Here is a 115343-nt window from a genome sequence, read left to right as displayed (position 1 = left end):
AGCTCCAGGGAGTATGCTTTGGTCTCGCCGCTCATGACGTCAGCCAGGTAGCTGATCTTGGCCGCAGTCTTGTCCACAACGCCCGGGATATAGAAGATCAGTTCGCTTTTGCCGCGGACAAGGTTCGCTGCATCCTCCGCAAGCTCTGCCTTGATCTTGATCGGATCGAGCTGCTGGATCTTCGCCGCATTGAATCCTGCATTCACCGTCATGCCGGTCTGGATCGGAAGATCCGTCAACACCCCGCTGGAGGAGGCTTTCACTTCCATATTACCGATGGTCCGGTCTGCTTCGCGAAGCGAAACGTTGGCGCTCTGGATGCTCTGCTCGAGCTCTATATAATTATTCGTGCTATCCATCGTCTTCAGCTTGCTGCGGGAAGCTTCGAGGTCAAGCTTCAGGCTGTTCAGCTGTGTCTCGGTCTGCTCGAGTTGGATTTTGGTCACCAGCCCGAGGTCATAGTCGTTGCGCATTTTATTGTAATTTTTCTCGGCGTCCTTAATGGCCTGCTCCTGCTTGGTGATGCCGTTCTGCAGCTCATTGCGGCTGTCCGCCAGCGTCGCCTTCGACTTCGCAATCTGTTCCTGCGAACTGGAGAGAAGAATCTGGGCCTTCTCCTTCTGGATCAGCGCATCTGTCGGATCCATGCGGAAGATGATCTCTCCCTTCTCGACCAAATCCCCGCGTTTTTTATAGATTTCCTGAATATCTCCCGCGCTTTTGGTGACAACATCGAGTTGAATGGAGGAGGCTACGTCAGCGACCTGTTCGAGCGGTTCGCCGATCTTCTGTTTCTCGATCGGTGCGGCTTTGACCGTCTTGATCTGCGCTTCGGCACTCGTCGCCGCAGGAGCCGCTTCCGGCTTGGCTGCCGAGCAGCTGGCAAGGAGTGCCGCAGAAATGACCGCGGCCCCCAGTGCCTTAACGGCAGGTTTCATCGATTTGGACTTTCTCTTCATCCGATTCATGGCCTAATTCTCCTTTTTCCCTTGAGCTGATCTATGATATAACACGGTATCCTTCATCAGTGGGGCGTAACTGGAGAAGGCGGTACGGCCTCTCCCGTCTTCTTGTTGAACAAACGGCTCATCCGCAGCTTGAAGCTCTCGATCATCTCATACACGATCGGCACCACAAGCAGGGTCAGCAGGGTGGACGTCGTCAAACCGCCGATCACTACCACCGCCAGTCCTTTGGAGATGATCGTTCCCTCGGAGAGTCCGAGCGCCAGCGGCATCAATGCAATGATGGTGGCTCCGGCCGTCATGATGATCGGACGCAGACGGGTCAGCCCCGCCTCAATCAAGGAGTCTCTCACGGTGTGGCCGGCTTCCCGAAGCTGCTGCACCCGGTCGACGAGAACGATCGCATTCGTGACTACGACGCCGATCAACATCAGGAACCCGATCAGGGAGGTAATATTGATGGATTCCCCGGTCACCAGGAGCCCGAGAAGCCCCCCGATCGCCGCAAGCGGAAGCGAGAACAGGATGGCGAATGGCGCGCTGGCATTGCCGAAAGCCAGAACCATGACCAGATAGACGATAAAGACAGAGGCACCCATGGCAACGAACATCTGCATGAAGCTTTCCTGGATATCGTCGGTGACCCCTTTGACTTCGGCACGGACCCCGCCCGGAAGCTCGATGGTTTTGAGCGCCGCGGACACCTTGGCACTGATGCCTCCCTTATCCGCCGAATCGATCTTGGCGGTGACTTGCACATACTCCTCCTGCATCTCGCGGGCGATCGACGCAGGCGCTTCGATCTGCCGGATTTTGGCCAGATCGCTGAGCTTCAGGCTTGCGCCGGATGGCGTCGTGATAAGGAAGTTGCCTACCTTGTCGACGGAATTCTTATCGTTGTTGTCGAGCATAATCTTCGTCTCGAAGGTCGTGTTGTCGAACTTAAGATCACCGATCTTCTCTTCGGCCAGCCAGGAGCGGACCGTATCGATGATCTGGGCGGATGACAAGTTATACAGCCTCGCCTTGTTCTGGTCGACCGAGATCTCGACTTCGTTCTTCGACTCGCTCAAGCTGTCTTCCACATCGATCAGTTCCGGGAATTCCTTCATCTTCTCCTTGACGGCCGCCGCACCCCGGATGAGGGACGCCGTGTCCTCGCCTTTCAGCTGATAGGAGAAATCCACACCGGAGGAAGGAGGGCCGCCGGCCGACAGCAGGATCGTGTCAACTTCGGAGCCTTTGGGTAAAAGGTATGTAATTCGCTCTTTGAGATCCTTCGTTACGTCCTTGGCATTCACCTCATCTGTCGTAGCGGCGAAGAATTGCGAGCGGTAAGCCACACGCTCATCCTTGTCGTTATAGCCGATCAGGGATTCCACGTACTCGAATGTCGGCTGTCCGGACGCGCTCTTCATTTCGCGCATCATCGCTTCGATTTCCTGCATCTTGAGGTCCATGGACTCAAAGGAGGTTTCGAACGGCAGCTTCAGCTGCACCTGCATCAGCTTATCCGAGTCGCTGCTCGGCATGAACTGTGTCGGAAGGAACGGCACCGTACCGATCACGGCGACGATGAAGGCGATGACCGCGAGCAGCATCGTCTTTTTGCGGTTGTTCAGTGACCACCTCAGGAGCGAGAGATAGCTGCCGGAGAATTTGCCGATCTGCGTCTCGTCGTGATGCTTGATATTCTTGGACTTCAGCACCATGAGTTTCGCAAGCATCGGGATGACGGTCACTGCGACGATCAGAGAAGACAGCAGCGCCACAGACAGCGTAATGGCGAATGGACGGAAAATTTCGCCGAGCACCCCGCTGACGAAAGCGATCGGTGCGAATACGCCAACCGTCGTAATCGTGGAGGAGGTAATGGCCGAGGCCACCTGAGCCGTGGCCAGCTTAATCACCGATTCACCGCGCTCCTGCGCCTTCACGAGCTGGCTGTAGATGTTCTCGATAACCACGATACTGTCGTCCACGACCCGTCCGATCGCAATCGCAATACCGCCGAGCGTCATGATATTGAGCGAGATATCGAGAGGCGCCATGACGAGCAGCGTTACCATAATCGACAGCGGAATCGAGACCAAAACGATCAGGGTCATCCGAACATTTCTTAGGAAGATAAGAATCATGACGGAGGCCAGAAGCGCCCCCAGCGCCCCCTCTTTAACCATTCCATCGACGGATTTTTGGATATCCACCGCGGAGTTGTAGATGGTTTTGAACGTAATGTTCGGATACGTCTGCTTCCATCCGGCCATAAGGGCATCCGCTTCGGCAGCGAACTCGATCGCATTCGCATTCTTGGTCTTGAACAGGTTCACACCGATGGCCGGCTTGCCGTCAAGACGCGCGCGGAAAGTCGACTCCGTGATCGCCTCCACCTTGGCGATATCCTTGAGGAGCAGGGTCGTGCCGCTCGCCGTGGTGATCTTCATATTCTCCAGGCTGTAGATCGTATTGAGATCACTCTTCACCCGAACCATCTGGGAGTTGCCGTTAAAATCAACGGTTCCCGCGGGACTGGTCATGATCGCAGATTTAATACTCTGGGATACACTGGCCGGCGTCAACCCGTAGCTGTTGATCGAGTTGCCGTCCATCTTCAGGGTAAGCACCGCTTCCTGGTTCCCGATGGAATCCACATGGTCGATCCCCTTGATGGTGTTGAATCCGGGAAGGATAACGTCCTTGTAGATCTTATCGAGCTCCTGCTGGTTCATGTTGTTCTCACCGTATACAGCCAGATAGTACACCGGCTGGGAAGCAAAGCCAAAGGTCGTCACTTCCGGCTTCTCCGAGGCTTGGGGAAGCTTCACGTTCGTAACCAGGCTCTCTACGTCACGCTTCACTTCTTCTGGATCCTGGTCCTGTTCAAGCTCAAGGACGATGGAGGAGAAGTTATCGCTGGAAGTTGAGGTGAGATTCTTCAAGCCGTCGATCCCCGCCACCGCTTTTTCAAGCGGTTTGGTTACGTCATCCCTGACGTCTTTGGGCGGAGCCACATAGGTAGTGTTGATCAGTACGACCGGAAATGAAATATCCGGCAAACTCTCTACCTTCAGCGTAGTCGTCGCATAAGCGCCGCCCCCGAACAGCAGCAGCACGATGATGATGACGGCCGTGATGTTCTTCATTGAAAAGTTAGTTAATGAATTCATCCTTCTATTCCTCCATTACAATGGCTGACTACCCCTTAGACGATGCCCCACGCGGCATCCCTTCAAATACGGCTGATAAAAATGGAAAATGATTCTGGAATCTTCATACGGGCCCATGTCCCCGCTCTACGATGTTTCCGGACTTGCGCTCTCCTCCTGGAGCAGTCGACTCCTCAGGCTGATCCACTCCTCTTCGAGGCCCTCGAGACGAGACAGCAGCAGATGGTACATCGCCGACATTTCCATGAACCGGCGTTTGGACGCTTCGAGCGCCGGCCTATCTTCCTGTGTAATGCTGCCGATTGCGCCGAGCGAGCCGAGCAGCGCGTCGCACTGCGTCTTGATGGATTGAATCTTCAGTTTATTGGTTCTCATGGTGGTCAGACTGAAATCGTCCGCTATGTAGTAATAATCGCGGCGGTCTTTGCCGGTCGGCACCTTCTGGCACATGCAGTGCCTCTCCAGAGCCCTGACCTGAACGCTGACAGCCGCCTTTGTGACGCCGAGGTGCTCGGCTAACTCCTGCAGGCTCATGGGGTCTTTCGAGAAGAGAAGCAGGGCAAAGATCCTGCCTACAAGCGGGGAGAAGCCTTCGGATTCAAATGAGAGGGACATGTGGTTGCTGAAAGCTTGGCGAACCTCGCTAAAGGTCTGCGCATGGGGCGGTCTGTTCATTCCATTCTCCTTGACATTCGATGTTATGATCGTTAATAAAGTTGTTAACGTTAATAACATAATTCACATTAAAGCGGACTGTCAATATCTTCCTCGAAAATTAACCTAAATTTAACCTCAATTTGACTAATGCTCTCCCCTGCCTACCCCCGCCACTTCCCGACCCTTTTACCAAAAAATACCGCTGCTACGTGTTTACGCAGCAGCGGCTGAAAAAGTTTCGTGAGCACTCATTAAGAATCTGTGAACGGCTATTCCATGGTCGTAAACCACTGGATCGACTTGGAGGCGATCAGCTTCTTTTGGCCCTTAAACGAGTCGTAGACATTGAACTTATAGTTTTTGATAAACGATATGCTATAAATGGCGTTGGGGTCGGGTACATCGATCTTTCGGTCTTTGTGCGAACCGACCGTCATCGTCCCGGACGACGCATCGTTCTGTACGGCCGAGCCGCCTTCCTTCGCAGCCGTGCCTTCCAAATCTTTACCATCATATTCCTGGGAGAACTTAAACTTGCCTGCTTCGTCCACCACTTCGATCACAATCTTGCGGCCTTCCATATTGACTACCGCCTGCTCCTTCTTCTTCAGGTCATAATCGAACAGCAGCTGGATACCCGTTTCGTTCATCTTCGTGCGGACATTGCTGAAGGTAAGTTCATACGGATCCAGGGCAATGTTCTTCAGGTTATCCTGAACAATGAAATTCTCCGTTGGAAGCCAAAAGGCAGCCGCATTGACATAAGCCTCGGGTTTCTTCTCCTCGCCCTCCGCCAGCGCATCGCCTGTCACGGCATCGCCGATCAGCACGTGCATGCCGACCGATGGGGATCCTTTGGGTATCGTCGCCGACAGCATGACCAGCGCAGGATTGCCCGGCCCCACCTTGGTCTTGACCTCCGACACGGCGGCCGGGAAGACGGTACCGTCCGATGTCTTGAACTGGGCTACCAGCTTAGCGATATCGGCGAACCGCTTCTCCGTATTCGTTACCTCCAGCAGTGTCGTCAAGGTATCGGCCGTTTCGCCGGGATACGTCGTTACCGACCGGATCTTGTAATTCATACTCCGTCCGATCGCCGTATTCTTGTACGTTTCGCCTTTGTTGATATACGGAATGCTCATGAGCTCGGAACGGTGCGTGAACTCCAGCAGATCGCTCGTCTCGCCGCCCGACTCCGGCTTGCTTCCATCCGTGCCGGTGGTGCCCGTACCCGTCCCTTTTTTCTCCTGCAGCACCAGCTTCACCTTGCCGAACTCATACGTGTAGGGAATCTTGCCGACGAACTGGAACGAAGCCCCGCCGCTAGGCGCCAGCCCGATCACTTTGTCCGTGCGCACGAGCTTGGCCTCCACCTTTACTTTATCCTCCAGCATGAAGTAACCGGCCAGCTCTGGAATCGGCAGCGACTCCGGCCCCTTGTTCGTCAGCGTGATGCCCGCCGTCAGCAGATCCTCGTCCTCCCAAGGAAGGCGCTGGACGGTATTCAGCTGCGCCGTATAGGTGCCCTCCTCGTTGGTGAAGCTGTACTCCTTGCCCGTATCCCCCCCATCTGACTTCGTCACATCCGGCAGGGCATAGAAGGCCACCGGCAGGTTCAGCTTGAGGTCCGCCGCATTCTGGACGATCACGAGCTGCCATCCCTCCGTCGATACGGTGTTCGGCACAGAGCCCGTCAGATCGATATCCTTGCTTACCTTGGGATTGATCACAAGATCCTTAACCCCTTTGGCGTCCAGCGGATACATATAGCCTTCGGAGGTTTTCAGAAGAAATTGGTAAGCGGGCAGGGCTGCACTCCGGGTGCCCGTATTCTCGAGCGTCAGCACCACCGTCGGCGTATAATTCTTCTCGTTCTTGCTCAGCAGCACTTTCTTCACCGATGAGCTTACCGGATTGCCCGCCATATCGACCGTATGCGATGTACCGGCAGGCGTGACCACGCTGTAAGCGTCCGGGACGGCGATATCGCCGATCTTGCGCTCGAAATTCGGCTGCGAGAAATCCCACTTGATGAAGTCGAACACGAGATCGCTCAGCAGGGTCTTCTCGTTGACAGTCGCATAGAACGAGATATCCTCGCTGGACTTCGCAGTGATCCGGTTCTTCTCTTTATCCTGCGGCAGCAGCCGTACGGAGATCTGCTGCCCGTTCTTCGTACGCAGGCGTACCCAATAATCGATGAAGAGCAGTTCACTGTCTCCGTCGTTATGTACCGTTACCGTGAACGTGACGGTACGGTTGCCGGGCTCCGGCAGCATCGTCAAGTTCTTCAGTTCAAAATAAGCGCTGTCGTTCATCTTCACCTGACCGATCGGCGGCGCGCTCCCGAGCGAGAGGACCGCTGCCGATCCGGCGGCGGGAGCGGACGTTCCGCCCCCCTCCGCCGCAAAGCCCGGCAGGGCCGCTCCCAGTGTCAGCGCCGCTGCAATGAGCATGACGCCGGTACGGTAAGACGTTCTTCTAGGTTTCATCTGGATGCTACCTCCCTGTGAGTAACGCATGATTGTCTAAAGCTCCCCTGGTTACTTGCCCATCCCCATGTCCAGCTGCGCGTTCGGGTTTTCCTTGAGCTTCTGCAGCATCGCATCCCCTTCGGTCTGCCACTGCTTCAAGGCCTCCCGCACCTGCAGCTTGCCGTTCAGCACTTCCTGGAATTTCATCTGGCCGAGGCCCGTCACCTGTCCGAGGTAAGGTTTCTCCATATAAATCCTGGAGTTCTCCGTGCTCGTCACCGGCAGCAGCGTCGTGAACGCCTTGATGTTGTACTGCGCCCCCTCCTTCTGCTTGATATACTTCTGACGGGAGACGAGGGTGCTCTGGCTGCCTGCCTTGAGACGGGCCCAGTCTTCCCCGTTGACGAATTTGATGAAATCCCACGCGTCATCCGGGTTCTGAGCCTTGCTGTTGACCCCCATCAGCCCTTCCATCCAGATGCTCCCCCCCACGTCAGGCGCTTCCGGGTGAACCGGCAGCGTCACGACATCCCAATCGAACGGCGTGAAGCCCTTGTAGTTCTGCGCATTCTTCATGGCATTGAGTATATTGTCGATCTGATGGTAGTTGATGACGGCCATCGCCACTTTGTTTGAGAGAAAATCATCTCCCTGGAAGGGGCTGTAATCTTCCGGGCTGCCGCCCTGCATCATCTGCTGCCGCATTTTCTCCTGCTCAGCAGGGTCGGCAACGAGCTTCTCGGTCTGCAGGCCTTGGATCGTCTTCCAGACCTTCTCCCACTGATCCGTGTCGACAGTCATTTTCTCTCCGGCGTCGTCAATCATCTTAAGCTGCAGCGGAGCCGAATAAATCTGGGAAGCGTAGTACGCATCGCCGCCGTAAGTGGAGAATGCGAAGCCGTATTTACGGTCTTTCCCTTCCCCTTTCGCCACGCGGCGCGCCAGCTCGAAGACCTGCTCCCAGGTCATCTTATCGGTGGGATAAGGAACGCCGGCTTCCTCGAACATCTTCTTGTTATAAGCAAGCGCAGAGGAGCTGAAGAGCGGCGACAGCGCGAAAATTTTGCCGTCCCCGACCTTCTTGATCCCTTCGATAACGGCAGGCACCATATCGCTCGTATCGAACTTGTCCTTCGTAATCAGCGGGTCGAGCTGTGTCAGCAGGTTGTTCTCCACGAGCTCGGGGATCTGCTCGTAGTTCACCATCACCACGTCCGGCGGATTGTCGCCCGTCAGCTTCTCCTTCATCACTTCCATCGGGCTCTTCTGCTTCTCGCCCTCCTTCGGCTGGTTGCCGTACATCTGGCTTTCGTCCATCAGAGGAACCATCTCGACCTCGATGTTCTTGTTCGCAAATTCGTACAGTTCCGTAAACCGCTGACGGAAATAATCGTCATTCGGGCTGAAGTTCATCGTGCCGATCCGCAGGGTTCTTTTGGTTTCGTTGTCTTTGCCTCCCTGGTTCATACAAGCGGCCAGAGGCAGCGTCATTAATACGCTCAGGGACAGCAGGGCGCCCCGTTTCATAGTGGAATTCATGGTACAGCTCCTTTGATTTAGAATACATGAAGGATAGAGATACCGAAATAGGGGATTCGTATCGTAACTGGCTTATGCCGAATCCCAATCAATCGATTGCCTTCGGCGTCCGGATGATGATCTTCTCGCCGTCGAACTCCATCGATGCCTTCCCTTCGATCCCGAGCGCCGTCAGATAGGCTCTTGGAATCTGCAGGCGGCCGGCCCGGTCGAGCACCACATACTCCTCATGGACGCCCATCGAGGCAGCGGCTTCCGCCTCCGCTTCGTCCAGGCTCGGGTTGCGCTTGATGAACTCCGTGCTCGTCATGCCGTCGCGGATCGCCACGACACGGTCCACCTTGCCCGCCAGCGCCATATCGTGCGTGACGATGACCACGGTGACGCCGAGCTCCGTATTCATCCGGCGGAAGATATCCATGATGAGGTCGGAGGTCCGGGTGTCGACCGAGCCGGTAGGCTCGTCGGCCAGCAGCATCGCCGGGCGGTTGGCCAGCGCAATGGCGATCGCCACCCGCTGCTGCTCCCCCCCGGAGAGCTGCTGGAGCTTGTTGTTCATCCGCTCCTTGAGGCCGACCCACTCCAGCAGCTGTTTGGCATACGCCCGGTCGAAGGAGCCGCTGAGCATCATCGGCATCTCCACATTCTCGAGCGCCGTCAGGTACGGCACGAGATTGCGGGCGTTATTCTGCCAGATGAACCCGACGGTACGGCGCTTGTACTGCACGAGCTCCTCATCGGAGATCTTGAGCAGGTTCCACTCGCCCACCTGTACCTGGCCTGCGGACGGGCGGTCGAGGCCGCCCAGAATATTGAGCAGCGTCGATTTGCCGCTGCCGCTGTTGCCGATAATCGCCATCATCTCGCCTTGGGCGACGGAGATGTTCAGCCCCTGCAGTGCGACGACCTCGATGTCGTCGGTTTTGTAGATTTTGACCAGTCCTTCGCAGTGGATCACGGACTCACTTCTCCTCTCCGAGCTTCACGGCCTGATGTACGCGCAGACGGCGGATCTGCAGCAGCAGGAGTATGGCTCCGGTGAGCATCATGACCCCTACCACGACATACAGCTGGCTCGTATCCCTCGTATCGAACACGACACGGAACGGCGGCACCTGGGTCTTCACGTTCTCCGCCGTCTGCAGGAATGGCAGGAACAGGTAGCTTGTCAGCTTCCCGATGCCGAAGCCGAGACCGATCGCAAGGCCCGCCGTGAAAAGCTGCTCGAGGAGCAGCATCCCCGTCAGCTGGCGCCGCGAGAGCCCCATTGCCCGCAGCACGCCGAACTGGACGACGCGGGAGCTCAGGTTGAAGAACCAATACAGAATGTAGCCGATAAGAGAGACGAGGGCCGAGACCAGGAAGCCGAGGCTCAGAATCCCGAAGACTCCGCCGCGCGCCGGATGCTTCTTCTGGAGGATAAGCTCGTTGCGCACATCCTTGACTGTCGCGATCCCCACCTTCTTCGCGCCCAGCTCTTCGATCAGCGGCGCCACCTTCGCACCCTCGTCCATCTTCAGCCATACGTCGTACGGCGTAACCGGCGCCTGATCGAACACATAATCGAGATTCGCGATGAAGAAAGGCGTCTCGTCCGGATACTGGCTCGGCCAGTAAGGTACGGTGGCTACGACGATGAATTCCACGGACTGCTGGGAGACCGTGATATTGAGCAGATCGCCCGGTTTCAGATGATGCTTCTCCGCAAAGGAGTCCGGAATGATGACGGCCTGTTCGTACTCCCCTAGCAGATTCAAATAGTGGTTCGGGTGCGTCTTGAACAAATCGGGACGGAACCAGGCGACCTCGGCGAAGTCGACATTGTCGATCCCCATAAGCACGCCCTGCCCGAGCGTCTTGCCCGAGAGCACGACGTTGCCCTTCGCGGTCAGTACACGCGCCGCATGCTGCACGCCCTCCAGCTCGCGGAACAAGGCGAACGGCGGCTCGATGTAGCGCATCTTCACCGGCTGGTTCTCGCCCCCGGCTCCCGGCTGTCCGCCGCCGCCCTGGCCCTGACCGCCGCCGTTACCGCCTTGGCCGCCTGCGTTACCCCCTTGGCCGCCTCCGCTGCCGCCCTGGCCCTGCCCTTGACCGCCTCCGGTCTGCGGCACCTGCGGCAGTTCCAGCGGAACGGCTTCCCAATCCGCACGCAGTACCACGTCGGTGCCGTACGCGTAATGAATCCGGTCCGTCGAGTTGAGATCGATGGTTCGCGCGGCGGAAGCGTTGTAGACGCCGAGCCCGAGCGTTAAGATCAGGAGCAGCATCAGCGGATAATAAGCTGTGGATGAGCGGGACAGCTGCGTCAGCGTCAAATAGACGGGAACCGGCAGCAGCCGCTTCCCGAGCCAATTGCCGAAGCGCAGCAGCCACGGGAACACCCGCAGGAAGAACAGCCCCAGCGCGATGATCGACAGCGCCGGGATGAAGAAGAGCAGCGGGTGAACCGACAGCTGGTCGGTCGTCATGCCCGTAGTCCGGAACAGATCCTGCCGCTGGGCGAACAAATAGTAACCGTAGCCCACAAGGCCGAGCAGCAGTACATCCAGGAACCAGCGCTGCCAGAAGGGCTTGCGGTCGGATCTCGCCAGCTTCTGCTTGTAGGACACGATGGAAGCCCGCGCATAGACCACCGCAGGAATAACGCTCGCAAGCAGGGCGATCACTACCGCGGCCCCTCCGTAGAGCAGCGCCTCGGCCGACAGACCGACAGGGACGTCCTTGCGGTCGACGAAGGCCAGGAATCCGCTGGAAGACCCGATGCTCTTGGCCATGAACCAGCCGAGCAGCGGTCCGAGCGCCATCGCCGTGCCGCCGAGCAGCAGCCCTTCGAGCAGATAAATCCAAATAATCTGCCTGGTGCTGCCGCCGCGGCTGCGGATAACGGCAATGACCGTCTGCTGCCGTTCCAGCGACTGGCGGGCATTCATCACGATGTAATAGAACACCATGGCGATCATCGGAGCAGCCAGCGTGAAGAGCAGCAGCTGCAGCTGCAGGCTCTGCACCTTGAACTCCTGCAGGAGCGGGATGAACGATACATCCACCCGGGTGTTCTTCAGCTTCTGGAAGAGCACGATGTCAAGGCGCTCCAGCTTCCCTTCAAGCGGCGAGAGATCGCTCGTCTGGATATTCTTGAGATCAAACGCGTAGTACCAGTTCGCCAGGTTCAGCGGGATTTTCTTGTTCTTCAGTATGTAATCCTGGAAGCCAGCTTCGCTCATGAACAGAGAGCTGAGCAGCCCCTCCGTGCCCTGATACCAGTAAGGATCACCTTCGGTTTTCGGCTTGAAGGCACCGGCGATCTTCACCTTGACCGGCGCGATGCCGTTCCCTCCGGATATCGGGTAAGAGAACACATCTCCGATGTGCACGTCAGCCCGGTACAAGGCTTCTTCCAGAAGCGCCACTTCGATGATCCCGCCCTGCGGCTGGTCCGCCGGCCACTGTCCGAGCGTCAGCTCGGCCTGTTCCTGCAGGCCGTTCTGGGTCATCAGCGTCATCTGCCGGCGCTTGCTCGGATCGACCTTCGAAGGGTCCTCCGGCGTCAGCTGGGAGGGGCGGATCGACAGGCTGCGGACATAAGCGGAATGCGGGAACCCTATCTCCGCCGGCAGCTCGTCGCGGATATAGCCGTCCGCATCCTCGAAGGCAGCGAGGTCCGCCTTCTCGCCGCCGGCCGCCTGGTAACGGACCATGATGGAGCCTGCCGGCAGGCCGCTGCTCTTCTCCTCGAGCGACTTCGCGACGACCCGCTTCAACGAGCCGTCCGCGTACATGGGAATCGATGTGGTGAAAGCGACCGCCATGATCAGGCCGGCGAGCGTACTCAGTGTCAGCCAGCGCGTATTCCACATCTTGCGGAACAGAAACCGGAGCATCAGCATCAGCGGCCCACTACTTTCTGTCCCGGCGTCAGCCCTTTCAGGATCTCGACATCCGTCGCTGTCTGCTGGCCGATCTCCACATCGACCTCGCGCTTCGAACCCTTCTCGTCCACCACCTGCACATAGTTGCGTCCGGCGTACGAACGCAGCGCCGCGGCGGGAATCGTGACGGCATTCTCCTTGCGCTGGATGATAACCTGCACGCTAAGAGGCCGTCCTCGGTCGAGCCCCTGCGGGAATGGATCCAAGGCAACCAGCATGTAATTGTCGATGGAGTCGGGCTTCGAATCCCCGCTTCCGCCAGACTGGCCTTCACCGCCCCCGCCGCCCGCGTTCTCTTCCTTCGGTGCAGGCAGACGCAGAATTTTGCCCTTGTGCTGGCCGGCCGCGTTGATATCCACCAGCGCTTCCATGCCTACGGCCACTTTCTTGAGATCGTCCGCGCTGAGCGTGGCTGCGACCGTAAGCTGGGAGAGGTCGGCGATTTTGGCGACGGCGTCATAAGCCTTGGCCGTATCGCCTTTCTTCAGGGATACGGACACGATCGTGCCGCCGTAGGGGGCCATCAGCTTCGCACCGGCAATGGTCTTCTCCAGCTTGCCGAGCTCCTCGCGCTTCAGCTCGAAGTCGATCTTCGCTTTCTCGAGCTCCTCCGTCGTCATCTCGTCGGCTTTGCGCAGCGATTCGATCATCGTGAGTTCATCCTTGCGGGTCTGCAGCTGTTTCTGCTTCAGCTGGCTCTCCTGCTCCGTCACGTCGAGCTCGGCGATGAGCTGCCCCGCCTGCACCTGATCGCCCGTCTTCACGGCGATGTTCTTAATGCGGCGGTTGTCTTCATCGGTGAAGTACAGATCTTCCTCCACTGTAGCCATCAGCTTCCCGGAGCCTCGCACCTTCGTCTCCAGCGTCTGCGTCTTCACCTCGTATTCCGGCTTCTTCGAGAGCTGAGGCGGTTTGATCGCCGGCAGCGCCTCCTCCTCTTCTTCCTTCGGCAGCAGCGAGCAGCCGGACGTCACGGCCAGCGTTCCCGCCAGACAAGCAATGAGCAGGGACCTGCCCAGGCGGGCCCTATTGCCGGTTCCCCCGCGGTCAGCCTGCGTCCCTGCCGACAAATTTTCCATCCACCATTTCGAATACACGGTCGGCAACCTCCATTATTGTCGGATCATGTGTTGTCATGCAGATCGTGGTGCGCTCCGAGCGGATGATCTCCCGGAATACCGCCATGATCTGCGCGCCCATCTGTGAATCCAGCTCCGCCGTCGGCTCGTCCGCCAGCAGCAGACTCGGCTTGTGGGCAATCGCCTTTGCGATCGCCACCCGCTGCTGCTCGCCGCCCGACAGCTCGAAGGGGCGGTGATGCATTCGTTTGGTCAGCCCTACGAGCTCCAGGCAGTGGGCAATCCTCGCCTTCCACTGGCTCCGCGGCACACCTGCCATCCGCAGCGACAATTCGACGTTCTCCCAAGCGGACAAGAGGGGCATAAGGGCAAATGATTGAAAAATAAAGCCGATTTCTTGTCTTCGTATGTACGTCCGCTTGTCGTCGCTGCTGCTGTGAAACGGGTGGTCCTTGAAAAGGATCTCTCCCCGGTTCGGCTGATCGAGCCCCCCAATAAGATTGAGCAGCGTAGTCTTGCCCGAGCCCGACCGACCCTTGAGCATCACGAGCTGGAGCGGATAGAGCTCCATATTGATCCCCTTGAGCACATGCAGAGGCGCCCCTCCTACCTGGAAGGACCTTTCTACTCCTCTGACGGTCAACAGCGGAAGGCTCGTATCGATCTCCGGGCGCTCTTCCTCCCCGATGGCCGGATCCGGCATACCGGGCAGCGCATCCTGCGGCCCGTCTGCGGTCTGCGTTCCGGAAGCTGTGGATTCCCCGGACTTCGCCGTGGCTTCTTTTCTCCGCAGCCATGAAATCATGAACATCCTCCTCCGGTATTTCCTCCAAATCGGAATCTGCCATTCTCTTAAAATGGCAAAATGTTACATTACTAATATAATAGACGGACCTCGCCGATAAAAGGTTACATGAGCTCGTTATTTTTTTTGGGTGCCGGCTTCCGCATGCACGGGCCGTGGCGGAGACGGGAAATGGCTGCGAAACATAGGGAGCCACTGAACTTACATACTAACCGTGAGGAGTGAGAAAAGGTATGGACAGTAATAAAGAGATTACGAAGACGTTGGTGAAGTATTGCTTTCGAACCTTCGGCCAAGGGGTGACGATCGGCCTGGGGGCGGTTCTGGTGAATTCGCTTGTATCCGGAAAGTCTCTTGTGTCTTGGGATCATTTGAGCATGCTGGTGCTCGTAGGCTTGGGGACAACCGTGGTCGGGATTTTCAATTTTGCGGCATACGCCAAGCCGTTCCGCGAGATCGAAGGCTTCATCTCCACCATTGCCAAGGGCGATCTGACCAAGGACATCCGGATGGATGAACTCGGTGCCCTGCAGCGCTTCGGCGTGCCGATGAACGGGATGCGGGAAGCGCTGCAGCAGCTCGTCTCGCAAGTGAAGATGACTTCTCTCCAGTTAAATGACTCGATCGAGATTGTGCAGCAGCAGATGGATAATACGCGGAAGGATTATGCCCGCATTCTTCAGAATCTGCAGACGATGGATTCCGGTATGCAGACGCAGTCCGTTGCGGCATCCGAAAGCGCCAAGGCCGTTGACGAAATGTCGCAGGGCATCCTCCGGATCGCGGAGACCTCCACGGCGGCGACCGATGCTTCCTCCGAAGCGGCCGGTGTCGCCGTCCGTTCCCGCGAGGACCTCTCGGGCATGAATACCCAGATGGGACGCATCCGCGAGACCTTCGGAACGTTAACCGCCACGATTCACGAGCTGGTCGGCCGCACGCAAGAAATCAGCGGTTTCATCCAGTCAATCCGCGGCATCTCGGAGCAGACCAACATGCTGGCGCTGAACGCCGGCATCGAGGCCGCCCGCGCCGGCGAACAAGGCAAAGGGTTCGCGGTCGTTGCCAGCGAGATCCGCAAGCTTGCCACCCAATCCGGCGAATCCGCCCAGAAAATCGGCGATGTAATCGGACATATCCGCATGAACTCCGAACAGGCGACGAGCGCGATGCAGCTCTCGGAGCAGGAGATTTCCCGCGGTCTGTCGGTGGTGGCGTCGACGGAGAATACGATCCGCCATATTCTCGAAACTTTCGAGAACATCAACGACCAGATCCGCGAAATGTCCGCCGTCGGCGAACAGATGGCCGCGGGCAGCGAAGAAGTCGCAGCCACGGTAGACAATATGGCCGAGACGGCGCGTCACTCGTCGCAGGGCATTACCCAAATCGTGAAGCTTACCGATAACGTCCAGCACAATATGGATGAAGTCAGCGGCGCGGCCGATCGTCTGCACCAAATGGGCGAGAAGCTGAACGAGCTCATGAACCGATTTACCGTGTAGAATCCGGCTTTCATCCCCATTTGGATACAAGATCTGCCTCGGAACCTGATGCACCTCAGAGCCTTGGCCGATTGGTACACAAAGACCCTCCGGCTTAAAAAGCCGGAGGGTCTTTGTGTACATAAGAGCAGCCGGAGTGTATCCCGATTGCTTCCCTTCATTGTTGATCAGGATCTCGAGCGGAACTTCTGCGAGTGTTCCTTCGCCTGTTCCACGGAGGTGATGCGGTTGCGCTGCCATTCGAGCAGAATCCGGTCGATATAGCGGAAATGCACCTTGCCGGCGAATACCGCTTCCTTGAGCCCCGCGAGGATGAGCTCTTCAGGGTGCCCGTCTTTGTCGAGCCAGCCGGCGATTGATTCGAGCTCCATCGGCGTCAGCGGACGGCCGAATTCCTTCTCGAAGATCGTGAACACATTCTTGCTCTCGCCGTTCATTCCGGGCCCCGGACGGCTTCGCCTGGCTGCTTTCTCCTCCTGGAGGTCATCGAGACGGCACTCCGCGAGCCGCTCCATCAGCGGAGTCCAGTTGTACTTCTCGCTGTGGACCCCTGAGGCCGGGTCCATCTCCTCATCGATCTGCAGCAGACCCTCTTTCAGAAGCTTCTGCAGCGCCGCGATGACCTTCTCGGGCGGGAGGGACATCCGCGACTTAATTTCTTCCAGCGTAGGAAAATCCTTGTGCTCCTTCTGCTTAAAAGCCATGACGTGCAGGATCAGCATGACCTCGGCTTCCTGCAGACGCAGACGCGAATAATACTGGAGGAGCCAATAAGGCACATCCACCTGTCCGTCTTGCCATCCGAGCAATAACGCTGCAGACAGCTCCTTGTTCGTTCCTTGACTCCCTTTCATACCTTACCCTCTCTCTCCCCTCTCTATGCCGCGACGGGACTTAAGGGTACAGACGGTTGAGCAGGCGCGGGAACGGAATCGTCTCGCGCACATGATCGAGCCCGCAGATCCAGGCTACCGTGCGTTCCAGTCCGAGACCAAAACCCGAGTGCGGCACCGATCCGTATTTTCTGAGATCGAGATACCACTGGTAAGCTTCCTTGGAGAGCTCGTGCTGCAGGAAGCGCTCCTCCATCAGCTCGGGATCGTCGATCCGCTGGCTGCCTCCGATAATCTCGCCGTAACCTTCCGGTGCGATCATGTCCGCGCAGAGCACGACTTCCGGACGGTTCGGATCCGGCTTCATATAGAAGGCCTTGATCTCGGTCGGATAATGCGTGATGAATACGGGCTTGTCGTAGCTTTGGGCGATCGCGGTCTCGTGCGGGGCCCCGAAGTCCTCGCCCCACTCGAATTCATGCCCAGTCTTCTTCAGGAACTCCACCGCTTCGTCGTATGTAATGCGCGGGAACGGCGCCTGGATCTTCTCCAGCTTCGTAATATCCCTCTCCAGCGTCTCCAGTTCCTTGCGGCAGTTCGTCAGCACCGACTGGATTACATGGGATACGAACTGCTCCTGGATCTCCAGGTTCTCCTCGTGCGTCACGAAAGCCATCTCCGGCTCGATCATCCAGAACTCGATCAGATGGCGGCGCGTCTTCGACTTCTCGGCACGGAAGGTCGGTCCGAACGAATAGACGCGGCCCAGCGCCATCGCGGCCGCTTCCATATAGAGCTGTCCGCTCTGCGTCAGGTAAGCGTCCTCGTCGAAGTACTTCGTATGGAAGAGGTTCGTCGTGCCTTCGCAGGAGGAAGGGGTCAGAATCGGCGGATCCACCAGGTGGAAGCCGCGTTCGTCGAAGAACTCCTGTACCGCGCGGATAATCTGGGAACGCACGACCAGAATCGCCCGCTGCCGCGGCGAACGGATCCACAGGTGACGGTGGTCCATCAGGAAATCCACCCCGTGCTCCTTCGGTGTAATCGGATATTCACTGGCGACCTGGATGATCTCGAGTCCCGTCACCGTCAGCTCGAATCCGCCTTTGCTGCGCGTATCCTCCTTGACGATCCCCGTGACATACAGCGAGCTCTCCTGGGTCAGCTTGCCCGCATCTTCCCACAAGCTCTCGGGTACTTCACTCTTCACCACCACACCCTGAATAAATCCCGATCCGTCCCGCAGCTGCAGGAACCGGATCTTGCCGCTGGAGCGGATGTTATGCAGCCAGCAGCCGATCGTAACGGTCTGATCCACATTCTTCCCCGCTTCGCGGATCGTGCACAATGTACGGCTCATCGATCTTTTCTCCTCCTTCATCATCGCGTAGGGCATCTGCCCCGGAAGACGGAGAAACGGGCCCTGTCCCCGAAGGGGAAGGCGAGCCCGCTCTCCATTACCCGGAACACCGCTTGTCAGAACAAACGTTTGGTGTTCCTGTCCGTCTTCTTATTCTACATCATTGCGCTTCAAAATCAACCCATACGTATCCCGGGCGATCACAAGTTCTTCATTGGTCGGAATGACGAGCACCTGCACCTTCGACCCCGACTTCGTGATCGCACGGTCATCGGGGCTTCGGCGGGCATTCGCCTCTTCATCGAAGTCGATGCCGAGGAAGCTGAGCCCGCGGCATACGGCCGCACGCAGCAGCGCCGAATTCTCGCCGACCCCTGCGGTGAACACGATGGCGTCGATGCCGTTCATCGCTGCCGCATAGGAGCCGATATACTTGCGCAGCCGGTATTCGTACATCTCGAAGGCCAGTGCGGCGCTGCGGTCTCCGGCTTCCATCGCCTCGGCAATCTCCCGCATGTCGCTCGAAATATTCGAGATGGCGAGCAGCCCGCTGTGCTTGTTGAGCATTGAATTCACTTCGCTGAGGGTCAGATCCTCCTTGCCCATCGCGAACGGCACGATGGCCGGATCGATGTCGCCGCTGCGCGTACCCATCATCAAGCCTTCGAGCGGGGTCATGCCCATGCTGGTGTCGACCGACTTGCCGCCGTCCACGGCCGTGCAGGACGCCCCGTTCCCGATATGGCAGGTGACGAGCTTCAGCTCTTCCAGCGGCCGGCCGAGAAACTGGGCCGCACGCTCGCTGACGTATGCGTGGGAGGTACCGTGGAATCCGTAGCGGCGGATCTTGTGCTTCTTGTAGAGCACCATTGGAATCGGGTACAGGTAGGACACCTGAGGCATCGACTGGTGGAACGCCGTATCGAAGACGACGGCCTGCGGCACCTCCGGCATATTCGCCTCCACCGCATGAATCCCGAGCATATGTGCCGGGTTATGCAGCGGCGCCAAGTCGAAGAGGCGCTTGATCTCCTGCTTCACTTCCTCTGTCACCAGGACCGAGCTCGAGAACGATTCTCCCCCGTGTACGACACGGTGACCGACAGCTTCGATCTCGCTGACCGACTTCAGCACGCCGTGCTCAGGATGCACAATCATGTCGAGCACTTTACGGATGGCCGTCGTATGCTCGAGAATCTCGCGCACTTCGCGTACTTCGGGCCTTCCGGGCAGCTCGATGGTTACGATAGCCGATTCCATCCCGATCCGCTCCACCCGGCCTTTGGCCAGCACGGACTCGTCTTTCATCTGGTACAGCTGGAATTTGAGCGAGGAGCTCCCCGCGTTGATTACGAGTACGATCATATCCGGTCACCATCCTTATCATAACGGAAGAAGCCTTGTCCCGTCTTCATCCCGAGGTGGCCCGCTCGCACCATTTGCTTCAGGATCACCGCCGGGCGGTACTTCACATCGCCGAACTCGCGGAACATCCGTTCCATCGCGGCAAGCACGGAGTCGAGCCCGAAGCGGTCGCACATCTCGAGCGGACCATAGTGAAAATCGTAGCCGATCCGCATCGCGCTGTCGATATCGGCCGCTTCCGCCACGCGCTCGGAGAGTACATGCAGCGCTTCGTTGATGAGCACGCAGATCAGGCGCGTGGTGACGAAGCCCGGCGATTCGTAGACCTGAATCCCCCGCTTCTGGATCGTATCCTCGACGAACTGCTTCGTCTGGGCGAAGGTCGATTCGCTCGTACGCAGGCCGCGGATAATCTCGACCATATGAATCTTCGATACCGGATAGAGGAAATGCAGTCCGATCACCCGCTCCGGCTGTTTCGTCTCTGCCGCAAGCTCCGTCAAGCTCAATGTCGACGTGTTGCTCGCGAGAACGACATTCGGAGGGCATACCGCATCGAGTGTGCGGAACACTTCCTTCTTCAGGTCGAGATCCTCGCTGATCGTCTCGATGACGAGATCGCAGTCTGCAAAGCTCTCCAGCGATGTTTCTTTATGAATTCTCGAAAGAATGAGTTTTTTCTCTACAGGTGTAATGGCCCATTTTTCCATTTGTTTATCGAGCGAGATCTCGAGCTGCTCCAGGGCATGATCGAGTTTCTCCTTCGTTCGCTCCACGAGCACCACTTCCAGGCCTTTGCCTGCAAGCATCTCCGCGATGCCCTGCCCCATTGTGCCGGCGCCGACGACGCCAATCTTGTTCCATGCCATGTTCCGTACACCCTTTCTGACTTGCTTTCGAAGTGTATTATACACAACCGAATCGAGAAATGAAAAACCGCAGGGCAGTTTTCACAAAGAAGTCAAAATGCGAGCGGGTACATTTCCACTCCATGACAATTCACCCATTTTCCATCAGGGGAAACGGACCGAAAGTACCATTTCCGCCACATGTTACTTGCAACGTTCTTCCTTGTTTTGCTTAGGATACCCAAATACGGAAAGAAAAAATAAGATGGCGCCGCCAGATCCATCAAGATAAATGGATTCGCCGTCCTTTCAGGACGATGCGCGCTTATGAGATAGTTAAGATTACAGGATCGAGCCCTGGCGCGAGATATAGAATCCTAGATATAAAAAAGACCCGTTATCCTCTTCACGCTGGAAGGAATAACGGGCCCGCGGATTAGCGGTTATAAGACAGGCGCGCTTCGTGAGCCTGCTCGTAGGAAGAAATCTTGTCGGCATGCTGAAGCGTCAGGCCGATATCGTCGAGTCCCTGCAGCAGGAACTGGCGGCGGTGTTCGTCGAGGTCGAAGGCGATGTTCAGCCCTTGGCTGTCGGTAATCGTCTTGTTCTCGAGGTCGACCGTCAGCTGGTAGCCTTCTTGGGCGGCCGTACGCTGGAACAAGTCTTCGACCTGCTCCTCGCTGAGCTTGATCGGCAGAATGCCGTTCTTGAAGCAGTTGTTATAGAAAATGTCCGCGTACGAAGGTGCGATCACGACGCGGAAGCCGAAGTCCTGGATTGCCCAAGGCGCGTGCTCACGGGAGGAACCGCAGCCGAAGTTCGCACGGGAGATCAGGACGGAAGCGCCCTGATAGCGCGGCTGGTTCAGGCTGAAGCTAGGAATCTCGGCGCCGCTTTGGTCAAACCGCCATTCGTAGAACAGGAATTGGCCGAAGCCGGAGCGCTCGATGCGCTTCAGGAACTGCTTGGGGATAATCGCGTCCGTATCCACGTTCACGCGGTCCACCGGAGCCACAAGGCCGGTATGCTTGTTGAATGCTTCCATAGGTGAAAACTCCTCTACATTCAGTCTATATAAAGTTTAAGCTTCTTGTTTGACTTTGAACTGCCAGTCGCGCACGTCGACGAAACGTCCTTGGATCGCTGCGGCTGCCGCCATCGCAGGAGATACGAGATGCGTCCGGCCGTCGCGGCCTTGGCGGCCTTCGAAGTTCCGGTTGGATGTCGAAGCGCAGCGCTGGCCCGGCTTCAGTACGTCGGGGTTCATCGCGAGGCACATCGAGCAGCCCGCATCGCGCCATTCGAAGCCCGCTTCGGTGAAGATGACGTCGAGGCCTTCCTTCTCGGCTTGGATCTTCACGCGGCCCGAACCCGGCACGACGATCGCGGTGACGTTCGGGGAAACCTGGTGTCCCTGCGCCACGGCAGCTGCCGCGCGCAAGTCTTCGATCCGGCCGTTCGTACAGGAACCGATGAATACGTAATCGACGGGAATTTCCGTCATCGGCGTACCCGGCGTGAGGCCCATGTACTCGATGGCTTTCTCGGCCGCTTTGCGCTCGTTCTCTGTCGTAAAGTCAGCGGGATTCGGTACGTTGGCCGTTACGCTCGTACCCATGCCCGGGGAAGTGCCCCAGGTTACCTGCGGGATCAGGGAGTCGGCGTCGAACTCGACGGTCCAATCGTACTGGGCGCCTTCGTCCGTAGTCAGGTTACGCCACTCGGCTACGGCTGCGTCGAACGCTTCGCCCTGCGGCACATACTGGCGGCCGCGCAGGTAGTCGAACGTTGTCTGGTCTGGAGCGATCAGGCCCGCTCTTGCGCCCGCTTCGATGGACATGTTGCAGACGGTCATCCGCTCTTCCATGGAGAGGCCGCGGATCGCTTCGCCCGTGTACTCGATAACGTAGCCTGTTGCGAAGTCCGTGCCGTACTTGGCGATGACGCCAAGGATCAGATCCTTCGCCGTTACGCCCGGGTTCAGCCTGCCGTTGATGCGCACTTCCAGCGTCTTCGCTTTCGACTGCTGGAGACACTGGGTAGCCAGGACGTGCTCCACTTCGGAAGTACCGATACCGAAGGCGAGTGCGCCGAACGCGCCGTGCGTGGAGGTGTGGGAGTCGCCGCACACGATGGTCTTGCCCGGATGCGTCAGGCCCAGTTCAGGACCCATCACGTGCACGACGCCCTGATCGATGGAATCGAGATCGAAGAGCGTCACGCCGAAGTCGGCACAGTTCTTCGAAAGGGTGTCGATCTGCTGCTTCGAGATCGGGTCGCTGATGTTGAAACGGTCCTTCGTCGGTACGTTGTGGTCCATCGTCGCGTAGGTCAAGTCCGGACGGCGCACCTGGCGGCCGCTGAGTCGCAGGCCCTCGAACGCTTGCGGGGAAGTCACTTCGTGGACCAAGTGCAGGTCGATATAAATAATGCTCGGTTTGCCCGGCTCCGACTGAATCACGTGATTGTCCCAAATCTTCTCGAACATTGTTTTTGCCATAGGTTCCACCTCAATTAGATGTCGTCTCTCTTGTAAACCTATGGTACCATTCCCTTCTTCATTGTTCCAAGATATAATATCTATAATGTTCATAGGTTTTGATTATAAGAAGGAATCACGAACGCTTCTACCTTTAATTATAGAAAAGAGGGTCCGCCTTATGGAACTGCGCCAGCTTCAATACGCCTTACAGATCGCCATCGACAAGAACTTCTCCCGCGCCGCCGAGAAGCTGCATATCGCCCAGCCTTCGCTCAGCCAGCAGCTCTCGAAGCTCGAGAAGGAGATCGGGGTACTGCTCTTCCAGCGCACGACCAACTCCGTCGAGGTGACCCACGCCGGCTCCCTATTCGTCGAGAAGGCCCAGGCCATTCTCGATATGGTCGAGCAGCTCAAACGCGAGATGGACGATATCTCGCAGATGCGCAAGGGGCGGCTAGTCGTCGGCTCGCTGCCGATCACCGGCGCCCACGTGCTCCCGCTCGTGCTGCCGGTCTTTCAGGCGCGCTACCCCGAGATCGAGGTCGCGCTCGTCGAGGAAACGTCCGCGAATCTCGAGCATCTCACCGGCATCGGCCAAGTCGACATCTCGCTGCTCTCCATCCCGCTCTTCGACGAATCGCTTGCCTCGGTGCCGATCATCGAGGAGGAGATCGTGCTCGCGCTGCCGCCGGGCCATGCGCTCGCCCTCTCCAGCGGGAGCACCGACGCCTTCGACGTTGCGTCGCTGCAGGACGAGCCCTTCATCGCGCTGAAGAAAGGACAGGGCTTCCGCCAGATCACGCTGGAGCTCTGCCAGCAGGCGGGCTTCCATCCGCGTATCGTCTTCGAGAGCAGCAACATCGACACCGTCCAGGCCTTGGTTGCCGCCGGCATGGGCATCAGCTTCATTCCCCGCATGGTCCGCCGGCGCGGAGGCGGCGAGCTCTCGCCTGTCTACCGCCCGCTGGCCGGCCGGCCCACCCGGACGCTCGTCATCGCCTCGCGCAAGGGGCGCTACCTCTCCAAGGCCGTCGAGGCATTCATCGAGACTTTCCGCGACGTCATGAAGGAGAGCTCGCCGCAGTAAGCCATGGCCGCGCCAGGCCGGTCCACTGCGCCATAAGCGCCAAAAAGGAGCTTCCTGCCCGATCCGGCAAGCTCCTTTTTGGTCATCGTATGGATCACCGTACGGGTCACCAGGCCCCAGCCGCATGCGCTAAATGAGGCCGTGTCCGTTCCCTACTGATACAGCGACGGGCGGCGGTCTTCAAAGACCGGAATGCGGCTGCGCACCTCGGGTACGAGTCCCAGGTCAATGGTCGCCCGCAGAATCCCTTCGGTCCCGTCACCTTCGGCAAGCACTTCGCCCCACGGGTCGATCACCATGGAGTGGCCGAAGAACTCCGTCGTCCCGCTGACGCCGACCCGGTTGCAGGAGACCACGAACATCTGGTTCTCGATGGCGCGTGCCATGAGCAGCGTACGCCAGTGATGCAGCCGGGGGTTCGGCCACTCCGCAGGCACGAACAGCACCTGGGCGCCGCCAAGCGCAAGCGTCCGGGCCAGCTCCGGGAAGCGGATGTCGTAGCAGATCATGAGGCCGGCGGGCACCCCGTCCAGCTCCGTGCGTCCTACCGTATCTCCGCTCAGCAGGAACTTCTCTTCGTCCATCAGGCGGAAGAGGTGGATCTTCGAATACTCGCCAACCTTGCCTCCTTCGCGGTCATAGGCGTAGATCGTATTGTACACGCCGTCGCTGCGGCGTTCGGCTATCGAGCCTCCGACGATCAGCACGCCGTGCTTCCGGCTGAAAGCCGACAGGAGGGCCTGCGTCCGCTCTCCGTCCCGGTCGGCCAGATCCTGGATGCGGTCCAGCGCATAGCCTGTATTCCACATCTCGGGGAAGACGAGGACGTCGGGCTTGACCTCCGCCGCCACCGCCTCCTCCAGCAGGGCTTCCAGCTTGGCATAGTTCCGGTCCGGCTCCCCGATCACGATATCCATCTGCAGAAGCGCCAGATTCCACTTTTTGCTAGTCGTCATGTGTTTCTTCCCATCTTTCTGTGCAGGGAACGGCCGCCTTCCGGTCTAGGTCCGCCCGCTCGTTTTCTTCTAATGATAGAGGATGCCTCCGCGAACTTCAATCCCGTCTTCCCGCTCCTCCTCCCGGAACAATCCACCTAGGTCCAAGACCACACGGACCGATTGTTTTCCTCCCCCATCATGTTCTTCCAAAAACTTCACAGGATGGTATACACTCCTTCTGATTCATGTTACATTATTCCTATCTGCAGACCGTGAATTAACGGAGCGGGTTATTTTCCGTGCTCCCGGCAATCCTGCCTTCTCTTCTGCCTAATCTATAAGCCATAGGAGTGACATCCATGAATTCATCCTATCCGGGCGCTGTCAGCGCCTTCCCGATGCAGCCGGCCCGCAGGCTCCAGGAGCTGCCGACGCAGTTCTTCTCGAAGCTGGTGAGCCGGGCCAACCAACAAATCGCCGCAGGCCACGACGTCATCAACCTCGGCCAGGGCAATCCCGACCGGCCTACGCCGCCGCATATCGTCAAGGCGCTGCAGGAAGCGGCTGAGAATCCGCTCTACCACCGCTATCCTCCGTTCAGCGGATTCGGGTTCCTGAAGGAGGCCGTCGTCGAGCGGTACCGGGAAGACTACGGCGTCGAGCTCGATCCGGAGTCCGAAGTAGCCATCCTCTTCGGCGGCAAAACCGGCCTCGTCGAACTAGCTCAGTGTCTGCTCGATCCGGGAGATGTGTGCCTCGTCCCCGATCCCGGCTATCCCGATTACTGGTCCGGGGTCGCCCTCGCCGGGGCTAGCATGAGCTTCATGCCCCTGCGCGAAGAGAACGGCTTCCTGCCGGACTACGGCTCGCTGCCCCTGGATGATGTGAACCGGGCGAAGCTCATGTTCATCAACTACCCGAACAACCCGACGGCCGCCGTCGCAAACGAGTCCTTCTATAAGGAAACGATCGACTTCGCTGCGAAGCATGGAATTGTCGTCTCCAGTGATTTTGCCTACGGCGCGGTCGGATTCGACGGCCAGAAGCCGCTGAGCTTCCTCCAATTCCCTGGAGCTAAGGAAGTCGGCGTGGAATTCTACACACTGTCCAAAACGTACAACATGGCGGGCTGGCGTGTAGGCTTCTGCCTCGGCAACCGGGAGATCATCCGGATGATCAATCTCATCCAGGATCATTACTACTGCTCTCTGTTCGGCGGAATCCAGGTCGCCGCCGCCGAAGCGCTACGCGGACCCCAGGACTGCGTCCGTGAGCTGGTCGGGGTCTACCAGGGACGCCGTGACGCCCTGTTCGGCGCGCTGGATCGGATCGGCTGGAACGCCGCCAAGCCGGCCGGCTCCTTCTTCACCTGGCTCCCGGTTCCGCAAGGGTACACCTCGGAGTCCCTGGCGGACCGGCTTCTCGAGGAAGCGAAGATCGTGGTCGCCCCGGGCGTCGGCTTCGGAACCCATGGCGAAGGCTATGTCCGCCTCGGCCTCCTCACGGGCGAAGGCCGGCTGCTCGAAGCCGTGGAGCGGATCGACAAGCTGCATCTGTTCGGCTAACCTGCGATCCGCCAGGCGCGCCGCCTTCTTTACAAATCCGGCGGTGCCGTGCTATGCTTAGAAGAACCAAACGTTATGATGGGAATAGTAGGAGAGACCCTTCACGCTCAGAGAGTAAATTCCACCGGCTGCGAGAATTTACCGTGAACCTTTGCCGAACCCGCCCCTGAACGGCCGGCGATGAGCCCGGACGGCAGCCTGCCGTTATAAGGACCGAAAGACGGATGAATCATTCATCAACTAAGGTGGTACCGCGGAAGTCAAGGCTTTCGTCCTTAACAGGACGGGGCCTTTTTGTTTTTTTTGGAGCCGGCGGCAAGCGCCGGACTCTCGTTTGAAGACTGTAGGAATGAGGGATCGCCATGCACGGAACGATCGTAGTCAAAATCGGCAGCAGTTCGCTGACCTCAGATGAGGGCGGGCTGAACCGGGATTCCATCGCCTTTTTCGCTTCGGAACTGGCCCGGCTGCACCGCGAAGGGGACCGCGTGCTGCTCGTCACCTCCGGCGCAGTGGCCGCCGGCTTCAGGGCCATGGGATACACGGCGCGGCCCAAGCTGCTGCACGAGAAGCAGGCATCAGCTTCCGTCGGGCAGGCGCTCTTGATGCAAGCCTACCAGGCGGCCTTTGCGGAGTACGGGATCGGCATCGGCCAGATCCTCCTTACCCGCTCCGACTTCTCGAACCGCCGGCGCATCCAGAATGCGCAGTCGACCATCGAGGAGCTGCTCCGCCGGGGGATCCTCCCCATCGTCAACGAGAATGATACGGTCGCCGTCGACGAACTGAAGTTCGGGGACAACGATACGCTGTCCGCGCTCGTCGCCAACCTCGTTCGGGCCCGGCGGCTCCTGATCCTGACAGACACCGACGGCCTGTACACCGAGGACCCCCGCAAGAACCCGGAGGCCCGGCGGATCGAGAGGGTGCTCGAGATCGACGAGGATATCTACCGCATTGCCGGCGGCTCCGGCTCCATGGTCGGCACAGGGGGCATGCGCTCGAAGATCGAAGCGGCCCGCATCGCCATGCGGGGCGGCATCCCCTGCTTCGTCGGCCGCGTGACCGAGTCCGGCGACCTCCATAGCGCCGCAGCCGGTACCGGCCGGGGCACATACTTCGACACGAGCGAGCACAACCTGCCGATGAAGAAGCAGTGGCTAGGGTTTCACTCGCAGCCGAGAGGCCTGGTCGTCGTGGACGAGGGGGCCGAGACGGCGCTCGTCAGCGGCGGCCGCAGCCTTCTCCCGGCCGGCGTGCGGGAGGTGAACGGCGAGTTCCATCCCGGCGACGTCATCGAAGTAGCAGGGATGAACCGCCAGACGATCGGACGCGGCGTCGTCAACTACGAATCGTGGCAGCTGCAGGCCGTAGCGGGTCTTGGCTCCGAGGAAGTGCAGCGCCGCATCGAGGTGCCCCGGATCGAAGTCATTCACCGGGACGAGTGGATTACCCTCGCGCAGTCCCTGAGGACGAAGGATGCGGCGCCCTGACCCAGGTTATGATCGCAACACCATTATAGATATCAAGGAGGAGACAGCGATGTCCCAGATGGAAGGCGCAGTGACGCTTAGCGAAGTGAAACAGAAGGCCGGGCTGGCCAAACAGGCCGCTCCCGTGCTCGCACAGCTCACCACCGAGCAGAAGAACCATGCCCTGCTCTATATGGCGGAATGTCTCGAGAAAGAAGCAGAATCGATCATAACGGCCAACGCCGAAGACCTCCAGCGCGGACGTGAGAGCGGCATCTCCACCTCCCTGCTCGACCGCCTCGCCTTGAACCGCCAGCGGATCGGAGCGATGGCCGAAGGCCTGCGCCAGATCGTGACGCTGCCCGATCCGGTCGGCGATACGCTCGAAGCGTTCAGCCGGCCGAACGGCCTGCATATCCGCAAGGTTCGCGTGCCGATCGGCGTCATCGGCATCATCTATGAAGCGCGGCCGAATGTGACGGTCGATGCCGCCGGTCTCTGCCTCAAGACAGGCAATGCGGTCGTGCTGCGCGGCGGCTCCTCCGCCCTGTCCTCGAACAAGCGGATCGTCGAGGTGCTGCACCAGGCGCTCGAGATGACCGATGTGCCGCCGTTTGCGCTGCAGCTCGTGATCGATCCGAACCGCAGTTCCGTGGACGAGATGCTGAAGCTGAACGGCCTGCTCGACGTGCTCATCCCGCGGGGCGGAGCTTCCCTCATCCAGAACGTGGTGAAGAATGCCACCGTACCGGTGATCGAGACCGGAGCCGGCGTCTGCCATACGTACCTCGACGAGACCGCCCAGCCGGACATGGCCCTGCAGATCGCCATCAACGCGAAGGTCCAGCGCCCATCGGTCTGCAACTCCATGGAGACGCTGCTCGTGCACCGCGATTTCGCGGCGAAGCATCTGCCGATGATTGCGGACCAATTCCTGCAGCAGCGGGTGGAACTGCGCGGCGACGAAGCATCCCGCGCCCTGGTATCCGGCATGGCCGCAGCCACCGAGGAGGACTGGGATACGGAGTACAATGATTATATCCTCAACGTGCGGATCGTCGAAGGGCTGGATGAAGCTATGGAGCACATCCGGCTTCACGGCACGATGCACTCCGAGTGCATCGTGACCGAGAACACCCTGCATGCGGCCCGCTTCCTGCAGGAAGTCGACGCCGCAGCCGTCTACCATAACGCATCGACCCGTTTCACGGACGGATTCGAATTCGGCTTCGGAGCCGAGATCGGCATCTCCACGCAGAAGCTGCATGCCCGCGGTCCGATGGGCCTGCCGGCCCTGACGTCGAGCAAATACTGCATTACGGGCAGCGGCCAGATCCGGGGATAGACTCAGAGATGCCTTGACCCGACCTTTCGACTGCATGCGGCTGGCCTGGCACCTGCGCTTATTGTGCAGGCCAGCTGCTACGTGTCTCTCTTAAGCCTTGAGCGCTGCCCAGGCAGCCAGACGGTTTTATCCATAACCAGAAGTACAAAAGTTCATGCCCTCATCCAACGCAGAAGACAAGAAGGAGTTTGATCTACCATGGTTCAAGGATTGCCACAGCAGCAGATAACATTCGTCGGAGCCGGTTCGATGGCCGAAGCCATCATCCGCGGACTCATTGACCAGGGCGGCGTACCGGGAGAGAATCTCTTCGTCGTCAACCGTTCCAACGCGGAACGGCTGGCGGAACTGCATACCCGGTACGGCATCCGTTACGCCATGGACCAGCTGGCCAAAGACGAAGCCATCCGATCCGCGGATATCGTCGTCCTCGCCTTCAAACCGAAGGATGCCGTGGACGGCATCTTGGCACTGAAGCCGCAGCTGCGGCCAGGCCAGCTCATTGTCTCCGTCATCGCGGGCCTGTCGGTCGCTACGATGCACGGCCTGCTCGGCAGCGACAGTTATGCGATCGTCCGCACGATGCCCAATACGTCCAGCACGATCGGGCTGGGCGCGACGGGCATCGCCTTCTCGGAGAGCGTCACGGAAAAGCAGCAGGAGCTCGCCTATGAGATGTTCGCCTCGACGGGGATCGTAACGGTCGTCGACGAATCGCAGATTGACGCCATCACCGGTGTCTCCGGCAGCGGGCCGGCCTATGTGTATTATATGATGGAAGCGATGATGGAAGGCGGCACCCGTGCAGGTCTATCCCGGGAGGAATCCCGTCGTCTGACGATTCAGACGTTCCTCGGGGCCGCCGGAATGGTAGAGGCTACCGGAGAAGAACCGGCTGATCTGCGCCGCAAAGTGACTTCCCCGAACGGCACTACCCAGGCCGCCATCGAAGTCATGGACCGCGCCGGCTTCCAGGATGCGCTCATCGCCGGTATTCTCCGGTCCAAGGAACGGGCCGGCGAGATGGGCGAAGCCATCTCCCAATCCGTCAGCACACCCAGCAAGTAAGCCCCCTCCGTCTTCCGGAGGGAACCCTGCATCCGAAACCCAATAGACCCAAAGGAAGGTGTCCGCATTGAACTCCGAATGGAACCAGGCCGCTTCCGGCGCCTACTGCACAGCAACGTACCGCCTCTACGACGACAAGGCGGACTTTCATAAAAAAGCCGAAGGCATCGCCGTCGGCCTCACCGTAGGCTCTTGGACCGACCTTCCCGAAGCCCGCAAAGCGGAGATGCAGCGCCATCTCGGCCGTGTCGTATCGGTCGAAGCTCATGAACCTGCGGGGGCAGCCCCGGGCGAACGCTTCGCCGACATCACCATCGCCTATCCGGACGCGAACTTCTCCCGGGACATTCCGGCCCTGCTCGTCACCGTATTCGGGAAGCTCTCGATGGACGGCCGCATCAAGCTCACCGACCTGTCCTTCTCGGACGACTTCCTCTCCGCCTTCCCGGGTCCGCGGTTCGGACTCGGCGGCGTACGGAAGCTCCTGGGCGTCACGGATAGACCGCTGCTCATGAGTATCTTCAAGTCCGTTATCGGACATGACCTGCCGGCTCTCCAAGAACAGTTCTACCAGCAGGCGCTCGGGGGCGTCGACCTCATCAAAGACGATGAGATCCTCTTCGAGAACCCGCTGACCCCGATCGAGCGCCGGGTAGAGGCCTGCATGCAGGCCGCTGCCAAGGCAAAGCTCGAAACGGGACAAGAGCTGCTCTATGCCGCGAATCTCACGGGGCCGACGTTCGACCTCGTGAACCAGGCGCGCCGGGCCATCGGGGCTGGCGCCAATGCACTGCTCTTCAACGTGCTGGCTTACGGCTTCGACGCATTGAGCGAGCTCAGCCGGCACCCCGATATTCAGGTGCCGATCATGGCGCACCCGGCGCTGGCCGGTGCGCTGTACCCATCAGCCTACCACGGTATCTCCGCCCAAGTGCTGCTCGGCAAGCTGATGCGGCTTGCCGGCGCCGATCTGGTCTTGTTCCCTTCTCCTTACGGCTCCGTCGTGATGCCGCGCGAGGAGAACCTGGCGATCAAGGAAGCGCTGCTGGATACGGCCGGGGCGGCAGATGGCCGAGGCTTCGGCCGGCTGAAGACGAGCTTCCCGGTCCCTTCCGCGGGCATTCACCCCGGGCTCGTGCCGCTGATCCTCAAGGACTTCGGTACGGATGTCGTGGTGAACGCCGGCGGCGGAGTACACGGCCATCCGATGGGCGCGGCGGCCGGCGGCCGGGCATTCCGCCAGGCGATCGACGGCTGCCTCTCCGGTGCCTCCCTGCGGGAGTATGCCGCGGACGGACGGCCTGAGCTTATGGCCGCGATTGACGCTTGGGGGATCCGCGAATGAGCAGAGAACGCGTAATCTTTTGCGACTTCGACGGCACGATCACCGTCAACGACAATATTGTTGCGATCATGAAGCATTTTCAGCCGCCGGGCTGGGATACGATCGTGGAGGATGTGCTCGCGAAGCGGGTGTCCATCCGCGAAGGCGTCGGGCGCATGTTCGCCCTGCTGCCAACGGAGCGCCAGCAGGAGATCACAGACTATGCGATCGGCAACGTCACGATCCGGCCGGGCTTCCAGGAGCTGCTCGAGTACTGCCGCAACGAAGGCATCACCTTCCTCGTCACCTCGGGCGGCATCGACTTCTTCGTCTATCCAGTGCTCTCGCCGTTCCCGATTCCGAAGGAGCATATCTATTGCAACGGCAGCGACTTCAGCGGGTCCCATATCCGCATTCTGTGGCCTCATGCCTGCGACGGCCACTGCCATAACGACTGCGGCATGTGCAAAACCGCGATCATCCGCTCGTACCCGTCTGACCGGTACGAACGAATTCTGATCGGGGACAGCATCACCGACTTCGAGGGCGCAAAGCTCGCCGATCTGGTGTTCGCGCGGGCTCATCTGGTGAACCTGTGCGAGGAGCTTGGTTTACATTACAAACCCTTCGAGAACTTCCATGAAGTGATCCGGGGATTAGAGGAGTTGAACGTACGATGAGCCTCACGATTCGTCTGGAGGACAAGCAGCAGGCCTTCGAGGACCTGCGCGAGATCAAGACGCTGCTGGCCGGCCGGGGCTGGTTCCCGGGCACGAGCGGCAATCTGTCCGTCCGCGTCGGAGAATTCACCCCCGAGCAGTTCGCCTTCGCGGTAACTGCCAGCGGCAAGGATAAGTCGGTGAATACGCCGTCGGACTATCTGCTCGTCGACCAGAACGGCAAGCCGATCGAAGCGACGGGACTGAAGCCGTCCGCCGAGACGCTCATTCACTGCGAGATCTACCGGGCAACCGGAGCGGGCGCCATCTTCCACGTGCATACCGTATTCAACAATCTCGTCTCGGAGCTGTACGGGGAGCGCGGCAGCGTACCGATCGACGGGGTAGAGCTGATCAAGGCGTTCAACATTTGGGATGAGGAAGCCCAGATCGAGATCCCGATCGTACCGAACTACGCCGAGATCCCGCGGATCGCCGAGCTGGTAGAACGCTCCATCCTCCCCCGTATTCCCGGCATCCTGATCCGCAAGCACGGCATCTGCGCCTGGGGAGCCAATGCATTCGAGGCCAAGCGCCATCTCGAGGCGTTCGAGTTCCTGTTCGAATATGCTTACCGGCTGGCCCTGCTCAGAAAGTAAAGATACAGACGCCGGAACACTGTCATCTTCAGCGCAAAAACGCCTGTACTCCAGCATCATGCTGCGTACAGGCGTTTTTGGTGTTCTTATGAAACCAGGTCTCTGCCATCCAAGAGGCTGTTGCCTTATTTGCCGTATTCGCTTGGGTTCGCGCTCCAAGCTCTCAATGCCTGAAGATCGCCTTCCTGAATGCTGCCGTTCTTCACAGCTACATCGAGCAGGACGGAATAATTCGTCAGTGTCTCGAACGGTACGCCCGCTTCGCCGAACGCCCCTTTGGCTTTCTCGAACTGATAGGAGAAAATCCCGAGCACCCCCAGCGCTTCGGCTCCCGCGTCATTCACAGCCAGCGCCACCTTGAGCGAGCTGCCGCCGGTCGAGATGAGATCCTCGATCACAACGGTCTTCTGCCCGGCCTCGATATGGCCTTCGATCAGGTTTTCTTTGCCGTGGCCTTTGGCCTTGTCCCGTACATACACCATCGGCAGACCGAGCTTCTGCGCCACCCACGCTGCATGCGGGATGCCGCCCGTCGCTGCGCCGGCAATCACCTCGGCGTCCGGGAAATTATCGCGGATCAGCTGCACGAAGCCTTCGGCGATCCGTTCGCGGATCGCCGGGTAGGAGATCGTCAGCCGGTTGTCGCAGTAGATCGGGGATTTCAACCCGGACGTCCATGTGAACGGCTGGTGCGGGCGCAGGGCCACCGCACCGATCTGCAGCAGATCGGAAGCAATTTGCTCGGCCAGTACGGGACTTGTAACGATAGTTTTTGAACTCATGGGATCGTCTCCTTCGGATGGTTGTTCTTTCATTACTTCCACTATCAATCTCTACCTCCCAATCCGGAGGCAGTTCCGCTTCGCTTAAGGCTGTACCGGCTCCTCCGACACGGAAGCAAGGATCGCTTCGAGTGCCGCTCTCGGATCGGCAGCCCCTGTAATCGGACGGCCGATCACGATATAATCCGTCCCCTGCGCAAAAGCCTCAAACGGCGTCATGACGCGCGACTGGTCGCCGATGTCCGCTCCGGCGGGCCGAATTCCCGGTGTCACGGTGACGAAGCCAGAGCCGCAGGCTTCCTTGATACGCACGACCTCTAGCGGCGAGGCGACGACGCCGTTCAGACCGGCTGAACGGGTCAGCAGGGCATACCGCAGGACCGCTTCTTCCACCGTTCCCGCAATGCCGATCTCCCCGTTCATGACTTCCTGGGAAGTGCTCGTCAGTTGGGTTACGCCGATGACTTCCGGACGCTTCACCGAAGTGCCTGTGCCGGTCAGCCCCTTGTCGACGCCTTCCATGGCCGCTTCCATCATGGCCCGTCCTCCGGCGGCGTGTACATTGAACATATCCACGCCAAGGCGTGTAATGCTCTCCGCCCCGCCCTTGACCGTGTTCGGAATGTCATGCATCTTGAGATCGAGGAAGACCTGGTAGCCTTTCTCCTTCAGCCTGCTGACAAACCCAGGACCCGCACTGTAGAACAGCTGCATGCCCACCTTCATATAACAGGGAATACCCGCGAGCGATTCCACAAGCGCTTCCGCCTGCTCCGCCTGCGGATAATCCAAGGCGACCATAATCCGCTGTGCTGCCGTTGTCATCTGTCATCCGCCTCCCTAAAGTATAACTTTGTAACCTGAATCTGGGCTATCTCATTCCACAGCAAGAGGCCGAGACCCCCCAATCATGGGATTAGCACAGTTTCCCTTGAACTTCGGGGATCCTGTGCTAATCGTGTGAGAGTTGTAATTAAGCGTGAACGATCGGCATAGCCGTCGATTGGAAGTAGATCGACTCCAATACGTGCAGCAGCGCCTTCACCGTATCGAGCGAGGTCATGCACACAATGCCGTTCTCTACCGCTTCCCGGCGGATCCGGAAGCCGTCCCGTTCCGGGGCTTTGCCTTTGGTCAGGGTATTCACCACGAAGTGGGCTTCCCCTCCGCGGATCAGGTCGAGAATGTTCGGCGAGCCTTCGCTCAGCTTGTGAACGCGGGTCACAGCCAGCCCTGCATCTTCGAAGGTCTGTGCCGTACCGCCTGTGGCGATGATGCGGTAGCCTAGACGATCGAAGCCGCGGAAGATCTCAAGCGCCTCTTCCTTATCCTTATCGGCGATAGTTGCGATGATAGCCCCGGCAGGAGGCACCTTCATACCGGAACCGATGAAGCCTTTGTAGAGTGCTTTGGCGAACGTTTTGTCGCGGCCCATGACTTCGCCCGTCGATTTCATCTCCGGTCCGAGCGTCGTATCTACGCGGCGCAGCTTCGCAAAGGAGAAGACCGGTACTTTCACCGAGACGTAGTCATCTTCAGGCCACAGTCCCGTCTCGTAGCCCATGCTTGCCAAGGATTCACCAGTAATGACGCGAGTCGCCACGTTAGCCATCGGAATCTTCGTGACCTTGCTCAGGAACGGTACGGTCCGCGAGGAACGTGGGTTCACTTCGATGACATACACTTCGTCTTGATAGATGACGAACTGGATATTCACCAGACCTACGATCTGCAGGCCTCTGGCAATCTTGGTCGTAATGTCGACGATCTTCGCTTTGAGCTCTTCCGAAACCGTCTGCGGCGGATACACCGAGATGGAGTCGCCGGAGTGCACGCCCGCTCTCTCGACATGTTCCATGATGCCCGGGATCAGTACGGTCTCTTTGTCGCAGATCGCGTCGACTTCTACTTCTTTACCGAGCATATAGCGGTCGATCAGGACCGGATGCTCCGGATTGATCGTGACGGCATACTCCATGTAGCTCAGCAGTTCCTCGTCGGAATAGACAATCTCCATTGCGCGGCCGCCCAGTACGTAGGAAGGACGGACGAGCACCGGATAACCGAACCGGGAAGCCATGCCTACGGCCTGGTCTACGGAAGTGACCGTACCGCCCGGCGGCTGTGCGATCTCCAGCTTATTCAGCAGCGCTTCGAACTTCTTGCGGTCTTCTGCCGCATCGATGTTCTCAAGGTCCGTACCTAGAATGCGTACGCCCGCTTTGGCGAGCGGCGCTGCCAGGTTGATGGCCGTTTGGCCGCCGAACTGCACGATGACACCGACCGGCTTCTCACGTTCGATGACGTTCATGACATCTTCGAAGAAGAGCGGCTCGAAGTAGAGGCGGTCGGACGTATTGAAGTCCGTCGATACCGTCTCCGGGTTGTTGTTGATGATAACAGCTTCGTAGCCCGCGTTCTGGATGGCCCAGACGGCGTGTACCGTGGAGTAATCGAACTCGATGCCCTGGCCGATCCGGATCGGACCGGAACCCAGCACGACGATCTTCTCTTTCTCGGTTTCCTTCACTTCGTCTTCCACTTCATACGTCGAGTAGTAGTAAGGCGTCGTCGCTTCGAATTCAGCGGCGCACGTATCTACCATCTTGTAGACCGGCTTCAGTCCGAGACCAAGACGGTACGAACGCACGTCGGCTTCCTTCGTCAAGTTCAGGCCCGTTCCGGCTGCACTGCGGACTTCGGCGATAGCCCGGTCGGTGAAACCTTTGCGCTTCGCTTCAAGCAGCAGCTCTTCCGTCAATTCAGGCTGCAGCAGCTGGGCTTCGAAGGCAATCATCTTCTCGAGTTTGTGCAGGAACCACCAGTCAACCTTCGTAAGGTCCTGAAGCTGCTGTACCGTGTATCCGCGGCGGAGTGCTTCGGCGATCAGGAAGATCCGCTCGTCGTCCGGCTTCACGAGGCGCAGCTCCAGCGTCGCCTGATCGAGCTTGTCGGTGTCCTTGAGACAGAGGCGGTGTACGCCGATCTCGAGGGAACGGATCGCCTTGTGGATCGACTCCTCGAACGTGCGGCCGATCGCCATGACTTCGCCGGTCGCTTTCATCTGCGTGCCAAGCTTCCGGTTCGCTGCCGTGAACTTGTCGAACGGCCAGCGTGGAATTTTCGATACGATATAATCGAGCGTAGGCTCGAAGCAAGCATACGTCTGGCCCGTAACCGGGTTGACGATCTCATCGAGGGTGTAGCCGATCGCGATCTTCGCGGCCATCTTGGCGATCGGGTAACCTGTTGCCTTGGAAGCCAGAGCCGAGGAACGGCTTACACGCGGATTCACTTCGATTACATAATATTGGTAAGAGTGCGGGTCCAGCGCGAACTGGACGTTACAGCCGCCTTCGATGCTCAGGGCACGGATGATCTTGAGCGAGGCGGAACGCAGCATTTGGTATTCGCGGTCGGAGAGCGTCTGGCTCGGCGCTACGACGATACTGTCGCCGGTATGTACGCCGACCGGATCAAAGTTCTCCATGTTGCAGACGACGATACAGTTGTCATTGGCGTCGCGCATGACCTCGTACTCGACTTCTTTCATACCTGCGATGCTTTTCTCGACGAGACACTGGTTGATCGGGCTGTAGCGGATCCCCGAAGAGACGATCTCCAGCAGCTCTTCCTCATTCGAGCAGATCCCGCCGCCGGTTCCGCCGAGCGTATAAGCCGGGCGTACGATGATCGGATAGCCGATCTCGTTCGCGAAGTCCACCGCTTCCTGAACAGTCGTAACAATGACGCTCTCCGGTACCGGCTGCTCGAGTTCACGCATCAGATCGCGGAACAGATCGCGGTCCTCTGCTTTCTCGATGGCCGTAAGCTGGGTGCCGAGCAGCTTCACGTTCTCGCGCTCGAGCACGCCTGCGCGTGCCAGCTCCACCGCCATGTTGAGGCCGGTCTGGCCGCCGAGGGTCGGCAGCAGTCCGTCCGGACGTTCTTGGCGGATGATCTGCGTAACAAACTCCAGGGTGATCGGTTCGATGTATACTTTGTCGGCCATGTTGGTATCGGTCATGATCGTAGCCGGGTTGGAGTTGATCAGAACAACTTCATAGCCTTCTTCTTTGAGCGCTTGGCAGGCTTGGGTGCCGGCATAGTCGAATTCCGCCGCTTGTCCGATGACGATAGGTCCCGAACCGATAACGAGGATTTTTTTGAGCGAATTATTTTTCGGCATAGTGCAGCTCCCCTTTCGATGCGGATGTAGGCTCCGTGCTGCCCGCTTGATAAGCGGCGGCGATCTGCGCCTGTCTTGGCAGCTTCGGATGATTGGTCTTGTGATCGCGGATCAGCTGGAGGAAGTCATCGAACAGGTAGCTCGAGTCGAACGGTCCCGGTGCAGCCTCCGGATGGTATTGTACCGAGAACGCAGGGTGCTTCTTATGACGAAGCCCTTCGATCGTACGGTCGTTGTTGTTGATATGCGTCACTTCCAGCTCGGTACCGGCGACCGACTCTTCTTTCACCGTGTAACCGTGGTTCTGGGAAGTAATATAGCAGCGCCCTGTAGCCAGATCCTTCACCGGATGGTTCCCACCGCGGTGTCCGAACTTCAGCTTCTCCGTGTCCGCGCCGGCGGCCAGAGCGAACAGCTGGTGTCCGAGGCAGATGCCGAAGAGCGGGAACTCGCCGAGCAGCTGGGAGATCGTCTGTACCGCATGCTGCACGTCTTTCGGGTCCCCAGGGCCATTGGAGAGCAGTACGCCGTCCGGTGCGATACGGCGGATTTGCTCCGCGCTCGTATCTTGAGGCACGACGACCACGTCGCAGCCGCGCTTCGTGAGGTCGCGCAGGATGCCGCTCTTCGAGCCGAAGTCGATAACGACGATGCGCTCCTTAGCGCCCGGGCTGTGGAACACATTCTTCGTGGAGACGCGCGGTACTTGATCGGTCATAAGCGGAACGGCCTTCATCTGCTCGAGCAGTTCTTCCACACGCTTGCCCGACGTGGTCAACAGGCCTTTCATGACCCCATGGTGACGAATACGGCGGGTCAGCATCCGGGTATCGATGCCGCTGATGCCCATGATGTCGTATTCTTTGAGCAGGGAGTCGATCGAGTACTGGGCTCTCCAGTTGCTCGGCACTTCCTCATGCTCGCGGACTACGAAGCCGTGAATGAACGGGCGGATCGACTCGAAGTCGTCTCTTGTGATGCCGTAGTTGCCGATCAGCGGGTAAGTCATCGTCACGATCTGTCCGCAGTACGACGGATCGGAGAGAACTTCCTGATACCCTGTAATGCCTGTATTAAAGACGACCTCGCCAACGGAGTCGCCGGAACCGCCGAATGCTTTGCCGGTAAATACCGTACCGTCTTCCAACACCAATCTTGCTTGCATGAAGTCTCACTCCTTTGTGGTAAATGCTCTGCCCTAACTTGTGAACGATCCTGTGGCATCAGCCGCGTTCCGTTCGGATTTGTTACAGCGGGGGATCGTGAATGCATCACGTTATACTGCTCTTCTCCCCCGATGATTCGCCTAGATAAGGTATGCGCCTTGGCTCGGCCCAGTTACATGCTCTATTCAACCCGGAGCCGGAGCAGTGCACTAAAGCGGTGCGCTCTGCGACCCCGGTCCAGATCCTCCTGACCTTACTCGGCAGACCAGACCACTTGGCCGCCCACCATCGTGAGCGCCGGCCAGCCGCGGAGCTTCCAGCCCGTGAATGGCGTATTCTTGCCCTTGGAGAGGAACTCCTCCGGGTTCACTTCCTTCTCGGTCTCGAGATCGATCAGCGTAAGATCCGCCGGTTTGCCGGTCTCAAGCGTACCCCAAGGAAGACCGAATACCTGTGCGGGCAGCTTCGTCATCTTGTCGACGAGGAATTCCAGTGTCCACTCGCCGGTAGCCACGAATTTCGTGTACAGGAGAGGGAATGCCGTCTCAAAGCCGGTGATGCCGAACGGTGCCAGCTGCATGCCGCGGCCCTTCTCTTCCGCGCTGTGCGGCGCGTGGTCGGTCACTACGATGTCGATCGTGCCGTCCACAAGGCCCTCGATGCAGGCCCGCACATCGCGCGGCGTCCGCAGCGGCGGGTTCATCTTCCAGTTCGCATCCATGCTGTCCGGGATATCCTCATCCGACAGGATCAGGTGGTGAGGACACACTTCCGCAGTCACCTTGATGCCGAACTGCTTCGCGTGCCGGATCAGGCGGACGGACTGTTCCGTGCTGACGTGACAGACGTGGTAGTGGACGCCGGTTGCTTCCGCCAGCAGGATGTCCCGGCCCACATGAATCGCTTCGGATTCGTTCGGGATGCCCTTCAGACCGTGCTTGCGGGCGAACGCCCCCTCGGATACCGCCGCCCCTTCGACCAGCGTGTTATCTTCGCAGTGGGCGATAATCGGCATGCCGATCGATGCGGCCTTCGCCATCGCATCCTTCATCATCTGTGCGCTCTGTACGCCTACGCCGTCATCCGTATATCCGATGACCCCCGCTTCCTTCAGCGCATCGAAGTCCGTCAGCTCGCGCCCAAGCTCGTTCTTCGTGATACAGCCGTAAGGCAGTACACGGACGATGCCCTCGGTCTCGGCCTTGTCGAGCACATACTTTACCGTCTCCACGGTATCGATCACGGGCCGGGTATTCGGCATGCAGGCGATCGTCGTGAATCCGCCCTTGGCTGCCGAACGCGTGCCCGACGCGATGTCTTCCTTATACTCAAACCCCGGCTCTCGCAGGTGCACATGCATATCAATGAGGCCCGGAGCCAGCAGCTTGCCTGCCGCATCCACTACCGTATGTCCTGCGGTATCCGGCTCGCCCGCTTCCGCATCCACGATGCTCTCCACAACGCCGCCTTCAATCAGAACGTGCTTCTTCGTTACTTCGCTGCCGGCTGCCACCACGCTGGCGTTCCTAATCCAAATCCCCATGGGAACCTCCGATCCTATTATCAAACTTCTATCATCTATAGTTGCAAGGACGCCTTACGGAATACTCGTCCCCTTATGATCCTTGTCAGCTCAGCGCCCTCTCGATGACGGCCATCCGGATCGGCACGCCATGGCTCATCTGCTGGAAAATCTTCGATTTCTCGCTTTCGACCAGCTCGTCGTCGATCTCGACCCCCCGGTTCACCGGAGCCGGATGCATGATGATCGCGTGAGGCGCCATCCGTGCTGCCCGTTCCACCGTCAGCCCGTAAGCGGCCCGGTATTCCCCGGCCGATCCGAACAAGGTGCCCTCATGGCGTTCGAGCTGCACCCGCAGCATCATAACCACATCGGCCTTCAGGGCTTCGTCGATGCTGACGTAAGGAGCATGCCCTGCCAGCTCGGCCGCCTGCATCCCCTGCGGGGCGCAGAAGCTGACTTTGGCGCCCAGCGTCTGCAGCGCCCAGAGGTTCGAGCGGGCCACCCGGCTGTGCTGGATGTCGCCGACAATGGCAACGCTCAGCCCCCTCAGCTCTCCGAACTGCTTGCGCATCGTGTAGAGATCGAGCAGCGCCTGCGTCGGGTGCTCGTTGTTGCCGTCTCCCGCGTTGATGAGCGGCACCCTGATCTTCTGCGCGAGCTCGGCGAGCAGGCCGTTCGGCTTCATGCGGATGACCCCCGCATCGACGCCCATCGATTCGATCGTGCGGACCGTATCGTAGATCGATTCCCCTTTTTGTACCGAAGAAACGGCGGCGGCGAAGTTCAGTACCTCCGCTCCGAGACGCTTCTCCGCCACCTCGAAGGAAAACCGGGTCCGCGTGCTGTTCTCGAAGAACATATTCGCTACGAAGCGGCCCTGCAGGCCGTTCGAGACCTTCACCGGATACTGTTCCCAGTAAGCCGCCCTGTCCAGAATGGATGTCAGTTCGCCGGCCGTCATACCTTTGGTGCCAAGCAGATGTTTGTCTGTGTGTACGCTGAGTTGTGTCATTCGGTTGGCCTCCTCTGTCCTGTAATGATGACCTGGTCGCTGCCGTCCACTTCGGACAGCTTCACTTCGATGGACTCCTGCTTCGATGTAGGAATGTTCTTGCCGACGAAATCCGGCCGGATCGGCAGTTCCCTGTGCCCCCGGTCTACCAGCACCGCCAGCTGAATCATCTGGGGGCGTCCGAGATCCATCAGCGCATCCATCGCCGCCCGGACCGTCCGGCCCGTGAACAGCACATCGTCGAAGAGGATCAGCTTGCGGCCCTGCACGACCAGCTTCTCCTGCAGGTCCTCGCCTGAGGATGCCGCTTCCCCGCCCCCGGTCACCGCAGTCTCCAGCGACACAATCCGGTCGTCCCGGTACCGGGTAACGTCCACTTCTCCAACCGGGGCAGGAACCCCTTCGATCTCGCGGATCCGGTCGGATACCCTGCGGGCCAAGTGAATCCCCCGTGTCCGAATGCCGATCAGGATACAGTTCTCGAATCCCTTGTTCTTCTCGAGTATTTCATGCGCGATCCGGGTCAGCGCCCGCCGCACAGCGATTTCATCCATGAGCACATGCTCGGTTTGCAGCATTGCGGTCCGTCCTCCTTCATCTTGAGCGGCCGGCTGGTGCCTCCGCAGCTCTCCGCTCCACAAAAAATAACCTTGCCGTCATGGCAAGGTTATGTGTATACAAGAACAGAACCGTCCCTGGAATATTTGACCGCATGGCAGCGCCAGCGGATATACTCCAAGTAGAGAATCCGATTCATCGTTCACCTTGCCAGCCTCACGGGACTGTTTTTAAAGGTGCTATTCAATTACCAAGAATTATCCCACGTTCGACACGGCTTGTCAATACGTCCCGAATAATCGCAGGAGATTCATTTGATATTCACCTCGCCATGATTGCCTGCGGAAGGTGTTTTATGCTATAAAAGATGTAGTTCGTGAACCGGGCCATAGCCCGTTCTAAGGTGATTGACCGGTATGGTTCACTTTCCAATTACGTTATTATTACATAAGGAGCTGTAACCCCCTCATGTCTATCGAAATGAATACGGAAGAAGTTATCAACCTGATCAAGACCAGCAAAAAGAAAACCCCTGTCAAGGTATATATCAAGGGCGACCTGGCATCCATCTCTTTCCCTGAAGGCGTTCAATCGTTCCTCTCCGGCCCAAGCGGCGTTCTGTTCGGCGAGTGGACTGATATCAAGAGCGTGCTCGACGAGCATGCCGCCAAAATCGAAGACTACGTAGTGGAGAACGACCGCCGCAACTCCGCGATTCCGCTGCTCGATCTCAAAGGCATCAACGCCCGTATCGAGCCGGGCGCTACGATCCGCGAGATGGTCGGCATCGGCGACAACGCCATCATCATGATGGGCGCGGTCATCAACATCGGCGCTTCCATCGGCTCCGGCACGATGATCGACATGGGCGTCGTCATCGGCGGCCGTGTCAAAGTCGGCAACATGTGCCACATCGGCGCAGGCTCCGTACTCGCAGGCGTTATCGAGCCGCCATCCGCTCAGCCGGTCGTCATTGAAGACGACGTGCTCGTCGGTGCGAATGCCGTTATTCTCGAAGGCGTACGCGTAGGCGAAGGCTCTGTGGTCGCTGCCGGCGCTGTCGTCACAGAAGACGTGCCTCCGTTCAGCGTAGTCGCAGGTACACCTGCGCGCGTCATCAAGAAAGTCGATGACAAGACGAAGTCCAAGACCGAGATCCTCAAGGATCTCCGTACCCTGTAAGGCAAGGTATAGCCAGACGGCTCCTGCCCCGCCTCGGGGAGAAGGCCCGGCGCCCCGCGCGCCGGGCTTTTTTTAAAATCCAAGAATGTATATCGCGCCAGAGCTCGATTCTGTCTTCGTATATTTCTAATAAACGCGCACTGCCCTTAAAGGACGGCGAAGCCGTTTATCTTGTGAGCCGGCGGCCCCCACTCTAACGACCCTATCCAGAGGAGGCAACCCTTGTCATGACGACCCTTCCATTCGAATCCGCCCGAATCCGCCGGGACCTGCACCGCATTCCCGAACCCGGCTATCAGGAATTCAAGACCCAGCAGTACCTGCTGGATTATATCGCATCCCTTCCGCAGGAGCATATCGAGGTACGCACCTGGCGCACGGGCATCCTGGTGAACGTCAGGGGCACGAACCCGCAGCGCCGGTACGGCTACCGGGCCGACATGGACGGTCTGCCGATCGCCGAGGAAACCGGCTATGACTTCCGCTCAGAGCACCCGGGATACATGCACGCCTGCGGCCATGATCTGCACATGACCATCGGGCTCGGGGTGCTGTCGTACTTCGCCCGGCAGCCGGTCCGCGACGACCTTACCTTCATCTTCCAGCCTGCCGAGGAAGGCCCCGGCGGCGCGCTGCCGATGCTCGAGAGCGGGGCGCTCGGGGATTGGATGCCTCAGGAAATGTTCGCGCTCCATGTGGCCCCGGAGTATCCCGTGGGCACGATTGCGACGAAGCCCGGCATTCTCTTCGCCAATACATCGGAGCTGTTCATCGATCTGACGGGCAAAGGGGGCCATGCCGCTTTCCCCCACAACGCCAATGACATGGTGATCGCCGCCTGCCAGCTCGTCGGGCAGCTGCAGACGGTCATCTCCCGCAATATCAACCCGCTCGACTCCGCCGTGATCACGATCGGTAAGATCGAAGGAGGAACGAAGCAGAATATCATCGCGGAGAAAGCCAGGCTTGAAGGTACGATCCGCACCTTATCCGCCGATTCGATGAAGCTGGTAAAATCCAGGATCGAAGCGATCGTCTCCGGCATCGAGGTTTCGTTCGGGTGCCAGGCGGAGATCGATTACGGCGCGAATTACCGCCAAGTATTCAACGAAGCCGGCGTGACGGAGAACTTCATGGCCTGGCTGCGGGAAGCGCGGCGAAACGACGTACAGCTCGTCGAATGTACCGAGGCGATGACCGGCGAGGATTTTGGTTATTTCCTCGAAGCCGTTCCGGGCTTCATGTTCTGGCTTGGCGTCGATACGCCGTACGGGCTGCACCACGCCAAGCTCGAGCCGGACGAGCGCGCGATCGACCTCGCCGTCAGCGTGATGACCGACTACTTCACTTGGAGAGCCTCCAAGTAAAGATGAAGAGGACAGGCCGGCTGTGACTGCCGCATACTCCTCCGTCCCCGGGAGCTTCCTTTTCCGGGACGCATAAGCTGCCTCCCCCTCCTTTTCCGGCCTTGGGAAATACAATCCACTCGCCGCGAACAACAAAAAGACCGCACCGGCAGACAACTGCTGCCAAGTGTGGTCTTTTTTGCTGCTCAAGTATAACACCAAAGGTTATAACCCTTTAACAAATGCCTCGAGCCGCTCCATCCCCGACTCCAGAACATCCATGCCATAAGCATAGGAGAGGCGGATGTAGCCTTCGCCATAGACCGAGAACGCATCCCCGGGCACGACGGCTACCCGCTTCTCCTCCAAGAGCCGCAGAGTGAACTCCATGGAAGGCAGGCCGAACCGTTCGATGGATGGGAACAGATAGAACGCGCCTTCCGGTTTCACCAGGTCGAAGCCCATGCCCTGCAGCCGGTCATACACATAATCCCGGCGCTTGACGTACTCCGCCTTCATCGGCAGCGCGTCGTCCCGTCCGGCCGTCAGCGCCGCCACCGCCGCATACTGCGAGATCGAACTGGCGCAGGTCACATTGTATTGATGCGCTTTGACCATGTGCCTCGAGAGATAAGCCGGAGCAAAGGTGAATCCGACCCGCCAGCCGGTCATCGAATGCGACTTCGACAGGCCGTTAATAACGATCGTCTTATCCCGCATGCCGGGCACTCCGGCAATAGAGCGGTGTGCCCCCTCATACACCAGCTCGCTGTAGATCTCATCGGACACCACGAACACATTCCGGTTCTCAAGCAGCCCGGCCATATCGGAGAGCTCCCTCTCGCTTAAGATCCTTCCCGTCGGATTCGACGGATAGCAAAGAATGACACAGCGCGTATTCTCCGTCAGATAAGGCTCCAGCAGCTCGGCTGTGAGCTTGAACCCGCTGCGCCGTGTATCCACGTACACCGGTGTCCCCCCGCACAGCCGCACGAGCGGCTCATAGCCTGGGTAGATCGGACCCGGCAGGATGACTTCGTCTCCCGGTTGCAGAATCGTACGGAGCGTGATGTCGAGCGCCTGGCTGGCGCCGACGGTGACGATCACTTCCTCAGCCGGGTCGTACTGCAAGCCGTATTTGGCTTCGATGAACGCCGCGGCCGCGCGCCGAAGCTCCGGCAGCCCGGCATTCGGCGTATAGGTTGTACGGTGATCTGCGATTGCCTGCTCGCCTGCCCGCAGAATATGAGCCGGCGTCGGAAAGTCCGGCTGTCCGATCGTCAGCGACAAAGCATCGGGATATTCCGCCACCTTGTTGGCGATTTTGCGGATTCCCGAGATTTGAATCTCTTTTAGCTTCGGATTGATATACGCTTCGAGTTCTCCCATGCGTTACATTCCCCGCCTCTACCTCATTTTCAACACTTCGAGCAGCCGGTTCATATCGTCCGGCAGCGGCGCCTCGAACAGCAGTGATTCCCCGGTCCGCGGGTGGTCGAAGCCGAGAACCGCCGCATGCAGCGCCTGCCCGTCCATCGGAATGCCCTTGCTCTTCGAGGGCCCGTACTGCGGGTCTCCCACGAGCGGATGCCCGATGAACTTCATATGCACGCGGATCTGGTGCGTCCGCCCGGTTTCGAGCTTGAGCTCCATCAGCGTATAATCCCCGAAGCGCTCCAGCACGATAAAGTGCGTCACCGCATGCTTGCTGTTCTTCTCCGTCACCGTATAGAGCTTGCGGTCCTTCGGATCGCGGCCGATCGGCGCATCCACCGTTCCGTTCTCATGCGGCACGTTGCCGTGTACCAGCGCAATGTACTTGCGCGTAGCCGAGTGGGCCTTGAGCTGTTCTGTCAATCCGGCATGGGCCAGATCGTTCTTCGCGGCCATTAGCAGGCCGGACGTGTCCTTGTCGATCCGGTGGACGATACCGGGACGCATGATCCCGTTAATCCCAGATAAGTCCTTGCAGTGGTACAGCAGCGCATTCACCAGCGTGCCGCTGTAATGGCCCGGCGCCGGATGAACGACCATGCCGCGCGGCTTGTTCACCACGATCACGTCGGAGTCTTCATAGACGACCTCGAGCGGAATGTCCTCAGCGGTCAGCTCGAGCTCCTGCGGCTCGGGTACGACCAGCTGCAGCCGGTCGCCTTCGCTCAGCTTGTAGTTCGGCTTCACCGTACGGCCGCTGATCGTGACGTGTCCGTCCTTGATCCACTGCTGCAGCTGGGTCCGGGAGACATCGAGCCCGTCTTCGAGCATCTCGGCCAGGAACTTGTCGATCCGCTCGCCCGCCTCTTCCTGCCCTACGCTCCACTCCAGCGCCCCTTCGGCCTCTTCTATCCAATCCTGCACGTCATTGCCCTGCAGGTGTTCGTCTTGTTCGCTTCTCATGGCTGCATATCCCCGCTTTCCACTTGTCGTGCATTGTGTTCTTTTGCTTCTCTAGCCTCGCGGCGCCAAGCCAGAATGGAATCCAGGAAGATCAATCCCACGCCGGTTACGATCGCCATATCCGCTACATTGAAGATCGGATAAGAGTAATCCACAGGATACCCGAAGAACGGGAACCGGAAGTGAAAATACAAGAAATCCACAACCTCCCCGAACAAGGCCCGGTCGATGAAGTTCCCCAAGGCGCCGCCGAGCAGCAGCGACAGGGCAAAGGGCAGCAGACGCTTGCCTTCCCTCAGTATCTTCCGCAGATACCAGATCACGCCGACGACCACGCCCACGGTAATCAGCAGGAAGAACCAGCGTTGATTCTGCAGGATGCCGAACGCTGCGCCGCGGTTGCGGTGCGAAGTAATTTGGAAGAACTCGCCGAGGACCGGTATCGTTTCACCTAGCGTCAGATTGCTCACAATCATCCACTTCGTCGCTTGATCGACCAGCAGTACAATGAATGCGTAAATATAGTATTTCAATGGATCCACTCCTCACCATGGTGGGCTGCCGGTAAAGTAAGGGCGCTGGGACATCCGGCAGGACATAATATCTGGCATTGTAAAAAGGACCCCGTCCGTGAAAAATAACGGCAGTGCAAGTGTATTGAAGGAGGCGCTGAAGGTGACTGAACATCATTCACAACATAAGCTGACGAGCGATCAGCTTCAGCAGTTGAAGAGCCAGCTTCAAGAAGAGCAGACCTGGCTCGAAGAGCATCTGCAGGGGGGCGAACACTTCGGCCTCGGCGATTCCGTCCGCGTACAGACCGGGGAATTGTCGACGAACGACAATCACCCCGCGGACATGGGAACCGAGATGTTCGAGCGTTCGAAGGACATCGCGCTGCTTGAAAATGCGGAACGGCATCTAACCGGAGTGAATGAAGCGCTGGAGCGGATGGATGCCGGCGACTACGGCACCTGCCGTACCTGCGGGACTTCCATTTCATTCGAGCGGCTTCAAGCCATCCCCACAACGATGTACTGCGTAGAGCATGTGCCCCATCCGGCACCCGAACCGCTGGAGCGGCCGGTAGAGGAGCAGTTCCTGAACCCTCCATTCGGGCGGACTTCCCTAGACGACCAGCCCGACCAGAACGGATTCGACGGCGAAGATGCCTGGCAGATTCTCGAGAGCTACGGTTCCTCGACCTCCCCGGCCTACGCAGAGAACCCGAACGAATCGGACAGCTACAACGAGATCGAGATCGAAGCCGACGAGAATGTCGGGTTCGTGGAGTCTTACGAAAGCTTCGTTGCAACGGACCTCTATGGCCATGCCGTAACCGTTGTCCGCAACGGGGCGTACCGGGAATACATGCGCAACGGGGAAGGCTACGGGCTGCTTGAGCCCGAGACCTCCGTGGAGGACAGCTATGAGTAGTACGTCTGCTCTATGACCGGGCTCAATACCGTCCCATCTGATGCTGTACCTGATCCACCAGGTCGGCAATGAATCCGCCGATGATCGGCAGGTCCAAGGCTCCAAGCCCTTTCAGCATATAAACGAGTCCGGTAGTAAACACCGTAATACCAAAAGCAATACCGACGCCCCGGGCGGATCCGCTGATAAAATTAAGCCACAGCAGACGCTTAGGGTCGTTCATCAGCTGAAGATACTCGGCAATCTGCTTCTTCTCGAGCCCTTCGGCGATCTCGGACACTTTGCCGTGTACCTGCTCGAGCAGCTCCTGCTGCCTTTGCGGCTGCGGCGGCTTGGGCGGTTCAGAATTCGGTACGACGCGTTTCGATTCCAAGCGTGATCCCTCCTTCAGGCCCCGGCTGTTGCCCGGGGAAAAACAACAGAACGAGCTGTTCCCGGATTTCGCTTAGCAGAAGTCCGGGAAACGGCTCGTTTTCTGTACTTTACCTCACTTGCTGCTTACCCTTGCGCTCCCGCTTCGATTACTTCGGCACACCGTTTGCACAGGGCCGGATGCTTCTCGCTGTGGCCCACTTCCGGCGTCACGATCCAGCAGCGCTCGCACTTCTCGCCCTCGGCCGATGTCACATGAACGGACAATCCCTTGAAGGCATGAGCCCCCACCGGAGCCGATTCGCTGTCATGTACGACAACCGCAGAGACGATGAACAGCAGATCAAGACGGTCGAAGCCTTGCAAGAAAGCGGCGGTTTCGGCGTTCGGGTACAGGTGAACCGCGGCGCTGAGCGAGTTGCCGATGAGCTTCTCTTTGCGCGCTTCCTCGAGGGCCTTCAGCACATCGTCCCGGATGGCTCCCAGCTGCTCCCACTTGGCCTCCAGCGCCTCATCGAAGAGGGAAGCGTCCACCGGCGGCAGCTCGGCGAGTTGTACGCTCGGCAGCTCCGTCCCCGGGATGTACTTCCATACTTCATCGGAAGTATGCGGCAGGATCGGCGCGATCAGTTTAGTTATTACCGTGAGCGCTTCGTATAATACTGTCTGCGCCGCGCGGCGGGCAGGATCCTGCGGCAGGCTCGCATACAAGCGGTCTTTCAGGATATCCAGATAGAACGCGCTCATCTCTACGGCGCAGAAGTGATGAACGGCCTGGTAGACCACGTGGAACTCGTAGTTCTCGTAAGCAGCCACGACGCGCTCGATCAGCCGGTTGAGGCGCAGCATCGCATAGCGGTCCAGCTCGCTCATCTCCTGAACGGACACGCGGTCAGCCGCCGGGTTAAAGTCGGACAGGTTCCCGAGCAGGAAGCGCAGGGTGTTGCGAATCTTGCGGTAGCCCTCGGACGTCTGGTTCAGGATGTTATCGGAGATGCGCACATCCGACTGGTAATCCGTCGACGACACCCACAGCCTCAGAATATCGGCCCCGAGCTTGTTGCACACCTGGTTCGGATCCACCGTGTTGCCCAGCGACTTGGACATCTTGCGTCCTTCGCCGTCCAGGGTGAACCCGTGGCTCAAGATGCCTTTGTAAGGGGATTGCCCCTTGACGGCCACGCCGGTGATCAGCGACGAGTTGTACCAGCCGCGGTATTGGTCGGAGCCTTCGAGATACAGGTCGGCCGGCCACTGCAGCTCTTCGCGCGATTCGAGAACAGCCATATGGCTCGAACCGGAATCGAACCAGACATCCATGATGTCGGTTTCTTTGCGGAAGTGATCGTGCCCGCACTTGCTGCAGACCGTTCCTGCCGGCAGCAGCTCTTTCTCGTCGCGCAGGAACCAAGCATTCGACCCTTCCTCTTCGAAGATGCCCGCGACCTGCTCGATCGTCGCCTCGTTGACCAGCGGCTCGTTGCAGCTGCGGCAGTAGAAGATCGGGATTGGCACGCCCCATGCGCGCTGACGGGAGATACACCAGTCGCCCCGCTCCGCGATCATATTGTGCAGACGGATCTCGCCCCACTCCGGCGTCCAGTTAATCTTCTTAATCTCCTCGAGCATCTCTGCCCGGAACTTGTCGATGGAAGCGAACCATTGCTCCGTCGCCCGGAAGATGACCGGCTTCTTTGTCCGCCAATCGTGCGGGTATTGATGCTGGATCATCGCGAGGTGCAGCAGATGACCGGATTCCTGCAGCTTCTCCGTGATGGCTTTGTTCGCCTTGTCGTAGAACAACCCTTCGAAGCCCGGCGCTTCTGCCGTCATATGTCCCTGGTCGTCCACCGGACACAGCACGCCGAGGTTGTAGCGCTGGCCGATGACGAAGTCGTCTTCCCCGTGGCCCGGCGCCGTGTGTACGCAGCCTGTACCGGCTTCCAGCGTGACATGCTCGCCGGTCATGACGAGCGACGTGCGGTCATAAAACGGATGCTTGCAGAGCACGCGCTCCAGCTCGCTGCCCTTGTGCGTGGCCAGGACCTTCACATCCGTCCAGCCGATCTCCTTCGCAGCGGCTTCCAGCAGCCCCTGCGCCAGGACGAATTTGCGGCCGCCTGTCTCCACAGTGACATAGTCGAACTCCGGATGAAGCGAGATGCCGAGGTTGGCCGGGAGCGTCCAAGGGGTGGTCGTCCAGATCACGATGGCCGCATCTTCAGGCAGCTTGCCTTTGCCATCCGCTACGTCGAAGGCCACGTAGATCGAAGCGGACGTCTTATCCTTATACTCGATCTCGGCTTCTGCCAGGGCACTCTCCGAGGACGGGGACCAATAGACCGGCTTCAGGCCCTTGTAGATATAACCTTTGTTAACCATGCCGCCGAACAGGCGGATCTGCTGCGCTTCGTACTTGGGCTGCAGGGTGATGTACGGGTGATCCCAATCTCCGCGGATTCCGAGTCGCTTGAACTGGGCTTTCTGCTTCTCGACCCACTCCAGAGCGTACGCCTTACAGTAGTCGCGGAATTCCGGCACGCTCATCTTCTTGCGGTCGACCTTGCCGCCGTTCGCGATGGCCTGCTCGATCGGCAGACCATGCGTATCCCAGCCCGGCACATAAGGCGCATCATAGCCCTGCATTGTTTTGAAGCGGACAATGATGTCCTTGATGATCTTGTTCAGCGCGTGCCCGATGTGGATATCACCGTTCGCATACGGGGGCCCGTCATGGAGAATGAACTTTGGTTTGCCCTTGCGGCTCTCTTGTACCTGACGGTACATATCCGTCTCTTCCCAGTGCTGCTGCATTTTCGGTTCAGCCTGCGGCAGGTTCCCCCGCATTGGGAAATCGGTCTGCAGCAGGTTTAATGTTTTGCCATAATCCATTCTTGCTTCCACTCCTTCTTCGAATTGCCGATCCTGCTGACCCGCCGCTTCCGACAGACAACAAAAAAAGACTCCAGCATCCCATAGGGACGAGAAGTCTCGCGGTACCACCCTGATTAAGACCTCTATACCCCAAGATTTGCATGCGGATGCGCACAAATAGAGATAGGAGTGTCTTCACTCATTGATCGATAACGGGATCGGCCGATACTCTTTACTGGATGCTTTCAAGAGATGCTCCCAGGTGATATTCTTCCGGTGCCGAAGGCCGGGCTCCCACCAATCCCCGGTTCGCTGGCTTCGGTCAGAACACGGAATACTCGTCCCGGTCATCGCTTTCGCTCATGTTAACTTTATATGGAGTATAGCCGATAGCGTCTTTCCCGTCAACTTCGGGAGCCTCAGGCCCCAGTCCCTCATCAGAAGACCGGCTGCAGGTCCGCGGTCTTCGTCCTTTACGGCTGCTCTACTTCCGTACGCTCAAGCGAGCTCCAGTCTTCTTTGCTGAGCAGTTCGAGCTGGGCTTCGATCAACGTCCGGAACCGGGTGCGGTAGATCGACGCCTGCTTCTTCAGCTCCTCGATCTCCATGGAGATCTTGCGCGACTTCGAGAGCGACTCATTGATAATGCGGTCCGCATTCTTCTCCGCTTCCTTGATGATGAGCTGCGCTTCTTTCTTCGAGTTATGCTTGACTTCATCGGCGGCTTCCTGGGCCACGATAATCGTCTTGCTCAGCGTCTCTTCTATATTGGCAAAATGATCGAGTCGTTCCTGAATGGTCATAAGCTGATTTTGCAGCTCTTTATTTTCACGGATCAGCGCCTCATAGTCCTTGATCACCTGATCGAGAAATTCGTTGACTTCGTCTTCATCGTATCCGCGAAAGGACCGGCTGAATTCTTTGTTATGTATATCGAGCGGTGTTAAAGCCATCGGTGCACCTCCTGCATATTTAGCGAAACCAACATGTACTGGTATATTCGACAGCTTCCCGTATTTTCCTGCACTACAAGCCAAAAATTCCCCGGAATCACGGAAAATCGCTTGTCCCCCTGCGGATTTCGCCTGAATTCGCGGCCGCAGGCCGCTACCCGAGTGAACCTCCTGGCCGGCAGGGCCGCCCACAGCAAAAAATCGGCAGTCACGTGTACTTGCCGATTTTTAGGCGGGTTCTCCCCTTTTTGGTGACGCCCTCGACTTCGAGCACCTTGAACCGGCCCGCCCCCTGAAGCGAGACGACATCCCCCTCGCGAAGCGGCTTGCTCGGATCCTCTTCCTGCTTCCAGTTGACCTTGCAGCGCCCCGCTTTGATCGGGACGAGCACCTTGGCCCGGCTGAGACGGTAGACATCGCTGACGATACCGTCAAGACGTAAAGAAGCAACGGAGAGCTGCAGCTCCTCGAGCTTCACCTCCGTAAAGCGCAGCTGGCTCAGAGGCAGCTCTTCGGTCATGACATGCACCCGGTGAACCTGGTTCAGGTTCAGCCGGAAGTAGTCGGCAATCTCCGAGGCCACGAGAATATGACAGCCGTCCGGACGAACATGAATGTCGCCGACCTTCTCCCGCTTGATGCCGAGGCCGAGGATCGCCCCCATGTAATCCCCATGATCGAGATCTTCGAGCTTCTCGTCCGGGGAGGTGATGGATAGCAGAGCGATTCCGGGGTCCTCCGCCTCGAGCACACGGTAATCCGGGGCAATCCAGGCCCGCTTGCGTTCGGAGGCCGGGTGCCCGCCGTTCATATGAACGTGCACATCCATGCTGCGGTTAACGAGCGTCGTAAGAATGAAGGCCTGCCGAGGATCCAGGAAGTCAGTCAGCTTCGCCTCATGCGCTTCCGCCCGGGCCACCCACTCGGCCGCCTTGTCCACGAAGCGGTGCTCGTCCGGGTGAAAATGCGAGTAAATCGGATCGGTTGATGTCATGATGGGCTCCGTCCGTTACAAGATATATCCGATGATCGCGATGATGCCTTGGCCCACAAACTGCAGGGCAATCAGGGCTACGATCGGGGAGATGTCGATCATGCCGCCGAGCGGCGGAATGAACCGGCGGAAGATGCCGAGGTACGGCTCGCATAACTTGCCGAGGAACTCGCCGATAAAGCTCTCGCGCGCATTGGGAAGCCAAGACAAGAGCACATAGGCAATCAGGAGATATTGATAAATTTGAATCAGTGTGGATACATAACCGATGATGTTGACGTTCAAGCAGTTCACCTCTCTAATATATGCCTTATCCTTCGTGGTTCATGATCTCCGAGATCGAACCGTGAATCTCAACGGTATCGGGCGTACATAAGAAGATATTCGGCCCAATCTTCGAAATCGACCCGTTCAAAGCGTACACGGTACCGCTGATAAAATCGACGATCCGCGTCGCCTGGTCGGAACGGATCCGCTGCAGGTTCACCACGACGGGACGGCGGGAACGAAGATGATCCGCGATCTCCTGGGTCTCCTCGTACGAACGGGGCTCATGAAGGATCACACGGACATTTTTCTGGGAATGGATCGAAACAATATTATTCCCCTTACTGCTCTTACGCGGTTCCTGGGCAGGAGGTTCCACTTCTTCGTGCGTTTCCACAACACGCTCGCGCTCTACGATCTCCTCTTCTTCCTGCAGGCCCAAAAAGTTCATGAATTTATTCATCACACCCATACCCTTTCCTCCTTTGTTGCAGCTCTCCGGCGCTTATTCCTTACCCACCAGAACGGTTCCGAGACGCACCCATGTGGCGCCTTCCTCAATGGCAATCTCAAAGTCATTCGACATGCCCATGGAGAGGCCGTGCACTTCGTAATCCAGCAGCCGCGCTGCGTTGAGACGGTCCCTCCACTCCCGGAGTCCGCTGAAGACAGGACGCGTCTCTTCCGGCCGCGCTTCATAAGGAGCCATGGTCATTAATCCCTCGATCCGGATATGCGGGCAGCCCCTGCGGAGCTCGCGCACAAAATCCATCAAGGCTTCCGGTTCCATGCCGTATTTGGATTCTTCGCCGGAGATGTTCAGCTGGAGGAAGCAGGGAACGACAATCCCGAGGGCGGCCGCCTTCTTCTCGATCTCCTTGGCCAGGGAGAGCCTGTCCAGCGAATGAATGTATTGAAAGCGTCCGACGACTTCCTTCACTTTGTTGGTTTGGAGATGCCCGATAAAATGCCAGACCGCCCTGCTGCCGAAGGCTTCCCATTTGGCAGCCGCGTCCTGCCAGCGATTCTCGCCGATCTGATCGAGACCTTGATCCAGGGCCGTCCCCGTCGTCTCGAGCGACACATATTTGGTTACCGCAATGATCCCGACTTCATCCGCGCTGCGTCCCGCCCTCTGGCAGGCGGCGGCGATCCGGTCATTCACGTGCCTGATGCGTTCTTGTAAATTCGTAGTCACTTGCGCTGTGTCCTCCCGCTGCCGACAAATCTTCGGTTTGTTGACCGGAAGCGGGAGGCTCGGAGCCTTACGCCCGCAGTCCGATCCAAGCTGCCATCCGGCCCGTTCTTCCCTCTTCCTTGCGGTGCGAGAAGAAAAGATCGGTACGGCAGCTTGTACATAAACCACTTATTTCGATATGAGACGGCATAATTCCTGCTTTTATCATAATTTGTCGGTTGACAGCTTGCAAGTTTAATGTGTATTTGCCATTCGGCTTCCCTTCATAGAAAGGGGCCTGCCCGGCTTCGAGCGCTGCTCCCCCGCTGAAGCCGAGCGCTTTATCGATCCGCGAGATGACCGTATCGTCCACTTCATAGCAGCAGGCTCCGATCGACGGACCGATCGCAGTCAGCAGATCTCGGGCTTTGGTGCCGTAAGCGGCACTCATCGCCTCTACCATCGACCGGGCAATGCCAAGCGCCGTTCCTTTCCACCCCGCATGCGCCAGACCGACCGCTCCCCGGATCGGATCGTAGAAGTAGAGCGGTACGCAGTCCGCGAAGAGCGCATGCAGGTACACGCCCGGCTCGTTCGTCATGAATCCGTCCTTGGCCTGCAGCGCCGTCTCCCGCTCCCGTATGCCCGCGCCGCGCATTGCCGCGGTCACCATCTGGATCTCCTTGCCGTGCACCTGCTCGCCGTAGGTGCAAGCTTCGAACGGGACCCCCAGCGCCTCCGCCAGGCATCGGCGGTTTGCGACGACCCGCTCCGGCTCGTCATCCACGTGCAGACCGCAGTTCAAACCCGCGAACGGCTCCCCGCTCCCCCCTCCGGTGCGCGTCGAGAATCCGGCCGTTACGGACGTGCCGGCGCTCATGAAACCGCTCAGCATCATTACTTTCGTGCCGTTGCCGGCTTCCTGAAGTACAAATGGCTCCATGGGCTGTTCCTCCTCATGTATAATGAATCCAGTATACATCATAGCCCTCTGCGATAGCTATGCAGGATATGCCCTCGTTCTGCCTGTACGAACGCCGCGGGACGGACTTCCATGGCAGGCCGGCCGAACCCGGCCCTTTTCCCTCCCTGAGCCCCGGGCCGCTCGCGCTCCCCGGCTTACGGCCCCTTCTGTCTATCCCCGGTGCTGCCGGTTGTAGTCATACGTGATCTCAGGCTCATCCCCCTGCCGGTATGGCCGCACATCATCCAGCTTGACGAGAACGACATCCATACCGATTTTGACGATGTTCTTCCAGGGAATGACCACGTCCGTCGCCCCTCCGAAGAGTCCGAAGAACCGGGCGTTGTTCGGTACAACGATCGCTTCGATCCGTCCCTGCCGAAGGTCCAGCTCCAGATCGCTGATCTGCCCGAGCTTCTTGCCGTCCACAATATTAATAACATCCTTCGTCTGAAAATCGGATATTTTCACAGCCAGCGCCACCGCCCTGCCCGCCCACCGTGCCTTGGTTCCAAGTGGGCTTTGTTACTACTATATGTGGGCTCAGCCAAAAATGTCCCCGTCCGATGCGAAATGACTCCCCCTTCCCCCCGCGAGCTTCCCGACTACAAAAAAAGACCGCTTGCCGTCCAGGGACGGTAGGGGTCGAATGGTCACTAACGCGTTCCGCCGTCTGGCGGGTTTAATTCTTAACATGCTTCTGCATCTGGGAGATCGCCGACTTCTCAAGCCGGGATACCTGTGCCTGCGAGATACCGATCTCGTCAGCCACCTCCATCTGGGTTTTGCCGTCGAAGAACCGCATGGAGAGAATCATCTTCTCCCGGTCGCCGAGCTTGCGCATCGCTTCCCTGAGGGCAATCCCTTCGATCCACGAGACGTCCTTGTTGCGGTCGTCGCTGATCTGGTCCATCACATAGATCGGATCCCCGCCATCGTGGTAGATCGGCTCGAAGAGCGAGACGGGATCCTGGATGGCATCCAGTGCGAAGACGACGTCTTCCTTCGGCACGTTGAGCGCCTCGGAGATCTCGTAGATCGAGGGCTCACGGGAGTTTATATTGGTGAGCTGGTCGCGCACCTGAAGCGCCTTGTACGCGATATCCCGCAGGGAGCGGGAGACGCGGATCGGATTATTGTCGCGCAGATAGCGCCGGATTTCGCCGATAATCATCGGTACCGCATAGGTCGAGAATTTTACATTCTGTCCGAGGTCAAAATTATCGATGGCCTTCATCAGTCCGATACAGCCTACTTGAAACAAATCGTCAACGAATTCCCCCCTGTTGTTGAACCGCTGGATCACGCTCAGCACCAGCCTGAGGTTGCCGTTCACTAATTTCTCTCTTGCAGATCGTTCATTATTCGTCTGCAGTCCGACGAACAGTTCACGCATTTCCGCATTCGTCAAAACCGGTAGCTTTGCCGTATCGACGCCGCATATTTCGACTTTGTTTCGGGTCACCGTGATTACCTCCCAAGGAGAAACATTACTGTTAATTATCTCCTCGGTTTCGGTTTTTATGCGACGTCCCTCTGCCCCCTGACCTGCGGACTGGCACTTGACAAGAGTCAAACCCAATCCCATCAAGGGTGAGTCCAGCCCCCATCATCCCAAAAAAAGTTTTTTCCAGTTTACACCATCTTGTTGAACTCTTTGCGAAGCCGCTTGATGATCCGCTTCTCCAGCCGGGAGATATAAGACTGCGAAATCCCCAGCATGTCCGCGACGTCCTTCTGGGTCTTCTCTTCCCCATCCTGCAGACCGAACCTCAGCTCCATGATGATCCGCTCCCGCTCCGAGAGCTTGTCTAGCGCCTTGTGCAGCAGCTTGCGGTCCACCTGCTCCTCGATATTCCGGTAGATCGTATCATTCTCGGTACCAAGCACATCGGACAGCAGCAGCTCGTTGCCGTCCCAATCGATATTCAGCGGTTCGTCGAATGATACCTCCGTACGGATCTTGCTGTTGCGGCGCAAATACATCAGGATTTCGTTCTCAATGCAGCGAGAAGCGTAAGTGGCCAGCTTGATCTTTTTCTCAGGATCAAAGGTGTTGACAGCCTTGATGAGACCGATCGCCCCGATCGACACGAGATCCTCGATATTGATTCCCGTATTCTCGAACTTGCGGGCAATGTAGACGACCAGACGCAGATTCCGCTCGATGAGCATCCCCCGGATCGCCGCGTCCCCGGACGGAAGCTTCTCTAGCAGGTATTCTTCCTCTTCGCGGGTGAGCGGAGGCGGGAGCGCTTCACTTCCACCTATGTAATAGATCTCTTCCCCTTTAAGTCCGAACAGCAGCAAGAGACGGAAGTACAGTATTTGCATCGACAACTTCCACTTCAGCAGCATGGCGCGCTTCCTCCTATCGGGTAGATTAGGTCCATCGGTCGGTCGTCGCCCGGACGCTCACGCCCCGCCTCCGTACCTCCCCTGGCTTTTTCGGCTACATATAGACAAGTGACGGATGAATGATGGCCTGGTACGCATTGTCGGAGCTAAGACGGCCTCCGTCCAGTCCGACAAGCACTTTCATCGCTTCCATGGTCTTTCCTTCCAAGGTGATGACGACCCGGTCGGGCTTCAGCGCCAGCATGAACTGCGTGCTCCGGTTGACGCCCCGGTAGGGTACAAGCCGCAGGCGGTCCTGCCAGATGAACGGTTCGGTGCCGATAGAGTTCACAAGCTGGTCGACTTCCGCCTTACGGATCTTGGCCAGCCAAGCTTCCGGAATCTGCTCGCCCCATTGAAGGGCTTCCATAACCATGACCGGCGTCTTCGTCAGCGGATCATAGAGCTGGTTGCCCGTATCGATCAGCCCCGTACAGCTCGTGAGATGGCCGTCGATATGCACGTCCACCTGCGCCAGGAACGAACCCAGCTCCTGCTTGCGGCGCAGGGCGCCGATCACCTGCCTGCACAACCACATGCTGAAGGGAATGGCGAACAGCAGCAGCACCAGCGTGACGTCCCAGCTGCGGACGGTCAGGATGCCGTTCAAGATCTCTCCCGCCGACTGCCGGAAGTAGAGAAGACCGACAATACCGCCAGCGGCAACAAAATTCACCAAGTAGAACGCACCCAGATTTCTTAGAAAATGCTGCAAGCCACCAAACCCGAATGCGACAATCAACATCAAGAGCGACAAGGCAAACTTCAGAGCCAGCGTGAACAGAAACGAGAGCTGCGGGAAGAAAATCATTACGGCGTAGCTGCCGCCGATCGCCGCCGAACATCCGAGCCGCCACCAGCGAAACGAAAGCTTGCGGGTCCAGGCCGTCGTCCAGAGCAGCGCGCCGTCAATCAATAGATTCAGAAGGAAAATGATGTCGATATAAACAACCATTCCCCACCTCCTCCGCCACCCGCCTCTTGTTCCTCTAGCGAATGAGACAAGTATATAGTAACTGTATTCCAAAGTCTGTCTAAACATGCGGAGGGCAACGAACTAATTTTGTCGGATTGGGGTGTGGTTCCGTGAAGCTCTTAGCCTCCTCTGGATATAGAATCCGGGTCACTTTCTCTACCTGCGAGCGTTGCATATGTGCTGACCGAGGAGCAGTAAGGGAATCCATCCAATTTTGCAGACGCCCTCAACCGCAGCAGCCGGATGCCTGTAAAAAAAGACGGGCTCCCTGAGGGAACCCGTCTTCGTCATACCTATAAACCTACTTGTTATCGAACCCGCCTCCGCGGTTGCGGTTGCGCAGGAACGTTGGAATATCGAGCTGATCGTTCGATGGCTGGCTGCCGCCAAAAGGACGGAGGTTGCCAAGCCGGTTGTCCGTCGGAGCTTCCTGCTGGGGAGCGGCCGCCGAGGGTGCCGCACCGGCGCCTGCACCCGGTTTGCGCGGGCTCGGAGCCATTGCTTTATGTTCGAATCCGGTGGCAATGACCGTGACCATGATTTCTTCCTTCAGCCGTTCGTCGATTACCGCACCGAAAATCATATTCACTTCCAGATCCGAAGCCGAAGCGACAATGTCCGCAGCTTCGTTCACTTCATAGAGGGAAAGATTCGATCCCCCCGTAATGTTCATGAGCACTCCGCGTGCCCCGTCGATCGATGTTTCGAGGAGCGGCGACATGATCGCCTTCTTGGCGGCTTCCGCCGCACGGTTCTCGCCCGTGGCAATCCCGATCCCCATCAAGGCGGATCCGCGTTCGGTCATAATCGTTTTGACGTCGGCAAAGTCCAGGTTGATCAAACCCGGTACCGCGATCAAATCGGAGATCCCTTGTACACCCTGACGCAGCACGTTATCCGCTTCGCGGAACGCTTCGAGCATCGGAGTCTTCTTATCGACAATCTCCAGCAGCCGGTCATTGGGGATGACGATCAGCGTATCTACCTTCTCTTTGAGCGCTGCGATCCCCTGCTCGGCTTGGAGCGCCCGCTTGCGGCCTTCAAAGGTGAACGGCCGTGTGACGACCCCCACCGTCAGGGCGCCGCATTCTTTGGCGATCTCGGCGATCACCGGAGCCGCACCGGTTCCCGTACCGCCGCCCATGCCGGCCGTTACGAAGACCATATCCGAGCCTTTGAGCGCATTCATAATCGATTCGCGGGACTCTTCAGCCGCTTTCTTGCCCACTTCCGGGTTCGCACCCGCCCCAAGGCCGCGAGTCAGCTTGTCCCCGATCTGAAGCTTCTGCTCCGAGTGAGCCAAGTGAAGGGCCTGCGCGTCGGTGTTCACGGTAATGAACTCCACGCCTTTCACGCCGTTCTCGATCATCCGGTTAACGGCATTGCTTCCGCCGCCGCCAACGCCGATGACCTTTATCTTAGCCAGTTGGTCCATGTCCATATCAAATTCAAACATACTAGCGTCTTCCCCCTCATTAGGCTTTCATCATGAGCTTATCTCTGCTAGATAAACTCGCTTAACCAGTTCTTGAAACGTTCCATGGCCGAGGGCTTCTGCTGCTCTTGACCGGGAGCCGGTTTCTTCGGAATCATTTTCTTGACTCCCGAGTTTTGCTGTTGTTTCGAAGTGCGCAGATAGCGGGAAGCGTACTGGATAATGCCTACCCCGCTCGTATAGGAGGAATCACGGACACCGATATAATCCGGTACGGCGATTCGTACGGAAGTAGCAAGCTCCATCTGGGCAACGGCCAGCATACCGGGCATGGCCACTGTGCCTCCGGTAAGTACATACCCACCTGGAAGGTCCGCGAAACCGAGTCTCTGCACTTCGAGCCGGATCAAATGGAATATTTCCTGAACGCGGGGTTCGATGATATTGGCGAGATCCACCTGGGAGAATTCTTTGTCCGTGTTGCTCCCGATCCGGTTTACTTTGAATACCTGATCGTTCGCCGCATGGTCGACCACGGCACAGCCGAATTTCAATTTGATCTTCTCTGCGATATCCGCCTGTGTCTTCAGACCATACGCTATGTCATTGGTGATGTATTCCCCGCCAAGAGGCAGCGTGGAGGTGGCCACCAGGTTGTTCTCATTGAAAATGGCAATGGTAGTAGCGCCCGCTCCGATATCCACGAGCACGGTTCCGATATTCTTCTCATCCTTGGACAGCGCCAGATGTCCGCTTGCCAGCGACATCAGGATCAGCCCTGCGACTTTCAAACCGGATTTCTCAACTACGCGAAGCAGATTATGTATAGCCGTCTTCGTTCCGGTAACGATCGTTGCTTCCACTTCAAGCCGTACGCCGATCATGCTGCGCGGATCATGGATTTGATCCGTTCCGTCGACCACATATTGATTCGGGACCACGCCGATAATCTCACGCTCCGGAGCCAGTGGAATGACCTTGGCCGCCTGTATGACGCGTTCGATGTCATCGTCTCCAATCTCCCGGTCTTCATTGGATACAGCTACTACACCATGACTGGACTGCAGAGCGATATGATTGCCGGCGATGCCGACATACACTTCCGCAATTTGAATGCCTACCATTCGTTCCGCATGGTCCACCGCACTCCGGATCGTTTGAACCGTTTGATCAATATCCACGATGGACCCTTTGCGGATTCCCTCCGAATCGGCAGATCCAACTCCAATTATATTAATGGCGCCGTTAACGACTTCCCCAATAATAACCCGAACTTTGGATGTACCGATGTCCAAACTAACAATGATGTCATTGCTGCTCAACCCGTGGCACCTCCTGTGACATATATTCGATTTGAGCCTTGGTCAGCACAAAAAACCATTTTGTAAATATTCCACACGGCCCTGCAATTCCCTCTTTTTCTAGCATAATTTTTCAGGGAGAAGCTTAAAATATACCATAATTACAATTCTACCATTTTTTCATAGGCTTGAGTAGTTCTTTTTTATCATATGAAAATGGACTGAACCCCTTCAGGGGATCAGTCTGTCCCTGCCGTCTTAATCCCCGCGGGAGGCTTCCCGGCCCTTGGAATCAGCCCCTTGGGAGCTTCGCGCGCCCTGGGTCCCTGCGGCTTCTTTTCCTTCGCTTCCCGCGTTTTCTTTTCCTTGCGCGCCTGGGGCCTCTGTAGAGTCTTTCGTTTCCGTTTGCTGTTTTGATTCCGTAGGCTGTTTTGATTCCGCAGGTTCTTTAGACGGAGCGGAAGAGGGTTCCCCGGAAGGACTTTTTACTTCCGGCGTGTCGTCCACCTTGGTGTAATAGTCCGCCTCGAGCATTTTGATCACGCCGCCCTTCACCTGGTCCCCCTGAAGGTTCGCAATATAAGACTGAAGATACTTGATTTTCTCCGGCAGCTTCCCTATCGTAGTCTGCACCTCGAACTGCGTGCGCGTATAGAGACGGATCTTATCGGGATAAGCACTGCTGGGAGCGGGCTTGATTTCGGAAATGTCGGCAAAATAAGCCGGAGGCAGCTTGGCCATCGTCAGACAAAGCTTCGTCTTCAGCGGGTCATCCGGGCTCCAGCCCGTCAAGATCGGCTTGTCCAGCGGCACGCCCTTCATCGTCACCGGAAGAATGCTCGCATCGGCCAGCAGTACTTCCACCTGTCCCTCTTCGCCGATCTGATACGCTACCTTCGGATACTCCTGCACCTTGATGGTAATCCGTCCCGGAAAATGCTTCGATACTTCCACGGACTCTACCATGGGCAGGGCCTTTACCTTCTTCTCGATATCGGAAGATGAGACGGAGAAGAAGTGGTCCCCCGGCTTCAATTCCGACTTCTGCTCTATTTCCGCTGGATCTACCAGTTCCTGGCCCGTTACCTCCACCTGGGAGATCTTGCTCAGAGAAGATTGGAAGAACAGGACGAGAAGCAGTCCGATGAAAAAAATGACCAGAACGGTCAGGAGTTTGCGATTGCTTCGGCCGCGGGGCTGCGACGGTTTCTTCATTACGGGAAGTCTATCATCCATGATGTGGTTCCCTCCTGGGGAGAGCTTGTCCGGCTGCGGGCCGCCATCGGCAAGGATTGATGGCCTCCCGGCCGCTATCCTTGCAGGCGCCTTCCGTATCCAACACCCGACGGAACAACGGACAAACGAAATATGTAAACCGCCCTATCCCCTTTTCGGTAGAAAAAGGGATAGAAGGGCGGCTGTGATCATAATAATAGAAGAAACAAGGAATGCGGCGAAATCCGAAACAAACGGTGGTGCCCCATAAGTTACGGAGCAAGCTAAAAGGCTGGGATTATAGCACTTACTCCGATGGCACCGGTACGACGCGCTGAATGCCTGCGCCCAGCGCACCCAGCATAGACTCGATCCGGTCATAGCCCCGGTCGATATGGTGAATCTGCTCGATGACCGTGGTTCCTTGAGCCGCAAGACCGGCAATCACCAGCGCAGCTCCCGCCCGAAGGTCCGTAGCTTCTACCGTAGCCCCATAGAGCCTGGGCACCCCGCGGATCACTGCGGAGTTGAGATCGACCCGGATATCGGCTCCCATCCGGGACAGTTCATCCACATGCTTGAAACGTCCCTCAAAAACGGTTTCCTTCACAATGCTTACCCCATCGGCAAGGCTTAGCAGCACCATAATCTGCGACTGCAGATCAGTCGGAAAAGCAGGATGTGGCGAAGTCACGATCCGATCAACCGATCTGGGCCGGGTGAGAGCGCATACGCTCATTATATCACCGCTGATCGCGATTTGAACACCTGCCCGCTTCAAGACGTGGATCGCCGAAGTCATATGCGCCGGGCACACCCTCTCGAGCGTGATGTTCCCCCGGGTCACGGCAGCGGCAATCATCAGGGTTCCCGCGACAATGCGATCCGGAATGATACGGTAAGTAGTCGGTGTCAGCACAGGAACGCCTTCAATGGTAATCGTGTCCGTTCCCGCCCCGATGATCTTGGCCCCCATCGAATTCAGGAAATTCTGGAGATCCTGAATCTCCGGCTCTCGTGCAGCCCCCGTGATCGTGGTGGAGCCTTTGGCCGTGGCCGCGGCCATCATGATATTCTCCGTCGCGCCTACGCTCGGGAAGTCCAGTACGATCTCCGCTCCCCGAAGTTCTTTGGCCGTGCATACAATCTTGCTTCCGCTCTCTTCAATCTGTGCTCCGAGTGCGGCCAGGCCGCGAAGATGCAGATCGATCTTACGCTCGCCGATCGCGCATCCGCCCGGCTGGTATAATTCTACGCGCCCGAGACGCGAGAGCAGGGGACCCATCAGGAAGATGGAAGAACGCATCTGGCTCATCAAATATTCCGGAATGTGAAACTCATGCACACCCAGCGTATTCACGGTGACCGTATCATCCTCGTATTCCGCCCTGCAGCCCAGAGCCCGCAGAATGCCCAGCATGACATGAATATCCGACAAATCCGGTACGTTCTCGATGGTAACGGTGCCTTCCGCCATAATACCGGCTGCCAATATAGGCAGTGCGGCATTTTTGGCTCCATGAATCTTGATGGCTCCCGATAGAGGTTTCCCGCCTTCGATAACCAGCTTTTCCAAAGTCCCACCTCCGATTTACCGCTCACCCACCACCAATACTTCCGGCATGAGCTGCACCCCGTACCGATCCGATACGGTCTGCTTCACATACTCGATGAGGGTAAGCACGTCGAGGGCTGTCGCCTGCCCGGTGTTGACGATGAAATTGGCATGCAGTGGAGAAACTTCGGCGCCGCCGACCCGGTGGCCCTTCAGGCCGGCCTCTTCGATCAGCTTGGCGGCAAATTGGCCCTCCGGGTTGCGGAAGACACTTCCTGCGCAAGCCAGCTGCAACGGCTGGGTACGCAGGCGCCGGGCCTTGTAAGATGCCAGCGTGCCGGCGATTTCGAGCCGGTCGCCGGCCTTCAGCCCGAAGACGGCTTCCGTTACGATGCCCGGCTGCAGCTGCAGGGCCGAATGCCGGTAGGCATACGCCAAATCTTCATTGTTCAGAGTCACCAATTCTCCGTCTGGGAGCAGTACTTCAGCCCGCAGTAGTATACGTGACACATCGGACCCGTGCGCTCCGGCGTTCATGAAGACGGCTCCACCCACGGTTCCCGGAATGCCTGAGGCAAACTCCAACCCGGTCAATCCCTCTTTGCCCGCCATGACCGATAGCTTAATGAACGAGAATGCGCCGCCGGCATATACGATATCCCCTTCAAACCGCACGGTTTCCAGCGCATCCCCCAATTTGATCACCACACCCCGGATGCCCTTGTCGGTAACGAGCATATTGGATCCCCGGCCCAGCGCGGTCCAAGGCGTACGGTGCGCATGCAAAAGCTTGACGGCATGCACGAGCTGCGTCTTGTCTCGCGGGATCAACAGTACATCGGCGGGTCCGCCGATCTTCCAGGTGGTGTAGGGGGCCAGCGGCTCGTTCACGCGAACTTCGCCGCAAGACCCGTTCATGAGTTCTGATATGACCTGTTGCATGGGTAAACCTCCTTCACAGAAACGCCGTTGCAGTCGGCTGCGGCAGTATACCGGCAGCCGGGCGGACGGACAGCCGGCCGGCTATTATTGAATGCTCTCTGCTGCCGGCCTGCGGCTGTCTGCCGCGCCTCCCGGACGTCTGTCACGGTTATATTGTAGTTTATGTAGAAGCCTGTAGAGTGTGACAATCGCCTAGAGAGAATGTTCACGAGCCCTCCTTCAGCCGGTGGGCTTCGAGGAGCCGGACGATCTGTGCCGTACCGTCTCCGTAGGGATTACGTTCCATATTGGCAAGAATCCGTTCCTTGTCCGCATACAGCGAACGTACGCGCGCAAGCAGGGATGCCTCGGTAAGTTCTTCTTCCTGCAGCACTTCGCAATAGCCCTGCGAGCGGAACGATTCGCTGTTCAAGATCTGGTCTCCCCTGCTGGCCGCCCGGGAAAGCGGAATAAGCAGCATCGGCTTGCGTGCGGCCAGAAACTCGAAAATCGAGGTGGAGCCGGCACGGGATACAACGACCGACGCAGCCGCAAGCAGATCCGGCAGTTCATCATTGACGTATTCGAACTGGCGGTAGCCCCGCACACCCTGGAGGGCGGAGTCCGTATTGCCTTTGCCGCAGATATGAATGATCTGGAATTCCTTCAACAGGTCATCCAGAATGCTTCGCACAGCCTGATTGATCTTCTGGGCCCCGAGGCTGCCGCCCATGATGAAGAGCACGGGCTTCGCCGAGTGAAAATCGCAAAGCTGCCTTCCCTTCGAGGCGCTGCCCCGCAGGATCTTATCCCGGATCGGGAGCCCGGTGCATTCCGCCTTGCCGCCACGCAGATACTTCAACGTCTCGGGGAAGGTCACACAGATCCGGGAGACGAACGGCATCGAGATTTTGTTCGCCAGTCCGGGGGACAGGTCTGACTCGTGGGAGATGACCGGAATGCCGGCCAGACGGCTCGCCACGATCACCGGGACGGAGACGAAGCCGCCCTTGGAGAACACAATGTGCGGACGAATCTTGCGAAGCAGTCCGTAGGCTTGCAGCGTCCCCTGGAGGACACGCAGCGGATCCTTGAAGTTCTTGAGATCAAAATAACGCCGAAGCTTGCCCGAGGCGATATGGTGGAATGGAATTCCCTCGTGATCGACAATGTCCTTCTCGATCCCGGTGCGGGAGCCGATATATGCCATGTCCCACCCCTGCTTGCGGAGCTCGGCCATGATCGCCAGGTTCGGGGTCACATGGCCGGCCGTTCCACCGCCGGTGAAGACGATTTTTTTCATAAGAATGCTCACCTTTCTAGTAACCTTGTCCAGCCTCACCTGGAAAACCTGGAGATGTTGAGCAGCACGCCGAGCGAAGTCAGCATCAAGGTGAGCGACGAGCCGCCTGCACTGATCAGAGGCAGCGTAATGCCGGTAACGGGGAACATGCCGATAACCACGCCGATGTTGATGATGACCTGTACGGCCACCATGCCGACGATGCCCGTGGCCAGCAGGCTGCCGAACGTATCGGGCGCCGTAATAGCAGTGCGCATCCCCCGCCATACCAGGAGCGTGAAGAGCAGGAGCACGAACGTGCCGCCGATAAAGCCGAGTTCTTCGGCAATGATGGAGAATATAAAATCGGTCTGCGGTTCGGGGAGATAGCTGTACTTCTGCCGGCTCATGCCGAGGCCCAGTCCCACCAGACCGCCGGGACCAATGGCATAAAGCGATTGGATTGACTGGTAGCCCGCACCCAGCGGATCGGCCCAGGGATCCAGGAAGGCGGTAATCCGCTGCAGCCGGTAAGGCGCAGCAATGATGAGGCCGACCAGTCCCGCCACCCCGACCATGCCGAGATAAGATAAGTGCAGCAGGCGGGCGCCCGCCACATAAATAATGAGCAGGGAAGCACCGACGAGCACCGCCCCCGTTCCAAGGTCGGGCTGTAGCATGATCATCCCGAAGGCCAGTCCCACCAAACCCAGCGGAGGCACCAGCCCCTTGGTGAACAGCGTAATGGTGCTCTGCCGTTCCGAGAGCCACTTCGACAGGAACATGATCATCCCCATCTTCATGAACTCGGAAGGCTGAATACCGAACGAACCGATACCGAGCCAACTGCGCGCGCCCCCGCGCACGACGCCGATGCCCGGGATAAGCACCGCGACCAGCAGGATGAAGCACGCGATCAACGCGATCTTGGCATATTTCTTCCAGATCCAGTAGTCGGCGTTCATGGTGAACACCATAGCCACGATACCCAGGGCCGCGAACAGGGCCTGTCGCTTCAAATAGTACATCGAATCTCCGAATTCACGGAAAGCGAGCACTGCGCTGGCGCTGAATACCATGACTACGCCGATAACCAGAAGCGCAAGCGTGGAGCCCAGCAGCAGCATATCCGGGGAAGACCTAGCTTTGACCATAATTTGTCCACACCTCTAACCTTCGTGACTTAGAGGCGCTATACGTCCGCATCCAGCCGGCGGAACGCCTGCAGCCCCCTCTTAAAGGTTATGCACGGACCGCTTAAACATGCTTCCCCTTTCCTCATAGGAGGCGAACATGTCCCAGCTGGCGCACGCCGGCGAGAGAAGCACGACATCCCCTGGCTTTGCCATGGCGAACGCTTCCTTCACCGCCTTCGTGACCGTATCCTGCACCTGCTTAGCAGTATCGACGGTTTTGACCTGGCTCATGCCGGCCAAATTAGCCACGCGGACGATTTTGTCCTTCGTTTCGCCGATGGCGACCAGGCCCTTCACCTGTCCCCCGAACACCGGAAGCAGCTCCATGTAATCGGATCCCCGGTCCAGGCCGCCGGCGATCAGCACGATGTTCTGCGTGAACGCTTCGATCGTCTTGATGGTGGCAGTCGGATTCGTCGCCTTCGAATTGTTATAGAACTGTACGCCGTCCTTCGTTCCGACTAGCTCAAGACGGTGCTCCACTCCCCCGAAGGTACGCAGCACGCCGGCGATGGCTTCCGCTCCCACGCCACAGGTCAGGGCGATGGCACTGGCAGCCAGCGCGTTCTCGATATTGAAGGAACCCGGGATGCCGAGTTCCTTCACGGGAAGAATCTCCGTCAGCTCCCCATCCTTGCTGCGGTATACCAGCTTCCGCTCCTCGGCGGCTGCCAGCTCCCCCTCTGCCCCTTCCGGAAACGGCGGCTGGATGAAGAGACCGTACTCCATCTCCGTGCGGATCGAGAACGGCAGCACCTGCGACTTCAGCCCCTCGGCTACCTTACGGCATACCGCATGATCCCAGTTCAGCACCGCCGTATCTTCGGCTCTCTGGTTCGCGAACAGCTTCGCCTTGGACTCGACGTAATCGTTCATCGTGCCGTGATAGTCGAGATGGGTCTCATATACATTGAGCAGGCAGCCGATCCGGGGACGGAAGCGGTCCGTTCCCTTAAGCTGGAACGAACTGAGCTCGACCACCATCTGGTGGTCCTCCTGCGCCTCGAGGGCGGCTTCCGTCAGCGCGCGGCCGATGTTGCCGGCCACGATCGGATGCAGTCCTCCGGCTTCGAGCATCAATCCCGTCCAAGTCGTGGTGGTCGTCTTCCCGTTCGAGCCCGTGATGCCGATGATCGGCGCACGGCAGATCCGGTAAGCGACCTCTACCTCGGTGACGACCTCGACGCCCAGCTCCCTTGCCCGGCGCACCGGGTCGACCGTATAGGGAATGCCCGGGTTCTTGACTACGAGCGAGATCCCTTCGTGCACCAGGCCGGCCGGGTGGGACCCGCATACAACAGAAATACCCAGAGCCTCCAGTTCGTCGGCTTCAGGGCATAATTGTCGTTCCTTCTTATCGTTAACGGTGACATGCGCACCTTGTTCGTGGAACAATTTCGCTACGGCTACGCCGCTTCTGGCCAGGCCCAGAATGACGACCTGGCGGCCGCCGTATGATGATGGATGCTCCATGCCTACAACACCTCGTTAATGTATAGTCCGATGCCCGCCAGAATCAATCCCGCCGTCCAGAAGGAGATGACTACGCGCCACTCCGACCAGCCGCTGAGCTCGAAGTGATGGTGGATCGGGCTCATTTTGAATACGCGCTTGCCCCTGGTCTTGAAGGATGCGACTTGAATGATAACGGAAAGAATTTCGACCAGGAATACCCCTCCGATCAGAGCGAGCAGCAGCTCCGCCTTCGTCAGCAGCGCTACAACGGTAAGACCGCCACCTAAGCCCAGCGAGCCGGTATCTCCCATGAAGACCTTCGCCGGATGGGCGTTGAATACCAGGAATCCAAGTACGGCCCCTACCACCGCCGCGGAGAAGATGGCAATATTGGGCTGCGTGTTATTCAGCGCGATCACCGCGTACGCACCGAACGCGATCGCAGCCGTACCCGCGAGCAGTCCGTCCAGACCATCCGTGAAGTTGACGGCATTGGAAGTGCCGAGCATCAGGAAGACGACGAACGGCAAATACAGCCAGCCGAGATCGAACGAAACATGAAGATACGGAATGCGGATATCCGTGCTGTGCCCCATCTGGACGAGCAGCACGCAGACGACGATCGAAACCGCCAGCTGCCCGAGCAGCTTCTGACGGGCCGTCAGACCGAGCGAGCGCTTGAACACGATCTTGATATAGTCATCGAGAAAGCCGATCAACCCGTATCCGAGCGTAGCCACAAGCAGGGTAACGGTCTCCATGTTGCGTTCCCCGAACCGGAGAACCGCCAAGGCCAGCGCCAGCATGATAATGATACCGCCCATGGTCGGCGTACCTGACTTCTTGAGATGGCTCTGAGGGCCGTCGCCCCGCACCTGCTGGCCGAATTTGAGCCGGCGCAGCAGGGGAATGAATAGAGGCCCCATAATAACGGCAAGCAAAAAAGCTGCGCCCAGCGTGATCATAACGATATTGAAATCCACCGAATTATCCCCCCAATTGCCCTAAAAACGAAGCCACCTGCTCCATGCGCATGCCGCGGGATCCCTTGATCAGTACGACATCTTGCGCCGAAGCGGCTTCGGCCAGCTCGCGCGCCAGCGTTTCTTTGTCTTGATAATGCCGCACGCGCTCCGGCGGGAACTTCTCTAATGCCCCTTCGGCCATATAACCGGCCAGCGGTCCGAACAGATAGACAGCGTCTACCTTCGCCGGATCGATTCCCCGGCCGATCTCCCGGTGGAAATCCGCCTCCTTCTCGCCGAGCTCCAGCATATCGCCAAGCACCGCATACTTGCGTTCGAACCCCTGCGCTTCATGAAGCAGCGCGAGAGCCGCCCGCATGGCGGTCGGACTGGCATTATAGGCGTCATTCCACACTGTAAGGCCGGTGGGAGCCACGCTGACTTCAATGCGCATGCCCGTCATGACAAGCCCCTGCAGGCCTTCCGCCATGACGGTCGCCGCGAGGCCGAAGTGCCGTCCGACGGCCAGGGCCGCCAGGGCATTGACCGCATTATGCGCTCCGAGCATCGGAATATAGTAAGGCGTCTGCGGATCCGTGTTCACCGTCATCTGCGTGCCCGACTCCGTCAGGCGCAGATCGAGCGGGAACAGGTCGTTCGACGCGCCTTGGCCGAAGGTCACCTGCCGGTAGCTCCGGTCCGGAGCATCCCACTCCGGCAGCACCTCCCGGATCAGCGGCTCGTCGCCGTGATAGACCAGCACGCCGTCCGGCTGAAGGCCCGCGAGGATCTCGGTCTTCGCCCTTGCTATCTCGAGGCGGGATCCCAGCTGCAGGAGATGGGCTTCGCCGATGTTCGTGATGATGGCGATCTCCGGCTCCGCCAGACGCGACAGCAGCTCGATCTCCCCCCGGCCGCTCATACCCATCTCGAGGACGGCAATCTCGGTGTCTTCGCTCATCTCCAGCAGCGTGAGCGGAAGGCCGATGTGATTGTTGTAATTGCCGAGCGTCTTATGCACGCGGAAGGAAGTGGACAGGACGGCGGCCGTCATGTCCTTCGTGGTCGTCTTGCCGTTGCTGCCGGTGATGCCTACGATCCGCACAGCCAGCTCCCGGCGGTAAGCCGTTGCAAGCCGCTGCAGCGCCTCCAGCGCATCGTCCACGTAGATCAGGGGCGCCCCAGCAGGCCCGCTGCCGTGATCCTTCTGCCACAGGAGGCCTCCGGCCCCCTGCTCCAGAGCAGCCTCCGCAAAATCGTGCCCGTCAAAGGCGCCGCCGATGATCGGCACATACAAGTTTCCTTCCGCCAGCGTCCGGGTATCCTTCGACACCCCCTTCACCGGTCGGTCCGCTAGCGCCGCGTCCGCCAGCGTGCCTCCCGCCATCCGTGCGATGTCGCCAAGCAGCCTCTCGATCATGCCTTCCGCCCCTTTATCGCTTCTTCCGCCACAAGCCGGTCATCGAACGGGAGTTTCACTCCGCCGATATCCTGATACGTCTCGTGGCCCTTGCCTGCTATAAGCACAATATCGCCGGGCTGCGCTTTCTCCACCGCACGGCGGATCGCTTCCCGCCGGTCGACCGCGAGCTCGTAGCTTGCCGTGTCCATCCCCGCGCCCTCGATCCCGGGTACGATATCCAGCAGGATGGAATGGGGGTCTTCCGTTCTGGGGTTATCGGAGGTGACATAGATGTAGTCGCTGTACTTCGCCGCCACGCCGCCCATCAAGGGCCGCTTCGTCCGGTCCCGGTCCCCTCCGCAGCCGAACACGCAGTATATGTTCCCCTCGGCGAATTGGGATACAGTGGACAGCGCGTTCTCCAAGCCGTCCGGCGTATGGGCGTAATCCACCAGCACGAGATACGGCTGTCCGGCGTCCACGACTTCCATGCGACCTTCTACCGATGCGATCCCGGCAAGAGAAGCCGCGATCACGTCAAGCTCCACGCCTTCGGCCAGAGCAGCCGCAATCACGCCCAGGACGTTATATACATTAAAACGGCCGACAAGCCGCGTCTTGATCTCTGTCGTCCCGCGGAAGGTCACGCAGCGGAATGAAGTTCCCTGTGCCGACATCACGATCTCTTCGGCCCGGACATCGGCCTTCGGATTATCAATGGCATAGACGAGCGTCTCCGCCGCCGTCAGCTTCTCGAACTCCGCGGAGGCTTCCTCATCCCCATTGAGCACCGCGAACCGGCGCTGGTGCGGGTCTGCCCCGTAATCGTTGCCGAGCCGGGAGAACAAGAGGCCCTTGGCCGCCTGGTAGCGTTCCATCGTGCCGTGGAAGTCGAGATGGTCCTGGGTGAGATTGGTGAACATGCCCGTTCGGAAGAGGCATCCTTTCACCCGGCCCATCTCCAGGCCATGCGAGGATACCTCCATCAAACAGTAATCGGTGCCGGCATCCGCCATCTCCCGCAGAATCTTCTGCAGCTCCAGCGCTTCCTGGGTATTCGTCGCGTGATTCGGCCGGTACTCCCCTCCGATCTTGATGTGGATGTTGCCCATCAGACCGGTGCGGTACCCGGCATCCGTAAGTACGCGGTCCAGCAGATAAGTCGTCGTCGTCTTGCCGTTCGTCCCCGTTACGCCGATGAGCTTCAGCTCCCGGCTCGGGTAGCCGTAGAAGTGATTCGCGAGCACCGCCATCGCGTGGCGGGCATCCTTGACCAGAAGCACCGGCACGCCGGCTTCCAGCTCCCGCTCCGCCACTAGTGCGGCAGCCCCGCGCTCTACGGCGGCGGCGGCATAGTCGTGGCCGTCGGCGACCAGTCCCGGGATGCAGATGAACAAATCGCCAGGTACTACCTTGCGGGAGTCAATCTGCAGCCCCTTGACTTCCGTCTCTGCCTCGCCGAGGATCCGGCTGACGGCCAGCCCGTTTGCCAGTTCTTTCAGCTGCATGAAGCGTCCCCTCCGTTTTTACACATGGTATCTATTATGGACAAAAAATCTCTCGCTGAAAAGCCTATTTTTCAATTTATCAGATAGGCATGAGTCCATCCTCATTTCAGCATCAGCCGCTGACGCCGCCCTGCCTTCTCCGGGTAAGGGAAATCCCGACGAGGGATTCCGCTTACCCGGGAGGCTGAGCGCCCTCCGGGGCGGCGGGCGGCGGAGCGGCATCCGACAAGTATACTCTAATCGTGGACCCTTGGTCTACCCGGCTGCCCGGCTTGGGCACCTGGTTCACCACTGTCGTGCCCGTACCCGATTTTGCGAGAGTAAAATTCATGTTGAGATCTTCATAGAGATCCGACACGCTGCGCCCGATGAGATCCGGCACGACAGCGATCGGCGTGTCCCCATAGACGTACTTGCGGTCGAGCTGATCCTTACGCTGCGGCACATTCATATACCGGAGCGTATCCTCCATGATGTTCTTGACCAGGGGAGCTGCGATCAGGCCCCCGAACTGGATGCCCTGGGGATCGTCCACAGCGGCGTAGATGACGACTTTGGGATCGTCCGCCGGCGCGAATCCAACGAAGGAAACAATATGCTCGCTGGCGGAATACCGCCCGTTCACAACCTTCTGCGCCGTCCCCGTCTTGCCGCCGACCCGGTAGCCGTCGACAAAAGCATTGCGTCCCGTTCCGTTGGCGACAACGCTCTCCAGCGTCTCCCGCACCTGCTTCGAAGTCTCTTCGGAGATGACTTGGCGCACCAGCTCTGGCTGTACCGCTTCGGCCAGCTTCCCGGTCTCCGGTTCATACCACGCCTTGGCCACGTGCGGCTTGAACAGCTTCCCGCCGTTGACGGCCGCCGACACCGCCGTGATCTGCTGGATCGGCGTGACCGATACCCCCTGGCCGAACGAGATCGTCGCCAGCTCCACCGGTCCTACGCGGGACGGTTTGAACATGATGCCGTTCTCTTCGCCGCCGAGATCGATGCCGGTCTTCTTGCCGAAGCCGAATTTCGAGACATAGTCGAGCAGCACATCCTTGCCGAGCTTCTGTCCCATGACCACGAACCCCGGGTTGCATGAGTTCTCGACCACCTGCAGGAACGTTTCGCTGCCGTGCCCCTGCCGCTTCCAGCAGCGGAGCCGCGCTCCTGCGACCTCGATGGAGCCAGGATCGTGGAACGAGTCGGTGAGCTTCACCTTCTGCTCCTGCAGCGCTGCGGCCAGCGTGATGATCTTGAATGTCGAACCGGGCTCGTAAGTCATCCAGATCGGCAGGTTCCGGTTGTAGTTCTGCACCGGCGAAGCCTGGAAGTTGCCCGGATCAAAACCGGGCCGCGAGCCCATCGCCAGAATCTCGCCGTTGTTCGGATCCATCGCAATGGCGACGACATGCTTCGGCTGGAATTTCACCATCGCCTGATCGAGCTCCCGCTCCATAATCTGCTGGATGCGGCTGTCGATCGTCAGCTGCAGGTTCATACCGTCGAGCGGCTTCTTGTATTCGTCGGTCGACCCCGGCATATACTTGCCTGCCGCATCGGCCAGATAGGAGATATTGCCTTTGATGCCGGTAAGCATTTTCTCGTATTTCAATTCTATGCCCGTCAATCCTTGATTATAAGCACCCGTAAAACCGAGCACATGGGCTGCCAGCTCCCCGTACGGGTAGTGCCTCTTGTTATCCTCGGTCACCCATACGCCGGGAAGGTTCATTTCCTTGATTTCCTTGGCTTTCTCCAAGGAAATTTTGCGTCCGCCCGGCTTGAGGTACACGCTCATCTGGCGGGAGGTGATCTGTTTGAAAATGGCGGCCTGATCCATGCCGAGAGCCGTTGCCAGCCGGGCCGCCGTCCCTTCGGCATCCTTGATCTGCGCCGGAACGGCCATCACCGTAGGCGAGCTGATGTTGTAGGCCAGCTGGACACCGTTGCGGTCCAAGATCTCGCCCCGCTTGGACGTAACCGGAATTTCCCGGCGCCAGGATTCCTCCGCTAGCTGGTTAATCTCCGGTCCCTTCCACAACTGCACGTACGCCAGCCGCACCACCAGCGCGAAGAAAAGGATCGTTCCTCCCACCAGTGCGGTGAATAATCGACGACGGACCGTAACATTCGATGCCCTCATGCCGGCTTCTAACCCCTTCCTGAACGACTGCAGCGGAAGGGGAAGGGGAAGGAGCTTCCCGGCCCGTCCGCCGTTTCTTCGTTCATATCATCCCTATTCGGGACAACCAGGGGTTAGAACAAGCCTCTCTTATTCCGTTCTCTTGCCGGTGGATTCCGCAGCTTCCCCGGTTGTTTTCTTCGCGGCTCCACTGCTTGAACTTGGCTTGGATCCGCTCTGTTTCGACGATTCTTTGCCCGTATCGGTCTTGGAAGTAACCGCAGCGCCGCTCTTCTCGCTCTTCGCCGTAGTCTTCGTCTCCTTGTCGGTCTCTACGGTCTCCAGCAGTTCGCTGTATGGTTTCAGGGTGACCGTCACCGTCCGGGATTCCCCGCTGCCCTCGACAATCTGGGAGGCTACATACCCTTCCCCGATCGACTGGCACCGGACCTTGACGAAGGAGCACACTTCCACCGCATCGCGCAGCGACTTGCCGGTAAGATCCGGCACTTCGAGCTCCGTTCCCTCTTCGAGCACTACATACATTCGCTGGGCTCCGCCGATTTGCGTACCGGGCGCCGGCGATTGGGCCAGCACTTTGGGGCCGCTGCCGAGCGTCTCGAGCACCACCCCGAAGGAGTCCATCGCCGCTCTAGCTTCTTCCGGCGATTTGCCGATCAGGTTCGGCACCTGGGTGCCTGGGTCTTGAGCAGAGCCGTCCGCCGGCTTCGCCTGCGTCGTAGGGGCAATCCCCCAGTAGCGCAGCGTTTGGGAGACGATCTGTTTGAAGGCCGGAGCGGCCACCTCGCCGCCCAGGTGATAATCGCCGCCGAGGTCCGGCTCGTCCACCAGGATGGTGAGCAGAATCCGGGGATTCTCTGCGGGAGCATAGCCGACGAACGAGATGACCCATTTCCCTTCGGCGTACGTCTTCTCGCCTGGCAGAACCTTATTCGCGGTACCGGTCTTTCCTGCGATCCGATAGCCTTCGATCGCCGCATTCCTCCCCGTACCGACCTTCTTGTCGGATACGACGGTTTCCAGATACTCGGTGACCTGCTTAGCCGCCTCGGGGGTTATGACCCGCCGGACCTCCTCAGGGTTCTTCTTATTGAGCACTTCGCCCGTCAGTGGATTGTATACTTCTTTGATAAGGTAAGGCTTCATCAACATGCCGCCGTTGGCGACGGCTCCATAAGCCGATGTCAGCTGCATGGCGTTCACGGTCAGAGCCCCTTGGCCGTAAGTGGCGGTGGCGTAGTCGGCGGGAACGTTCAGATTGACAATCCCCGGAACCTCGCCGGGAATGTCGACATCGGTTTTGACACCGAAACCGAATCTCTCGATATAACTCTTCAGCGTGTTCTGCCCCAGCGCCTCGATCCCCAGTTTGACGAAAGCCACGTTACTCGAACGCTTCAATCCCTCGAGATAAGTAATCCTCCCCCAGCCGGAAATGTTGTGGTCATGGAGTCTCCGGTCGAGAATTTTGATGGATCCCGATTGGTAGCTAGCTTCCGGATCGAACTTGCCTTCCTGCACCGCGCCGGCCAATGTGACAATCTTGAACGTCGAGCCCGGCTCGTACTGGGAAGCTACCGCATGATTGATGAAGTTCTTCTGGTCGGATTCCCCATACTTATTCGGGTTGAATGTGGGATAATTCGCCAGTCCGAGAATCTCCATCGTCATGGGGTCGACGGCGATGGCCGTCATGCTCTTCGGGTTCCACTTCGCCGCTACTTTCTCGAGGGCACTCTCCATATAGAATTGGATATTCCGGTCTAGGGTGAGACGAACATTGTTGCCGTTGACGGCCGGTTGATAGCGCTTCTCGCCATCGAGCAGCTCCACTCCCTTGCTATCCTTCTCGTAATGCAGGAAGCCGTCCGTACCCTTCAGTGAAGCGTCCAGCTGCTTCTCGAGTCCCATGATCGGCTTGCCGTCTTTGCTAATATATCCGAGCAGATGAGCAGCCAGCTGCTGGGCAGGATAGAATCTCTTGCTCGTTTCGGGAACCAGGATAATGCCGACCGACGGCACCTTTCCTTTTTTATCCTTCCCGCCGAACCGTTCCTTCAGAACTTCTTCCTGCTCCTTAATAAACTTATTGATGAGATCAATCTGCTCGGCGCCGATCTTCCAGCCCTCGCTGCGGATCTCGACCTGTCCCGGCTTCATGGTCCTCTCTCCGGTGATCCGCGAGCGGATTTTCTCCTCGAGCTGAATCACAGCCGCAGGATCGTTCGAGGGTGTCAGAATCTCCGCCATGCGGCGCACGATCTCTTCCTGCAGCCCGTTCTCGGCAATATCTTTGGGGATCAGCGCCAATGTAGCGGACGGCCCGTCCTCTGCCAACACCTTATCGGACCGGTCCAGGATCGAACCCCGCAGCGCCGGAATCGTCGACTCTCTTACCCACAATTTTTGAGCCTTCTCTAGATACATATCGCCGTCTACTACTTGTATCCAATAGATGCGCACCACCAGAACGGCAAAAAGGAGGGTGAATCCCCCCCCAATGAACAGCGAACGCAATTTCACCTTTTTGTCCATACCTTATGTCCCCCTATTCCAAAGGTCGGATCAGGGTCGATCCTTGGTTTTCTTCGAAGTCTGGGCCGAAGCCGTCTCGGTTTTCTTTGCTTTGTCATTCGTATCGGGCACGGGAATGTCCTGGAACGATAGACCGAGCTTCTCCGCTTGCTTCTCCAGTTCGATTGGATCGGACAGCTTGTCCACCTGCTGCTTCAAGATGATGTTCGCCGCCTCGATCTTCTTGATTTCCTGTTCCATCGCCAGAATCTTCTGGTTCATCTCGTATATTTGCGCATACCGCCAGATGATCAGCCCCGCTACCATAACACAGATCACAACCGTAAACAGGTAGAGAAGCTTCTCTTGAACCGGCAGCGATTTGCTGCGCACAACAACTTTCTTCGTTTCCTTGATGCGTATTTTTTTCTCAGGACGCTGCGGTTGTTGAGTGGCAAGATTCCCATGCATGTAAGCCGGCAAGATACGTTTCCCCCTTAGGTCTCTAGTTTCTCTGCTATTCTAAGCTTGGCTGACCGGGCTCGCGGGTTCGCTCCGAGCTCTTCGCCGCCCGCTTCGATCGGCTTGCGGTTGACGAGCTTCAGGGAACCGACGCGGCCGCATACGCACATCGGGAAGTCCGGCGGGCACGTGCATTTCGCCAGATGCTTGTTGAACGTCTGCTTGCAGATCCGATCTTCCAGCGAGTGGAACGTGATGACCGCCGCCCGTCCGCCGGGAGCAAGGCACCGGATCGTCTGCTCGAGCGCTTCCTCGAAAGCGCCGAGCTCATCATTCACCGCGATGCGCAGCGCCTGAAAACTGCGCTTCGCCGGATGGCCTCCGGTGCGCCGGGCCGCAGCGGGAATGCCTTCCTTGACCAGCTCCGCCAGCTGCCCGGTAGTCTCGATCGGAGCAACCGCACGGGCCGCAGCGATCTTGGAGGCGATCCGCCGCGCGAACTTCTCTTCGCCGTATTCGAAGAGAATCTCGACGATCTCCTTCTCTTCCCAGTCGTTCACAATATCTTTCGCAGTGAGCGGCGAGGTTTGGTCCATCCGCATATCGAGCTCGGCGTCGTGGTGGTAGCTGAAGCCCCGGTCGGCTTCGTCGAGCTGCGGAGACGAGACCCCGAGATCGAACAGAATCCCGTCTACCTGCACCTTCCCGTCTTGAAGCGCTTCCGGAATTTGGAAAAGCTCCCGCTCCAGGAATCTGAAATTGCTGCGCACGAGCCGCACGCGGTCTCCGAACTCGGCCAGCTCAGCCTTGGCATTGGCAAGTGCCGTATCGTCCTGGTCAAAAGCGATCAAGAGGCCCCCGGGCCCGAGCCGCGAAGCGATCTCCCGGCTGTGTCCGGCCCCGCCCAGCGTACAGTCGACATAAATGCCGTCCGGCTTTATATGTAATCCTTCTACTGCTTCCTGCTTGAGTACTGTCACATGTTGAAACATCCTATACTTCCTCCTACAACCTCGGCATCTCTTCCGGGTTTACAAATCAAAGTTAAAGTCGACCAGCTTCTCAGCAATCTCGGCGAACGAATCTTGGGATTGCTGGAAGTAGTTTTCCCAGATCGACTTGCTCCAAATCTCTACCCGGTTGGAAACGCCAATCACGACGCAGTCCTTCTCGAGCTTGGCATGCTCTACAAGGGTTTTCGGCAAGTTCACGCGGCCCTGCTTGTCCAGCTCACACTCGGTGGCGCCGGAGAAGAAGAATCGGGTAAACGCCCGTGCATCGGATTTCATCAAGGACAGCGCTTTGAGCTTCTGCTCGAGCACGGCCCACTCCTGCATGGGATAGACAAACAAGCATTGATCGAGTCCGCGGGTGACGATGAATGATGCTCCGAGGGCTTCACGGAACTTGGCCGGTACAATCATCCGGCCTTTGTCGTCCACGCTGTGCTGATACTCCCCCATGAACACCACTTGTCACCCCCTTTCCACCACTTTACCCCACTTTCCACCACTTGTATAGTTACAATTCGTTACATACGGCAAAAATCCTGCTACGTCTTGAGACGGTGGCAGGATTTTTTGTAAAGAAATCTTTATTTTTCTGATTCTTTGGGTTCATCTTTGGGTAGATCCCCCACCTGAGCAGACTCCGAAGACGAGCCCGGCAGAAGAACAGCTGCGGCCGATTCCGCCCTTCCGCGTCTCCACCGCTTGTAAAACCAGTACAATCCGCCTACTCCCCCGGCAAGCAGCAGGACCGGCAGCGCTCCTACCAGAGAGACCACGGTCCACTCCAGCAGGAAACCCATGACCGTCAGCGTGGAGTCCAGTGCACGGGAAGCGCGTGACCACAGCGGGCCTCTCTCCTCCGAATGGATGCGGTCAGCCGAAGACACCTTCTGCTCGACCCGAAGCTCGACCGTGGAAAAGGCCACATGCTGCTCCAGATACCGCATCCGGCCGGTGATCCGTTCGATATCTTCCTGTACTTTGCCGAGCTCGGCGGAGAACGCTACAAGCTCATCGGCCTTCGCCGCCTTCTCGATGAAGGAGAGCAGCCTCGCTTCCACCGCCTGCTTGGCCTTCAGCCGGGCCGTCAGGTCCACGAATTCCTCGGTGACATCCTGTCCCTCGATACTGCGCTGCAGCTGAGGATCGATCCCCTCCAGCAGCTTGATCAGCGGCTGGAATCCGTTCGCCGGCACCTTGATGATGAAGAAGCCGTTCTTGTCCGGACCGGCCGTATTCTCGCTGGAGGAGAGCACATAGGCTCCCGACTGCCGGACTACCTCTTGAATCCTCGCTACCGCATCGGTGTAGGTGTCCACCCGCATGGAGAGGTTCGCCTTGTAGATGATTTGACGGGCGGGCGCCTCCAGCATCCCAGCGGGAGGCTGTCCCGTCACTGCCCCGCCGCCTGCGCCTCCACCGGCAGCCTCCGATTCATTCTGCACCTGAAGTTGATCTGCCTTTGCTGCCCCGCTTGGCGCCACCGTATCCGGACTTACCATCTTGGCCTCTGCAGGCAGCTGTTCCGCGCTTGAAGAGCTCTGATCCGCGCCGCCGCACCCCGCCAGACAGGCAGCCAGCAGCCATGCGGCTGCCAGCCCTCTGACTGCCTGGCCCCTCTTCCACAACCGCCTGATTTTCTTTTTGTTCAAGTACGGCACCCCCGTGTCTTGGCTTGTAACGGAAACCCTTCCCTCCCGTTATCTTCCAGACGCAGCATTCTCTCCCCGGGTTGCAAGTGCCCCTGGCCACAAAAAAAGCCTCTCCCGGACTCATCGTCCAAGAGAGGCTCGCTTTCGCGGATCAAGCGGCAAATTAATGCTCCGCCCAAGAATCGAGGTACGCCTTTTGCTCGCCAGTCAGCGAATCGATACCGATGCCGAGGGATTCGAGCTTGAAGCGGGCTACCTGCTCGTCGAGCTCATAAGGCACGTTGACTACTTTGCTGCCGATCGCCTGATAGTTGTCGTTGACATACTTCAGGGACATCGCCTGCAGTGCGAAGGTCATGTCCATGATCTCGGCCGGGTGGCCGTCGCCGGCTGCCAGGTTCACGAGACGGCCTTCGGCGAGAATGTAGAATTTGCGGCCGTCTTTCAGCGTGTACTCTTCGATATTGCGGCGCACCGTACGCTTCGATACCGAGAGGGCATCGAGCTCCGGCTTGTTCACTTCTACGTCGAAGTGGCCGGCATTCGACAGAATCGCGCCGTCCTTCATGACTTCGTAATGCTCGCCGCGGATGACATCCCGGTTGCCCGTTACGGTTACGAAGAAGTCGCCGACTTTGGCGGCTTCACTCATCGGCATGACGGCGAATCCGTCCATGTAGGCTTCCACGCCTTTGATCGCATCGATCTCCGTTACGATGACGTTGGCGCCAAGACCCTTGGCGCGCATCGCCACGCCTTTGCCGCACCAGCCGTAGCCGACGACAACGACCGTCTTGCCCGCCACGACCAGGTTCGTCGTCCGGTTGATACCATCCCATACGGATTGGCCCGTGCCATAGCGGTTATCGAACAAGTATTTGCAGAAGGCGTCATTGACCGCTACCATCGGGAACTTCAGCTGGCCATCCTTCTCCAGAGACTTCAGACGCAGAATGCCCGTCGTTGTTTCTTCCGCGCCGCCGCGCACGTTCTTCAGCAGATCCTTACGCTCTGAGTGAAGAATCGTTACGAGATCGCCGCCGTCGTCGATAATGAGGTCCGGCTCCGTTTCGAGTGTTTTGATGAGCAGTTCCTTATACTCCTCCGGCTCCGGATTGTACTTTGCGAAGACCGTGATACCGTCCTCTACGAGTGCCGCACAGACATCGTCCTGCGTCGACAGCGGGTTGCTGCCGCAGATCGTTACGTCCGCACCGCCGGCTTGTACCACCTTTGCCAGATAAGCGGTCTTTGCTTCCAAGTGAAGGGAGATTGCCACTTTCAGCCCTTTGAACGGCTGTTCCTTCTCGAACTGCTCCCGGATCCGGTTGAGCACCGGCATGTGGGCGTTGACCCAGTCGATTTTGAGATGACCTTCCGGCGCGAGCGCAATGTCGCGGATAATGCTGCGTTCTTTCGTATTTGCCATGAATAATTCGCTCCTTTGCATAGGTGGAATAGGGAACCCAGGCCGCAGCCTGTTACATATAGATGACGCGGTGCTTGCCGTCGATCTCCAGCGGGAGGGAGAGCAGCCGCCCCATCCAGTCCCTTCCGTACCGGTTCAGATAAGCATACACGTTGTAGACTCTCTCCTGCGCCTTGCCCCCGGGACAGATCGATGCCTCGATCCGCTGCAGCTGGCGCAGGCCTGACTCATGCTGAGAACGGAGGCCGTCTTCGGCCTTGCCGTGAAGAAAATCGATCTGCTCCAAAATCTTGGCCAGGTTCGTATCCCCGAGCTTTTTCAGTCCCGGATTGATCTCGCCGAGCGTATCGACCAGAGGCTGATAGGCGTGCTGGAACGAGGCTTTGACTTCGGCAAAGCGGGATTCCAGCCCGTAGGCATCCTGCTCCTGCAGCCACGCCTCCCGCTTCTCTTCCATGCGCTCCATGACATCCTCGATAGTCAAACCATACTTCGGCATGTTCTTCTGGATGGTGCCTTCGACCAGAGTGAATCCGATACGGGGCAGCAGAATCGGCATCCGCATGCCGAGGAAACGGAACGCCTCCCCCGTTTGCCCCCAATAAGCGATCTCGGACGGCCCCAGTACGGCAGCGAGCACTGGGAACAAATAATCCTGCATGAGCGGTCGGGTCATGACATTGTTGCTGAGCCGCTGAGGCTCACGGTCCGCCCAAGCCAGCAGCTCGTCCCTCGTGAAGCGGCGCTCGCCCTTGCGGTCGGCATACCCGTCTTCCGTCCGGTATATGAGGATACGTTCTCCTCCATCCCCAAAGGCGAACAGGTTGGCCGAAGCAGTCTGAAGTTCCACCTGCGGCGTGTAGCCCGCGGTCTTCAACCGGTCTACTCCGGCCAGCAGCGCATCGTTCACTTCCTTGCCCTGTTCGAGCAGACGCCGGAACATCGGCCCTTCGAGCGCACGCAGCGCAGGATCGTCAGAGTCCAGCAGCACCAGCCCGTGGGCGCCGAAGAGCCGTGCCATCAGCTTCGCAAAAGCCTCGGTCAGCGTGCCCGCTCCTTCATGCGCTTCCCGGACCGCAGCAAGCAGGTCTTCCTTGAACTCCGTACCCGTCAAGGAGGCGTCGAGCTGACCGATCGCCTCCTCCCACTGCCCTGCGTCCATCACGGTCCGCGATACGGATGTACGGACGCCGGTCGGGTGCTCCAGCTTGATCCGTTCTACGGCGAGGGACGACGACAAATAATCGATGTGGTTGACCTCATCGAAATCGTGGTCTTCCCCGGCAATCCAGAACAGGGGAATCACCGGACGGCCCAGCTTCTCGGCCGCTTCGCGGGCTGCCACAATCAGCGTTACCGCCTTGTAGACGACAAGCAGCGGTCCGGTGAAGAGACCGGCCTGCTGCCCGCCCACGATACACACGGCGCGGGGATCCCGAAGCTGCTCCACGGCCGCGAGTGCTTCGGGCGCATTCCCCGCACGCTCGTTGAAGGCGCGCAGCACATCCGCCACCTGCTGCCGGTCTGCCTGCGGCCGCTGCCCGTCCAGCCAGGAAGCCCGCTCCGACCAGCTTCCGGCCTGCCATGGATTGTACTCGAACAGCCCGCCGGTCTTCTCGAACCGGGCGATATAATCATCGGTCAAAGGCTGGCCGGACTTCCATTGATAAGCTTCCATCCGCATTCTAGCGCCGCCTTCCATCTGCAATTTCATATGTATGTATACCCGCTCCCTGCCATAGCAGGAGGGGCTCTTTCATTGTACACATCCGAAGAAGAATCGTCAAAAATTCGGAAAAGATTCGAACGGCATTCACCAGGAAATCCGGACCGCCGCCCCTTCCCTTCGCGCATACCAAAAAGGCCCCTCTCCCCCGGAGCAGGAATGCGGCGGGGGCAGGAGCCTTTCTTTTCAGTACAGGTGGCATGCCGTAAAGTGTCCCGGCTGCACTTCTTTGAATTCCGGCATGGTGACCGCGCACTCCGCCATCGCCTTCGGGCAGCGGGTACGGAACGGGCAGCCGCTCGGAGGACTCAGCGGGCTCGGAATTTCGCCCTCGAGGATAATCCGCTCGCGCGAACGTTCCACCTCGGGATCCGGAATCGGAATCGCCGACAAGAGCGACTGGGTGTAAGGATGCAGCGGATTCGCGTACAACTCCTCGGACGTGGTAACTTCCACCAGCTTGCCGAGATACATTACGCCGATCCGGTCGGAGATGTGCTTGACCATTGCCAAGTCGTGCGCGATGAACAGGTACGTCAGCCCGCGCTCTTTTTGCAGACGCTTGAACAGGTTGACCACCTGCGCCTGAACCGATACGTCCAGCGCCGAGATCGGCTCGTCGGCAATGATCAGCTGCGGGTCGATGGCCAGCGCCCGGGCAATCCCGATCCGCTGACGCTGTCCGCCGGAGAACTCGTGCGGGAACCGCGTCGCGTGCTCTTCGTTGAGACCGACCGCATCGAGCAGCTCGCTCACGCGTTCTTTGCGCTTGCGGCCGCTGCCCAGGCCGTGGATATCGATCCCCTCGGCGATAATGTTGCCGACGGTCATCCGCGGGTTCAGCGAGGCGTAAGGATCCTGGAACACCATCTGCATCTGACGGCGGAACTCATGCAGCTTGCGTCCTTTGAGCGTATGCACGTTCTCCCCGCCGAACATTACTTGGCCGCCCGTCGCTTCGTACAGGCGGATGATCGTACGGCCGGCTGTCGATTTCCCGCAGCCTGACTCGCCTACGAGGCCGAATGTTTCGCCTTCGGCGATGGAGAAATTCAGGTTGTCCACGGCTTTGAGGATTTTGCCTCCGCCGAGATTAAAATGCTTTTGAAGTCCGTTGACCTCAAGCAAAGGACGTTTACTCATCGTACGGCACCTCCAGTTTCAACGGGACGCTCCACTTTCGGCGCATCCGGGTGGAGCAGCCAGCAGGCGGCCGCATGGGTCTCGGACAGCTTCGTGTGCTCGGGGTTCTGCTGCACGCAGATATTCATGGCATGGGGGCACCGTGCAGCGAACGGGCAGCCCTTCGGCGGCGCGAACAGATCTGGAGGCGTACCGGGAATAGGCACCAGATCGCTGTCCTTCGGCTGGTCCAGACGCGGAACCGAGCGGAGAAGGCCCCAGGTATACGGGTGTTTCGGATTATAGAAGATCTCGTCCACTGTGCCCTGCTCGGCCACTTGGCCGGCATACATAACCACGACGCGCTGAGCCATTTCGGCAACGACACCGAGGTCGTGAGTAATAACGATAATGGATGATTCCGTTTCTTCGGATAACTTCTTCATGAGATCGATAATCTGCGCTTGAATCGTTACGTCGAGCGCCGTCGTCGGTTCGTCGGCGATCAGGAGCTTCGGATTACAGGCCAGGGCGATGGCGATCATGACCCGCTGACGCATACCGCCTGAGAATTCATGCGGATACTGGTGGATCCGCCCCTCCGGATTGGAGATGCCGACAAGCTTCAGAATTTCGACCGCTCGGGCGTTGGCCGCCTTCTGGCTCATCCCTTGGTGCTTGATCAGACCTTCGGTGATCTGCTTGCCTATCGTCATCGTAGGATTCAGCGAGGTCATCGGATCCTGGAAGATCATGCCCATCTCGGAACCGCGGATTTTCTCCATTTGCTTGTCGCTGATCTTCGTAATTTCCGTTTTTCCGTCGAACAGGATCGAGCCGCCCTTGATCACGCTCGGAGGCGATGGAATGAGCCTCATGATCGTCTGGGCCGTTACGGACTTGCCGCAGCCGGATTCCCCCACGATCGCAAGAACTTCCCCCTTGTTCAGGTGAAACGAAACGCCGCGGACAGCTTGTACTTCTCCGACATAAGTCGAGAAGGATACCCTGAGGTCTTTTACCTCGAGAAGGGGTTGAGCTTTGGCTTTGGACATGGTGGTGCTCCCTCCTTACTTCCGCATCTTCGGATCGAGCGCATCACGGAGGCCGTCACCGAGCAGATTGAAGCTCATGAGTATTAATGAGAAGATGACCGTCGGGATCAGTACTTTATAAGGATAGATCGTCATGCTCTTGACGCCGTCGGAGAGAAGCGAGCCGAGCGATGCCAGCGGCGGCCGTACCCCAAGGCCGATGAAGCTGAGGAACGATTCGACGAAGATCGCGTTCGGAACGACAAAGGTAATCTGGACGATAATGATGCCCAGAGCATTCGGAATCAAGTGCCGCAGAATAATACGCGACGGGGAAGCGCCGAGCGTGCGGGCAGCCAGGACATACTCTTGTTCCTTCAGCGTCAGAATCTGACCCCGGACGAGCCGCGCCATCGGTACCCAGCCGGTAATCGAATACGCCAGGATAATGGTCCAGATGCTCGGTCCGATCGTCATAATCATCAGGATTGTAATGAGCAGGAACGGAATCGAATACACAATCTCGATCACACGCTGCATGATATCATCGACACGGCCGCCGAAGTAAGCCGAAATCCCGCCATACAGGATACCGATCACGAAGTCGATCAGAGCGGCGACGATCCCGATGAACAGGGAAATCCGTGTGCCCCACCATACCCGTACCCACAGGTCGCGGCCGAAGTCGTCCGTGCCGAACCAGTGCGCGGCCGTAGGCCATTGGTTGCGGATCGTGTAGGTTTGCGTAGCATAATCATAGCTTGAAAAAAACGGCGCCAATATGGCCATGACCATCAAGCTGACCAGAGTGTACAGGCCCAGCATGGCCAGTTTGTTCTTCTTGAGCCTCCGCCAAGCGTCCTTCCAGTAGCTCAGAGAAGGCCGCACGATCACTTCCTGCGCGTTGTCTGATTTGGACAGAGGCTGAAATGCGTTATTCTCCATCGTCTGCATCCCTGTTACCCCTTTCCTTTGGCCAAACGAATTCGCGGATCAATAAAACCGTATGCAATATCCGTCAGGAAGAGGACAAAGACCAAGATGACGGAGTAAAAAATGGTAAGTCCGCTGATCATCGTGTAATCATTAGTGAGGATCGACTGCACGAAGTGCTTGCCGAGACCCGGAACCGAGAAGATCTGCTCGACGACGAGCGTACCGGTAATGACGCCGACGAAGACAGGCCCGATAATCGTAACGATCGGCAGCAGCGCATTACGGAAAATATGCTTGAGCACGATGGACGAGCCCGACAGACCTTTGGCCTTCGCCGTCTTAATATAGTCCTGGTTGACGACGTCGAGCATCGAAGTTCTCATGAGCCGCGCCAGAATGGCCATGGTTCCGAAAGACAGGGCCAGGGCGGGCAGTACCCGGTGTTCCGGTTCGAACCAGAGGCCCGGAGGGAGCCAGCCCAGCTTAACGCCTACGAAGTAGGAAAGCAGCGGCCCCAGGACGAACGAAGGGATCGACACACCGGCGACGGCGGTGAACATGGCGGTATAATCCCATTTGGTATTATGCCGAAGCGCTGCGATGGTGCCGAGCGAGATCCCGCCGATCAGAGCAAGCAGAATCGACCAGATCCCAAGCTCCATGGATGCGGGAATTCCCTGTGCGATAACTTCGGTTACTTTGCGGGCCGGATATTGGAACGAGACGCCCAAATCTCCCTTGATCACATTCTGCAGATACAAAAAGTACTGCTCCGAGATCGGCTTGTCCAGTCCGTACTGTCTGGCGAGAATGGCCCTCTGCTCCGATGTCAGCTTCTCCGAGTTCTCGAACGGGTCGCCGGGCAGATTCTTCATGAGCACGAACGTCAGCGTAACGATCAGCCATATGGTTATGAGTGCGTAGAGAAGACGGCGCAGTGTATAACGTACCATAATGATTCCTCCTCACTTTCAGTTTCTGCGGTCAGACAGAAGGAGCCGCCCTTCGCTCAGCGGAAGACGGCTCGTTTCCATTTAATTGGTACTTCTTACTTTACGGATGCCCATTTCAGTTCAAACTCTACGCCGTAAGGAGGGAAGATCATGCCTTCCACTTTCGTGCTCTTCACCCAGCTCAGCGCACGGAAGTAGTTCGGCAGGATCGGCATTTCCTGAAGCAGGAGCTTCTCTGCATCTACCATGTACTGCGAACGCTTCGCTTTGTCCAGCTCGTTCTGAGCGGCTGTGATCAGCTTGTCATACTCAGGGTTGGACCAGTCCACATCGTTGAACTCGCCGCCCGTGATCCACATGTCGAGGAACGTCATCGGATCATTGTAGTCCGCGCCCCAGCCCGACATGGAAGCTTGGTATTTATGGTTGTTCTCGTTATCTACACGCAGCTTGTGCGGCAGCGGCTGAGCTGTCGCGTCCACGCCGAGGTTTTGTTTCCACTGCGCTACGACGAACTCAACGGATTTGGGACCGGTATTGTGGTCATCGACCTGCAGTGTGAAGTTAGGCAGTGCGGTCAGACCCAGTTCGGCAAGACCTTCCTTGAGCAGGGTCTTCGCTTTCTCCGGATCGAACTTCGGCATAAGATCGCCCGCTTGCTTGCGGAATTCGTTGCTGTTGCCGTCGCTTGTACCGTTAGGAACGAAGCCGGTTGCAGGTACAGGGCCTTTGCCCATGACCGTTTCAATGAATGCCTTGTTGTCGATCGCCATGCCGAGGGCTTGGCGGATCTTCTTGTTCGCAAAGGCAGGAACGTTCTTCTCGTTAAGCTTGACGTACCAGGAGGACAGCTCCGGCTGGAGAATATACTCCGGCTTGCCTTCCCAGAGAGCGATATTATCGGCACTGATGACCTGAAGATCCGAAGCGCCGGTCTGGAACAGGTTAAGCCCCGTGCTCTCTTCCTTCACGATATTCATGTTGACTTTCTCGAGCTTTACATTGTCTTTGTCCCAGTACTTGTCGTTCTTCACGAGAACGATCTGCTGGTCATGAGCCCACTTCTCGAGTTTGAAAGGACCGGCACCGACTACGGACTCGGCGTCCGCACCGTTCTTATCCCCGAATTTCTCGATCAGGTCTTTGCGCTGCGGAAAGAACGTCAGGAAAGACAACTGCTCGGTGAAGAAGGGGATCGGACGTTCGAGGGTAATCTCAACGGTTTTCTCGTCGAGGGCCTTCACACCCATCTCTTTCTTCTTGGCTGCCACCTCTTCAGGAGTCTTCGCCTTGAGCACGTCAGCCCCGCCCTTTACCCAAGAGACCATAAAGGAATAGAGTGCTTTCGTCGAAGGGTCAACGGAGCGCTGGAACGAGTATACGAAGTCTTCCGCTTTCACCGGCGTGCCGTCGGAATAAGTAACGCCGTCTTTCAGCGTGATCGTGTACGTTTTGCCGTCCGCGGATACTTTAGGCATGTCCTTGGCGAGCGCAGGCTCGGCCTTGTTATCCTTGTTCATCCGGTACAAGCCTTCGCCAACCGCATTCAGGACGGTGAACCCGGCAATCTGCGTGGTCTTGGATACATCCAAAGCCCCTGGCTCCGAACGGTAGTTCAGGGTAATCTCCTGCTTGGATCCCGTGCTCTTTGTGTCGCCTGCGGCGTTGTCTTTATTGTTTGTCTCGCCGCTGCAGCCTGCAGCTGCTCCCCCGATAACGGTCAATACAACCGTCGTAGCCAAAAATTTACGAACGTTCATACAGTCGCTCCTTTTAATTTCAAGATAATTTATAAGATCAAGAACGAGAATCGTTCATGACTTCAGGGTAGATAGGTTCACATGAGGAATTATGTAATATTATAGAAGTTAATGTCATGTGAATATTCATTACATAAGCATGACACAAAGAATATAGAATAGATAATAACGAATTTAAATCAAGTTGTAAACAACCTATACGAAGTGAAAACGTTGCCAGATAGAAATTATACAACCACAGGTTAATAAAATCCACAAACATTTTTTTCCGAGTCCCAGGTATTCGCAAAAATGGAAAAGGGAGCCTATTCATAGACTCCCCCAGTATAATGCAAAACTATTCAGATGTCGAATCCCGACTATTCCTGTATTTTTAGATAATCATATATTTGCCAATACCGACGAGCAGCAGCAAAACATAGCACGCGGACAAGAATACAAATCCGAGCCTGCCCAGCGTCCTTGCGATGCGCACCAGATCAACCTTGCCCCGTTTGCGGTTCTGCATGTTGCCGAGCAGCCCGGCCGCTACGAGAAAGACCAGAACCACAGTCCAGCCGAGCATCCCCGAACCGAAGATGTTCCTGCTCATCACGGCTACCGAACCGATCAGGAACACAGAGGTGATATCCATGCTGTAGTGTGTTGCTTTGCGTTTGTCCCGCGTGATGCCATAGACCGCCCCCCAGGTGAGCAGGAACGCGGCGAAAGGCACCAGCGCAAGGAACAGGTAAAGCTGTTGGAGCCACTGCAGCAGTACGACCACTCTTCATCCCCCGATTCTTTCAGTATGGTTACGGGCACCGCTTATCCGCATCCCCCTTCTCCTCCAGTGCGCGGACAAGGGCAAACACGGTTTCGTTGGCAGGCAGCCGGATCCCCTCCGCTGCCGCTGCGCGGAGCAAACCTCCGTTAATCGCCCCGATCTCGGTGCGCCGCCCGGATAGGATATCCTGCAGCATGGAGGACCGGTTGGATGCCGTGGCCCGGCATACCGCCAGCACCTGTTCCCAGAGATCGGCATCCAGCGAGATTCCCCGCAGGGCAGCCAGCTTCTCTCCCTCGGACAACAGTTCCTTCATAAGATGAGCAATGCCGGGGAGCTGTGGCAGCTCGCCGTTCGTCACCTTCAGGATGGCCGTCAACGGATTGATAGCCGCATTGGTCAGCAGCTTCTGCCACACCCGTTGTTGGATGTTGTTCGACACCTCGGCCCGGAATCCTGCTCGGAGAAGCAGAGACGCCAGTTTTTTTTGCTCATCCTCCGGAACGCCCCCCTGCTCCAACAGGGAACCGATCCAGGTGGTGCCGCCCCCGGTGTGCACGGCAGCCGTATCCGATCGTTGTAGGGCCCCTTCGGTCGTTACGGAGAGCAGGATCCGCTCCCTTGGCAGCACCTCCGACAGCACCTCCGCATGTCCTATGCCATTCTGCAGACATACCACTCCCGCGCCCGGCGGAACGATCCCTACAAGCTTCTCGCAGAACTCCGGGGTGATTGCCGTCTGCTTCACCGCAAGCAGCACCCATTGCGATGGCGGCTGATCAGCGCCCCCTTCCTCCCCCGGGAGCCGCCCCCCGTCCATAAGCCGGACCGACGGTCGTACTTGCAGAGGAAGATTCTCCTTCCCCGCAGAAGATTCATGAAGATGCAGGCCCTCCGACGCCAGCCGTTCCGCCTGTTCCTTCCGGCGCACCACCAGCTCCACCTCGGTACCGGAAGCGGCAAGCCGGCCTCCGAACAGCATGCCGAGCGCCCCGCCTCCCACCACCGTTACTCTTGCGTTCATGCGGACTGCCTCCCGTTCTTTCGCTTTGATGAGGTTCATCATAGCAAATCGCCCCCCCGGATTGCTACACTCGCCAGCCGCGCCCTGCTTTTGTGTAACAACAAAAAGCCCCCGGACATCCAGCGCAGAGCGCATGGTCGGGAGCCAGTTACGTATACTTTCTTTCATGTGGGGTATGTATGCGTTTCTTGCCGATCCATAGATCTTGCTACTCGATCCGCTCCAAGTTCCCATTCTCGTCCATCTTGAAGCGGGCCTTATTCTCTTCCTCTTCTTCCGTCAGGAACGCCAGCTTACGGGCACGGTCCATGATCTGAATGAGTGCTTTGTAATCATCATTCACTACCCGGTAATCCGTAGCGGTATCGTTCACCTGCCGGCTGAGCTCATCATTGACCCGGCGCAGACGATCCAGCTCATCCTGTTTGTCTCCGAGCTCTTTCTCGAGCTGGCGGATATGACGGGCCATCTCCTGATAGCTGCCCTTCCATTGGCGCAAGAAGCGGATCACCGCATCAACGGAGAGCTCTTCAACGAATCCTTCGCTGCGTCCTCCGGATTCCGCCAACGTGGCGGCCGCACCCGATGCCACGGTTGCAAATACCGGGGCCGCCTGCTTCTTGTGCTGATTGCGCTTTTGGCGCTGGGCTTTGGCGATACCGATAGCCGCGTCATATTTTTTGCGGACAAATGAATTCCAGCGGAATCCGCAGGCAGCAGCCGTTCTGCCGATCTTCTCGCCGACTTCTTCGAAGGCGGAGAGCTGCGTGCTCCCTTCGCGAATATGCCGGAGTGTCACCTCCGCCAAGATCAAATCGTCTTCTTCGCTCCAAGCGTCTTGTCTAATGGCCGTCATCGAAGCCGTCCTCCTAACCCCGGGGGCGTTTTCCCCACATCTATGATCGTTGCTGCATGAATGTGTTGCGTTACTTTATCTCTATGCCCATGGTAGAGTTCATAGAATACTTTTCTAGTATTTTGTATTGCCAATTTTACAGCCGGCCATACATCATTCCCGTCGAAAAAGGATACGCTAAGGAAGAAGTCCTCCCCAAATGACTTAAAATCGTCACGGTTTGCGGATTTACACTGAAGGGTGCTTTCGCTATAATGTTGGTTAGTACGTAAAGTTTGGTAATGTTGACTGAAGAGAGGGGGATGCAGGATGGATCGCATGTTTCGTGTTCTTGGCTTTTGGACACTTGTGATCGGGCTCGCGGCGCTCGCCGGCGACTTTATCCCGATGGCATTGATCTTTTTTGCCCAAACGGCGATTTTCATGCTCTTAGGATACATGAAATTGTCCGAACGTGCCTACATATTGATTTTCTGGGGATACATGATCCTGTCGTTTACAGGGTTCACGTATTGGTCCTTCTTCAAAATGCACGTGTAGGACAAACCCTCCGACGCCTTCGGTTTCGGATGATAAGATAAATGACGGTGCCTTCCGTGAGGAGCGGTGCGCATTTATCACGAATGACGGGCACCGGCACATGAGCGATAGCGAATGAAACGGTCTGTCAGTCCAAAAAAAAGGTGAACCGCTCTCTTCAGCGCGGTTCACCTTTTTTTTGGATCAATACCTGGAACAGCTCGCCCATCCCGTCACTGAGCAGCAGCTGCCGGATTGCGCGGTTGCGCCGTGCCGCTGCGGAGAACGGATCTCTCGCTTCGTGGTCCTGCAGTTTACCCAGCGCCTCTCCATACCGCACAAGGAATTCCTTCTGCGTCAGAAGCGCCTCCGCCATAAGCCCGCTGCGGAGCCCCTCATCGATCAGCGCGCTGAAGTTGGCATGCGAAGTGATATCCCGGCTGCCGGGCTCCTCGAGCGGCGTGTCCGAAGCCTGATGAGCGCGGTAGCAGAGCAGCGTCCCGTTCATACGGTGCTGCGCATAGAGCTCTTCTCGTTCGCAGCCGTAATCGATGGTGAGCACGGTGCTGCCCGCCGCGATCGATCCTGCCAACCGCCGCAGCCAAGCCAAAGCATCGAGCGGAACTTCGAAGCGCTGTCCCTCCCGCAGCGGCAGCGCCTCCCGTTCCACGAAGCGTCTAAGCTCCCCTTCCCCGACAGGCCTCTCCACCTCGGTCAGCCGTCCTGCCGCCTCATCCCATCCTACGGCCAGCTCATGCCATTCGGAGCCCCGGCGGATGACGCGGTATACCGGCATGGCATCCGGCAGCTCGTTCGAGTAGACCAGCGCGTGCGGCCATTGCCCCCCGCCCAGCCACTCCTCTTCGCTCATGAAGCGGACGCGGCTCCGATGGGCTTCCCAAGCGGCAGCCTGCAGCTTACGGTGATACGGGCTCGTCTCCACGCTGACGAAGGTCATCCGTTCGTATAACGCCGGGTACTCCCCCTGCAGCGAGTCCAGCACTTGTCCCGCGAGCCGGCCGCTGCCTCCACCCCACTCGGCCAGTGTCCAGCCTACCTGCCTCTCTGCAGCGAACCCAGCTGCATAAGCGGCGATCGACTCGCCAAGCAGGCTCCCTACTGAAGCGGCCGTATAGAAATCACCGCGGCGGCCAATCTTCTCCTCCTCTCTCATGTAATACCCGAGCTCTTCTTGATATAGGCACATCTGCATATAATCCCGGAAGGAGATCACGCCTCCTTCCCTAGCCATCCGCTCCCGGATCAGACCAAGCAGCGGCCCGTACGCCGGTTTGTTCCCGTCTTCCTGCCCCCCATGTGATAAAAAAAACATGGACACCAACCTCCCCAATAATACCCAAGACAAACCCCTATTCGTTCTTTATAATAGATGAGGGCCTGAGGGGCTTTTCATTCCCACTATCGCTTCATACCAAGAAGGAGTGACCTTTTTTGAATACATCCGCCGCGCTGCTGCGTACGCTCACCATGGGAGCGGCTCTGCTGCTTGCCTCCGGCTGCACTGATCACGATCAGCTGAAACAAGAGCTTATGCAGGCCGCTTCCAAGCAAGAGGAAATCAAGACCTACCGCTTCTCCGGCCATGCCGAGCTTGCACTTCATCCCTCCTTGTTCGAAGGACTGCCTCCGCTGACTACAGCCATGCTGTCCCTCTTCAAAGAAGCTTCGATCGAATATAAAGGAGTGACCTCCTTGGAGGAGCCCGTCCGTGTGGAAGCCGATATCACCATCAAGCCCAAGGATGCGGAAGAACCCATCAAGCTCCCGCTTCTTCTCCAAGATAACAAACTCTATATCCACTTGCCAGCTTTGAATGCACCCGACGAATACCTGATGTTTTCTCTGCAGCAGCCGGAGCGGCTTAAAGATACCGGACACCTCTCCGCCCTGATGAACCGGCGTCTGCTGGAAGGCCTCAATGCCGGTTGGATTGACGAAGAGGGCCCCCCTGCCAATACCGGCGGCAAACGCATGGACATCCGGATTACGGACAACAACCGGGAGGACGTTGAAGCCTATGTAACGGGCATCGTGCCGGCTCTGCTCGACGAACTCGTCAAGAACGGACTCGGGAGCCCGGCGCAGACCGACCAGTGGAAGAAATCCGCCGGCTTGCTCAATCTGAAAGCCCCCGGATCTATCGCTCTGGATATCGATGCACAGGGCTTCCTCGAAGGACAGGAGGGCAGACTCTTCTTCACAACCGACACTCATCCGGACAACCAACACGCCCTCGCTTGGACTTATCATACGACCGACATCAATCAGCCTGCGGCCTTCACGCGGAACGTTCCGGATAAAGTCAAGAGTGCGAGCGACCTGCTCCAAGGGCAGCCGGCAGTCCGTTAAACCACCGCCCCTCCGGCTCTGTTCGCTTTGTCAGGAATTTTGTTGTCATGAATTCCAAAATCCTCCGATACTCTTATTCTATAAGGGATGGAGGGACATGCGGTGAAGTGGCGAACATGGATATGGACAGGTACACTTCTAGCCGGTATAGCGGCAGGCTGGGGAACAGCCCATGCCGGGGAGCTCCGCACGGAGATGTCGGCCGAGGACAAGCAGCTCCTTCAAAAAGGGCTGCACGTCTACGAAATCGATCAGGAGATCGCCCGAATCGCCGTAGAGGAAACCAGCCTGCAGGAGAAGGTCGCGGAAGCCGGACAGGAGATCGAGAAGGCGAAAACCGCTTCCGACCAGGCTAAGAAGCATGCGGCAAGAGTAATCCGCGCTTACGATACGGGAGAGCGCGACTCGCTGTGGGGGCTGCTCTTCTCCGTGCGGTCCTTCCGGGATGTGCTGACGGTCATGGAGTACCTCCAGACCATCCTAGCCCGTGACCGGGAAGCCTTAAGCCGGCATACGGCGGCATGGGAGGAGTTGAAGCGGCGCAGAGCCGAACTGCAAGAGGACAGTCGCCGGCTGGCCGAAACGAAGGAACGCTATGTGCAGCAGCGGGCCCGGCTCGCCGCCCTCCAAGAGGAAGTGAACGCCGGGCTCGCGAGGTCATCCGAGGCGGGGCAAGTACAGCTCGAGATGCAGAAGCTGAGCGAAGCTTGGCGCGAGGAAGGCATTCCGCTTTTCCGCACTTACTTCCGCGCTCTGGCGCAGGCCATGAAGGAACTGCCGGACGCCGTCATGAACCCGGCCGGGCCGGCAGGCGCGGGCTCCAAAGGACAGCTGACGCTGGATGGATTGAACGCTTCCTTCGGGATTACGGACTCGGAGCTCAACAGCTTTCTGCTGGAGAAGAACGAACTGTTCCGGGATATCCGTTTTCGTTTCGGGGAGGGCCGGATTACGGCGGCCGGTACCCGGGATCATACGGAAGTAAGCCTGGAAGGCCGCTATGAGATGGCGCTCAAAGGCGGGGATCCGGAGAAACCCTACATTCGTTTTCGGACCGAGAAGCTGGAGTATAACGGCTTTCAACTGCCCGACACGACCATCGAGGCGTTCGAGAAGGAATTTGACCTTGGCATCTATCCTCAGCTCGTCCCCTCTCCTTTCCTGAAATTTCAGACGGCGGGCGTGAAGCTGGAGACAGGCAAGCTGAATATTATCCTGAAGCTGGCACTGTAACCTGATGGGTTGCGGCAGCCGGCTTTTGTGCCGCATAATGGAATCATGACACAGCGGAACTGTGCACCGCCTCCCTCCGCTCCCGAAAGGATCGTGCCCGCCCATGCCGTTAACCCTTGCCTATGCCCTGCATATGGAGCTCCCGGAGGATCAACGAGCCGGCTATTATGCCCAGATCGTGAAGGGCCTTGCCGGACGGACCCGGCTTCTGGACCGGGAGAAAGAAACGCTCATCTTCGCCTCGGCAGACGACCGCGACGCTGCCGTTCCGCTGATGCAGAAGTATGCGGTACCCTACGAATTCGAAGAGGTGCTGCAGCTGCCCTCCCCTGTGCATACGTATCCGGAGTTCAGCGATTACGGATTTCTCAGCCGCCTGGAACGAGCCTATATCCCTGCCGGCTTCCTTGCTTGCTTCCGGCTTGAACCGGAAGCGGAGACAGGCCGCCCCAGCGAACCCTCACAGGCCGTCCTGCAGCTTCAGGAACACCTGCTGGCCGATTGGTTGGAGGATGCAGGAGACCCCGTCTACGCCGTACAAGCCCACCAGGCGGAGCTGGCCGAAGGCATAGCCCGGGCCTATGGCTGCAGAGCCGTTTGGCTTCACCGGCCCGCAGAGGCATGAGGCATAGCGGCCTCCCTCTGGAGCTGTGCCCTGCACCTCTACTTGTCCTGGTCCGTCAGTGTCAGCGGTCAGGGTATAATCTGCGACATAGCAAAGCCCCTTTCCCGGCGGGGACCCGCGGGAAAGGGGCTTTGTCTTGTAACGCTCTCTGCTCTGTTGACGGGGGAAGTCCGGTTCTCCGCCGCCTACAGCAAATCTGCCGCCAGCTGGGCAAGATGGGAGCGTTCGCCGCGTTCGAGCATGATATGGCCGGAGATGGCCTGCTCCTTGAAGCGCTCCACCACGTAGGTCAGGCCGTTGCTCGAAGCGTCGAGATAAGGATGGTCGATCTGCTCCGGATCGCCGAGCAGGACGATCTTGCTGCCCTCTCCGACCCGTGAGACAATCGTCTTGATCTCATGCTTCGAGAGGTTCTGCGCTTCGTCGATGATAATGAACTGGCCCGGGATGGAACGCCCCCGGATATATGTGAGTGCTTCGACCTGGATGCTGCCGAGTCCGGCAAGCACTTTGTCGATGTCCCCAGGCTTTTTGGTATCGAAGAGAAACTCCAGGTTATCGTAGATCGGCTGCATCCAGGGACGAAGCTTCTCTTCCTTCTCGCCTGGCAGGTAACCGATATCCTTGCCCATGGGCACCACCGGTCTTGCGATGAGCAGCTTCTTGTACTTGCGTTCATCCTCCACCTTCATCAGACCTGCCGCCAGCGTCAGTAGCGTCTTGCCCGTACCCGCTTTACCCGTCAGGGTAACGAGCGGAATCTCGTCGTTCAGAAGCAGCTCGAGCGCCATTCGCTGCTGGGCGTTGCGCGCTGCGATCCCCCATATGGGGTCGTTGCTGAGGAACAGCGGTTCCAGCTTCTTGCCGTCACCGCCCACCTTCAACAGGGCAGACTTGCTTGAGCCCATCTCGTCCTTCAAAATGACGAACTCGTGCGGGTGAAGGGGGTACGCCAGATTCAGCGAATTCGCGTTCAAATACCGGTACGTATAGAATTCGTCGATAACGGAAGGGTGGGCATGGATGGTCAGATGGCCTGAATAAATATCGCCTGCCACATTCACAACCCGGTCCGTCAGGTAGTCTTCCGCTGTGATGCCCAGCACGTCCGCCTTGATCCGCACCAACACGTCCTTACTTACCAGAATGACCGGCCGCGGCTGCGGCTTTTCCTTCTCTTCCAAATGATAATTCAGGGCTACCGCCAGTATGCGGTTGTCATTCGTCGCTTCCGCGAAGGTTTCCTGCAGCTTCGCGAAGCTTTTATGATTAAGCTCCACTTTCAGGCTGCCGCCGCTTGGAAGCTCGATTCCTTCGAACAGCCGGCCGCCGCTGCGGAGTCCGTCCAGCATCCGGGAGATGTGCCTTGCATTGCGGCCCAGTTCATCGGCGTTGCGCTTCTTGGAATCGATCTCTTCGAGCACCACCGCCGGTATAACCACTTCATTATCTTCAAAAGCATAGACCGCATTGGGATCCTGCAGCAGCACATTGGTATCCAGCACATAAATTTTCTTCATGGCGAGTCCCTCCCAGGTATGGTGTTTGGCTTTGCTTGAGCGAGAATACATAGATCCAGCCCGTCAGGACAAACTAACCAAAGCTGATGCCGTATAGAAAGGAAGATGGACTATGAGGAAGTTTGCCGCGGTGCTGCTGTTGTTGTCCGCTGCTGTATCTGGTTGTAACCAATCACCAAGGAATGGAGCTTCCCCCTCTCAGACAGATGATGCGAACCGGCAGGTACAAGTGAAACAAACGGCACCTCAGAAGAAGGAAATTACGGACTCCCAGGCCGTCGCCGACCGGTTAGAGCAGATTGCGACCAGCATTCCAAATGTGGAAGGGGCCAACTGCGTCGTGTTCGGCAATACGGCGGTGGTGGGCATCGACGTACCGCAGGATATGGATCGTGCAAAGGTAGGTACGATCAAGCTGTCTGTGGCCGAGGCGTTAAAAAAAGATCCGTATGGTGTGGACGCACTCGTAACAGCGGATATGGATCTGGCACAGCGGCTGCGCCAGGTTAGGGAGCATATGCGGGAAGGGCGGGGAGTGAACGGCCTTGCTCAAGAGATGGCTGCCATCATAGGTCGAATTGTCCCCCAGCTTCCCCGCGATACAAGCCCGAACCAATCAAACCGGTCACAGCCTAATGCGAATCCGCAAGTACCAGACAACAACTTGTAAGAAGAAGCGATTTCTTGTAACGATAGAACTGTCCTTGCTAGAGGACGATTGCAGGTAAGTTCGAACAGCATACGCGGGTGCCGGAAAACCGAGCTTGAGCGAACGCAAGCCTTTTGTGGATATTCTAAAAAAGCCTGAGACCATCGTGCTGTCTAGGCTTTTTTCATGGCAAGAAACACCGGCGTGTCCGGCTCTTCAGCCGCGCACTCCATGTATGTTTTCTCATATAGGGGTGGTGCGCATGTGCAGGCACCGTCAAAGAGGGCCTCATGCACCCATGTGATGTCGAGGTCAAAGCAGGCAAGCGGGATCGGTACGCCCAGGGGCGTCTCTGTAACCGTCAGAGCACGTCCGTAAACGGCGTGTGCGGAGCCGGGGCCCTTCCGGGTCACCTCTACAGAGTGATTGCATTCCATGGCGAATGCCGCACAGGCACGCTCTTCCGCGGCGAAGAAGACAGCCGCTTGGTCCATGGCCATAAGCCCGGACAGCGTGTGCGTAGCGGACGAACCGAAACCATGGTCGATCGTACCCCAGAGTGCGAAGAGTTCATCGTGTAGTGGTGCGGAAAGTGGTTCCGAAAGTGCTGTGATCGTTTCGGCCATAGGTTCCCCTCCTACCAAAGGTGATCTCTACATCTGCATTCAGTATAACACAGGATAAAGCAAGCCAGCTACCGGCAGTTGTCACGATCGCTCCCTTCCGATTGTGGATAATCTATTCTATCGGAACACGGCGCGTTATATGTCAATCATTGTACTTCGGATTGGAATTAATATCCGTAAGCAGCCCACCCGCTAATTCCGCGTCAAACCGTTGCAGCCCAGGCTCTCCCTGCGCTATGTAATCAATCCGGTACCTCTCTCTATCCAGCGCATAAGAGAAGCTCTGAAGCCCATGATCCTCCCTCAAAATCACTTCGAAGAAATCCCGGGTCTCCGCAGCCGCATTGTCATCCGGACGGGCGGCGGCCACCAGTGAGATCTGAAGCCAATTAAATAAGGCATCCTGCAGATTCAAGCGCTCTCAATCCTCTCTCAGCATAATGATTCCGCGCCCCTGTTCGGTCCAGAGCCGCATCATCTTCAGCCATTCGTCTCCCGGGTCACCTGCCCGCCCCAGCAGTTCCCGGATCTCGCCGGGGGTCAACAGCCGGTCGAAATAAGCTTCCGCACAATGGGATAGCATCCACCCTTCTTCTTCCGTACCGAAGGAATAGCGCAAGCGGATACTTTCCCCGCCGGACAATTCCAAATCGGCAGCGTCCAGCCCGCAGGCTTCAGCCTCTTCCTCTCCGGGAAGGAGATGGGCCTTGAAGGTCAATGGCAGGCGCGGATGAAGGCTTCGAAGCCGATCCAGGAACGCGCTGCGCCGGTCTTCCGGCTCCAGGCGGATGCGGTCCGCCCCAAGTACAACCGCCTGTTCCCCGGCGTCCAGCGGTACCAGCCAGTAAACAGCCACCCTGCTCTCCCCTTTCCCTTTCGCAGACATGCTGCATACGGCATCCTCGGTATCACACATGCCAACATGACTTATTCCGGCTTGCGCGTGCCTCGTCCTTCCACGAAATAGCGGATGCGGACCATGAACATGAGCAGTACGGCGACGGACATGCTCGCCACGATCGGCAGTCCCGCCAGCTGGAAGTCGAGCAGCACCACCGAGAATACGGCCAGCAGGATATAGACGATAGCCGCTTTCAAGATCGGCAGTCTGCGTGTGCGGAATACGCGGTTATACACAAATGACATCAGCACAAAAATCAAAAACCAGGTCAGCGCAGGATAGGCGCGGAACCATTCGGTCATACCCCATCGTCCCCTCTATCTTCCTCTATGGCAAAGAAAGCTCTGATTGCTCAGAGCTCTCCCGCTTGAATCCTTGTCTTATACGCTAGCTTCCGCGTTCTTACGGTTCTTCTCGGCACGCTCGCGCTCACCTTTGTTCAGGATCTTTTTGCGCAGACGGATCGATTTTGGCGTAATTTCGCAGTACTCGTCATCATTCAGGTATTCAAGGGCACCTTCAAGCGAGTACAGACGCGGTGTTTTCATTTTGACCGTATCTTCCTTCGTTGCCGAACGGACGTTGGTCAGCTGCTTTTCTTTGCAAATGTTGACGATGATGTCGTTGTCGCGGTTGTGCTCGCCGACGATCATGCCCTCATATACTTCAGAACCCGGCTCGAGGAACAAGGTACCGCGATCCTCTACGGACATCATGCCGTAGAACGTCGAAGTCCCGTTCTCGCTGGAGACCAGTACGCCTTCGTGACGGCCGCCGAGGCCGCTGCCTGCATACGGGCCGTACGAATCGAACGCATGGTTCATGATCCCGTAGCCGCGTGTCAATGTCAGGAAGTACGTACGGTAGCCGATCAGGCCCCGCGCCGGAATCAGGAACTCGAGACGAACATTGCCGGAGTTATTGATCATGTTGACCATCTCGGCTTTGCGTGTCCCGAGGCTCTCCATGACCGCGCCCATGCTTTCTTCCGGAACGTCGATGATCAGACGCTCGATCGGTTCCATCTTCGCGCCGTCGATGTTCTTAATGATAACCTCAGGCTTCGATACTTGAAGCTCGAATCCTTCGCGGCGCATGTTCTCGATCAGAATCCCCAGGTGAAGCTCGCCGCGGCCGGAGACGATGAATGCATCCGGGCTGTCGGTCTCTTCCACGCGCAGGGAAACATCGGTCTCGAGTTCTTTGAACAGACGCTCACGCAGCTTGCGGGAAGTTACCCATTTGCCTTCGCGTCCGGCGAACGGGGAGTTGTTCACGAGGAATGTCATCTGGAGCGTAGGCTCGTCGATCTTCAGGACCGGCAGAGCTTCCGGGTTGGCCGGATCAGCCATGGTCTCCCCGATGTTGATGTCCTTGATCCCCGCGATGGCGACAATGTCCCCCGCGCCCGCTTCTTCGATCTCGAGGCGCTTCAGCCCTTGGAAGCCGAAGAGCTTCTCGATGCGGGCCTGCTTGACTTGTCCTTCGCGGTTAATGACCGCAATGGATTGGCCTTGACGGACCTTACCGCGGTTGACACGGCCAATCGCGATACGTCCGAGGTACTCGTTGTAGTCCATCAGCGTCACGAGGAACTGCAGCGGCTCATCCACGCTCTCCGTCGGGGAAGGAATGTGGGAGACGATCGTCTCGTACAGCGCCAGCATGTTCTCGTCTTGCTTCTCGGCATCCATCCCCGATGTTCCCATCAGAGCGGAAGCGTACACTACAGGGAATTCGAGCTGGTTGTCATCCGCTCCGAGCTCGATGAACAGATCGAGCACTTCGTCGATCACTTCCGCCGGACGGGCGTTCGGACGGTCGATCTTGTTCACGACGACGATTGGCGTCAGATGCTGCTCGAGCGCTTTGCGCAGAACGAATTTGGTCTGCGGCATTGTGCCTTCGAACGCGTCGACGACGAGAAGTACGCCGTCAACCATCTTCATGATCCGTTCCACTTCACCGCCGAAGTCGGCGTGTCCCGGTGTATCTACGATATTGATGAGGTAATCTTTGTATTTGATCGCCGTGTTCTTGGCCAGAATCGTGATGCCGCGCTCCCGTTCAAGATCGTTGGAATCCATGGCGCGTTCCTGAACGGCTTCGTGGTCGCGGTACGTACCGGACTGTTGAAGGAGCTTGTCTACAAGCGTCGTTTTCCCGTGGTCAACGTGGGCGATAATGGCGATATTGCGAATCTTGTCTCTTGAATGCATTAGTCACAAAACCCTCTCTTCGATTTTGGGCGGCCCTGTGGGACCAACCCGGGTTATTTCTGCTGAGTTATGAAAATAGCCAATCGACTTTCTTGGTTCTCCACAAAAGAAGCGTCGGACGTAAGCGCCGACGCTACAATTTACTCTTCATTATACGGGAAAAAGGGGAAGAACGCAAGAAAGGTCGAAAATTTTACCTTACATTCATAATCGGTCCTTTTGCTGCTCCGCGTCCCCTCACCCTCAGTTCTCCCGGAGTCTTGAAGGCAGTAACCGCTTGATGAGGCCGCAGAGTATGACGAGCGCAGCCCCCGCGAGCGGAAGAATATGCGTATTAAGGTTGCCGAAGATGCGGTGGTAGACCGCTTCATCGGCCAGCATCATCTCCCCTGCCGTGAAACCGAGAATCGCCGCGCCGAGGTACACCAGCACCGGGAATTTTTTGAGCAGGTTCATCACCAGCGTGCTGCCCCAGATAATGATCGGTACGCTGAGGCCGATACCGAGAATAATGACGGCCTTGTCCCCTTCCGCCTTGGCCGCTATGGCCAGGACATTGTCCAGGCTCATGACGAAATCCGCAACAATGATCGTCCATACGGCCCGTCCCAGTGTAGAAGCCTGCGTCACATTGGAATGGCCTTCTTCATCGGTAAGCAGCTTGATCGCTATCCACAGCAAGAGCAATGCCCCGAGGGTGTGGATGTACGGAACGTCCAGGATGTAGACTGCGGCTATCGTCAGCACGATCCGCAAGGCGATCGCTCCGAACGCCCCCCACCATACGGCCTGGCGCCGCTGTTCCGGCGGCAGGTTTTTGCTTGCCATGGCAATGACTACGGCATTGTCACCGCTCAGCACGACATTGATAAGCATAATTTCCATAAACAATAACAACCAATCCCACATCTCTCTTCGCCCTCCGTAGGTTGTATATATTTAGAATAAGGATGAGTAGCGGTCCCGCTTCTTATCTTCCTCGGTGATCCGGATGGTTTCGGTCTCGCTCACCGCCTTATCGATCTCCTCTTCCAGCCAGTACATATTCCGTTCGATGCTTTGCACGACCTTCAGGTTCGGATTCGTGCTCGGGCTCGGCGGAAGGAAGAGCGTACAGCAGTCTTCATAAGGCAGGATGGAGGTCTCGTATGTGCTAATGCGCTCCGCGACCCGGATGATCTCCCCCTTCTCCATACAGACCAGAGGCCGGATCACCGGCAGATCGACCACGCGGCCGATCGCATTCATGGAAGACAGCGTCTGGCTGGCCACCTGCCCCAGGCTCTCGCCGGTCACAATAGCCCCCGCCCCATGGATCTCCGCCAGTTTCTCGGTAATTCGCATCATCGTCCGCCGCAGAATCGTAATAAGGAGGTTGTCCCGGTAAGCTTCGTGGATCCGCGCCTGGACACTCGTAAACGGCACCATATGCAGCTTCACCGGGCCGGCATAAGCACAGAGCTGCCGGGCCAGGTCCTTCACTTTCTCCTGGGACTTCTCACTGGTGAACGGATAGCTGTGAAAGTGCACCGCTTCGAGCGTCAGCCCTTGCCGCAGAGCGAGAAAACCAGCTACAGGAGAGTCGATTCCCCCTGAGAGCATCAGCATCCCTCTCCCGTTGGAGCCCAGCGGGAACCCTCCCGCTCCGGGATCCGCTATGCAGTAGATCAGTGCTTCCTCTTCCCGCAGTTCGACACGGAGTTCGACATCCGGATGATGCACGTCCACAGTCAGCCCGGGATAAGCCCTCAGGATCGGCCCTCCGACCAGCCGGTTCATCTCCTGGGAGTCATAGGGGAAGCGCTTGTTCACCCGGCGCACATTAACCTTGAAGGTTGCTGGAGGGGTCTCTCCATCTCCATAGGAGGCCATCGCTTTGAGAGAAGCTTCCTGCACCTCTTCCAGACTGAGCCCGCAGGTTAGGACTGGAGAGAAAGAACCGAGCCCGAGCACCTTGCCAAGCCGCGGACGGATGTCTTCGTAAGACGTACCGCCCAGCGTAAGCAGAATCCGCCCGAACTCCCTCCGGTACGTAATCTCCGGCCATGGGGCCAGCACGCGCCGGACCTGCTCGTACACTGTTTTTTCGAACCTGTGCCTGTTTCTCCCCTTAAGCACCAATTCGCCAAGCTTTAGAATCACTTTATGCCACGCGCTCATGATCTCCGTCCCTTCTGCGGCTCCGCTGCCATGCTGCCCAGTTCTTGGACCACCTGGCGGAGCGCCCTGCACACCCGCTCGATGTCCTCCTCCGATTCTCTCAGCGAGAAGCTGAGCCGGACACCGCTGACGGACACAGCATAAGAGGCCCCCATTGCTTCCAGGACACGGCTTGGCCGTTCGGTGCCCGAAGAGCAGGCGGAACGTGCGGACACGCAGACTCCTTGTTGTTCTAAAGCATATACGAGAACTTCCGATTTCATACCGGGATACGAAAAATGCAAGATATGGGGCGCCATCTCTCCGCTGCCGCGCGAGCCGTTGTACCGCAGCGCGGGTGCAGAATCGATGCACTCCAGCAGCTTCAGCCGCAGACGCCTGGTATGGGAGGCGAATTCAGCCTGCCGCTGGACAGCCACGCGGACCGCCTTGGCCATGCCTACCAGTGCGGGAACGTTCTCCGTACCGGGGCGCAATCCCTCTTCCTGTCCTCCGCCGGCCAGCAAGGGCTGGAGCTCCACCCCCTCCCGGCAGTACAGGAAGCCCGCTCCTTTGGGCCCGTGCAGCTTATGGGCCGCGCAGGAGAACAGATCGATGCCGAGCTCCTTCGGATGCAGCGGCAGCCTGCCCAGGGCCTGCACAGCGTCCACGTGGAAGAGGGTACGGGGCCGCTTGCCAAGCAGCTTCCCGATCTCCGCGATCGGCTGGATCCGTCCCATTTCATTGTTCACCGCCATGACGCTGACCAGAATAGTTTCCTCCGTAAGCGCCTCCTCCAGTTCCTCCATCCGCACCGCTCCCGTACCATCCACCCCAAGATAGGTGACGCGGAACCCCTCGCTCTCCAGCAAGCGGAAAGCTTCGTATACGGAGGCATGCTCGATCTTCGTCGTAATGAGATGGTTGCCGCGGCTGCGGTACCTTCGTGCGGCCCCCAGAATCGCCAGGTTATTGCTCTCGGTCCCCCCGGAGGTGAACCGGATCTCTTCGGGCTGTACGCCCACCGCTTCCGCAATGGTCTGCCTGGACCGCTTGACGAGCCCTTCAGCCTCCACGCCGATGCGGTGCAGGGAGGAAGGATTGCCGTAATGCGAACGCATCACTTCGGCCATGGCCCCAATGACTTCCTCATCCATCGGCGTCGTAGCCGCATAATCCATATAAATCAGCTTCATGTGGTACCTCCCTACTTATGTATAACCATGTAAGGCACGAATCATCGCCATCCATGAAAAGAAGACCAAGGAGACTGCCGCCGGTTCGGTTTCCCGGCAGAAGCCAACACTTGGCCCTCATATGAGAGGTGCAATCAGGTGCAATCAGACCTCGAATCCTTCTTTGAACTGAAGCACTTTATTTACATACCCCTGCGTTTCTTTGGGGAACAGATGAATTTTCTCCATCAGCTGCTGGTCGTTCTGAATACCCAGACGCTTCAACCTTGCAGGCCCGCCGTTATACGCAGCCAGCGCCATGCCGGTATTGCCGTCATATTGCTCCAGCAGATTGGCAAGATATTTCGTTCCGCCCTGAATGTTCTGCTCGGGATCGAACGGGTCCCGTACGCCAAGCCCCTGTCCCGTAGCATCCATAAGCTGCATCAGTCCCTTGGCTCCCGCACCCGATTGCGCATTGGGATTAAAAGAAGACTCTGCTTGAATAACGCCTTTAATCAGGCTGGTATCTACACCATACTTGCTTCCAGCTTCCTCTATGAGGGAATCGAACGAAGTCGGCTTGGTTGCTTTCGAAGCGGTCGAGGCTTCCCCGGCTCCGGTTGCAGCATGGGCTGACGCCACGCCTGCCGGGGTTAGAAGAGCCGGCTTGATCGAAGGAGCAGGCTTGTCCGCTGCAGCTCCCGAAGCATTCTCCTGCATAGCCACAAGCTGACTCAACAGTTCAGAGAAGTCTCCATCGTCTCCAGAGGCTGCACCGGTACCGCCGCTAAGGAGGCTCGATTTGGTCAGCATCTGCAGCTGCAGCAGCTCTTTGATCGTCCGGGGGTCCATCGCCGATACGGAATTTATACTCATGGTGTCTTGGATTCCTCCTGTTTTCCGGTTGTCCCTCCTATTGTACACGGTTTTGCCCTGCACAGCCACCCCTAATTCAAGGGGAAGTCGCCTAAAATCAACCAAATCCCCGTTTTTTTGCATCGATTTTCTCCACATGCGGAAAATAACGACAAGAAGCAGGCCTAGGCGGCCTGCTTCTTGTCTCGAGTCAACTGCTGTGATCTGAATGCGCAGTAAGGCTACGCGTATAAGGGCACTAAAATAAAATAGCCGGCTAAAGAAATAAGACCGATTAAAATCGATAAAGCTCCGATCGCTCGCTGCCCGAGCACGAAAGCGAAAAAGCCAAATAGTGCGGCGGAAGATCCCAAGAGTGCCGGAGCCATGAACAAGGAAAGGACGGCCAGGATAATCGCCGTATACCCGATCCATTTCATAGCTGACGTCGCTCCGGCGCTTTCCTGGCCCTCGGCTTTGGAGACGGGCTGACGGATGCTGTGGGTCGTAAGCGGCGGCGCCACCTCTGCCGCATACTCCTCGTGTGCCGCCGGTGCAGCCGGTACAGCCGGATTAGCAGCTGCTGCCCGGTCCGCCCTCGCCTGTGCATCGGACATCGCCTGAAGCGCCGAGAGCTCTCTAATCGTCTCGGTATGATCCTCTTGAGGCGCCGGCGCAAGCTCTGCCGAGTATTCTTCCGAGAATGCAGACGAGCTTATGGCATCAGGCGCTGCATTCGCATCCAGACGGCTCTGCTCATCGGACAGCTCCTGCAGGGCCGAGATTTCGGCCAGGCGGGCCGAATGGTCCACAGATGCGGAAGTAGCCGCCGCCGCATCCGTACTGGCGCTTACCGGCGAAGACTGGGCCGCTTGATTGACGGGTGGAGCGACTTCCGACGAGAACTCTTCGCTGGCTACTGCCTTCGCCGGACTTCCTCCAGCATTCCCGCCATTTGCGGATTGGTTCCTCGCCTGAATATCGGCGAGGGTCTGAAGTGCCGCAATTTCGGCCAGATATCTCCGTGTCCCCGCTGTCATGGAGGAGTTTCCCTGCGTTCCGGAGGAAGCTGCGGTACCGGCGTCCAAGGCGAATTCGGTATCTGCCCCAGGCTCCACTTGGATCTGTTGCAGGGACCCTAAATCCTGGTTCCCGTCAGCGGCATTCGAGCTGCCTGATGGCTGCCGTTCTTTGGACTTCTTCTTCATGCCTGCCCCATCCTTTCATAAAGAGGATAAGAAAAGAAATGATAGCGTGTTGTCCATCCTACTTCGGGCCTGCACTCACCGGACTATTTTTTCGGTTCGAACGTGTGACAGCAGGTGCTCCGCTCGCTGGCGGCCTGGTCTTTGTGATCTTCGAAATCGAGTCCGAACTCCGTATCATACGCCAGATTGGCGTGCTGATCGATTTCGATCATGATGTTGTTCGCGTGGCAGTTGTTCCCATTCGCCCAGAATTGGCAGTTGGACACGCTGCATTTGACATTCGGCATTCGAATCACCCCCGTTGTCAGGTTGCCCGCCCCCCTGAACGGCTATGCGGCAAGGATCACCGAACCGGCCTGTTAGATAGCACCAGCTGCCTTCCTCGAACTCGAAGGATTCCTGCCATAGACGCCAGCTCATTCATTGCCACAGAGCTGCTGTCCCGCTTCAGCGCATCCGCGGCACGTACAAACAAAAAGAGGGATGCTTGGATCGCATCCCTCTTCCGTCTTGCTCCATGATTGATAACTGATTTATACTTTATCGCCTTGCATCCGCTTCTGGGTAATATAATCCGTTTCGTAGTAAGACAGATCGTCGCGGAGCACTTCGAATACTTTGGAAAGCTCGATCGTCAGGTCGCGCACATCACGCACCGGCTTCTTCCGGAAGCGGATCGCGTCCTGGCCGGTATAGGCATAACGGCCATCCTCGGAATAGCATTCATGCTTCGGATAGAAGAAGGAATTGACACAGCTGTGGTATACCTCGTAGAGTACCTTCTCGGCATATTCTACATTAAAATTGGGCCGGCGCAGCGCTACCCCAAGCTTCTCGTAAGCCACATCCGAGAACACGAGCAGATGTCTCGTATCCGCCAGATACCCCTTATAAAACTCTTCCATGGCCTCATCATTATCCGTATTCAACTCTGCAAGCGAATGGCCGTTCAGGAATTCCTCCATCTTGACGATCGCGCCGCTCAGCTGGTTTCTCGTCGTTTCACAAAGGGTTTTTACTTGGAATATTGCCATAGCTTTAAAGACCTCCTCAACATAAAAGCACAACATGGAATGGCAAAACGACTTTCTCTATCCCCATGGTACCACAAAACTCTGCCAAAAGTAATATGAGTTCCGTCACTCTAAACGGTTGATTGACCCGCAGCGCCTCGTCCCCGGTTTGGATAACATTTCACCTGTTGAATTGGAGCCCCCTAGGGAAAATCTAACGGTACACGATATTCGATATTCACCTTAGGGGGAAACGCCCATGTGGAAACATGCAATGACCTTAATGCTTATTATCGCCGGTGTCGCTATTCTCTTCCCGAGAGGGGATGAGAAAGCCAAGATCACTCCGCCGGAAGAAATCACGCCGGCGGCTGAGCTTCAGATGAAGCAGGCTACGCTGAATGGCGATATGGCGCTCACCGACGAGCTGTGCCGCACCCAGTGCAGCATGGAGCTCCGCCGCCTTGCCCAGGGAGCCAAGGCCCGCAGCGGCGGGGACAACCGGACGATGCTCCAAACGCTTCGCAAAGAACATCCGCACATGGAATTGCTCCTGGTCACCCGCAAAGGCGAGGCCATGGACCGGATGGCGGCAGCAGATGGCAGCCTGAAGCCGAGTGTGCGGACCGCAACGGCCCAGCATGTCGCTAAAGCCAAGGCGGCGGTCGACAGCGGCCGGTCGTATCAATCCCCTCCCATACAGGCGGATGGGGGCACTTACCTGGTCGTGGGCGAGCCGGAAGCCGGGGGGCAGGCCGGCGTGATTGGCGTCGTACGCCAACACATTCTTCAGCAGGTCGCCGATCACCAGAAGAAGAACCTGCGGCTCGTCACCTATCCGAGCGAGGGACGCTACAAAGTCGAATCCGTCGATTCTCGCACCCTGCAGGATGTGAAGGTGGATCATCCGGAGGACAACGAGGGAACAAGCCATTATCATGTCAACCAGGTGGTGGTCCGGTTCAAGCAGGAGCCGAGCACGTCGGATCTTACCACAATGAAACAGGAGATCGGCGGAGGCAGCGTGCATAAGCTCGGCTATACCTATGTCTTCGAATCCACGAAGATGGATGCGAAGCAGCTTATGGACTATTTCAAGAAGTGGAATATTGCTTATGCCGAGCCTCACTTCCTCTACTTGACGAACGAGGAGCCTGCATCCCCGGCCGCTGACCCGGCAGCGGTACTGACGCCGAACGATTCACTGTACCGCAGATACCAATACAACCTGCCGGAGATTGCAACGGAAGCCGGCTGGAACGTGTCCAAAGGATCTTCCGAAGTCATCGTAGCTGTAGTCGACACTGGGGTGGACATCGATCACCCTGACCTCAAGGACCAGCTCGTCAGCGGCATCAACATCGTCGATCCGAACAGCAAGCCGTATGACGATGTGGGCCACGGAACCCATGTAGCGGGAGTCATCGGCGCTTTGACCAACAATAACCTGGGCGTTGCCGGCATGAGCTGGTACAACCGCGTCATGCCGGTCAAAGTGCTCGATCAGACCGGTGCAGGCAGCACGTACGCCGTAGCGCAGGGCATCATCTGGGCGACGGACCACGGGGCCAAGGTGATCAACATGAGCCTCGGCAACTATGCCGATGCCGAGTTCCTGCACGATGCCGTGCGCTATGCGTACGACCGCGATGTAGTCCTCGTAGCGGCCAGCGGCAACGACAACACGGAACGTCCCGGTTTTCCGGCCGCCTACCCCGAGGTACTGGGAGTCGCTGCGGTCGACGCCAACAAAGCCAAGGCCACGTTCTCCAACTATGGAGATTACATCGCCGTATCGGCTCCGGGTGTCAGCATTGCCAGTACGTATCCCCAGAACCAATATGCCGCCTTATCGGGTACATCGATGGCCAGCCCGCATGCCGCCGCTCTCGCGGGCCTGATCCGTTCGGTGAACCCGGCTCTGAAAAATACGGAAGTTATGGATATCATGAAGAGCACCAGCGCGGATCTGGGTACAGCCGGTCATGACAAGTATTATGGGCACGGCCTCATCGACGTCGCCGCCGCCCTTCGGGCTGCCGCGGCAGCCGGTGCAGGCACCGCAGGAACAACTCAGCCCGCCAGCCCGCAGAACGGCGGAGAAGCCGCTGCCGATTCCGCCAGTCCGGCTGCCGATGCCGGTATGAGCCAGGAAGAATGGAACGAGTGGATTCGCCAGATGTTTCAATAGACGGCAATAACCTTCGTTCCCTTCATATCCAGGTGAAGCTTTTTATAGGGCTTCCCCTTACTTACCCAAGTCCAGCTGTATGTACAACAAAAACCCGCCTCCTGAGGCGGGTTTTTGCATGTGAATTCCATAGGCATCGTTTGCGTAAAAATGGCTTCAAGAAAGTGTGCCGTAAGCCGGGTTCTGTACTTCCGGTGGTGATAACGGGAGCCACCCTCCCACGATGGAAGCGACAATCATCTATCTAGGCCATACATTGCTGCATGGCTCAAGCGACCAACCCGAACGCGCCTCGGGCTAAGGCTGACCCTCGCGGGACGTGCGTTCCTCTAGGTCTTGCTCCAAATGGGGTTTACCAGGAATCATGTCACCATGACTCCTCGTGGTCTCTTACACCACGGTTCCACCCTTACCTGTGCGAACTGCAGAAGCCTTGCGGCACTGCAGCAGCCATCGGCGGTCCATTTCTGTGGCACTAGCCTTCAGCTCGCGCTGACTGGACGTTATCCAGCATCCTGCCCTATGGAGCCCGGACTTTCCTCTCGCGGCCGAAGCCGCCAGCGATCGTCTGTCAAACTTTCTTGTGCAATTCGATGCAAGAGCTAGTATACAAGGAATCGAAACAAATTACAACTGGAAGACTCTATCCTGTAATAGACCTGGACCGATGCTTCCTCCTATACGAATCGGAACGGTTCCGTGTTGATGCCGGAAGCGATGACGCCCGTGGCCCACTTGCGCTCCGCGAGCTTGCGCTCGAGATAAGAGGCTACGCCCTGCTTCATGATCTTCTCCACGTTATGTCCCGGATCGATAATTGCCATGCCGGCGGCAAGCGCATCGTGCGCCGTATGATAGTCGATATCCCCGGTCACGAGCACGTCCGCTCCTGCGAACTGGGCATGCCGTACATAACGGGCGCCGGAGCCGCCGAGTACCGCCGCCTTGCGAATCACCTTCCCGGGATCACCTACGACGCGCAGCATCGGCACCTCGAATACTTCCTTAACCTTCTCGCACAGCTCCTGCAGCGTTACCGGCTTCGGCAGCTTGCCGGCGCGCCCCAGCCCGAAGGTGCGGGTTTTGAGATCAAGGGAGTACAAGTCGTAGGCCACTTCCTCATATGGATGCGCCTTCAGCATCGCCTGCACTACCTTACGCTCCACGCTTTGGGGAAGGATTGTTTCGACCCGGACTTCACTGACTTCCTCGAGCTGTCCTTTGCGGCCGATATATGGGTCGGTTCCCTCTCCCGGAAGGAATGTGCCCGTCCCATCGATATTGAAGGAGCAATGGCTGTACCGTCCGATGCCGCCCGCTCCCGCCGAGAACATGGCTTCCCGGACCTTCTCCGCTGCATCCTTCGGCACAAAGACGACGAGCTTCTTCAGCTTGTCGGTATGCACTTCATCGAGCGGTTCGGTCACGGTCAGACCGATGGCTTCCGCCATCATGTCATTGATGCCGCCATCCGCCACATCCAGGTTCGTGTGGGAGATATAGACGGCAATGTCGTGCTTGATGAGCTTCTCATATAAGCGTCCGGCCGGCGTATCTGTCTGGATGTGCGGGAGTGGCCGGAAGATCACCGCATGGTGCGCAATGATCAGATTCGCATCCTCCCGGATCGCTTCTTCCACGACCTCATCGGTCACATCGAGCGCCACGAGCACTTTACGGATCTCCTTTTGAAGGGTTCCGATTTGAAGCCCAATCTTATCGTCAGCTACCGCATAAGACTTCGGAGCGAGCTCCTCCATCAGTGCGATGACGGCTTGGCCTTTGGCGTACATGCGGCCAGCACCTCCTCCATTACCTCAATCTCGCGGCGGATCTCCGCCTGCTTCTCCTTGGAAGCCTCCAGCTCCGACTGCCCGAGCCGGGATACAATCATCTCCAGCTTCTGCAGTTCGTCCCTCCACTTGGCGCTCCATACCGGTGAGGCTTCCTGCAGCAAATACGGCCCTAGCTTCAGCAGCAGTTCCCTATCCGCCGTCAGTCCCTCGCGCAGCACCTGCGGCTTGTACACTTCTTCGTTGGTCCTGTCCGCTTCGTCGGATCTGACTGCGGTCAGCACTTCATAACGCTTGCCGTCTTCTTCGAGAATCTGCTCCCGGATCAGCACCCAGCCCTCATCCAGCAGCCATTGTCTGACGGCGCCCTCTCCGACATTGGGCTGCAGAATCAGCCGTTTGACACCCTCGAGCTTGCTCTTCCCTTCCTCGAGGATGGATGCGATCAGCACGCCGCCCATGCCGGCAATCGTCACGACATCCACCTCACCGGGGGAGAGCACCGCGAGCCCATCGCCGAGCCGGACATCAATGCGCCCGCTCAGCCCGGCAGACCGCACCTGACGAGCCGCGGCATCCCGCGGCCCCTCATTGACTTCGCCGGCTACACCGCCGGCAATGATCCCCTGCTGCGCCAAAAAGGAGGGCAGCAGCGCATGATCGGAGCCGATATCGGCTAGCCGGCTGCCCGCTGGGACCTCCTTCGCTATGGTTTGAAGCCTTTGCGATAAACGTATCATGTTAGACAACCCACTCAATCCATTTTTTTCGCCAGAAGAACAACAGTGCCGCTTCGATCACCATCTTGCCAAGAAGCATCCACTGCACCGTCTCCCCGCCATACTGTTCGGCATACAGCATACCATATAATTCCGGCATATACCAAACAATCAGGGACAAAAGAAAAAAGACCAGCGCGCTTTGACGGCTCCGCTCGTGAATCATCCAGGAAAGCCAGCAAAACAAGAGAGCGAGCGGCACCCAGCTCAGCTCCA

General features: G+C 58.0%; 101 protein-coding genes, 1 other RNA gene and 2 other annotated features (2 of these 104 running past the window's edge). Of the genes, 18 read left to right on the top strand and 84 right to left on the bottom strand.

The window, feature by feature from the left end; translation table 11 throughout:
* The 9 genes from O9H32_RS05005 to O9H32_RS04965 form a co-directional block, all read right to left on the bottom strand.
* Positions 1 to 968, bottom strand: the 5' portion of a protein-coding gene (locus O9H32_RS05005) for an efflux RND transporter periplasmic adaptor subunit (protein ID WP_269864771.1). 295 nt of this gene lie to the left of the window's left edge; the window shows 968 of its 1263 coding nt (coding positions 1–968); it begins with the start codon at positions 966 to 968; its stop codon lies beyond the left edge, outside the window.
* A 56-nt stretch (positions 969 to 1024) separates the two neighbouring features.
* On the bottom strand, positions 1025 to 4132 hold the full coding sequence (locus tag O9H32_RS05000) for an efflux RND transporter permease subunit (protein ID WP_269864770.1): 3108 nt from the start codon (positions 4130 to 4132) through the stop codon (positions 1025 to 1027).
* Positions 4133 to 4258: 126 nt separating this feature from the next.
* Positions 4259 to 4807, bottom strand: coding sequence for a GbsR/MarR family transcriptional regulator (locus O9H32_RS04995; protein ID WP_269864769.1), 549 nt, complete (start codon positions 4805 to 4807; stop codon positions 4259 to 4261).
* A 251-nt stretch (positions 4808 to 5058) separates the two neighbouring features.
* The gene (locus O9H32_RS04990; protein WP_269864768.1) at positions 5059 to 7284 is read right to left on the bottom strand and encodes a hypothetical protein; all 2226 of its coding nucleotides are present in this window, start codon (positions 7282 to 7284) and stop codon (positions 5059 to 5061) included.
* 51 nt (positions 7285 to 7335) lie between these two features.
* Positions 7336 to 8805 carry an ABC transporter substrate-binding protein gene (locus O9H32_RS04985; protein WP_269864767.1) on the bottom strand — a complete coding sequence of 490 codons (1470 nt, stop codon included), beginning with the start codon at positions 8803 to 8805 and terminating at the stop codon, positions 7336 to 7338.
* Positions 8806 to 8893: 88 nt separating this feature from the next.
* Positions 8894 to 9763 (bottom strand): ABC transporter ATP-binding protein, encoded by an 870-nt coding sequence (locus O9H32_RS04980; RefSeq protein WP_269864766.1) that lies wholly within the window; start codon positions 9761 to 9763, stop codon positions 8894 to 8896.
* Between the two features lie 4 nt (positions 9764 to 9767).
* Positions 9768 to 12695, bottom strand: a complete 2928-nt coding sequence (locus tag O9H32_RS04975) for an ABC transporter permease (RefSeq protein ID WP_269864765.1) — start codon at positions 12693 to 12695, stop codon at positions 9768 to 9770.
* Positions 12695 to 13816 (bottom strand): efflux RND transporter periplasmic adaptor subunit, encoded by a 1122-nt coding sequence (locus tag O9H32_RS04970; RefSeq protein WP_269864764.1) that lies wholly within the window; start codon positions 13814 to 13816, stop codon positions 12695 to 12697. The genes O9H32_RS04975 and O9H32_RS04970 overlap by 1 nt, the downstream gene beginning before the upstream one ends.
* Entirely contained in the window at positions 13785 to 14519 is a 735-nt protein-coding gene (locus O9H32_RS04965; protein ID WP_406627258.1) for an ABC transporter ATP-binding protein, read from the bottom strand. Before O9H32_RS04965 ends, O9H32_RS04970 begins: the two co-directional genes overlap by 32 nt.
* 335 nt (positions 14520 to 14854) lie before the next feature.
* On the opposite strand from O9H32_RS04965, the gene O9H32_RS04960 reads away from it, so the two are divergent.
* The gene (locus O9H32_RS04960; RefSeq protein WP_269864762.1) at positions 14855 to 16126 is read left to right on the top strand and encodes a methyl-accepting chemotaxis protein; all 1272 of its coding nucleotides are present in this window, start codon (positions 14855 to 14857) and stop codon (positions 16124 to 16126) included.
* Positions 16127 to 16293: 167 nt separating this feature from the next.
* On the opposite strand, the gene O9H32_RS04955 is transcribed toward O9H32_RS04960, so the two are convergent.
* The 6 genes from O9H32_RS04955 to leuC all read right to left on the bottom strand — a co-directional run bounded on the left by O9H32_RS04955 (position 16294) and on the right by leuC (position 23032).
* On the bottom strand, positions 16294 to 16980 hold the full coding sequence (locus O9H32_RS04955; RefSeq protein ID WP_269864761.1) for a DnaD domain protein: 687 nt from the start codon (positions 16978 to 16980) through the stop codon (positions 16294 to 16296).
* Positions 16981 to 17020: 40 nt separating this feature from the next.
* Complete coding sequence (gene asnS / locus O9H32_RS04950) at positions 17021 to 18319, bottom strand: asparagine--tRNA ligase (RefSeq protein WP_269864760.1); 1299 nt, start codon at positions 18317 to 18319, stop codon at positions 17021 to 17023.
* A 150-nt stretch (positions 18320 to 18469) separates the two neighbouring features.
* The gene (locus O9H32_RS04945) at positions 18470 to 19684 is read right to left on the bottom strand and encodes an acetate kinase (protein ID WP_269864759.1); all 1215 of its coding nucleotides are present in this window, start codon (positions 19682 to 19684) and stop codon (positions 18470 to 18472) included.
* On the bottom strand, positions 19681 to 20598 hold the full coding sequence (locus tag O9H32_RS04940) for a 3-hydroxyacyl-CoA dehydrogenase family protein (RefSeq protein ID WP_269864758.1): 918 nt from the start codon (positions 20596 to 20598) through the stop codon (positions 19681 to 19683). The genes O9H32_RS04945 and O9H32_RS04940 overlap by 4 nt, the downstream gene beginning before the upstream one ends.
* Positions 20599 to 20968: 370 nt before the next feature.
* Complete coding sequence (leuD, locus tag O9H32_RS04935; RefSeq protein ID WP_269864757.1) at positions 20969 to 21577, bottom strand: 3-isopropylmalate dehydratase small subunit; 609 nt, start codon at positions 21575 to 21577, stop codon at positions 20969 to 20971.
* A gap of 36 nt (positions 21578 to 21613) precedes the next feature.
* Positions 21614 to 23032, bottom strand: a complete 1419-nt coding sequence (gene leuC / locus O9H32_RS04930) for a 3-isopropylmalate dehydratase large subunit (RefSeq protein WP_269864756.1) — start codon at positions 23030 to 23032, stop codon at positions 21614 to 21616.
* 160 nt (positions 23033 to 23192) lie between these two features.
* On the opposite strand from leuC, the gene O9H32_RS04925 reads away from it, so the two are divergent.
* Positions 23193 to 24101 carry a LysR family transcriptional regulator gene (locus tag O9H32_RS04925; RefSeq protein ID WP_269864894.1) on the top strand — a complete coding sequence of 303 codons (909 nt, stop codon included), beginning with the start codon at positions 23193 to 23195 and terminating at the stop codon, positions 24099 to 24101.
* Between the two features lie 152 nt (positions 24102 to 24253).
* Here O9H32_RS04925 and O9H32_RS04920 read toward each other — a convergent pair whose 3' ends face one another.
* The gene (locus O9H32_RS04920; protein ID WP_269864755.1) at positions 24254 to 25057 is read right to left on the bottom strand and encodes a carbon-nitrogen family hydrolase; all 804 of its coding nucleotides are present in this window, start codon (positions 25055 to 25057) and stop codon (positions 24254 to 24256) included.
* Positions 25058 to 25126: 69 nt separating this feature from the next.
* Positions 25127 to 25258 (bottom strand): hypothetical protein, encoded by a 132-nt coding sequence (locus O9H32_RS04915; RefSeq protein ID WP_269864754.1) that lies wholly within the window; start codon positions 25256 to 25258, stop codon positions 25127 to 25129.
* A gap of 140 nt (positions 25259 to 25398) precedes the next feature.
* Between O9H32_RS04915 and O9H32_RS04910 the strand changes: the two genes are divergently transcribed.
* From O9H32_RS04910 to mtnB, 7 genes are all read left to right on the top strand, one after another.
* Positions 25399 to 26604 (top strand): pyridoxal phosphate-dependent aminotransferase, encoded by a 1206-nt coding sequence (locus tag O9H32_RS04910; protein ID WP_269864753.1) that lies wholly within the window; start codon positions 25399 to 25401, stop codon positions 26602 to 26604.
* Between the two features lie 66 nt (positions 26605 to 26670).
* Positions 26671 to 26884 (top strand) — a binding site (T-box leader).
* A gap of 82 nt (positions 26885 to 26966) precedes the next feature.
* The gene (gene proB, locus O9H32_RS04905; RefSeq protein ID WP_269864751.1) at positions 26967 to 28097 is read left to right on the top strand and encodes a glutamate 5-kinase; all 1131 of its coding nucleotides are present in this window, start codon (positions 26967 to 26969) and stop codon (positions 28095 to 28097) included.
* A 49-nt stretch (positions 28098 to 28146) separates the two neighbouring features.
* On the top strand, positions 28147 to 29421 hold the full coding sequence (locus O9H32_RS04900; RefSeq protein ID WP_269864750.1) for a glutamate-5-semialdehyde dehydrogenase: 1275 nt from the start codon (positions 28147 to 28149) through the stop codon (positions 29419 to 29421).
* A 198-nt stretch (positions 29422 to 29619) separates the two neighbouring features.
* Entirely contained in the window at positions 29620 to 30489 is an 870-nt protein-coding gene (gene proC / locus O9H32_RS04895; protein ID WP_269864749.1) for a pyrroline-5-carboxylate reductase, read from the top strand.
* A 67-nt stretch (positions 30490 to 30556) separates the two neighbouring features.
* Positions 30557 to 31834, top strand: coding sequence for a 2,3-diketo-5-methylthiopentyl-1-phosphate enolase (locus O9H32_RS04890; RefSeq protein WP_269864748.1), 1278 nt, complete (start codon positions 30557 to 30559; stop codon positions 31832 to 31834).
* Complete coding sequence (locus O9H32_RS04885) at positions 31831 to 32493, top strand: 2-hydroxy-3-keto-5-methylthiopentenyl-1-phosphate phosphatase (protein ID WP_269864747.1); 663 nt, start codon at positions 31831 to 31833, stop codon at positions 32491 to 32493. Before O9H32_RS04890 ends, O9H32_RS04885 begins: the two co-directional genes overlap by 4 nt.
* A complete protein-coding gene (gene mtnB / locus O9H32_RS04880; protein WP_269864746.1) occupies positions 32490 to 33131 on the top strand; it encodes a methylthioribulose 1-phosphate dehydratase in 642 nt (213 codons plus the stop codon). The genes O9H32_RS04885 and mtnB overlap by 4 nt, the downstream gene beginning before the upstream one ends.
* Positions 33132 to 33256: 125 nt before the next feature.
* On the opposite strand, the gene pyrE is transcribed toward mtnB, so the two are convergent.
* The 7 genes from pyrE to pyrR all read right to left on the bottom strand — a co-directional run bounded on the left by pyrE (position 33257) and on the right by pyrR (position 42383).
* Positions 33257 to 33913, bottom strand: coding sequence for an orotate phosphoribosyltransferase (gene pyrE / locus O9H32_RS04875; protein WP_269864745.1), 657 nt, complete (start codon positions 33911 to 33913; stop codon positions 33257 to 33259).
* Between the two features lie 84 nt (positions 33914 to 33997).
* Complete coding sequence (gene pyrF / locus O9H32_RS04870; RefSeq protein WP_269864744.1) at positions 33998 to 34738, bottom strand: orotidine-5'-phosphate decarboxylase; 741 nt, start codon at positions 34736 to 34738, stop codon at positions 33998 to 34000.
* A 148-nt stretch (positions 34739 to 34886) separates the two neighbouring features.
* On the bottom strand, positions 34887 to 38102 hold the full coding sequence (gene carB, locus O9H32_RS04865; RefSeq protein WP_269864743.1) for a carbamoyl-phosphate synthase large subunit: 3216 nt from the start codon (positions 38100 to 38102) through the stop codon (positions 34887 to 34889).
* The gene (locus tag O9H32_RS04860; RefSeq protein WP_269864742.1) at positions 38089 to 39267 is read right to left on the bottom strand and encodes a carbamoyl phosphate synthase small subunit; all 1179 of its coding nucleotides are present in this window, start codon (positions 39265 to 39267) and stop codon (positions 38089 to 38091) included. The genes carB and O9H32_RS04860 overlap by 14 nt, the downstream gene beginning before the upstream one ends.
* A 254-nt stretch (positions 39268 to 39521) precedes the next feature.
* Positions 39522 to 40811, bottom strand: a complete 1290-nt coding sequence (locus O9H32_RS04855; RefSeq protein WP_269864741.1) for a dihydroorotase — start codon at positions 40809 to 40811, stop codon at positions 39522 to 39524.
* 85 nt (positions 40812 to 40896) lie between these two features.
* Positions 40897 to 41805 carry an aspartate carbamoyltransferase catalytic subunit gene (locus O9H32_RS04850; RefSeq protein WP_269864740.1) on the bottom strand — a complete coding sequence of 303 codons (909 nt, stop codon included), beginning with the start codon at positions 41803 to 41805 and terminating at the stop codon, positions 40897 to 40899.
* A complete protein-coding gene (gene pyrR, locus O9H32_RS04845; RefSeq protein WP_269864739.1) occupies positions 41802 to 42383 on the bottom strand; it encodes a bifunctional pyr operon transcriptional regulator/uracil phosphoribosyltransferase PyrR in 582 nt (193 codons plus the stop codon). Before pyrR ends, O9H32_RS04850 begins: the two co-directional genes overlap by 4 nt.
* 448 nt (positions 42384 to 42831) lie before the next feature.
* Between pyrR and dapD the strand changes: the two genes are divergently transcribed.
* Together dapD and O9H32_RS04835 are read left to right on the top strand one after the other, a co-directional pair.
* On the top strand, positions 42832 to 43545 hold the full coding sequence (gene dapD / locus O9H32_RS04840) for a 2,3,4,5-tetrahydropyridine-2,6-dicarboxylate N-acetyltransferase (RefSeq protein ID WP_269864738.1): 714 nt from the start codon (positions 42832 to 42834) through the stop codon (positions 43543 to 43545).
* 227 nt (positions 43546 to 43772) lie between these two features.
* Positions 43773 to 44912: an N-acetyldiaminopimelate deacetylase gene (locus tag O9H32_RS04835; protein WP_269864737.1), complete on the top strand. Its 1140-nt coding sequence runs from the start codon at positions 43773 to 43775 to the stop codon at positions 44910 to 44912.
* 204 nt (positions 44913 to 45116) lie between these two features.
* Here the strand turns inward: O9H32_RS04835 and O9H32_RS04830 are convergent, their stop codons facing one another.
* Genes O9H32_RS04830 through lspA form a run of 3 tightly spaced genes read right to left on the bottom strand, consistent with a single transcriptional unit; the run spans position 45117 to position 47821 of the window.
* The gene (locus O9H32_RS04830; RefSeq protein WP_269864736.1) at positions 45117 to 46280 is read right to left on the bottom strand and encodes an aminotransferase A; all 1164 of its coding nucleotides are present in this window, start codon (positions 46278 to 46280) and stop codon (positions 45117 to 45119) included.
* A gap of 18 nt (positions 46281 to 46298) precedes the next feature.
* A complete protein-coding gene (locus tag O9H32_RS04825; RefSeq protein WP_269864735.1) occupies positions 46299 to 47288 on the bottom strand; it encodes an RluA family pseudouridine synthase in 990 nt (329 codons plus the stop codon).
* Entirely contained in the window at positions 47285 to 47821 is a 537-nt protein-coding gene (gene lspA, locus O9H32_RS04820; RefSeq protein WP_269864734.1) for a signal peptidase II, read from the bottom strand. Before lspA ends, O9H32_RS04825 begins: the two co-directional genes overlap by 4 nt.
* A 142-nt stretch (positions 47822 to 47963) precedes the next feature.
* Here lspA and O9H32_RS04815 point away from each other — a divergent pair, with 142 nt between their 5' ends.
* Complete coding sequence (locus O9H32_RS04815; RefSeq protein ID WP_269864733.1) at positions 47964 to 48725, top strand: TraR/DksA C4-type zinc finger protein; 762 nt, start codon at positions 47964 to 47966, stop codon at positions 48723 to 48725.
* 22 nt (positions 48726 to 48747) lie between these two features.
* Here the strand turns inward: O9H32_RS04815 and O9H32_RS04810 are convergent, their stop codons facing one another.
* The 39 genes from O9H32_RS04810 to O9H32_RS04620 all read right to left on the bottom strand — a co-directional run bounded on the left by O9H32_RS04810 (position 48748) and on the right by O9H32_RS04620 (position 93309).
* The gene (locus tag O9H32_RS04810) at positions 48748 to 49098 is read right to left on the bottom strand and encodes a DUF5665 domain-containing protein (protein WP_269864732.1); all 351 of its coding nucleotides are present in this window, start codon (positions 49096 to 49098) and stop codon (positions 48748 to 48750) included.
* 125 nt (positions 49099 to 49223) lie between these two features.
* A complete protein-coding gene (gene ileS, locus O9H32_RS04805; protein WP_269864731.1) occupies positions 49224 to 51989 on the bottom strand; it encodes an isoleucine--tRNA ligase in 2766 nt (921 codons plus the stop codon).
* An 82-nt stretch (positions 51990 to 52071) separates the two neighbouring features.
* Positions 52072 to 52331, bottom strand: a binding site (T-box leader).
* 113 nt (positions 52332 to 52444) lie between these two features.
* A complete protein-coding gene (locus O9H32_RS04800; protein ID WP_269864730.1) occupies positions 52445 to 52924 on the bottom strand; it encodes a DivIVA domain-containing protein in 480 nt (159 codons plus the stop codon).
* Positions 52925 to 53132: 208 nt separating this feature from the next.
* Positions 53133 to 53918: a YlmH family RNA-binding protein gene (locus tag O9H32_RS04795; protein WP_269864729.1), complete on the bottom strand. Its 786-nt coding sequence runs from the start codon at positions 53916 to 53918 to the stop codon at positions 53133 to 53135.
* Between the two features lie 15 nt (positions 53919 to 53933).
* The gene (locus O9H32_RS04790; protein WP_269864728.1) at positions 53934 to 54203 is read right to left on the bottom strand and encodes a YggT family protein; all 270 of its coding nucleotides are present in this window, start codon (positions 54201 to 54203) and stop codon (positions 53934 to 53936) included.
* Positions 54204 to 54228: 25 nt separating this feature from the next.
* A complete protein-coding gene (locus O9H32_RS04785) occupies positions 54229 to 54657 on the bottom strand; it encodes a cell division protein SepF (protein ID WP_269864727.1) in 429 nt (142 codons plus the stop codon).
* Between the two features lie 33 nt (positions 54658 to 54690).
* Positions 54691 to 55383 carry a YggS family pyridoxal phosphate-dependent enzyme gene (locus O9H32_RS04780; RefSeq protein ID WP_269864726.1) on the bottom strand — a complete coding sequence of 231 codons (693 nt, stop codon included), beginning with the start codon at positions 55381 to 55383 and terminating at the stop codon, positions 54691 to 54693.
* A gap of 67 nt (positions 55384 to 55450) precedes the next feature.
* Complete coding sequence (gene pgeF / locus O9H32_RS04775) at positions 55451 to 56305, bottom strand: peptidoglycan editing factor PgeF (RefSeq protein ID WP_269864725.1); 855 nt, start codon at positions 56303 to 56305, stop codon at positions 55451 to 55453.
* 192 nt (positions 56306 to 56497) lie between these two features.
* On the bottom strand, positions 56498 to 56809 hold the full coding sequence (locus O9H32_RS04770) for a YlmC/YmxH family sporulation protein (protein WP_269864724.1): 312 nt from the start codon (positions 56807 to 56809) through the stop codon (positions 56498 to 56500).
* Between the two features lie 199 nt (positions 56810 to 57008).
* Entirely contained in the window at positions 57009 to 57791 is a 783-nt protein-coding gene (sigG, locus tag O9H32_RS04765; protein WP_269864722.1) for an RNA polymerase sporulation sigma factor SigG, read from the bottom strand.
* A gap of 170 nt (positions 57792 to 57961) precedes the next feature.
* A complete protein-coding gene (sigE, locus tag O9H32_RS04760) occupies positions 57962 to 58684 on the bottom strand; it encodes an RNA polymerase sporulation sigma factor SigE (RefSeq protein WP_269864721.1) in 723 nt (240 codons plus the stop codon).
* A gap of 94 nt (positions 58685 to 58778) precedes the next feature.
* The gene (gene spoIIGA / locus O9H32_RS04755; protein WP_269864719.1) at positions 58779 to 59678 is read right to left on the bottom strand and encodes a sigma-E processing peptidase SpoIIGA; all 900 of its coding nucleotides are present in this window, start codon (positions 59676 to 59678) and stop codon (positions 58779 to 58781) included.
* A 322-nt stretch (positions 59679 to 60000) separates the two neighbouring features.
* Positions 60001 to 61155 carry a cell division protein FtsZ gene (gene ftsZ / locus O9H32_RS04750; RefSeq protein ID WP_269864718.1) on the bottom strand — a complete coding sequence of 385 codons (1155 nt, stop codon included), beginning with the start codon at positions 61153 to 61155 and terminating at the stop codon, positions 60001 to 60003.
* A 47-nt stretch (positions 61156 to 61202) separates the two neighbouring features.
* Entirely contained in the window at positions 61203 to 62456 is a 1254-nt protein-coding gene (gene ftsA, locus O9H32_RS04745) for a cell division protein FtsA (RefSeq protein WP_269864717.1), read from the bottom strand.
* 237 nt (positions 62457 to 62693) lie between these two features.
* Positions 62694 to 63671, bottom strand: coding sequence for a cell division protein FtsQ/DivIB (locus tag O9H32_RS04740; protein WP_269864716.1), 978 nt, complete (start codon positions 63669 to 63671; stop codon positions 62694 to 62696).
* Between the two features lie 286 nt (positions 63672 to 63957).
* Complete coding sequence (gene murA / locus O9H32_RS04735) at positions 63958 to 65226, bottom strand: UDP-N-acetylglucosamine 1-carboxyvinyltransferase (RefSeq protein ID WP_269864715.1); 1269 nt, start codon at positions 65224 to 65226, stop codon at positions 63958 to 63960.
* 15 nt (positions 65227 to 65241) lie between these two features.
* Positions 65242 to 66147, bottom strand: coding sequence for a UDP-N-acetylmuramate dehydrogenase (murB, locus tag O9H32_RS04730; RefSeq protein ID WP_269864714.1), 906 nt, complete (start codon positions 66145 to 66147; stop codon positions 65242 to 65244).
* A 205-nt stretch (positions 66148 to 66352) separates the two neighbouring features.
* Positions 66353 to 67429, bottom strand: a complete 1077-nt coding sequence (locus O9H32_RS04725; RefSeq protein ID WP_269864713.1) for an undecaprenyldiphospho-muramoylpentapeptide beta-N-acetylglucosaminyltransferase — start codon at positions 67427 to 67429, stop codon at positions 66353 to 66355.
* Positions 67430 to 67464: 35 nt separating this feature from the next.
* Positions 67465 to 68562 carry a stage V sporulation protein E gene (spoVE, locus tag O9H32_RS04720; protein WP_269864712.1) on the bottom strand — a complete coding sequence of 366 codons (1098 nt, stop codon included), beginning with the start codon at positions 68560 to 68562 and terminating at the stop codon, positions 67465 to 67467.
* Positions 68563 to 68643: 81 nt separating this feature from the next.
* Positions 68644 to 70077, bottom strand: a complete 1434-nt coding sequence (gene murD, locus O9H32_RS04715) for a UDP-N-acetylmuramoyl-L-alanine--D-glutamate ligase (protein WP_269864711.1) — start codon at positions 70075 to 70077, stop codon at positions 68644 to 68646.
* Between the two features lie 2 nt (positions 70078 to 70079).
* Entirely contained in the window at positions 70080 to 71042 is a 963-nt protein-coding gene (gene mraY, locus O9H32_RS04710) for a phospho-N-acetylmuramoyl-pentapeptide-transferase (protein WP_269864710.1), read from the bottom strand.
* A gap of 4 nt (positions 71043 to 71046) precedes the next feature.
* Complete coding sequence (locus tag O9H32_RS04705) at positions 71047 to 72444, bottom strand: UDP-N-acetylmuramoyl-tripeptide--D-alanyl-D-alanine ligase (protein WP_269864709.1); 1398 nt, start codon at positions 72442 to 72444, stop codon at positions 71047 to 71049.
* On the bottom strand, positions 72441 to 73934 hold the full coding sequence (locus tag O9H32_RS04700) for a UDP-N-acetylmuramoyl-L-alanyl-D-glutamate--2,6-diaminopimelate ligase (RefSeq protein ID WP_269864708.1): 1494 nt from the start codon (positions 73932 to 73934) through the stop codon (positions 72441 to 72443). The genes O9H32_RS04705 and O9H32_RS04700 overlap by 4 nt, the downstream gene beginning before the upstream one ends.
* Positions 73935 to 74106: 172 nt before the next feature.
* Positions 74107 to 76065 carry a stage V sporulation protein D gene (locus tag O9H32_RS04695; RefSeq protein WP_269864707.1) on the bottom strand — a complete coding sequence of 653 codons (1959 nt, stop codon included), beginning with the start codon at positions 76063 to 76065 and terminating at the stop codon, positions 74107 to 74109.
* 129 nt (positions 76066 to 76194) lie between these two features.
* On the bottom strand, positions 76195 to 78600 hold the full coding sequence (locus tag O9H32_RS04690; RefSeq protein WP_269864706.1) for a penicillin-binding transpeptidase domain-containing protein: 2406 nt from the start codon (positions 78598 to 78600) through the stop codon (positions 76195 to 76197).
* A gap of 30 nt (positions 78601 to 78630) precedes the next feature.
* Positions 78631 to 79062: a septum formation initiator family protein gene (locus tag O9H32_RS04685; RefSeq protein ID WP_269864705.1), complete on the bottom strand. Its 432-nt coding sequence runs from the start codon at positions 79060 to 79062 to the stop codon at positions 78631 to 78633.
* A 14-nt stretch (positions 79063 to 79076) separates the two neighbouring features.
* The gene (gene rsmH / locus O9H32_RS04680) at positions 79077 to 80033 is read right to left on the bottom strand and encodes a 16S rRNA (cytosine(1402)-N(4))-methyltransferase RsmH (RefSeq protein WP_269864704.1); all 957 of its coding nucleotides are present in this window, start codon (positions 80031 to 80033) and stop codon (positions 79077 to 79079) included.
* Positions 80034 to 80072: 39 nt separating this feature from the next.
* The gene (mraZ, locus tag O9H32_RS04675) at positions 80073 to 80510 is read right to left on the bottom strand and encodes a division/cell wall cluster transcriptional repressor MraZ (protein WP_269864703.1); all 438 of its coding nucleotides are present in this window, start codon (positions 80508 to 80510) and stop codon (positions 80073 to 80075) included.
* Positions 80511 to 80635: 125 nt separating this feature from the next.
* Entirely contained in the window at positions 80636 to 81703 is a 1068-nt protein-coding gene (locus tag O9H32_RS04670; RefSeq protein ID WP_269864702.1) for a DUF4349 domain-containing protein, read from the bottom strand.
* 163 nt (positions 81704 to 81866) lie between these two features.
* Complete coding sequence (locus O9H32_RS04665; RefSeq protein WP_269864701.1) at positions 81867 to 83132, bottom strand: adenosylhomocysteinase; 1266 nt, start codon at positions 83130 to 83132, stop codon at positions 81867 to 81869.
* Positions 83133 to 83184: 52 nt separating this feature from the next.
* Positions 83185 to 84846, bottom strand: a complete 1662-nt coding sequence (bshC, locus tag O9H32_RS04660; protein ID WP_269864700.1) for a bacillithiol biosynthesis cysteine-adding enzyme BshC — start codon at positions 84844 to 84846, stop codon at positions 83185 to 83187.
* Positions 84847 to 85044: 198 nt separating this feature from the next.
* The gene (locus tag O9H32_RS04655; protein ID WP_269864699.1) at positions 85045 to 86001 is read right to left on the bottom strand and encodes an ABC transporter ATP-binding protein; all 957 of its coding nucleotides are present in this window, start codon (positions 85999 to 86001) and stop codon (positions 85045 to 85047) included.
* On the bottom strand, positions 85998 to 87035 hold the full coding sequence (locus tag O9H32_RS04650) for an ABC transporter ATP-binding protein (RefSeq protein ID WP_269864698.1): 1038 nt from the start codon (positions 87033 to 87035) through the stop codon (positions 85998 to 86000). Before O9H32_RS04650 ends, O9H32_RS04655 begins: the two co-directional genes overlap by 4 nt.
* A gap of 15 nt (positions 87036 to 87050) precedes the next feature.
* The gene (locus O9H32_RS04645; RefSeq protein WP_269864697.1) at positions 87051 to 87968 is read right to left on the bottom strand and encodes an ABC transporter permease; all 918 of its coding nucleotides are present in this window, start codon (positions 87966 to 87968) and stop codon (positions 87051 to 87053) included.
* A gap of 5 nt (positions 87969 to 87973) precedes the next feature.
* On the bottom strand, positions 87974 to 88903 hold the full coding sequence (locus O9H32_RS04640; protein WP_269864696.1) for an ABC transporter permease: 930 nt from the start codon (positions 88901 to 88903) through the stop codon (positions 87974 to 87976).
* Positions 88904 to 88998: 95 nt separating this feature from the next.
* Positions 88999 to 90663: a peptide ABC transporter substrate-binding protein gene (locus tag O9H32_RS04635; RefSeq protein WP_269864695.1), complete on the bottom strand. Its 1665-nt coding sequence runs from the start codon at positions 90661 to 90663 to the stop codon at positions 88999 to 89001.
* Between the two features lie 373 nt (positions 90664 to 91036).
* Complete coding sequence (locus O9H32_RS04630) at positions 91037 to 91429, bottom strand: DUF3397 domain-containing protein (protein WP_269864694.1); 393 nt, start codon at positions 91427 to 91429, stop codon at positions 91037 to 91039.
* A 28-nt stretch (positions 91430 to 91457) separates the two neighbouring features.
* Positions 91458 to 92453: a ketopantoate reductase family protein gene (locus O9H32_RS04625; protein ID WP_269864693.1), complete on the bottom strand. Its 996-nt coding sequence runs from the start codon at positions 92451 to 92453 to the stop codon at positions 91458 to 91460.
* Between the two features lie 208 nt (positions 92454 to 92661).
* On the bottom strand, positions 92662 to 93309 hold the full coding sequence (locus O9H32_RS04620) for an RsfA family transcriptional regulator (RefSeq protein ID WP_269864692.1): 648 nt from the start codon (positions 93307 to 93309) through the stop codon (positions 92662 to 92664).
* A 309-nt stretch (positions 93310 to 93618) separates the two neighbouring features.
* Between O9H32_RS04620 and O9H32_RS04615 the strand changes: the two genes are divergently transcribed.
* Positions 93619 to 93849, top strand: coding sequence for a DUF2626 domain-containing protein (locus O9H32_RS04615; protein ID WP_014371645.1), 231 nt, complete (start codon positions 93619 to 93621; stop codon positions 93847 to 93849).
* Between the two features lie 157 nt (positions 93850 to 94006).
* Here the strand turns inward: O9H32_RS04615 and O9H32_RS04610 are convergent, their stop codons facing one another.
* On the bottom strand, positions 94007 to 95161 hold the full coding sequence (locus O9H32_RS04610; protein ID WP_269864691.1) for a class I SAM-dependent methyltransferase: 1155 nt from the start codon (positions 95159 to 95161) through the stop codon (positions 94007 to 94009).
* 119 nt (positions 95162 to 95280) lie between these two features.
* On the opposite strand from O9H32_RS04610, the gene O9H32_RS04605 reads away from it, so the two are divergent.
* From O9H32_RS04605 to O9H32_RS04595, 3 genes are all read left to right on the top strand, one after another.
* On the top strand, positions 95281 to 96198 hold the full coding sequence (locus tag O9H32_RS04605; RefSeq protein WP_269864690.1) for a hypothetical protein: 918 nt from the start codon (positions 95281 to 95283) through the stop codon (positions 96196 to 96198).
* Between the two features lie 102 nt (positions 96199 to 96300).
* Complete coding sequence (locus O9H32_RS04600) at positions 96301 to 97431, top strand: coiled-coil domain-containing protein (protein ID WP_269864689.1); 1131 nt, start codon at positions 96301 to 96303, stop codon at positions 97429 to 97431.
* Positions 97432 to 97534: 103 nt separating this feature from the next.
* Positions 97535 to 98056 carry a hypothetical protein gene (locus O9H32_RS04595; RefSeq protein WP_269864688.1) on the top strand — a complete coding sequence of 174 codons (522 nt, stop codon included), beginning with the start codon at positions 97535 to 97537 and terminating at the stop codon, positions 98054 to 98056.
* A gap of 185 nt (positions 98057 to 98241) precedes the next feature.
* On the opposite strand, the gene O9H32_RS04590 is transcribed toward O9H32_RS04595, so the two are convergent.
* Entirely contained in the window at positions 98242 to 99576 is a 1335-nt protein-coding gene (locus O9H32_RS04590; protein ID WP_269864687.1) for a PhoH family protein, read from the bottom strand.
* Between the two features lie 112 nt (positions 99577 to 99688).
* Between O9H32_RS04590 and O9H32_RS04585 the strand changes: the two genes are divergently transcribed.
* Positions 99689 to 100246 carry a YhcN/YlaJ family sporulation lipoprotein gene (locus tag O9H32_RS04585; RefSeq protein WP_269864686.1) on the top strand — a complete coding sequence of 186 codons (558 nt, stop codon included), beginning with the start codon at positions 99689 to 99691 and terminating at the stop codon, positions 100244 to 100246.
* A 152-nt stretch (positions 100247 to 100398) separates the two neighbouring features.
* On the opposite strand, the gene O9H32_RS04580 is transcribed toward O9H32_RS04585, so the two are convergent.
* The 12 genes from O9H32_RS04580 to O9H32_RS04525 all read right to left on the bottom strand — a co-directional run bounded on the left by O9H32_RS04580 (position 100399) and on the right by O9H32_RS04525 (position 110385).
* On the bottom strand, positions 100399 to 100851 hold the full coding sequence (locus tag O9H32_RS04580) for a PNPOx family protein (protein ID WP_269864685.1): 453 nt from the start codon (positions 100849 to 100851) through the stop codon (positions 100399 to 100401).
* Between the two features lie 142 nt (positions 100852 to 100993).
* Positions 100994 to 101266: a hypothetical protein gene (locus tag O9H32_RS04575; protein WP_269864684.1), complete on the bottom strand. Its 273-nt coding sequence runs from the start codon at positions 101264 to 101266 to the stop codon at positions 100994 to 100996.
* A gap of 6 nt (positions 101267 to 101272) precedes the next feature.
* On the bottom strand, positions 101273 to 101737 hold the full coding sequence (locus tag O9H32_RS04570; protein WP_269864683.1) for a hypothetical protein: 465 nt from the start codon (positions 101735 to 101737) through the stop codon (positions 101273 to 101275).
* A gap of 41 nt (positions 101738 to 101778) precedes the next feature.
* Positions 101779 to 102054 carry a YlaH-like family protein gene (locus O9H32_RS04565; protein WP_269864682.1) on the bottom strand — a complete coding sequence of 92 codons (276 nt, stop codon included), beginning with the start codon at positions 102052 to 102054 and terminating at the stop codon, positions 101779 to 101781.
* Positions 102055 to 102132: 78 nt separating this feature from the next.
* Positions 102133 to 103971 (bottom strand): translational GTPase TypA, encoded by a 1839-nt coding sequence (gene typA, locus O9H32_RS04560; protein WP_269864681.1) that lies wholly within the window; start codon positions 103969 to 103971, stop codon positions 102133 to 102135.
* A gap of 243 nt (positions 103972 to 104214) precedes the next feature.
* Positions 104215 to 104880: a TerC family protein gene (locus tag O9H32_RS04555; protein ID WP_269864680.1), complete on the bottom strand. Its 666-nt coding sequence runs from the start codon at positions 104878 to 104880 to the stop codon at positions 104215 to 104217.
* 30 nt (positions 104881 to 104910) lie between these two features.
* Complete coding sequence (gene thiI, locus O9H32_RS04550) at positions 104911 to 106131, bottom strand: tRNA uracil 4-sulfurtransferase ThiI (RefSeq protein WP_269864679.1); 1221 nt, start codon at positions 106129 to 106131, stop codon at positions 104911 to 104913.
* Positions 106128 to 107306, bottom strand: coding sequence for a cysteine desulfurase family protein (locus tag O9H32_RS04545; RefSeq protein ID WP_269864678.1), 1179 nt, complete (start codon positions 107304 to 107306; stop codon positions 106128 to 106130). Before O9H32_RS04545 ends, thiI begins: the two co-directional genes overlap by 4 nt.
* 144 nt (positions 107307 to 107450) lie before the next feature.
* Complete coding sequence (locus O9H32_RS04540) at positions 107451 to 108164, bottom strand: lytic transglycosylase domain-containing protein (protein WP_269864677.1); 714 nt, start codon at positions 108162 to 108164, stop codon at positions 107451 to 107453.
* Positions 108165 to 108385: 221 nt separating this feature from the next.
* Positions 108386 to 109351 carry a hypothetical protein gene (locus tag O9H32_RS04535; RefSeq protein ID WP_269864676.1) on the bottom strand — a complete coding sequence of 322 codons (966 nt, stop codon included), beginning with the start codon at positions 109349 to 109351 and terminating at the stop codon, positions 108386 to 108388.
* A gap of 83 nt (positions 109352 to 109434) precedes the next feature.
* Positions 109435 to 109638, bottom strand: coding sequence for a DUF1540 domain-containing protein (locus O9H32_RS04530; protein WP_269864675.1), 204 nt, complete (start codon positions 109636 to 109638; stop codon positions 109435 to 109437).
* Between the two features lie 246 nt (positions 109639 to 109884).
* Complete coding sequence (locus tag O9H32_RS04525) at positions 109885 to 110385, bottom strand: YpuI family protein (protein WP_269864674.1); 501 nt, start codon at positions 110383 to 110385, stop codon at positions 109885 to 109887.
* Between the two features lie 238 nt (positions 110386 to 110623).
* On the opposite strand from O9H32_RS04525, the gene O9H32_RS04520 reads away from it, so the two are divergent.
* The gene (locus O9H32_RS04520; RefSeq protein WP_269864673.1) at positions 110624 to 112555 is read left to right on the top strand and encodes a S8 family peptidase; all 1932 of its coding nucleotides are present in this window, start codon (positions 110624 to 110626) and stop codon (positions 112553 to 112555) included.
* Between the two features lie 157 nt (positions 112556 to 112712).
* On the opposite strand, the gene rnpB is transcribed toward O9H32_RS04520, so the two are convergent.
* From rnpB to O9H32_RS04500, 4 genes are all read right to left on the bottom strand, one after another.
* Positions 112713 to 113135, bottom strand: an RNA gene (gene rnpB, locus O9H32_RS04515) — RNase P RNA component class A.
* Positions 113136 to 113232: 97 nt separating this feature from the next.
* Positions 113233 to 114348: a Nif3-like dinuclear metal center hexameric protein gene (locus O9H32_RS04510; RefSeq protein WP_269864672.1), complete on the bottom strand. Its 1116-nt coding sequence runs from the start codon at positions 114346 to 114348 to the stop codon at positions 113233 to 113235.
* Positions 114315 to 115088, bottom strand: a complete 774-nt coding sequence (locus tag O9H32_RS04505) for a tRNA (adenine(22)-N(1))-methyltransferase (protein WP_269864671.1) — start codon at positions 115086 to 115088, stop codon at positions 114315 to 114317. The genes O9H32_RS04510 and O9H32_RS04505 overlap by 34 nt, the downstream gene beginning before the upstream one ends.
* A gap of 1 nt (position 115089) precedes the next feature.
* A protein-coding gene (locus tag O9H32_RS04500; RefSeq protein WP_269864670.1) for a hypothetical protein crosses the window boundary here: on the bottom strand, positions 115090 to 115343 show its 3' end. 580 nt of this gene lie beyond the right edge of the window; the window shows 254 of its 834 coding nt (coding positions 581–834); the start codon falls outside the window, past its right edge; it ends in the stop codon at positions 115090 to 115092.

The sequence above is a fragment of the Paenibacillus caseinilyticus genome (assembly GCF_027533645.1).
GTDB classification, from domain to species: domain Bacteria; phylum Bacillota; class Bacilli; order Paenibacillales; family NBRC-103111; genus Paenibacillus_G; species Paenibacillus_G caseinilyticus.
This window is presented reverse-complemented; position numbering and strand designations above follow the sequence as displayed.

What these genes read in the sequence shown, in the direction of transcription:
- O9H32_RS05000 (WP_269864770.1), bottom strand. Translation starts at nt 4,132, where the DNA reads ATGAATTCATTAACTAACTTTTCAATGAAGAACATCACGGCCGTCATC.
- O9H32_RS04995 (WP_269864769.1), bottom strand. Translation starts at nt 4,807, where the DNA reads ATGAACAGACCGCCCCATGCGCAGACCTTTAGCGAGGTTCGCCAAGCT.
- O9H32_RS04990 (WP_269864768.1), bottom strand. Translation starts at nt 7,284, where the DNA reads ATGAAACCTAGAAGAACGTCTTACCGTACCGGCGTCATGCTCATTGCA.
- O9H32_RS04985 (WP_269864767.1), bottom strand. Translation starts at nt 8,805, where the DNA reads ATGAATTCCACTATGAAACGGGGCGCCCTGCTGTCCCTGAGCGTATTA.
- O9H32_RS04975 (WP_269864765.1), bottom strand. Translation starts at nt 12,695, where the DNA reads ATGCTGATGCTCCGGTTTCTGTTCCGCAAGATGTGGAATACGCGCTGG.
- O9H32_RS04970 (WP_269864764.1), bottom strand. Translation starts at nt 13,816, where the DNA reads ATGGAAAATTTGTCGGCAGGGACGCAGGCTGACCGCGGGGGAACCGGC.
- O9H32_RS04965 (WP_406627258.1), bottom strand. Translation starts at nt 14,519, where the DNA reads ATGCCGGATCCGGCCATCGGGGAGGAAGAGCGCCCGGAGATCGATACG.
- O9H32_RS04960 (WP_269864762.1), top strand. Translation starts at nt 14,855, where the DNA reads ATGGACAGTAATAAAGAGATTACGAAGACGTTGGTGAAGTATTGCTTT.
- O9H32_RS04955 (WP_269864761.1), bottom strand. Translation starts at nt 16,980, where the DNA reads ATGAAAGGGAGTCAAGGAACGAACAAGGAGCTGTCTGCAGCGTTATTG.
- asnS (WP_269864760.1), bottom strand. Translation starts at nt 18,319, where the DNA reads ATGAGCCGTACATTGTGCACGATCCGCGAAGCGGGGAAGAATGTGGAT.
- O9H32_RS04945 (WP_269864759.1), bottom strand. Translation starts at nt 19,684, where the DNA reads ATGATCGTACTCGTAATCAACGCGGGGAGCTCCTCGCTCAAATTCCAG.
- leuD (WP_269864757.1), bottom strand. Translation starts at nt 21,577, where the DNA reads ATGGAAGCATTCAACAAGCATACCGGCCTTGTGGCTCCGGTGGACCGC.
- leuC (WP_269864756.1), bottom strand. Translation starts at nt 23,032, where the DNA reads ATGGCAAAAACAATGTTCGAGAAGATTTGGGACAATCACGTGATTCAG.
- O9H32_RS04925 (WP_269864894.1), top strand. Translation starts at nt 23,193, where the DNA reads ATGGAACTGCGCCAGCTTCAATACGCCTTACAGATCGCCATCGACAAG.
- O9H32_RS04920 (WP_269864755.1), bottom strand. Translation starts at nt 25,057, where the DNA reads ATGACGACTAGCAAAAAGTGGAATCTGGCGCTTCTGCAGATGGATATC.
- O9H32_RS04910 (WP_269864753.1), top strand. Translation starts at nt 25,399, where the DNA reads ATGAATTCATCCTATCCGGGCGCTGTCAGCGCCTTCCCGATGCAGCCG.
- proB (WP_269864751.1), top strand. Translation starts at nt 26,967, where the DNA reads ATGCACGGAACGATCGTAGTCAAAATCGGCAGCAGTTCGCTGACCTCA.
- O9H32_RS04900 (WP_269864750.1), top strand. Translation starts at nt 28,147, where the DNA reads ATGTCCCAGATGGAAGGCGCAGTGACGCTTAGCGAAGTGAAACAGAAG.
- proC (WP_269864749.1), top strand. Translation starts at nt 29,620, where the DNA reads ATGGTTCAAGGATTGCCACAGCAGCAGATAACATTCGTCGGAGCCGGT.
- O9H32_RS04885 (WP_269864747.1), top strand. Translation starts at nt 31,831, where the DNA reads ATGAGCAGAGAACGCGTAATCTTTTGCGACTTCGACGGCACGATCACC.
- mtnB (WP_269864746.1), top strand. Translation starts at nt 32,490, where the DNA reads ATGAGCCTCACGATTCGTCTGGAGGACAAGCAGCAGGCCTTCGAGGAC.
- pyrE (WP_269864745.1), bottom strand. Translation starts at nt 33,913, where the DNA reads ATGAGTTCAAAAACTATCGTTACAAGTCCCGTACTGGCCGAGCAAATT.
- pyrF (WP_269864744.1), bottom strand. Translation starts at nt 34,738, where the DNA reads ATGACAACGGCAGCACAGCGGATTATGGTCGCCTTGGATTATCCGCAG.
- carB (WP_269864743.1), bottom strand. Translation starts at nt 38,102, where the DNA reads ATGCCGAAAAATAATTCGCTCAAAAAAATCCTCGTTATCGGTTCGGGA.
- O9H32_RS04860 (WP_269864742.1), bottom strand. Translation starts at nt 39,267, where the DNA reads ATGCAAGCAAGATTGGTGTTGGAAGACGGTACGGTATTTACCGGCAAA.
- O9H32_RS04855 (WP_269864741.1), bottom strand. Translation starts at nt 40,811, where the DNA reads ATGGGGATTTGGATTAGGAACGCCAGCGTGGTGGCAGCCGGCAGCGAA.
- O9H32_RS04850 (WP_269864740.1), bottom strand. Translation starts at nt 41,805, where the DNA reads ATGACACAACTCAGCGTACACACAGACAAACATCTGCTTGGCACCAAA.
- pyrR (WP_269864739.1), bottom strand. Translation starts at nt 42,383, where the DNA reads ATGCTGCAAACCGAGCATGTGCTCATGGATGAAATCGCTGTGCGGCGG.
- dapD (WP_269864738.1), top strand. Translation starts at nt 42,832, where the DNA reads ATGTCTATCGAAATGAATACGGAAGAAGTTATCAACCTGATCAAGACC.
- O9H32_RS04835 (WP_269864737.1), top strand. Translation starts at nt 43,773, where the DNA reads ATGACGACCCTTCCATTCGAATCCGCCCGAATCCGCCGGGACCTGCAC.
- O9H32_RS04830 (WP_269864736.1), bottom strand. Translation starts at nt 46,280, where the DNA reads ATGGGAGAACTCGAAGCGTATATCAATCCGAAGCTAAAAGAGATTCAA.
- O9H32_RS04825 (WP_269864735.1), bottom strand. Translation starts at nt 47,288, where the DNA reads ATGAGAAGCGAACAAGACGAACACCTGCAGGGCAATGACGTGCAGGAT.
- ileS (WP_269864731.1), bottom strand. Translation starts at nt 51,989, where the DNA reads ATGGATTATGGCAAAACATTAAACCTGCTGCAGACCGATTTCCCAATG.
- O9H32_RS04800 (WP_269864730.1), bottom strand. Translation starts at nt 52,924, where the DNA reads ATGGCTTTAACACCGCTCGATATACATAACAAAGAATTCAGCCGGTCC.
- O9H32_RS04795 (WP_269864729.1), bottom strand. Translation starts at nt 53,918, where the DNA reads ATGACATCAACCGATCCGATTTACTCGCATTTTCACCCGGACGAGCAC.
- O9H32_RS04785 (WP_269864727.1), bottom strand. Translation starts at nt 54,657, where the DNA reads ATGGGTGTGATGAATAAATTCATGAACTTTTTGGGCCTGCAGGAAGAA.
- pgeF (WP_269864725.1), bottom strand. Translation starts at nt 56,305, where the DNA reads ATGGAGCCATTTGTACTTCAGGAAGCCGGCAACGGCACGAAAGTAATG.
- sigE (WP_269864721.1), bottom strand. Translation starts at nt 58,684, where the DNA reads ATGCTGCTGAAGTGGAAGTTGTCGATGCAAATACTGTACTTCCGTCTC.
- spoIIGA (WP_269864719.1), bottom strand. Translation starts at nt 59,678, where the DNA reads ATGGTTGTTTATATCGACATCATTTTCCTTCTGAATCTATTGATTGAC.
- ftsZ (WP_269864718.1), bottom strand. Translation starts at nt 61,155, where the DNA reads ATGTTTGAATTTGATATGGACATGGACCAACTGGCTAAGATAAAGGTC.
- O9H32_RS04740 (WP_269864716.1), bottom strand. Translation starts at nt 63,671, where the DNA reads ATGGATGATAGACTTCCCGTAATGAAGAAACCGTCGCAGCCCCGCGGC.
- murB (WP_269864714.1), bottom strand. Translation starts at nt 66,147, where the DNA reads ATGCAACAGGTCATATCAGAACTCATGAACGGGTCTTGCGGCGAAGTT.
- O9H32_RS04725 (WP_269864713.1), bottom strand. Translation starts at nt 67,429, where the DNA reads ATGAAAAAAATCGTCTTCACCGGCGGTGGAACGGCCGGCCATGTGACC.
- spoVE (WP_269864712.1), bottom strand. Translation starts at nt 68,562, where the DNA reads ATGGTCAAAGCTAGGTCTTCCCCGGATATGCTGCTGCTGGGCTCCACG.
- murD (WP_269864711.1), bottom strand. Translation starts at nt 70,077, where the DNA reads ATGGAGCATCCATCATCATACGGCGGCCGCCAGGTCGTCATTCTGGGC.
- O9H32_RS04705 (WP_269864709.1), bottom strand. Translation starts at nt 72,444, where the DNA reads ATGATCGAGAGGCTGCTTGGCGACATCGCACGGATGGCGGGAGGCACG.
- O9H32_RS04700 (WP_269864708.1), bottom strand. Translation starts at nt 73,934, where the DNA reads ATGCAGCTGAAAGAACTGGCAAACGGGCTGGCCGTCAGCCGGATCCTC.
- O9H32_RS04695 (WP_269864707.1), bottom strand. Translation starts at nt 76,065, where the DNA reads ATGAGGGCATCGAATGTTACGGTCCGTCGTCGATTATTCACCGCACTG.
- O9H32_RS04690 (WP_269864706.1), bottom strand. Translation starts at nt 78,600, where the DNA reads ATGGACAAAAAGGTGAAATTGCGTTCGCTGTTCATTGGGGGGGGATTC.
- rsmH (WP_269864704.1), bottom strand. Translation starts at nt 80,033, where the DNA reads ATGTTTCAACATGTGACAGTACTCAAGCAGGAAGCAGTAGAAGGATTA.
- O9H32_RS04665 (WP_269864701.1), bottom strand. Translation starts at nt 83,132, where the DNA reads ATGGCAAATACGAAAGAACGCAGCATTATCCGCGACATTGCGCTCGCG.
- bshC (WP_269864700.1), bottom strand. Translation starts at nt 84,846, where the DNA reads ATGAAATTGCAGATGGAAGGCGGCGCTAGAATGCGGATGGAAGCTTAT.
- O9H32_RS04655 (WP_269864699.1), bottom strand. Translation starts at nt 86,001, where the DNA reads ATGAGTAAACGTCCTTTGCTTGAGGTCAACGGACTTCAAAAGCATTTT.
- O9H32_RS04650 (WP_269864698.1), bottom strand. Translation starts at nt 87,035, where the DNA reads ATGTCCAAAGCCAAAGCTCAACCCCTTCTCGAGGTAAAAGACCTCAGG.
- O9H32_RS04645 (WP_269864697.1), bottom strand. Translation starts at nt 87,968, where the DNA reads ATGCAGACGATGGAGAATAACGCATTTCAGCCTCTGTCCAAATCAGAC.
- O9H32_RS04640 (WP_269864696.1), bottom strand. Translation starts at nt 88,903, where the DNA reads ATGGTACGTTATACACTGCGCCGTCTTCTCTACGCACTCATAACCATA.
- O9H32_RS04635 (WP_269864695.1), bottom strand. Translation starts at nt 90,663, where the DNA reads ATGAACGTTCGTAAATTTTTGGCTACGACGGTTGTATTGACCGTTATC.
- O9H32_RS04625 (WP_269864693.1), bottom strand. Translation starts at nt 92,453, where the DNA reads ATGAACGCAAGAGTAACGGTGGTGGGAGGCGGGGCGCTCGGCATGCTG.
- O9H32_RS04620 (WP_269864692.1), bottom strand. Translation starts at nt 93,309, where the DNA reads ATGACGGCCATTAGACAAGACGCTTGGAGCGAAGAAGACGATTTGATC.
- O9H32_RS04615 (WP_014371645.1), top strand. Translation starts at nt 93,619, where the DNA reads ATGGATCGCATGTTTCGTGTTCTTGGCTTTTGGACACTTGTGATCGGG.
- O9H32_RS04610 (WP_269864691.1), bottom strand. Translation starts at nt 95,161, where the DNA reads ATGTTTTTTTTATCACATGGGGGGCAGGAAGACGGGAACAAACCGGCG.
- O9H32_RS04595 (WP_269864688.1), top strand. Translation starts at nt 97,535, where the DNA reads ATGCCGTTAACCCTTGCCTATGCCCTGCATATGGAGCTCCCGGAGGAT.
- O9H32_RS04590 (WP_269864687.1), bottom strand. Translation starts at nt 99,576, where the DNA reads ATGAAGAAAATTTATGTGCTGGATACCAATGTGCTGCTGCAGGATCCC.
- O9H32_RS04585 (WP_269864686.1), top strand. Translation starts at nt 99,689, where the DNA reads ATGAGGAAGTTTGCCGCGGTGCTGCTGTTGTTGTCCGCTGCTGTATCT.
- O9H32_RS04580 (WP_269864685.1), bottom strand. Translation starts at nt 100,851, where the DNA reads ATGGCCGAAACGATCACAGCACTTTCGGAACCACTTTCCGCACCACTA.
- O9H32_RS04570 (WP_269864683.1), bottom strand. Translation starts at nt 101,737, where the DNA reads ATGTCTGCGAAAGGGAAAGGGGAGAGCAGGGTGGCTGTTTACTGGCTG.
- O9H32_RS04565 (WP_269864682.1), bottom strand. Translation starts at nt 102,054, where the DNA reads ATGACCGAATGGTTCCGCGCCTATCCTGCGCTGACCTGGTTTTTGATT.
- typA (WP_269864681.1), bottom strand. Translation starts at nt 103,971, where the DNA reads ATGCATTCAAGAGACAAGATTCGCAATATCGCCATTATCGCCCACGTT.
- O9H32_RS04555 (WP_269864680.1), bottom strand. Translation starts at nt 104,880, where the DNA reads ATGTGGGATTGGTTGTTATTGTTTATGGAAATTATGCTTATCAATGTC.
- thiI (WP_269864679.1), bottom strand. Translation starts at nt 106,131, where the DNA reads ATGAGCGCGTGGCATAAAGTGATTCTAAAGCTTGGCGAATTGGTGCTT.
- O9H32_RS04545 (WP_269864678.1), bottom strand. Translation starts at nt 107,306, where the DNA reads ATGAAGCTGATTTATATGGATTATGCGGCTACGACGCCGATGGATGAG.
- O9H32_RS04540 (WP_269864677.1), bottom strand. Translation starts at nt 108,164, where the DNA reads ATGAGTATAAATTCCGTATCGGCGATGGACCCCCGGACGATCAAAGAG.
- O9H32_RS04535 (WP_269864676.1), bottom strand. Translation starts at nt 109,351, where the DNA reads ATGAAGAAGAAGTCCAAAGAACGGCAGCCATCAGGCAGCTCGAATGCC.
- O9H32_RS04530 (WP_269864675.1), bottom strand. Translation starts at nt 109,638, where the DNA reads ATGCCGAATGTCAAATGCAGCGTGTCCAACTGCCAATTCTGGGCGAAT.
- O9H32_RS04525 (WP_269864674.1), bottom strand. Translation starts at nt 110,385, where the DNA reads ATGGCAATATTCCAAGTAAAAACCCTTTGTGAAACGACGAGAAACCAG.
- O9H32_RS04520 (WP_269864673.1), top strand. Translation starts at nt 110,624, where the DNA reads ATGTGGAAACATGCAATGACCTTAATGCTTATTATCGCCGGTGTCGCT.
- O9H32_RS04510 (WP_269864672.1), bottom strand. Translation starts at nt 114,348, where the DNA reads ATGTACGCCAAAGGCCAAGCCGTCATCGCACTGATGGAGGAGCTCGCT.
- O9H32_RS04505 (WP_269864671.1), bottom strand. Translation starts at nt 115,088, where the DNA reads ATGATACGTTTATCGCAAAGGCTTCAAACCATAGCGAAGGAGGTCCCA.